Below are 111,352 nucleotides of genomic sequence, written 5' to 3'. Positions count from 1 at the left end.
GAATAACGGCAAGTCCCGGAGGCCGGCCATCACGGTATAGCTGAATTGCTTGAAATAACTCGCTCCCGGCGACGGCCGGGTGAGTCCGGTCTCCATCAGCCATTCCCTGAGGCGGGCGGAAACCGAGGAAGCGGCATAGGCCGACAGAACGACGGCCCCGACCGTCACGACCGAGTGGATCAGAAAGGAAAAAAGCTGCCTGGCGGACCCGCCCCCCCCTTTGCGAATGCCTTGGAGCAGCGACAGGGCGACGATCGCCAGCAGGACGGCCGTGACCAGATTGGTCTCCTGCACGTTCCACGCGAACCAACCGGACATCTTATCACCCTCCCGTGAAGAAAAAATAGCCCGCGAGGGGAGCGGGACTTTACGAGATTTACTTTTTGGCGGCGGCGCGGGATTGCTCGATCAAGGTGCGGACCGCCCCCTCCACCTTCCACTTGCCCAGAGACAAGCCCTGGTATTTGACGGACACTTCGCCGGAGTTCGGAACGCCGTTCAGTTCCAGGTTCGGCGTCTTGATCGTGTAGCTCCCGTCTCCGTTGTCTTTGTACTCGGCCTTGGAGACTTCCCCGGCCATCGCTTTGATCGCCTGGTCCTTCGCCGTCGCTTCCACTTTGGAGCCGATGGCCGACAAATCGTCGATGCTGTAGCCGCCGTATACGGCCACGCCGATGACGATCGCCGCGATGAGCAGCCATTTGACGACCGTCTGGACGAGTTTCATGATGACGAAAATGACGACGATGGCGGCTGCGACGACGATCCAGTGATCTTTCAGGAACTGCATCCATGCATCCGGAGTCCAGGACTCTGGGTTGAACATGAAGACCGACTCTCCTCTGACGATAACATCCATGAATAAGGGCGATAAACCTTGCGAACAGGCATCTCGATCATTATACCTTACGGACTTGTACCCCGTAAACGAGGGGCATAACCCGAAGCGCTCCGACGTACAAGTAGGATATGCCGCCGCCTGCGGACAAGGGAGGTTCCGTCCATTGAAAACTGCCGTCTGGCTCTATTTTTTCCTGTTCGTCGCCTTCTTCGATTTGCACGCCCAATACCCGATGCTGACGCCCTTCGCCGTCTCGCTCGGAGCGGCTCCGTCGTTCATCGGCCTGGTCATGGGCATGTATTCCATCACCCACCTTCCCGGAAATCTGCTCGCGGGTTACGGCGTGGACCGCTTCGGCAGCCGCCTGTTCATTTCCGCCAGCTTGACCGGTGCGGGCATTCTCCTGCTGCTTCAGGCGAGGGTCACCGACCCCTGGCAGCTCTTGTACATCCGTTCGGCGAGCGGGTTCGTCCTGGCGTTTCTGTCCCCGGCCTGCATGGCGCTTCTCGCGCGGATGGCCCGCAACCATATCCACCAAGGCAAGCTGATGGCCGGCAACGGTCTCGTCCATACGATCGCGTCGGTCGTCTCTCCCGCCGCCGGCGCATGGCTGGCCGCCACGATCGGCTTCAACGCTTCGTTCACGGTGCTGGGCTGGATTTTGCTGTTTACGGGTTTAACCTCGATCGCGTTCATCAAAGAGCCGGCCAAGCTGCCCATGAACGCCGAAGGCGTGCCGGGAGAATCGCAAATCGAAGCGGAACCCGGACGCTCGGGCAAAGACGCGGCCCCCTTCCCTCGGGAAAATGGGAAGTTCCCGTGGATCGTGTTCATCCTGCCCATCGCGCTTTCCTGCTCCCAAGGCATCCTGTCCTTCGAGCTCCCCATGCGCGCCCGCACGAGCGACGAGGTGCTGGCAACGGGACTGCTTTTTTCGGTCATGAGCCTCGGCGCCCTCGCTACGCTGGGCTTGCTCTTCCTGAACCGCTACCTGCCCTACTCCCGGACGATCGCCGGATTGTGCCTGCTGGCCGCCGGCTATTACGCGCTGGCGTCGGGCTGGCCCGTCCCTCTCGCCGCGGTTCTGTTCGCGCTCGGCATGGCCAAAGGAGTCATCTTCCCGGCGATGACGTCTTTCCTGCTGCAATTGAGCGGCGCCGGCCGCTACGGAAGAACGTTCTCTTTCCTGTCCATTTCCATGTCCATCGGCTCCTTCATCGGCCCCGTGGCCGCAGGGGCGATACGCGGCCATATGTCTCCGTTTTTCCTTTCGTTTCTCGCGTTGATGGCCGCGCTCATTCTGCTGTACCCCCGCCGCGTGTACCACGACGGCTGGGAAGGACGTCCCGCCATTCCTCCCGCCTGATCCGGGTATTCGCCCGCGTCAAACCCCTGCCCGGCGCATATCCTGCATCAAGGCCCTCGCCCGTTCCGGCCATTGCCGGGGACGAAGGAAATCGGGCTAAGAAACGGGGGGAACGGGAATGGCGCACGCGCGCGAATATCCACTCCGGCTTATTTTCAGCTTGCTGGTCCTGATTTTGTTCATTTTGCTCGTGATCGTGTTGGAACTTGGGCTGACCTGAAGTACCTCCTGCCCTTTCGTGGTACAATACTCCCAACAGGAATCAAGCCAAACGCCGCGAAACGGGGGTTCACGCCATGGATATCGCCATCATCGTGGAAGGGAAAAACGACAAAAGCCGCCTTTCCCGCGTCCTATCGCCCTGGATTCCCGTGCACTGCACGTTCGGAACGCTGAACAGCGGCCGGATCGAAGCTTTGCGCAAAGCCGTCGGAAACCGCCAAGTATTCCTTTTCATGGACAACGATTCCTCCGGCCGTCGGATCCGCGGCATGCTTCGCGACACGTTTCCGGACGCGGAGCATATCTATACCCGCAAAGGCTACAAAGGCGTCGAAGGAACGCCGGAAGATTACCTCATCCAGCAGTTGGAGAAAGCGGGGCTGGGAGAATACATTCTGTACCCGGAGCCGGCGCCTTACAGCCCCTCCCCTATTTAACCCAGCCGTCCTTCAAAAAAAGGCCGCCCCCGAACGCACTCGGGAGGCGGCCTTGTCGTTACAGCAAATCGGTGATTTTTTTGACGAAATCGCTGAGCGGCAGGTTATCCTTGCCGTTCGCGAAGTAATCGTTGGCGGAAATCCAATCGCGGATTCTGCCTTTCTTATCCAGGAGCACGATCAGGTTCATATGCCCGAAGTTGCCCTCTTCATCCTTGGTGACGAGAATCTGGTATTTCTTGGCCAGCTCGGCCGTCGCTTTCTCGTCGCCCCGAAGGAATTTCCATCCGCTCAAGTCGGCGCCGAGCTTGCCGCCGAACTCCTTCATGCGCTCCGGGGTATCCCGCGTCGGGTCGATCGTGACCGACAGGAATTCCACGTCCTTGCCGAAGTCTCCGGTCTTCTTGAGCTCGTCCTGCACTTGCGACATCAGGAAAGTCGTCGGCGGACATACGTCCGGGCAATAGGAGTAGAAGAAATAGAGCAGGCGGACGTTGCCGTTCGTGTTTTTCAGCGTGACCGTTTGACCATCCGTATCGGTGTAGGAAAAGTCCGCGCCTTTCGGATACTTCGAGGTGCTGTTTTGACTCCAGAGGATGTAGCCTCCCAGCACGAGGCAGACCGCCAGCACGATCAAGGGGAACGTGTAACGCTTCCGGCTCACGGCCGTTTTTTGCTCTTGTTCCACAGTCGTTACACTCCGTTCGTATTGAGGATCATGACCAAAAACATAACCATCAAGTAGTTAATGGAGAGGAAAAAGTCGGCTTTCGCCCATTTTTCGTCGTCTTTGGCACGCAGCCCGGTCAAAGCGTGGACAAGCCAAACGACGCCCAAGGCCAGCGACAGAATCAAGAAATATTTGCCCACGTAACCGTAAGTGTTCATCAGGATGGAAGCCGGAAGCAGCAACGCGATATAAGGAAGCATCTGCCACTTCGTCCGCGTCACGCCTTTGACGACCGGCAGCAGCGGGAATCCGGCCGCGCGGTATTCTTCTCGTCTGCGGATGGCAAGTGACCAAAAATGCGGTGGCTGCCATAGGAACAAGAGCGCGAACAGGATCCATGCCCCTTCGTCCACCGTATTCGTCACCGCGCAGTACCCGATCACGGGCGGCATCGCGCCGGAGATGCCTCCGACGGACGTGCTCCAGGTCGAGTTGCGTTTGAGCCACATCGTGTAAATGACGACGTACACGAACATGCCAAGCAGCCCGAGCCAGCCGGTCAACGGGTTGACGAGGATAAACAGAATCGCCGAGCCGATTACGCCGAGAACGACCGCATATCCGAGCACGAATGACGGTTTCATGCGGCCTTGCGGCAGCGCGCGGTTTTGCGTTCTCGCCATTTTGGTGTCGAAATCGCGGTCCAGATAGTTGTTGAAAACGCAAGCGGATGCCATCGTCAGCGCAGAGCCGAGAAGCATCCAGATTAGCAGCCATACATCGATATCCCATTTGGAAGCGACCCAGAAACCGCCGAATGCCGCAATCAGGTTGAGCCGAATGATGCGCGGTTTGGTCAGGGCCACAAGATCTTTGAACACGGTGTTCCTCCTGACTAGTCCCCGAAAAAACAAGAGGCGAACGTTATGCTTTCCATGATACCCATTTGGAAAGCGAATGACAATGTTCGCGCTCCCGTGTTCATCAAATCGCCACTACGTGTGTCCATCCTGGGAACTTCCGCCGTTTTCCGGATTCCGATTCACCAAAAAAGGGCGCCCGAAATACACTGTAATGCGGCAACTGCCTATTGCGAAAAAAAGAAGGGATGGCACATCCGATGGCCGTGATCAAGGCAAGCAGCAGCGACATCCAAATGCTCGGCCGGCTCATGCGCGCGGAAGCCGAGGGGGAAGGCGAGCTCGGGATGCTGATGGTCGGCAACGTCGGCGTGAACCGGGTGCTCGGCAACTGCCTCGACTTCAAGAACATCCGCTCGATCCCGAACATGGTTTTTCAATCCCCGGGCGGATTCGAAGCGGCACAGAAACCTTATTTTTACCAGAGGGCGCGCGGGAAGTATACCCGGTTGGCCACTAGAGCGGTGAACGGCGAGCGGACCCATCCCGCGTCGAACGCGCTTTGGTTTTTCCGTCCTGCAGGCTCTTGTCCCGGCAATTGGTACGGCCAAAGGAACACCGGCCGATTCAAAGCGCATTGCTTTTTTGCGCCGGCCGCATCCGAATGCCCCCGCGTTTATTAAATGAAGGAGGAATGGAATCGATGTACATGAGAAGTTGGGCCGGGTATCCCCAAGCAGGAGGTACGGCCGGATTGAACATGCCGATGACGGGAGTGGGAGGCGTAACCGGCACGATGCCGGCGATGCCGACGATGCCGACGATGCCGATGCCCGGCGCCGGATTTCCCGGTACGATACCCGGCACGACGCCCCTCGTAGGAGGCGTACCCGGCATGATGCCGACGATGACCGGGGCGGTGCCTCCTTCCGTGCCGAGCGGCTTACCCATGACGCCCGGCGGGACGGTCGTTCCCGGCGTGGCCGGAACCGAAGAATCTTACGTGGAAAATATTTTGCGCATGAACCTCGGCAAAGTCGCCACGATTTACATGACGTTCGAGAACAACTGCGAATGGAACGCCAAAGTGTTTAAAGGCGTCCTGGAAGCCGCGGGCCGCGACCACATCATCATCAGCGACCCCACGACGGGCAAGCGTTTTCTCCTGCTCACGGTCAACCTGGACTACATTACGTTCGACCAGCCGCTCAATTATACGCTGCCGTTCGGCTCAGCCGGAGCCATGGGCACGATGGGGCTTACCCGCGAGGAATGATCGGACGGAACGTCCACACGCGCACGCCCTCGGCGCCGCCTTTCACCCAGGCCTCTATTTGTTTCCAATCGGAACGCCCGTCGAGGCGTTCTTTTTGTTTGCGGAGCGCCGCGGATTCGTCTGCCACCGGCCAAATTTCCACGAATACGCCGGGCTGCGTCACGTTTTCCATCAACTCTCCACCTTGCCATAATTCGGGACGGGCTGCCGCCCAGGAACGGAACGTTTCACGGTTCGGCTCCGGAATCGCATATTCGCAAAAAAGGATCATACACGGCTCTCCTTCATAAGAATGGCGGACGACGTCCATACTGTACTGTACCTCGACCGTGAGAATGCAGCACAGAAGGAGACGTTCCTATGGATACCGGAACCCATTTCGTATTCGGGCTGGGCTTAGGCGGTCTGGCCATGATCGACCCCGTGATCTCCTCGCACCCTTACGGCGCTGCCGCGATTCTTCTAGGTACCGTGGCCGGTTCCAACGCGCCGGATTTGGATATGCTTCTAAGGTTGAAAAGCAATGCCGATTATATCAAAAATCACCGGGGGATGTCCCACTCCCTGCCCGCGATCTTCATTTGGACCGGTTTGATCACGCTATGCCTGACGCTCGCTTTCCGGGATATTCCGTGGTGGCATCTGGGCTTCTGGGTGTTCGTGTCCGTCGTCGTCCACGTGTTCTCGGATCTGTTCAACGCCTACGGCACCCAAGCTTACCGCCCGATCAGCAAAGAATGGGTCAAATGGAATATCATCCACATTTTCGACCCGTTCATCTTCTCGGCGCACGTGCTGGCCATCCTTCTCTGGGCTTCCGGGTCGGCCGAACCGAGAGTCATCTTCCCGGTTCTGTACGTGCTGCTCGCGATCTACTATGTATGGCGAACCGCCGTACACCGCAAGTTGTCGCGAAAAGTCTCTTCCTCCGATCCTGAAGGGCGCCGCGGGGACCGCTACACGCTGCTTCCGACCATCTCCCCCTACCGTTGGAACGTGGTCCGCCGATCGGAGGACGGTTTGTACGGCGTAGGAGTATGGGAACGGGGGCGCCTGCACTGGCACGACACGCTCTCCTGCGACGATCATCCGGCTGCCGAAGCTTCGAAAAGCCATCCGGACATCCAAGCCTTTCTGGGCATCACCCCGTTTCCTTGCGCGAGCGTCAAGGTGCAGACATGGGGATACGAGGTCCGGTGGGTCGATATCCGATACCGGTACCGCAAACAATACCCGTTCGTGGCGGTCGTCATGATGGATTCGAGTTACCGCCCGCTTCAATCCTACGTCGGCTGGCTAAGCGAAGACCGGTTGGAGAAAAGGCTGCGCATGACGACGTATTGACAGGTATCGGACTCGGGACCCGCAAGGGTCTTTTTTCTTGACGTTCCTTCACCCGTCCATCACTATAGAAGAGGTCCGCAGCGGCAACGCTAAAAGCCCGAGGCTGGCCTCGGGCTTTCGCTTCAGGATTACGGAAGCGCGTTAGCGGTTCGTGAATTGGCTGCCGCCGGACAGTTGTTGTTCCGCCATGGCTACCAGGTTTTTGGTGATGTAACCGCCAAGCGAACCGGTTTCGCGGCTGGTCACGTTGCCGTAGTATCCGTCTGCCGGGATTTGAACTCCAAGAGATTGAGCGGCTTCCATCTTCATGTTATTCAGGCCTGCGCGAGCTTGGGGAACCAGAACTTGGTTCCGGCTGCTGCTGCCTTGAGACTGTTGATTTGCTGGCATTTTTGAAACTCCTTTCGCCTTGCTGTTATGGGGTGCAAGCTTGCCTCTTTATTATGCTGGACCCGCAGAAAAATATGCTTAGGAGGATTCGAAAAAATGAGCAAAACCGCTTCGTTACTCTTTGCCGTAACGTCCGTTATCTGGATGAGCGCCACGGCGATCAGCATCAGCTACAATGTGTGGCTCGCGATCTTGTTCGGCGTGTTGACCGTCGCCACGATCGGCGCGGGATTCGTGTGGAAAGCCCGCAGCCGTCGGTAAAGCTTAATCCCGGGCGGGCAGCACGAACCCCATCGCCTCTTTCACTTCGCGAACGGTCGTTTCCGCCACGGCGGACGCCCTCTCGGCTCCGTCCTTCAAAATCCGATGGATTTCCCCGGATGCGCGGATATCGGCGTATTTCCGCTGGATCGGCTCCAGCACCGACACGACCGCTTCCGCGACGTCCTTTTTGAACGTGCCGTAGCCTTGTCCTTCGTAGTCCTTCTGAATCTCGTCCAGGGATTTGCCCGTACATTGGGAGAAAATGCTCATCAAGTTGCTGATCTCCGGCTTCTCCGCAGGATCGAAGACGATTTCCCGGCCCAAGTCCGTCTTGGCCCGGGATATTTTTTTGCGGATATCGTCCGGGGAATCCAGGAGGGCGATATAACTGCCGGGGTTCGGATTGCTTTTGCTCATTTTTTTGGTTGCGTCGTCCAGGGACATGATCCGGGCGCCGACCTTCGGGATGAAAGGCTCCGGCACGACGAGCGTCTCCCCGAAACGGTGGTTGAAGCGGCCGGCCAAATCCCGGGTCAGCTCCAAATGCTGCTTCTGGTCTTCTCCGACGGGAACGAGTTTCGTTTTGTACAGCAGAATGTCCGCCGCCATCAGCGCGGGATACGTGAACAAGCCCGCTCCCACCGCGTCTTTGCCGGCGGCTTTGTCTTTGAACTGGGTCATTCTTTCGAGCTCGCCCATGTACGAGAGCGTGGTCATGATCCAGCCCAGTTCCGCGTGGGCGCGCACGTGGGATTGCAGGAAAATCGCCGCCTTCGCGGGATCCAGCCCGACGGCCACGAACAGCGCGGCCACCGCCTCTGATTGTTCGCGCAGCGCAGCCGGTTCCTGGGGCACCGTAATCGCGTGGAGATCGACGATCATGTAATAGCAGTCGTGCTCATGCTGCAGGGCGACATAGTTGATCATGGCGCCGATGTAGTTGCCGAGGGTCAGTTTGCCGCTCGGTTGAATGCCTGACAATACGCGTTGCTTGGACATGGAAATCTACCGCCTTCCGGGCAAAATAAAAAGGCCTCCCGTCCGCAAGGGACGTGGAAGCCGTGGTGCCACCCTTATTCGCCGCAACCTCCCCCGGGCCTGCCGGATCGGAGAGTCGCAACCTTAGGTTCCTGTAACGGGGAACAGTCGGAGAGCTTCGGGCGATCTTCCGCCTTGCACTCCCGGCTCCGGGATCCATTCGGCGTGGGCGTCGCACCGGTTCGCAGCATCCACCGGCTCTCTGAAGCGCCTTGACCCCCGCTTACTTGTTCCGTTCATTGCCGATTACTCGTCGATTTAGAAAGTCATTATACGCCTTTACTCGATTTGCTTCAAGTAGGCCGCGACCGCATCCAATTCCTCGTCGGTGATATCGCCATCGGCAGCGGCCGCCGTCATGCTGTTTGGTACAAACAAACCCGGCCTCCATGAGGAGACCGGGTTTTCCGTTGCTTATGTAGAGGCTACTCGCTGGAAACGTCCCGTCGGTTGCGTGCTTTAGGCGCGCGGCGGAACAATACGTTCGCCATGTTGTAGTTGGACTCGAACTGGACGCTTACGAACAATTGGCCTTGCCGAAGGACGAAATCGTAAGCCATTTCGCCGTGTGTCCATCCCTTTTTGTGCCGGAGCGCTTCAATGGCCATTCGCCGAAGCAGGCGTACCTGCTCGGAGGTCATCCCTACGGTGTCTTTTTCCCGGGTACCGCAATCAAGGGGCAGATGGCGAATCCCGAACTTCCCGATTTCATCGTTGCGGATTTGAATGACGATCGTCCCTGCGGACATGCCGGTCAATTCCCCATCGAGCTGTTCCAGTGCCAAATCCACTTGACATGCTAAAGACACTTGCTCCAAACTTCATTCTCCTCCTTTTGGCTTATCCCAAAATTTTACTGGTACTTCGGACTCAGTATAATCAAGAAACTAGAAATTTTCAATCATTTTGTCAAAATTTGTTTGAAAATCGTGTCAGGATTAGCGGAATGGTTCATAACTGCGCGGTCTGGGCTGACTTAACGTACCACAGTTCCGCTATCGCGCGACATCTCGGCGTTTCCGCCGATTTAGCGTACCGCAGTTCCGCTATTACGCCGTCATCGCGAGTTTTTGCCGATATAACGTACCCCGGTTCCGCTATTTTGTCGTCATCGCGGGTTCGTGGAGCCAATTCGTGACACCCAGTATCACTATTTCGGCGGATGTACGAACTGGGAGCCAATTAGTGATACGCTGTATCGCTATTTCGGCGGATGAGCGGGTTCGGAGCAAATTAGTAATACGCAGTATCGCTATTTTGGCGGTTGAGTGGGTTTGAGCAAATTAGTGACACCCAGTATCGCTATTTCGGCGGGTGAGGGGGTTTGAGCAAATTAGTGACACCCAGTATCGCTATTTCGACGGGTGAGCGGGTTTAAGTAAATTAGTGACACCGAGTGTCGCTATTTCAGCGGATGAGTGGATTCCGAGTCATTTAGTTACACCCAGTATCGCTATTCCGACGGGTGAGCGGGTTTGTTTCGCGAAATCAAAAAGCCTCCCTGCATTCGCAGAGAGGCGCACAAACGCTAACCGTATTCGTCAAGCTTGCACTTTCTTGATCAGTTCCTCGAACAGCGCGACGTCGGAGACGGCGCGGGCGACCGCCGCCCGCCAGAACTCCGGTTCGTCCAAGCGGACGCCCAGATGGCGGGACGCGAGCTCTTCCACCGTCATGACGCCGGTATCGCGGAGAAGGGCATCGTACCGCTCGGCGAAGCCCTCTCCTTCTTTCTCCGCAGCAGCGAGGATTCCGGTGCTGAAGAGGTAGCCGAACGTGTAGGGGAAGTTGTAGAACGGCACGTCGGTGAGATAGAAGTGCAGCTTCGAAGCCCAGAAATGCGGATGCCAGCTGCCCAGCGCGTCTCCGAACGCTTCTTTCTGGGCGTTCACCATCAGCTCGTTCAGCTCCGCAACGCCAAGCATGCCTTTGGCACGCTGCTCGTAGAACCTCGTTTCGAACAGGAACCTCGCCCGGATGTTCATGCAGAACGACACGGCGCTTTGCAGGCGAATGTCCAGCAGGGCAAGCTTCTCTTGGTCGCTCTTCGCGCGCGCCAGCAGCTCGTCGCTGACGATCGCCTCGGCGAAAGTCGAAGCCGTCTCCGCCACGTTCATTGCGTAGTCTTGGTTAAACGGCGGCAGTCCGAAAACGAGCTCCCCGTGATAAGCGTGCCCAAGCTCGTGCGCCAGCGTGGACACGTTGCCCGAGCTGCCGGAATAGGTCATGAAAATGCGGGTGACGTTCTCCAGCGGGAAATCGGTGCAGAAACCGCCGGGCCGTTTGCCCGCGCGATCCTCGGCCTCGATCCAGTTTTCCTGGAACGCGCGCTTGGCCAGGGCGGCCAGACGGGGGGAGAACCGGTCGAAGGCTTCCTCGATCAGTTCGGCCGCTTCCCCGTATGGGATCTTGCTTTGCTCCGTCGGCAAGGAGGCGTCGACGTCCTGCCAATCCAACTTGTCTTTGCCGATCAGGCTCGCTTTCAGAGACAAGTATTTTTTCAGCGGCTCGATCGAGTCGTCCACCGCCGTCCACATCGCGTCCAGCGTCGCTTTGCTCATCCGGTTGATCCTCAGCGGATCCTTGAGGATTTCCTTCCAGCCGCGCAGCCCGTACAGCTTCAGGCGGAAGCCCGCCAGCCGGTTCAGCGCGTCCGCGCACAAATCGGCCTGCTCGGCCCAAGCCTTCTCCCACTCAACCATCATACGGTCGCGGACGGCCGGGTCCGAGTCTTCTTTCTTGTTGGCCGCCTGCCCGGCTGAAAGCACGATTTTGCGCCCGTCTTCTTCCCACGGGATGCCGATTTGGCCGACGATCGTTCCGTAATGCTCGCCCCAGCCGTGGTATCCGTCAACCGCCAACTCCCCGGCCAAAGCTTCAAGCGCGGGAGGCAGCTTGTCTTGGATGCCGGTCCTTCTTTCGTTCAGGACGAACCCCAGCTCCGCCTGCTTCGGATCGCCGATCCACGACTGCCAGCGGTCCTCCGGCATTGCCGCCAGAGCGGCGTCGAACAGGTCCAGCGCCTGGCGGTAACGGGCGTACAGCGTCTGCACCCGCTCCGTCCAGGCGACCGCTTTGCGGTCTGCCACCTGCTGCGACGTCAAGCACCCGACGAAGGAATCCGCTTCCCGCATGCGCAGCTGCGCTTGCTGAAGCTTGGCGGTCCAATCCGCCAGCTTCTGCGCGTCGGGTTCGCCCTCGGACTGCTCCTTCAATTCCTGCAGAACCCCCGCGATCAGGCGTTCCGTCTCGTCGATGAACGAAGCGAATTGCGGCGATTCCGAACCGCCCGGGAAGAAAACGTCCAAATCCCAAACCGTTCCATAGTTCCGTGCCATAGGCATGACCTCCGTTTGCGCGGCATTTAAGTCTGGTGTATGTTGTAGTTACAAATTGGGGGGATAGCGATGATACCGTTTCGAAACAGCTTGCCTTATGACATCGTGATGAAAGACGTTTACGTAGCCGAATGTCCCTTCTGCGGACAATCCCAAGTGATCCTTCCCCTCAAACCCGAGGAAGTGCGGGACCTGCGGGGAGGCGCCCGCAAACGCGCGGTCGTGTTTCCCTGCTGCCATACGAGGCTCCAGCTGGTCGACGCGGATCAGGACTACTTGCTGGCCGACCGTCCGATTCGCAACGGAGAATAACCCGCTCGCGCCGTCAGACGGTGTTCTCGTTCATTTCCTCCGGCAGATCGAGCCCGCCGTTCGTCATCTCTTCCCGGACAGCCTGCCACATTTCGCGGGAAGCCCGGATCATGCCGGCGTCCATGATTTTCTTGTCGTTGATGACCCGGCCGAACCAACGGACCGCTTCGTGATAGTTCCTCAGGCGGCGGTTCAGCTCCCCGATCAGATACATCAGCCTCGCGTTGCTCAAGGAGTCGCGTTCGGTCTCGAACACCTTAATATACGCATCCAAAGCATAGGCCAAGAACCGGTTCTCCTGCTCCTTGTTACCCTGGTACCGGTACAGCCACGCAATGTGGTGAAGCAAGCCGGCGATGACACGAATGCTTTCCCCCACCGTCTGGGCCGTCAGCAAGGAAAGCTTGTAGCACTCCATCGCTTCCTGCTCGGTCCGTTCCTCTCCGTAATCCTTCGCCGCCCAATGGTTCCCGATCTTCTCGTAGTAAGCTTCCTTCTGCTTGGAATTGAGCTTGTCCGCGAAATTTTCGGTCGATGCGAAGCCGCAGAACGGACATACCCGGACGACGTAATAATCCGGATTCACCGTTTTGAAATACGAGCAGAAATCGCTGTCGCTGCGGATCGCCCTCTTGAGGCTGGGCCGCACGCGGGACGTTTTGAAGCTCGCCTCGCAGCAAGCGCATTGAACCGTGATTTGGTACAGCGGATCCATCCGATGCTCCTCCTTGGAATCGGTCAATCTTCCGTATTGATAAAATGGTGCGCCGGACCCGACAGTCTCTCGAGAACGACGGCGTGGAGCGGTTCCGGAATGGCCGTTTCCGACAGCGCGCGCGCCATGCAGGAAAGCCATGCTTCCGCCCGGGACCGGGTCACCGGAAAAGGCAGATGCCTTGCCCTCATCATCGGATGCCCGAATTCGTCGGAATACAGCGAAGGACCGCCGAAAAACTGGGTCAAAAACAAGTACTGCTTTTCCATAACCGGATGAATGTCATCCGGAAACAACGGCGACAGCAACGGGTCGGCCTGCACCTTCGGGTAAAATTTCTCGACCAGATCCCGAACGGCCGGCGCTCCCCCGATCGCTTCATAAAGGCTTATGTAATCGGACAATTTCGTCCCTCCTGAGGTCTCTTTCGCGGTTCGCGGACTAAGCCCATTATACCACATTTAGGACATTCGCCGCGGGGAACGAAAAAAAGCCCCTTACGGGGCTACGATAAATGCGTCACAGGCACGCACGGCTCAAATTTCTTCCTCGGGATTGACCAGCGCTTCGCGAACGACATATACGAAAGCGCATACAAGAAGTCCTGCCACGATTCCCGTCATCCTCATCACCCCGGTCGCCGCCGTGTTCCCGGCATTGGTTTTATGGTTCTATTGTACCATAAGATTTTTGTTTTGGGCGAAAAATTTGTAAACGGTTCCATTGGTATTTATTGCAGGATATTACCAATTGGAAAGTCGCACGGCTTGCCCTCATATACTGGACAAGAAGGTAAGAACGGAGGGATCCCTTGGACATCGATACGGCAAACGGCAAACGGGGAAACGGGGGCTCGGCCGCGTTCGTCCTCGGGATCGGGGGAACGGCGCTTCTCATCGGGGGGCTGGCCCTGGCCATGCCGGAAGTGGCGCTTGAAGCGTCGCTGCGCGGAGTGAAGGTATGGTGGGAAGTGCTGTTTCCCGCCCTGTTCCCATTTTTCGTCCTGTCGGAGCTGCTGCTCGGCTTCGGCATTGTCCATCTGGCCGGCACGCTGCTCGATCCGCTCATGAGGCCTCTGTTCCGGATTCCAGGCGCAGGCGGATTCGTCGTGGCCATGGGCTTCGCGTCGGGGTATCCGGTGGGAGCCCGGCTTACCTCCCGCTTGATGGAGCAAAACCTGGTAAACCGCGCACAGGGAGAGCGGCTGGTCGAAATGACGACGACTTCGGATCCGATTTTTCTCATCGGGGCGGTGAGCGTCGGCTTTTTCGGACGCCCCGAAGCGGTTCCCGTGCTGGCGGCCGCCCACTACGGGGGAGCAATGCTGCTGGGCATCCTCGGCCGTTGGCGGAAGGATCCGGAAGAGACGGGGGCGATCGAATCCACCACCACCTCGGCTGCCGTAACCGGCCACCCCCGCCGCGGCAGCCGCGTTCGCCGAGCATTCTCGGCCATGCATGAGGCTCGGATCGCGGACGGCAGGCCTTTCGGCGTCCTTCTCCAGCAATCGCTGCAATCTTCGCTGGCATTGATGATGATCGTCGGCGGGCTTGTCGTGTTCTTCTCGGCCGCGCTCGACCTGCTGCTTCACAGCGGCCTGCTCGCGCTGTTCCGGGATACCGTATCCTGGATTCTTGCTGCCGTCGGCATGCCCGGCGAATTGTCATCCTCCTTCGTCCAAGGCATGTTCGAAGTGACGCTCGGCGCACGTGCGGCCGCTCAAACTGCAGACGGCGGCTCGCTGCTTCCGCTGGTGGACCGCTTGGCCATGGCCGCGTTCGTGCTGTCCTGGGCCGGATTGTCCGTCCATGCCCAGGTGGCGGGCCTCATGAGCAAGACCGGGTGGAGATACGGACCGTTCGCGAGGACGCGTTTTCTGCACGGAGTCGCGGCGGCCGCCGGCGTTTATTTGATCTGGCCCCTGTTCCGTTTCGGAGAGGCGGCTTCCGTACCCGCTTGGTGGCCGGCTGCAGGAGATACACCCTTGACTTTGGCCGCGTGGCCGCCCCTTATGGCTGCCGCCGTGTTGTCGCTGTTGATCGCCGCCGGTTTGGCCGCCCGGGCAGCGTCATCGCTCAAACGCCGGATCCTAAACAAATAGCGGGACGGGAAGGCGGGATTGTCTTCCCGTCCCTAATTGTTTATGATCGTATAAGAATCCAGGGATTGTCCCTGCGGCAAAGGAGCGTCCGATTTTGAAATACGCGCTGCTCGACCGGGGAGACCCGTTATCGCGTGAGCTATCCGAACAATTCCACTCGCTGGCGGCCGCCAAAGGTCTGACGCCGGACGATACGTCGCCCGACCTCGTCCTCTCCATCGGCGGCGACGGCACGCTGCTCCAGGCTTTCCACCGCTACCGGGACCAGGTGAAACGCGTCGCCTTCGTCGGCGTCCACACCGGCCACCTGGGATTTTACGCGGACTGGCAGAAAAACGAGCTCGCCGAGCTGGTCGAACTGATTGCGACGAAAGAACCGCGCGAGGTCAAGTATCCGTTGCTGCAAATCGAAATCATTTCGGACACGTCCGCCACTTCGTACCTGGCCCTGAACGAATTTACGCTGAAGAGCGTGGACGGCACGCTGGTCGCGGGGATCAACATCAACGACGAACCGTTCGAAATGTTCCGCGGCGACGGCATCGTCATCTCTTCCCCCTCCGGAAGCACGGGGTATAACAAGAGTTTAGGCGGAGCGGTGATCCATCCGTCCATCGAAGGGCTGCAAATCGCCGAGATCGCCTCGATCAACAACCGCGTTTACCGGACGCTCGGCTCCTCGGTCATCCTGCCGAAGCACCATCACTGCGACATCGTGCCGGATCCCGAAGAACCGCTGTTCGTCGGCATCGACCATCTCGTCCTGCAAATGACGGGCGTCCGGTCGATCATCTGCCGGGTCGCGCAGGAGAAAATCACGTTCGCCCGCTATCGTCCGTATACGTTTTGGAACCGCGTCCGTGAGGCGTTTATCGGTTCCGGAACGGACAAGGTCTAAACCTTCGAAACAAACCCAAAAAGCCCCCAACCCCATGGAAACATGGGATTCGGGGCTTTCTTCATGCAAGAATAATCGCTTAATCCGCGCCCGGATGGCCCGGCGCACCGCCGTCCGGCCGATTCGGCTTGCCGCCGAAACGGTTCCTTCTGCGGTTCTTGCCCGGCCAACGGCTGCCGTTCTTCTGAGCCGCATCCGGTTTCGGAGCGGCGTGCTCCGCCGTCCGTGCCTGTTCCTGCTGGCGTCCGCCTTCGCTCGGCTGGCGCCATTGGCCGCCCGGCTTGGAAGGCGCGCCTTGGCCTTGGCGTTCGCCTTGCGGAGGTCTCTGGCCGCGGTTGCCCGGCTTCCCGGACGACCGGTTGTCGGCTTGTCCCGCGTTCGGCCCGCCGGAAGAGCGCCTGTCCGATCCGCCGCCGGACGAAGGCCGGTTCGCTTGTCTGTTGCCGTAACCGCCGTCTCCTCCCTGGCGATTCGAGGAGGTGGAGGCCCTGCCGTCGCCCGGCTTGCCGCCGGCCAGCGCCTGCTGGCGCCTCTCCGCTTCCGCGGCCGCGCGCGCCACGGCGGCGGCGCCCGGAATGCGCACGGGACCGCCCGGGCGCTCCTTCAACGGCCAGCGCATGAGGATGCCGTTGTGCGTCGCCAAAGCCGCCGCCGTCTCGGCCGTCTGCGCGTCGGGATTATCTCCCGCGGCTGGCGTGGGCGCGTCGGCTTGCTTGATCAAATCCGGCGTCCCCGGGGGTACCGCGGCGGCGTCGGTTTTGGCCAGCACGAAATAGGCGCAGCCGAAATTGCAGTATTCGTTCAGGTAATCGACGAGGCTGGCGATCGACGTTTCCTTCGTCGCGCGCGGATGCCCGTCCTGGTAGAATCCGCGCAGCCGAAGCTGGTTGTAGCCCCAGTCGCCGACGATGAAGTCGTACCGTTCCAGCACCTCGCTGTACCGTTCCTTGAAGGCTTCGGCGTTCCAGCCGTTCTTATGCTCTCGGGCCATGGTGTAGGCGTTGCCGCCTGCCAAAAATATCACGTGGGTTTCCTCCCGGTTCACGCTTTCCCGGCTTCGGCCGCGGAAGCGGATTTCACCTGCTCGTGCGCATGATAGGAGCTGCGGACGAACGGCCCCGATTCCACGTGGGAAAATCCGCGCGCCATTCCGTCCTTTTTCAGTTCGGCGAATTCGTCGGGATGGACGTATCTCTCCACATCCAGGTGGGCGGGCGTCGGCTGCAGGTACTGGCCCAGCGTCAGGATGTTGACGTCTACGCCTCGCAGGTCGTCCATCGTCTGCCTCACTTCGTCCAACGTTTCCCCGACGCCGAGCATGAGGCTCGATTTCGTCGGAATGTCGGGGTTCATTTCCTTCGCCCGCCGCAGCAGCTCGAGTGAACGGTGATATTTGGCCTTCGCGCGTACGCGGTCCGACAGCCGCTCCACCGTCTCGACGTTATGGTTCAAAATGTCCGGCTTGGCGTCCATGACGATCTGCAAGGAATCGCGGTCGCCCATGAAATCCGGAATGAGCACTTCCACGCTGCAAAGCGGCAGCTTTTTGCGGATTTCGCGAATCGTCGCGGCGAAGATGGAGGCTCCGCCATCCTTCAAGTCGTCGCGGGCGACGGACGTCACGACGCAGTGGCGGAGGCCCATCTGCTCGGCCGCTTCGGCTACCCTTGCGGGCTCCTGCAAATCCAATTCCGTCGGCAGCCCCGTCTTCACGGCGCAAAACCGGCAAGCTCTCGTGCAAATATCGCCCAATATCATGAAGGTCGCGGTTCTGTTGGCCCAGCACTCGTAAATGTTGGGGCAGCGCGCTTCTTCGCATACGGTATGCAGCGTCCGGGTCCTCATCATATCCTTCAGTTCCCGGTACGGCTCACCCGTCGTCAGCTTGATCTTCAGCCAGTCCGGCTTGCGCGGTTTGGCGCCGGTCGACATCGCTATCCCCTCTTTCTGTCCCTTATTATAATGCAGCGCGGTCGGATGAACAACAAAACCGCCCAGAAGAGGGGGAACGCTCTCCGCGCGGCAGGGATTACATGATCTTAAAGCCTTTTGCAAAGCCTACTCCCTATATGGACTCGAAGAAGGAGGAATCCGCGGTGCTGCATAAGCCCCAATCGCCGGCGACTCCGCGCAGCCGTCTCGCCCGGCGCGTGCTCGCCGTTTTTCTATCGGTCGGACTGTTGACCTTCATGGCGTCTCCCGCTTATGCGACGGACAAAAGCAAAACGAACGCGCCGGACCCCGAACAGCGATTGAAAAAAATATACGACCAAGTCAGCCGGAAAACGGGCATGCCCTGGCAGGAGGTGGCCGCGATCGACAAATACGAGCGGGCTTTGAGCCGCGCCCACCGGAAAACCAGGCCTCTCCGGGAGGGAGCCGCGGTCGGCGTCTTCATCTCCGAAGCGAGATGGGCCGGCGAATTGAATCCCGATCCGCAGGACGACCAACCGGTTTCCATCCGCTTCTTCGGCGGCGTCGGACGCGACGGATCCGGGGACGGGATCGCCGACCGCGGATCGGACGTCGACCTGCTGTACACCGTCGCCAGCCGGGTCAAAGAACACGGCAGCGGCCCGGACGATTTCGCGATCGGACTGTGGGAGTATTACCACAACACGCGTTCCGTCCAGCGGATCCTGCAATTCGTGAAAATCCTCGAGGCGTTCGGCAGGCAGGACCTCACCCGCCATGCCTTTCCGCTGCCGATCGGGTCGAACTATTCGTACCGAAGCACTTGGGGGGACAGCCGAGGCTGGGGCGGTTACCGGATTCACGAAGGAACCGACATTTTCGCCGGTTACGGAGTGCCCGTCCGAAGCACCACGTACGGAATCGTCGAGCTCAAGGGTTGGAACCGTTACGGCGGTTGGCGAATCGGCATCCGCGATCTGGATAACCTGTACCACTATTACGCGCACCTGCAAGGGTTCGAGAAAAACCTAAAGCCCGGCGACGTCGTGCAGCCGGGCCAAGTCATCGGTTGGGTAGGCAGCTCCGGCTACGGCCGTCCGGGCACATCGGGCAAATTTCCGCCTCATCTCCATTACGGGGTGTACCGCGACCGCGGCTTGGTCGAATGGGCGTTCGATCCGTACCCGATGCTCCGCAAATGGGAACGCGAGGAAAGAAAAGCGCTCCGGGTTACCCGCTAGCGCCGGCTCCGTCGTGCGCGGCCGGCTCCGAGGACGGCGCCGCGGAAGGGGCGGGCAGCGTGATCGAAGGCGCGTTCCCGGCACTTTGGCCGACGGGATTGCCTTTACCGTCGTAATAATACATGGGCACGTTTCCGACGACCAGCGCGTAGGAAAGCGGAATTTCCGTCTCGAGCGTCTGCGGCGCCTGGTCAAACGGGATGACCACCGCGATTTCCGTGCGGATGCGGATAAACACTTCCACCAGCAGCATGTTGATCGCCGTTTCCGTCTGGCGGGTATCCACCTCCGCCTGCACGGCGCTTGCCGGGTGGAAAGACACCGATACGCTGGGTCCGAAGGAAGACAGCAGGGGACTGTTCAGCGCATGTCCGATCGGGATATGCTCCGGAACGTCCTCTTTTTGCTTCAGCACTTGCTCGACGATTCGGACCGTCCTGGACGTGAGCTTCATCTGCTCCTTGTAATCGATCAGAAAACCGGTCACTTTGCCGTCTTGGCCCATCTTCCACTGGATCATTTTGTCCGCGTCCGCCGTATCGGCAATCTCCTGGGTAATCGCGGTGTTGATCGCCTCGGTCGCCATTTGCTTGATTCGCACCTGCGCTAGAAACAAGAGAGGACCTTTCAGCTGTTTATCGAAAAAAACGAAGGTCTGAATCATCGCGAAAACGAACAGCAATGCGACGATGATCCAAATCTGCCTTCGCTTCAGCCTGCGCCTCGGCCGCCTGGGCGTCCATCCTTTGGACGAATAGCCTCCTGCCGACACCGACGGCTTCGGACCCCATCGCCTTCCGCCCCATCTGCGGGGAGCCGGCTTCGGAGCCGTCCAGTTTTTCGCCAAGGGAAACGTCCTTCCCCATCTGCGCCGCATGGGCGACCCTCCCCGCCAGCATGATCCGCGGCGAGTTCGTCCTTCGCCGCTGTCTCATGCTTATGCGGGAGCCCCCGCTTTCTAGACCCTTAGACCCGAACCAGTCCGGCGAGGATTTCCCGAAGGCTCAGCTCCGCGCAAGCCATCGAGGAATCGGCAACGCCGTAATACATGCGGACCGTATCCCCGTCGGCGAGCGCGCCGCAGGAAAAGACAACGTCCCCGAAAAAGCCTTCCCTCTCGTACTGCATTTCGGGCTCCAGCACCGGAACGTCCGACCGCGCCAGCACCTTGGACGGATCTTCGAGATCCAGCAGCACCGCTCCCATGCAGTACCGGTGCTCCCGAGTCGCGCCGTGGTACAGCTCAAGCCAGCCTTCGGACGTGCGAATCGGCACGGCGCCGCCGCCGATCCTGCCGCCGTCCCACATGCCGGGCCTCAGGCCGATCAAATGCCGGTGATTCCCCCAGTACAGCAGGTTGTCGGACTCGGCCACCCAAATTTCGGGCGATCCCGTGCTTTTCATCGTCGGGCGGTGGAGGGCGTAGTATTTGCCGCCGATGCGTTCGGGAAAAATGACCACGTCCTTGTTGTCGGGACAGAAAATCATGCCGTGGCGTTCCACCTGGCGAAAATCCCGGGTAGAAACGAGGGTAACGCCAATGCCGGTCGGAGAAACCGCCGAATAGTACACGTAATAGACGTCACCAATCTGAGTAACCCGCGGGTCCTCGATCCCGAATGATTCGGACGCGTCCGATGGATAAAGAAAAGGAGCGTCGTCAACGGAAAAGTTCCTTCCATCCTTGCTGCGCGCTATTCGGATATAAGAGAGGGAGGTCAAATAAGCGAAGCCGACGCCGCTCGTCACGTCCCTCACGACCCGCGGGTCCGAGAAATCGTAGCGGGGATCGTCCCTGCGCAGGTCCATCACCTCCAGCCGCCCGGATTCCGGGCGGACGATCGGCACCTTCACGATGTCCGGATCGCCGCTGAACGGACGTTCCGCCACCCGCAGGAGAAGCAGCACCTCGTCTCCGTTCCGGGCGACGCCGGCGTTGAAAGCGCCGATCACTTCGAACCCCGGATGATACGGCTTCACGTCCACCGGTTTTACGATCGGATTTTCTTCGTACCGGTAGGTTTTCATATCAGGCATCGCTCCTCTTCAAGCTCTTAAGGCCCCTCATTTTCCTATGCGGAACCGACAACGTTTTTTCCCCTTGCCTTCCCCCCTTGAATCAGGACGCAAAAAGCCCACTCGCGTGGGCTTGCGGCTGCCAAGTATGCTCACTCACTTCGATTTCGCGGTTGACACCAATTCCACGCGGAACTCGGCTTCGGGCACCGAGCGCAAAAATTCCCGCATTGCGTCCGCCGTATTGTGGCGCGGGTCCAGCCAAGTATCGAGCGCATCTCCTTCGAGCACGAGGGGAACGCTTCCGATCTGGGTGGAGGGGCGGGACACGCTGATAATCGTGCACATCGGATACTCGTTTTTCTCCGAATCGAGCCACACGTCGTAAATGCCCGCGGCCGCGAATACTTTCTTCGAGGCATGCTCACGCCTGTAAACGGAACGGTACTTGCCTTCGTCGCGTTCAAAAAGCATGCCGCTGCAGGGAACGACGCAGCGTTTTTTGGCCAGCATGTACAGCAAATAAGGTTTCTCCCCGAGGCTTTCGCGGTCCGCGTGAAGGGAGCTTTTGCCCCAATAAGGCATCAAGCCCCATCGCTGGCCGCTGAGCCGCCGTTCGTCGCCGACCCTCCGAATGACCGGAATTTGGCCGGTCGGCCGGTAATCTTCGTTGTCGTAATAAGGGAATTCGATGCGGTCGACGCGGAACTCGCCGGTTAAATCCGACATCTCCGCCGTGAGCGCGTAACGTTCGTTCATGGAATCCGCCACCGTTTCCTCGAATTGGGAATCTACGGTAGCTTTTGCCGTCGGATCGTTATTTTATACGGAGCGTTAAACGCGGAACAAGCCGTAACCGCTTAAGGAAGGGTAGGAGGACTCGTCCCCTCTTAGTCCCTGGGAACGGCCGTGCAAAGCGACGTCTACGAGCCAGCGGGTCATTTCGGCCACGTTCATCGTTTCCATTTCCTCCGGGCTGAAGAACCCTGCGCCGTCGACCTCGAATCCGTCGGGAATCGGCTCGCCCGACACGTATTCCATCGCGAAGGCCAAATAAACGTTATGGATGCTCCGGGGCTGATCCCGAACCGCCACGATGCTGCGGACGACGGCGTCGATGCCGCATTCCTCCCGAACTTCCCGGCGGATCGTCTCCGCGATCGGTTCCGTTTGCTCGATATATCCTCCCGGATTGGTCCAAAAGCCCTTGCCCGGATTTTGCGCCCTTCGGACGAGAAGCACCTTGTCCCCCTGGACGACGAGCGCGCCGACCCCGATGCTGTAATTTCCCCAATGCACGAAGCTGCATTCCGTGCAGGCCAACCTTACCGTACCGTCCACTTCTCTAGCAGCCAACGCGCTGCCGCACGACATGCAAAATTTCGCTACCATCCTGAAGTCACCTCGCTCCTGATTCTACCACTGCGTCTCCCTCCCCGAAAACCGCAAAAAACCGGCCGCGCCTGGCGCGTGCGGATTCCTTTTAAAAGAAACCAAGCGCCCAGCAATAACGTAAATACGAGCATGCTGGCCACCGAAACGGTGTAATAAGTATTGGCATACGTCTCCTGCCGAATGTTATAGCCGTTCAGGAATGCCGCAAGCAGCAGGATTCCCGCCAGCATCAGATCCGGTTTTCGCCCGGCTGACGGATTCTGAAGATTTGCTGAGAGTTAAGCTTGATTTCAGGTTCGGGGTTTAAGATGACTACGTGAACTGAGCAAAGGCAGTGGCCTGCTAACAGAAATGAGGGAATTCTATGAAGAAAGCAAAACGCATGATCATGGCCGGTACGATGGCTGCAACGATCACCATTGGAGGAGGCTTGTGGAACCCCAAAACAAGCGAGGCTTCCCCGCTCCAGCCGGCTTCCGTGCAGGTTCCGGTGAGCGCGGCCGCCGCGGCGGTTCCCACGCAACGCAAAAAAGACGATTTCCTCGAGTCGCTCGGGAAATCGTCCGATGATGAAGTGTATGAAGCGTTGTACGGCGGCAAGTCCCTGGCCGCTATCGCCGAGGAAGCCGGCCAGGATGCGCAAGCCGTCGTTTCCCTGCAAGTGGAGGAACTGACCCGCCAATTGGACGACCGCCTGGCGAGCGGCATGCTGTCGCCGGAAGCGTATCGGGCGCAGCTCGCCGAACTGCCGGAAATCGTGGCCCAAAGCGTACATGGAGGGAAGGCCGCCCATTGACGGGCGACCCAACAAGCCTCAGTTGCCGTGCCCAGCGCACGGCAGCTTTCGTATTTACAGGGCGCTCCGCTTCAAGAGGCGGATGCCGTGTACGGGCAGCCGCATAACCCCCGACGTCTCTTCTCCGGTTTCGGCGTCCTCGTAAACCCGATCCAGGACGACCTCTGCCTCCGTTCCCGAAAAGTTCATCACGAATACATAGTCCCGCTCTCCGTCCGAGCGCAGCTGCGCCGTCACGCCAGCCGGAAGCGCGCTATTGAGCGCTCGGCGAACGCCGGCATCCGCCGCCAGCCGGCCGTAAAGCTTCTCGTAAAACGCCGGGTCGCTCACACGAGCCGCCAGGTAATAAGCTTGTCCGCGTCCGAACGCATTCATCGTCAAAGCCGGACGGCCGGCGTAGAAGTCCGATTCGTAGACGCCCAGCACGGATGCGCCTTCGGCATGGATCAGGTCGCACAGCTCGCGGACTTCGTACGTGCCTTCGATGCCGAGCGCGTTGCCCGCGTTCATCTCAAGACCGTTTCGGTCATGATCGTGGAGCCCTTCGATTTCCTCCGCCCAAATGCCGAGCGTTTTCCTCAGGGGACCCGGAAACCCGCCCAAATGGCACAAGTCGTTCTCGTCCACGATGCCGGTCCAGTAGGTGGCGAGCAGCGTGCCGCCATTCTCCACGAATTTCTCCAACCGCTTCCCGGTCTCTTCCCGCAGCAGATAAGCCATCGGAACCGCGATCAGCTTATAAGCGCCGAAATCGTCGCCCGACCCGACGACGTCCGTCGGGATGCCGAGCTCCCACATCGCGCGGTAATGCTGCATGACCGTTTCTTCATAATGGATGCCTTGGTTGCGCGGGCCTTGCGCGTCCTTCACGGCCCAGCGGTTATCCCAGTCGAACAGAACGGCGGCTTCGGCGGGAACCGGCGTGCCGATCAGCTCCGTTAGGCCGGACAGCGTCTCGCCGAGCGAAGCCACATCCTTGAACACGCGCGTATGCTCATGCCCGACATGGTCGACGACCGCTCCGTGGAATTTCTCGCTTGAGCCCCGGCTCTTGCGCCACTGGAAATACTGCACGGTGTCGGAGCCGTGCGCGACGGCCTGCAGCGAGGACAGCCGGTGCATGCCCGGGCGCTTCAGCTTGCTGACCGGCTGCCAGTTGGTCAAGCTCGGCGTGCTTTCCATCAGCATGAACGGCTTGCGTTTCAGCGAACGGAACAGGTCGTGGTTGAACGCAAACCAAGATCCGACGGCCGCTTCCAAATCCGAAGCATGCCAGGTCGGATAAGCGTCCCAAGAGATGACGTCCACGGCTTCGGCGAATTTGCGGTAATCCAGCCCTTCGAATAGATCCATCATGTTCGCGGTGCAGGGCAGCTCGGGATTCGCTTCCTTGAGCGGCACGATTTCGTGCTTGTAGAAATCGATCGTCTGGTCGGTGACGAAACGCCTCCAGTCCAGGTTTTGCCCGTGCACCATCGTCTCGCCGTGCGGCGCGGGCGATTCGACTTGCGACCAATCCGTATACGTGTGGCTCCAGAAAGCGGTCCACCATGCCGCATTGAGCGCCTCCAGCGAGCCGTACTTCCGCATTAGCCAAGCACGGAACGCCTCCTGGCAGTAATCGCAATGGCATTCCCCGCCGAATTCGTTGGAAATATGCCAGCCGACGACCGCCGGATGCTGCGAGTATCTACGCGCCAGCTCGCGGTTCATGATCGTCACTTTCTCGCGGTATACCGGAGATGTATAGCAATGGTTGTGGCGAAGCCCGTGCAGGTTGCGCTGCCGATTCGGCGCCACGCGGAGCACCTCCGGATACTTCTGCGACATCCAAGCCGGACGCGCGCCGCTCGGCGTGGCCACCCAGGCATAGATGCCGTTTTCGGCGAACTGATCCAGCACGTTATCCAGCCAGTCGAACCGGAACGTCCCTTCTTCCGGTTCCAAGGTCGCCCACGAGAAAATGCCGACCGCCATCACGTTGCAATGCGCCAGCTTCATCAGCCGGATATCTTCTTCCAGTACGGCGGGATCGTGCAACCATTGGTCCGGATTATAGTCGGCCCCGTGCATGAATACCGGCAGCTTCGCGCTGATCGGAGGAAATTTGTTGCTCATTCGTCTGCCATCTCCCTATCCTGTCTGGTCGTGTTTCGTGCTGCGACAATACTTTATTCATACTGCGATATAGCAAAAGAAGGGGACGGTTGTCTCCCCTCCTCTTGCGTTTGCGAGGAATTCTCTTATTTCGCCGCGGCCAGGAATGCGTCGATCTGGCTTTGCAGCTCTTGCTGGACCTTATCGATGCCGGCGGCCTTCAGTTGCTTGATCAGGTCCGCTTGGCCTTTGTCCAGGTCTTTCACCAGGCCGTATTCCAGCGGGATCGCGTAGCGCAGCATGACGTTGCCGACGTTGGCGACTTCGTTTTTCACTTTGGAATCGTCGAAGACGAACGTTTCCAGAGGGAAGTGGTACACTTTTTGCAGCCAGGTATTGCCCATGTCGCTCGCTTCCTGCGGATAAGAGGCATCCGTGCGGTTCAGCGGAGAGTTCCAGCCCCAGTTGGAGAAGCCCGTGTAGTTCGCCGCATTCGGTCCGGCTTTATACTTGTTGTCTCCGACCGGCTCGTAGTTTTTGCCGACGATGCCGTACATGGTGAGATCGTGGATCTCCTTGTCGTTTTGCAACAGGTCGATCAGCATCAGAGCGCGCTCGACGTGTTTGGAGTTCGCGTGAATCGCCAAGCCGTTCTGCGTGGAAATCGCGCCGATTTTCTTCTTGTCCGGCGTCAGGTCCGCGATCGCGAGCTCGACGTCCGGCTTGTCGCGGCGCATTTCGGCCAGGTTAGCCGCCACGGTGCCCAGGTTCTGAGCGTAGGAAGCCGCTTTGCCGGCTTTGATGTCCTGCCATTGATCGTTCTTGTTGCTCACGACGTTGCGGGACCATGCTTTGTTGTCCGACAAGTCTTTGTAGTACGTGAGGAGCTGCTTGAATTCCGGCGTGTCGTAGACGTTGAACACTTTGCCGGAAGCGTCGTCCAGCTTATAAGCGAGCGGGATGTTGTAGTCGACCAGGTTCCATTCGTTTTGCTGCTCCAGCAAGATTTGGTCAAGCTCGTGCCACTTCCAGCCGTCCGCCGCTTTCGCTTGGAACGGCAGGATGCCTTTTTCGTTTTGGGCCAGCGTCTTCAGGTAGTTCGCGAACGTCTCCGGGCTGTTGACGGCCGGAAGGTTGTATTTCTTGCGCAGATCTTCGCGGATCAGAACCGCTTTATCGGTCACTTCCTGGTTGTTGTTCGGCACCATGTAAAGCTTGCCGTTCACTTTGGCCTGCTCCCAGGACACCTTCGGCATCGCTTCCCACGTTTTCGGAGCGTATTTGGACAACAGGTCGTCGGTCAGCTCCAGGAAACCGCCTTTCAAAGCCTGGTCGTTATAGAAAGCCCAGTTCGCGGTGTACGCGATGTCGAAATCTTCGTTCGCGGCGAATTTCAACGGATATTTCTGCGACCAGTCGGCCCAGTCGAGGAATTCGGCTTCCACCGTCGCGTTGATTTTCGCTTTGAGCAGCTTGTTCAGCTCCGTGAATACGGCGTCGTAATCGGCCGGCTTACCCCCGACGAGCAGCATTTTCAGCTTCACTTCTTCGGGTGTGTCCGCGCCGCCGCTCGGCGACGCTTGTCCGGATGCGGACGCAGACGCCGTCGCGGAAGGAGAGGCGCTTTCCGAAGCGGAAGGAGACGAGCTCGATTTGTTGCCGCCTCCGCAGGCGCTCAGCAAGGTTGCCATTGCCAGCACGAGGGCCAGCACGAGCGATACGGGCTTTCTTTTGAATGTCATGATTGCGGTTCCCCCTAAATAGAGTAGGATGTTTTTTCTTATCGATAACCAGGGAGGGTTTCCCTGAGGTCATCCTTTGACGGAGCCGATCGTGAGTCCGCGCACGAAATACCGCTGGATGAACGGGTAAGCCAGCATGATGGGCCCCGTCGCCACGATGGTCATCGCCATTTTCAGGCTTTCGGTAGGCAGGTCCATGTTCACGACCGCTCCGGATTGCATCATCGCCTTGCGCATGCCGTCCATGTTGCCGAGCATCCGGTAGAGATAATATTGCAGCGGCATCAAATCGTCCTTCTGCACGAAGAGCAGCGCGTTGTACCAGTCGTTCCAATAGCCCAAGGCGATGAACAGTCCGATCGTCGCGAGCGCCGGCTTCGACAGCGGGAGAATCAAACGGCGGAAAATGAGGAAGTCGCCCGCTCCGTCGATTTTCGCCGATTCCGTGATCGCTTCGGGAATGCCGCTCATGAACGATTTCATGACGATCATGTAGAACACGTTGAGCAGCATAGGAAGGATCAGCACGACGAAAGTGTCCTTTAAGTGAAGGTAGTTCACGATCAACAGGTACCAGGGCACGAGGCCCCCGCTGAACAGCGTCGTGAAGAAGAAGAAGAACGAGAATTTCCCTCGCCATTTGAAATCTTTTCGGGCCAGCACATAAGCCGTCATCGCGGTCAGGAACAAGCCGGCGACCGTGCCGATCGCCGTCACGCCGATCGTGATGCCGTAAGCTTTGAGCATCTGGGCAGGATAGTCGAACAGAAGGCGGTAAGCTTCCGTCGAGAAAGCGCTCGGGAACAGCTGGTAGCCGTTCTCGATGATCGTGCTTTCCTGCGTCAAAGAGGAGGAAACGACGAGAATGAAAGGAAAGAGGCAGAACACCGCGAGTACGGTAAGCGCGGTATAGCCGATTCCGGCAAGCAGCAGGCGATCTGTTTTCATGGCGATTCCTCCCTCCTAGAACAACGCGCGTTCTTTGTCGTATTTGCGCACGGCGTAGTTCGCCAGCATGATCGTCGCGAAGCCGAGCACCGATTGGTAGAAGCCGGCGGCCGCGGACATGCCGATTTCATTCGACGTCGTCAGCGAACGGAACACGAAGGTATCGATGACGTCGGTGGAGGAGAACAGCAAGCCGTTGTTGCCCACCATGTTGTAGTACATCCCGAAATCCCCGCGGAAAATGTTGCCGACGGCCAGCAAGAACAAAATGATGACGGTCGGGAACAGGTTGGGCACCGTGATCCTCATGATCCGTTGAAACACGTTGGCGCCGTCGATTTCGGCCGCCTCGTACATCTCGGTATCGATGCTCGTGATGGCGGCCAAGTACATTACGGTTCCGTAGCCGAGCGTTTTCCAAGCCGCCACCGCTACGAGAATGACCGGCCAGTAGGCAGCCGTATTATAGATGTCGATCGGCTCCATGCCGACCGCTTTCAATACCGCGTTCACCGTGCCCACGTCGTAGTTGAACAGGTTGTACGCAATGGCGCCGACGACGACCCAAGAGATGAAGTAAGGCAGGAACAATACCGTCTGCGTGATTTTGCGGAACCACTTCCCCGCCACTTCGAACAGCAGGATCGCGGCGAAAATTTGCAGCAGGTTGTTCACCAGGATAAACGCGATGTTGTACAGCGCCGTGTTCCTCGTCACCATCCAGGCGTTGCCCGAGTCGAAGAAAAACCGGAAGTTGTCGAACCCGTTCCAGGGACTTCCGAAGATGCCGCCGTCGTAGTTAAACTGCTTGAAGGCCAGCACGATGCCCGCCATCGGCACGTAAGCGAACAGGATGAAAAAAAGGACGGCCGGCGTCAGCATCAGCAATAAGGTTCGATATTTGCGGACGTCTCCCCAGAAACCCTGTCCGTTCATGTCTGCACTCCTCTCGTTGTCTCTGGTGCCATTATATAAGGACGAAGCGCCTCAATAAGAGATAGCTGAGCAACTAAAACCTATACAAATTCACCGATTCATGACGAACGGCCCGGGATCGCCAGAGGATCCGGGCCGCTACGAGGGTCCAAGCCTTTAAATCCGGTGTTTCTTGCGGTATTCGCCGGGCGTCATGCCCGTGAACTGCTTGAACTGGCGGTTGAAATAGATGATGTTCTTGTAGCCGACCCTCTCGGCGATCTCATAGACTTTGAGAGTCGGGTCCCCAAGCAGCGCGCGCACGCGGTCCATCCGCTTCTCCTGCATGAAGTCGCTGAAATGGAGGCCCGTCTCCTCGTGGAACAGGTGGCCGAGATAATTCGGCGTGAAGGCGAAATGGGCCGCCACTTCCTTCAGGGTGACTTTCTGCTCGAGCTTCTCCTCGACGTACCGGATGATTTCGTCGATGATCTTGCGTTTTTGCTTCTGCTTTTTGGAATACAGCAGTTCCGACAGCTCGAAAAAACGCCTCCTGAGCCAGGAAATGACGTCCTGGACCGTCTCGAACTGGAAAAGCAACATAGGCTGATGCGATTCCCACTGAAGCAGTTCGTACAGATTTTCGTTCATCTTCTGCAAATCCGCGTGGAGCTTGGACGTGATGCGGATAATGAGATCGTAGACGTCGTTTTTGCGCAATGCCAGCTCGCTGCGGCCGAACAGTTCCATCAAGCTGTCGTCGATCGCGACGAGGTCGTATTCCAGGATGCCCTGAAGCATACGGTCGACCGCTTCGTCCAGACTGGAAGAGGAGACGCCTCTCGGCTCGGATTCGGACGAGTCCTTGATCAGCCGGTTTTTGCCGAGCAGCCACTTGGCGCTGAGCGCCGCTTGGGCCTGCCGGAACGATTCGTGCAGCCGCTCCATGTCCCGCGCGTATTGGCCGATCCCGATCGTCACGGTAATCGGCAGCTTCCCCCGGATTTCGTCGAGCAGTCCTTCGAGCAGCAGCGTGAACCGGTCCTCCGGCTCGGTCGCCAGCACGACGAACCGTGCGTTGTGGCTGACGAGCAGCCGGCCGAGCGGCCAGTGCTCCGCGAATTCCTTGAGCAAATGTGCGGCTTGGGCGGTGATCGCCCGCTTGTCCGTTTCCGATCCGTTCCGGGCTGCGCGCTCCAGATCGTCGATTTCCACGATGGCCGCGGCCGTGCCGCCGCGGAGCAGCGGCTCCAGGAAGCTGCGGATGTGCGACTCGACTTGGCCGGGGTCGACGTCGTGGAACCAGCGCAGCAGCAGCTCTTCCCCGACGAGCGATAAGGCTTCGGAGACCGAGCGGTTCCGCTCCCGCTCCTGCTCCACCTTCGCGAACACCGACGACAGCATGCCGTGCAGCTCCTCGTCTCCGACGGGCTTCAGCAAATAGCCGTGCGCGTTGATTTCGATCGCTTCCCGCGCGTAGCCGAAATCCTCGTGCCCGCTGATGAAGACGATTTTCACGTTCGGATGGATTTCCTTGGCCCTGCGGGCGAAATCCGTTCCCGACATGATCGGCATCCGGATATCGGAGAGGATCAGGTCCACCGGCTCCTGCTCGAGGATTTTCAAAGCCGCGAAACCGTTGTTCGCCGTTCCGGCGATATGGAGATCCAATGCGCTGCCGAGCACCCTTCGCCGCAGCCATTCCAGGTCTACGGCTTCGTCGTCGACAAGCAGAATATTCATTTTCATGGCGGTTCCTCCCGGGTCGTTCCGATTCGGAACGTTTCATTCATATTGGCCTGGGCGGTCACCTTGAGCATAGCGCAACCTAAGAAGCCTTAACATGGCGCTGAACAATGATAATGCATACGAAAACAATGATTCCGGTTAACGCTACGCTCCTTGCGCTTGCTCGGCGTCGCGCAGCTCGGGAACGTCCTCAGCCGGCAGCAGAATTCGAACCGAGGTACCGCCGCCGTACACGCTCGCGATTTCGATGCCGTAACCGGGGCCGTATCGGAGTTTGATCCGCTCGTCCACGTTTTTCAGGCCGTAACCTCCCGATAGGCTCGGTCCGTCGAGCAGGCCCCTCACCGTTTCCGGCTTCATGCCGATTCCGTTGTCGATCACCTTCAGCTCGATCCGGTCCCCGAGCTTCCGGCCGACGATGCGGATGGCGATCGTGTCCTCGAACCAGGCATGCTTGAAAATGTTCTCCACGAACGGCTGCAGGATCAGCTTGATCACGCGGTCACCCAAAATGCTCTCTTCCACGTCGAACGAAACGGTAAACCGGTCCGCGTATTTCACCCGCTGGATATCGAGGTACGTCTCCACCTGCTCCAGCTCTTTCGCAAGCGGAATGTAAACCTGGCCTTGGTTCAAGGTCAGCCGGTAGAACTTGGACAATCCCCGCACCATTCCCGTGACCTTGTCCGTCTCTCCGAGATTGGCCAGGCTGCTGACCGCGGACAGCGTGTTGTACAGAAAATGCGGATTGATCTGCGCCTGCAGCGCTTCGAGCTCCGCTTGCTTCTTCTGGATTCCCTGCACGTAGACGCTGTCGATCAATTCCTGGATGTTCGTAGCCATTACGTTGAAGGCGTCGGCGATATGGACGAATTCATCGTTGCCGGAGAAATGGATCCGTTTGCGGAAGTTGCCTTCTTCGAAGGAGCGGACGAGTCCGACGATACGGGACATTTTGCGGCCGGACAGGCGGGCGACCACGAGCCCGATCATCGCCATGACGAGGAAGCTGGCCGCGCATACGGCGCTGATGGCCATTTGCAGTTTGCTGGCGTCCTTCGTCAGGTAAGATGGCGGCACGAAAGTTTCGATCGTGAAGCTGGAACCGGGAATGTCTTCGGTCAGCTTCAGCACGTCTTGGTCTTGCGCCTGCAAGGCGGCTTGTCCTCGTTGGTAAAGGCTTTCGCCGGTCGTCCGGTCGATCAGCCGCAGGGAGATGCCTTCCTCGACGGGGAACGTATCGAAATTGCCGAGCAGGTCCTCAAGGTTCGCCGTGATTCTGAGATAACCGATCGTCGTCGTATAGTCGTTGAAGGAAACGAGCTTGCGGATTTGCGAAATGTTCTGCAACTCGCGGTCGGTATCGAGCGGAACCCATACGTTATCCCGATTCTGGGAGGTAAAAGACCGGAACCAGCCGGCGTCGCGAATGGTATCGAAGGGGAGGATATAATAATCGCTTTTCGTGATCGGCTGATTGAGGTCTTCGCCAGGAACTTCGTTGAGATCCGGGTTCATGGTATACAGGATCAGCCGGATTTTGTTGCCGAACAGCTGCAGCGGAGCCTGGATTTGCGGCACGATTTCGTCCAGCATCGTGAGGTAAATTTGCAGCGGCTCCCCTCTTCTCTGAAGCGCACGTTGAAAAGGAACGCTTCCGAAAAGCGTGTCGGACATCCGCTGAATTTCGTCCATCTGGTATTTGACGTTATTCCGGGTTTGCTCCATGGCGGTCCGGATGTTCGTCTCCGCCATCTCGGTCCTGGAGTCGATCAGCATCGTGTACGAAAGATAGCCGACCGAAATGTCGGTTAGCAGCACGAGCAGCAGATAGGGGATCATCATTTTATATGTGAACGGCATGTAGGCTTTGAGGCGCGTCGTATGCTTCATGGTTCCGTCCCTCCCGGCCGTCGGCCGATCGATCTTCCTCGGATGAGCCTTATCTTAACGCCTGGATGGGTAGAAATAAATAGCGTTTTCAAGGAAACATCCAGGAAAAACAGGAAAACTCCCGCCATCCTAGGGGATAGCGGGAGCTTCTATGTTCGCAATCGGTTTTTAGTACAGCGAGAGAGCCAGCGTGCCCCGTTCGCGTTTGGAGTACAGAATCGCTTCCGATCCTTCGATCTCGACGCTGTCGAGATGGCTCAGGAATCTCCGGACGAGCTGCCTGCCGGATACGAGCTTCTTCTCCAAAACGGCTTTGAGCGTTTCGATCGTCCCTCGCCGGTCGTCTTGGCAATAAACCGGGACGTGCTGGTCGTGGAAATCGATGACTACTTTTTTAACGTTGGTTTCCATATCGATCACCTCTGATTGGAGTGAATCGAGCTTCTAACTCGGGTATGGCTATACCTTACCACCCGTTTCTAAATCCCAGCTTAATAAAATGTGAACAGTTTGTGGCAATTGCTAGGTTGCTAGACGAGCGCCGAATTAGCCATACTGGGTGTCACTAAAACTTCCTGCCGAATTGCGTCTCGAAAAATGCTTGAACCTTCGTCTCCAATTCTTCATTCGACTCATAATAGACATTCTGAACGGAGTTCGGGATGAAGCCGAGCTTCAGCTCCTCCCCTTGAAACAATTGGATGCCGAAACGATAACCGGCTCTTCCTTCCTGATTGTCGTCTGGAATGAGCCTGATGTTTTTGATCGCTGTGAGCCACTCGCGTATCGCTGCCGGATCCTCAACCGTTCTCGTTTCCCCCGTTGAGCCGTCGAGCAGCTCGATCCTGTCGGTTTTCAGGATATCGCCTGGATACGCTTGCGCGAGCGTGATGGGGTTCAGATCCACAGGCGTCGGCTTGTCATTATCCCTGCACGCGGTTAATCCGATTAGGAACAGGAAAGCGAGACAGAGCCACGCTGGCTTAAGCATCAACTTCATCATAAGGCCCCCTTGATCGCCAAAGGTAGTCTAACATTTAGACGGTTCGCCGCCGGAAAATGTTTCCACAAATTCTCTGCAACCTTTTCGCGGATCAGGCGCGTCTGAGGGGTTGAATGCGGGAAAAAATAGTAAACATTTCAAGGAGGTCCTCAAGATGAAAAAACGACTGGTGATGATGTTGGCTGGCGGAGCGGTGCTGGGAAGCGTCTTGACGGCGGGCGTCGGATATGCAAGCGATTTCATGCAAACGATCAAAATCAATACGAAACCGGTCACGATCACGCTAAACGGCGAAACGATCGTATCGGGCGACAAGGCCAATACGTATCAGAACGGCAAAGAAAACGTGCCGGCTGCCTTCCAGTATCGCGCAACAACGTACGTGCCTCTCAACCTCATGGCGAAAACGTTCGGCAAAGATATCGCATGGAACGGTTCCACGCGAACGATTTCGCTCACCGATCCGGCTCCCCAGCCAGGCATTTGGGCGGGACGTTTGGAACCGAGCTTGACCGCAACCTCGGACGGCAAATATACGTACTCGGTGAAAAACCAAACCGAGCGCGCATTGAAATTCGAATTCACGTCCTCCCAGCGTTACGATTTCGCGATCAAGAACGACAAAGGGGAAACGGTGTACCTCTACTCTTCCCTCGCTACGTTCGCCCAGGTCCTGGGAGAAGAAAACTTGAAGCAAGGCGAATCGCTCTCGTACGATATCAACGTCGGCGAATTGGGTTTGGAGAAAGGGACTTACATCCTCGAAGCTTGGCTCACGCCTAAAGATGGAACGACCGGAGATATCTCCGTTCCGTTCATTGTGAAGTAATACCTTAAGACGATAAACCGTCCGATTCAAGGAATCGGACGGTTTTTTGATAAGTTACAATTGTTATTTGATTCTCTCGGACGTTGAAGTCCGATTAAATAAGCTCCGATCACAATATCTACTGCGGCGCAAAACAACGGATACCATTCCGGAACGCCGGGATTGAGGAATAATTGATCATGCACCACATCGAACAATCCATGCGCGAACCAAAGGATTCCGATGATTTTAAACGACATCCTCACTCGGAAAATCAGGCACGCCAGTCCTCCTATGATAAAGGGCGCTCCGAATAGCAACTCATTCACAGCCGCGTTAAAGTCCCCATCGAAGAGAGCGAAAGCTACGTATATGAGGGGGAGTAAGATGACGACGGCGGAATAGAGCCAACCTTCCCGTTTATTTTTACGTGCGAGTAAGATTGTCACCAATCCAAGCGATAATCCGACAAGTACTTCGATTAACAAGGGATGTTGCCTCCTTTCCTCACCTTGCGAATGAATCGCCGATCAATAAAGTAAGCAGTAAGCAACGCTGCTAAAGTAATCAAAACCGGTATGCCGAATGCTTCATAGGAAAAAGGCTTACCTTCGAATTTAAGACGGTCCGCAGCACGGTACTCCACTCGCTTGGCATCATATTTAGCGGTTAGGACGTCTTCCTGCTTCGCCAAATCCTCAAGTGGTGCGTCAAAAATAAATCTGTTCGCGGAGCCGCTGTGAATAAACTCAGGCACGACGTTGCTACCGCCTGCATTCCACTTCTTGACTTCTTCCGCAGCTAAAGACTCGGCTTCTACTCCCGGAACGAGCAGCCGATTGAGCTTCGGCGCATTCGACGTTTGATAACGGGTGACCAGGTTGAGGTGATACTTCGTCACGATAGGCTGCTTGTCGTCCGATACGGTGTAAACCCTTGTCGTTCCGGAAGTGGCGTATGTATCGAATATCGTCGTAAGCGCTCCGTCATCCATCCCTTTGTACAACAATGCCCCTGATCTTTTTTTGTTCCATTGGAATGCTTGGTTGAACGTAAAAATCAATTCGGATGCATCCACGCGATTAGGATCGATGTTTGGATTTTTAACGAAACCATAAGAGGGGTAATTCATCTCTTTCGCGATTTTGTCCGCCATCGGTTCGCCTAATTGCTGCGAGATCACATAGAGGACGGCATCGATGCCTGAAGTAATCGCTGCAGAAGACACGATGTTGCCGTCTGAGACATAACGCAAATCCCTTTTCCACTTCACTTCAGGATATTTTTTGATATCCCCGTAATCAAAGCTCTTCCAGTCGGTCGTCGCTTCTTTCCCGTTTAACAAACCCGTATCGGCCAGATTCAGGGCTCCGGCGCAAATGCTCAGCAGCTTCGTATCCGAATGTTTTCGTATCCATTCCCGGACAGGCTTATATTTGGCTTCGTCCACGATAGGCATAGCCGGAATCACGATAAGGTCGGGACTTTTGCCTAGCAATCGATCCAGTTCGTTAAAAGAATAATGGGGCATCAGATCCAAACCGCCGGAGAGCGTCTTGATGTTTTTGTCCGGGGCAACGGCATAAACGTTATAAGCCTCGGTCATCGCAAACATTTCATAAGGAACCATAAAATCGAACACTTCCGTCGTCTGGTTGGACAAAAGGACAGCTACCGTAGGTTTATTCGGATTGTACTCAGGAACGCTCACGCTTTGTAGTTCCGGCACCGGTGTTTGCCGAACGGGATTCCAATACTCCTGATTGGAGCGAATATACCCGAACGCGCCGATCCCTCCGAAAAAGATAACGAACGTAAGTAAGTAAACCGTTACGCGTAATAATATCTTCATCTTTCATTCTCCTCTGACCCTAAATATTTATCGAATCAATCGTCTATCGCAGGAATCATCTTATCGCAAGAAACGATTAACAAACGCGCAAAAAATGACGGCATATCCGCAAAAGATTCAGTGAAAGCCTATTTTTTTCGAACCATGCGGCATTACCAAACGACTTTTCCCTGCCATAAAGCCGAACAAAAAGATAATAAGAGCAGCGGCAACCGAGACCGCAAATACGTGAAGAATTCCTGTACCCATACCGTGTTGCAAAATATGGAGGGCCTGATCCGGAACCGTCTGTTGAAGCGCGGGGTCCATCAGCAAGTTCGGGTCTTTCAGCGAATCCATCTGTGTACTCGAAATGTTAACCGTATCGATCGTGGAAGCGGACTTCGTCAGTTGGTTGTTTACCAACGCGGCAAGCAAACTGCTTCCGACCGCCATTCCGATATTGCGGAAAAAACTGAGCAATGAAGTCGCGCTTGTCGTTTGGTGATGGCTCACGGAAGTTTGGGCCAACAGGGTAGTGGTCGGGAAAAGCGGCCCCAGCCCCAATCCCATAAAGAGCATGGCAACGAAGAAGTAAATATCCGACGTTTGAGGATCGATTTGCGTCAGCATATACCCGCCAATGCCGATCCAGACGACGGAAAGCCAGATGATGGTGCGGGCCGGCACCTTTTCAAGAAGATGACCGCCGATTCCGGTCCCGAGAATCATCGCGACGATCATGTGGGTGAGAATCGTTCCGACATGCGTTACCGTGCCGCCCATTACCCCTTGGATATAAAACGGAATATAGACCATGACCGCAATCATGACGATGCCCTGCAAAGCTCCGATCACAACGGATGAAACGACTTTCTTATTAAAAAGGTCAAGGGCGATAATCGGTTCTTTGGCTCTTCCCTCGGTTCGGAGAAACAAATAAACGAAGAATGCGCTAACTCCGAACAGGGTAATGATTTGCCAAGACGCCCAAGCAAAATCCCTTCCGCCCATCACTAAAGCAACCATTAGAGGTGATATTGCACACACCAGCAGAGCTGCCCCGATGTAGTCGATGGCCCCTTTAGAACGATGACCCTTCCCTTCCTTGTAAAAGAGACTGATCATGATGGCCGCCGCTACACCGAAAGGAACGTTGATCCAGAAAACCCAATGCCATGAAAAGTGATCGGTAAGATATGCGCCGATAATGGGTCCCAGAATCAACGAAAGGCCGTTAACCGCCGCGAATAACCCCTGAATCTTCCCTTGCCTTTCCGGTTTCACCAGATCGAAAATCATGCTGAACGCAATAGGCATCAAAGGAGCTGCACCCAAACCTTGTAATGCCCGGTAAGCAATCAGCTGCCCGATCGATTCTGCATTTGCCGATAAGACCGATGCCAGAACGAAAGTTGAAAAGCCAATCAACAGAAAGGGTTTCTTGCCGAATTGATCCGCCAATTTGCCGAATACGGGAATGAAAATCGTTGAAGTCAGCAAGTACACGGAAAACACCCAAGGAAAAACATTCATTCCTCCCAGTTGAGCAACAACTGAGGGCACTGCAGTTGCCATGATGGTGTGATCCAGGTTTTCCATGAACACTCCGATAAATAAAGCGGCTAGAACAATCGCGACGTTCGTTGACTTCATAACCAAGCTCCTTATCATAAATTTACCCATTAACAAACCTTGTATGTATACAAATATAAAACATTATTTTTTATTGTCAATGTATAATTGTTGTATTGTCGCAACTAATTACAATAAAAAACGGCTGCCTGCTCATGAGACTGCAGTTCGGCCGTTGCTCGCGTTAATGTTTAAAATTCGAATGCTTGACGATTTTCAATAAAATAGCCAGACTCTCATCGACTTGCTTTCTTTTATCCTCGGGTACTTGGTCTAACAGGTCGGCAAACAACTGATGGTGTTTTTCATGAGCCACCTTCACCGCGTCCATGCCCTTTTCCGTGAGTTTGATCAGTACTTCCCTTCTATTGTCCGGGTTGGATTGTCGATCCACCAAGCCGGCTTTCGCAAGCGGATCCAACGTTCTTGTCAACGTGGAAGGCTCCACTCCGAGAATGCCTGCCAAATCTCCATGCCGGTACGTTTGCGAACCTATTTCCATCAGGAGATGCAACTGTTTAGGAGTGAGCCCTTCGACGAAAGATTTTTCCCCGCCGAGTACACCCGACATTTTAATGATGGAGAATAAGAGTTCTCCGAAAGTATCATGGATCATTCGTTTTCACCTGTCTCTCGCGTTCTATTACTGGTATAACAAAATATTTACGTTTCTGCAATAATTGCAAAATTGATATTGACACGCGATAAAATTCATTTATATTTGTATATGTACAACAATTGATTGTCAGTAACAGTTATACCAAAACAAATATCGGAAAGCAATGACAAGGAGAGAGAGAACATGAACATCCACTTATTAGAATGGGCACTCGTATCTTTTATCCTCGGTGTCGCATTGTCGCTGCCGCTTGCTGGGGTCCATTACGACAACTCGAATTCGTGGGCCAAACTATTCACGAATCCCCGTAAGCTTAAATCGGCTCATATCGATTTCTTTATGCAAGCATTTTCCGCCGGGCTTGTCTACCTGCTCGAGTGGGCGACAAAATCCGAACTTCCGCCATTCATCGTCATTCCCCTGATTTTCGGGATTATTTGTAACCCAATCATCCTCTTGTTGGAGTCAACATCATTCTATCGCTCCGGATTTACCGCGATGGTTTACCGAGTACTTCAATCTACGAGTCCCGTTGGCCTGCTTTTCGCTTGGATCGCGATCGCCGTTTACTTCTTGCCTCTAAAATTAATGATTTTCATTTCCTTCCTGTTGCTGATCGGGGTGGTCGTCATCTGGAAGCATCGTCGCGAAATCATCATGGGGAGGGGATCTATATGAAACATACAGTCCTAATTACAGGTGCATCGAGCGGAATCGGAAAAGCGTTCGCTGAGCTATTCGCTGCGGATGGCTGTCAATTGGTTCTTACCGCGCGTAACGAAGTTGATTTGTTGACGGTTCAAGCCTTGTTGGAAGTGAAGTATGCTGCTTCGGTTAACGTGATCCCACTCGATCTGTCCGCACCGAATTCACCTGAAGAATTGTTTCAAGAACTCCAAAAACAAGGAATTACCGTTGATGTCTTGATCAACAATGCCGGATTCGGTATCCTTGGAGCTTTTACGGAAACTCCTTTGCCGGATGAATTATCGATGATCGATTTGCATGTTCGGAATCTAACCCATCTGACGAAGCTGTTCTTGCCGGGCATGTTGGAACGCAAGCAAGGCGGCATCCTGAACGTCGCCTCTACCGCGGCTTTTCAGCCGGGTCCATTCATGGCGGTTTATTATGCAACCAAAAGCTATGTACTCTCTTTCACCGAAGCGCTGGCAAATGAACTCCGCGGGACCGGCATTCGCGTGTCCGCTTTATGTCCCGGTCCGACGGAAACCCGGTTTGCGAACCGCGCCGAAGTCGGAAACTCAAAATTGTTCTCAAGCAGTCTCATGAACGCGAAAGCGGTAGCCTATGCCGGTTATGTGGGGTATAAAGAAGGAAAAACCGTTGTCATTCCAGGTTTTCGCAATCGCCTTATGGCTGCCTCCGTTCGATTTGCGCCAAGGAATCTCGTATCCATGATCGTTCGGTATTTACATAGCGAATAATGAGAAACGGCCTATTGCTAGTTGATTCTCTCAGCCAATTCCAAAATGATTCCTTCTGGCCCACGAACGTAACATAACTTATAACTTTCTTCATATTGATAAATTTCACTGAAGATTTCCGTGCCCTTCTTTTTCAATTCGGCAACAATGGCTTCTATATCATCGACAACAAATGCAAGATGTCGGATCCCCAGCGTATTGGCCAATGGTTTCTGAATCTCTCGTTCATCCGACGGCGAAATATACTTGACTAGTTCTATCCATACCTGACCGTCTGGCGTTCGCAATGCTACACATGAGGTTTTGGCGTCGGTAAGCCCGACGATCCGACCCAACCACTCCCCTTCAGCTTCCCATTCCCCTTGCACTTCAAGTCCCAAATCGAGAAAGAACGCTTTAGCTGCTGAAAGATCATTTACGTTTATACTTACATGGTCCATTCGTTTGATCTTCATATCCCATACCTCCTAGTACCGTTCAATCTAGAAATCGAACACTGTACCCATTTTCATTGCAGCTCACAATCCCATATGCCCAATTGCTCAACGATTTAAATATTTAATTCTTTTCCACTCGTCTGGTACATGTAGCCATAGTGCAGGTGTAAAGCAATTACTGAATCGTTCATTATTTGAGAACTCCCTGATATAATTCCATGCTGCTTGATTTATGGAGTGAATTTCTTCTTGCGTTACCGTTCCCGTTTCTAACGTATTGTATTGAGTTTCTGAAATTTCGTACGTTTCGTAATCAAGCCCCATTTCACTATAATACCCATTACAACAATTGCACTTTGGGCCACCCATACCGTGAGGACAACCGTAAAGATCCTTATTTTCCTCTGTACTATGGCACCACCATGTAACAGCGTTTACAGCAATCCCTGCATTTGAAAGATCATGTAGTAGCTTTTCGCTTAGCTCATGCTTCGTAATAATGTCAATGTAACCTGTGCCGACGGGGTAAGACTGATATTTCTCTAACGATGACTCAATTTTATTTTGAATTTCAATATTTCTTTGTCTTAAACCTTCTAAATAACTCATTAGAAATCAACTCCCATCAGGCTATTCTAATCCACTAGGCTGCCCGTTTATGAAACAGGCTGCCTATCGGATCATTGGCAGCCTCGTATGATTTCTTTATTCAGCTCTCGGTCGTCAAGTACTTCCGCTCCCAAAGCTCGACCAGTCGACCTTGTTTTTACAGGGAGATCATACCACAACAGATATAGATTAAGAATCCAACGAGGTATCCGAATCTGTAAAGAAGAACTCGGTATGGCGGCAAGAAGGACAAACGTAGATATCGAAGGAAAGACGCTCCTCTACATCGAATAACGCGCCGAATAGACCCCGATTGGCGTTCTGTGAGTCAAATTTGTATTCCTTTAAGTAAGTCAATTCATTGCCGCATCGCAGACATTTTAGAGCATCACTCATGAAATAAAGACCTCCCTCGAATTCATACAACTATGCGACATCCTCCCTCACACAGCGTGCATAGAGCAACGGAACTCACCGACCTTATTCGTTATTTTCGATCCTATTTGGGAGGCTAACGGAACTTAGCGTCGCTATTCAGCGATTTCGGGACCGATTCTTCGTGATATCCGGATCATAACGTCATTGAGTTCCGTTAGATTATAAAAATGCCTTTTTACCGACGAATAACGCCTTTCAGTTCCGTTAGCTCCTACTTGCCAATGTTCAACTGGAAAGCAAAAAGCCTTGCTTAGCAAGGCTTTTTCATTAACCCATCCGCTGCCGCTGTGCTTCGAAAAGCAGCACCGTGGCGGCCATCGCCACATTCAGAGACTCCGCTCGGCCCGTCATCGGGATGATGACGTTCTCCTCCACCAGCGACGAAACGGCATCGGACAACCCTCCGCCTTCGCTGCCGAACGCGAGCCAGACGCCGCGGCGGAAATCGAAGTCGTAACAGGAGCGAGCGGCCTGCAGGCTCGTACCGACGACGGCCATGCCGCGCTCCCGCGCTTCCGGCAGCAACTCCGCCAAATCCGCTTCTACCACCGGAACATGGAACAGAGCTCCCATCGTCGCGCGAAGCGTCTTCGCGTTGTACAAATCCGCCGTGCCCTTCCCGAGCACGACCGCCGTCGCGCCGCAAGCGGCCGCGCTCCGCACGATCGTGCCGACGTTGCCGGGATCCTGAACGCCATCAAGCACGGCGACGAGTCCCGCTTCTGCATCGAACAGCTTGTCCGCGGCTAGCGGGCGTTTCTCCGCCACCGCGAACACCGGCTGGGGCGTCTCCGCCTGGCTGCACTTCGCGATCACTTCGGGCGAGACGGGAACCCACGAAGCGCCGCCGGATACGCCGGGCCCTTCTGTCCCGTCTTCCGCCCACGCCGCCAGCTCTTCCGGCACTCCGAAGCCGGCGTCATAGACCACATAAAGCAACGGCCATTCAGCAAGCAACGCTTCCTTCACCAGATGGATGCCTTCCAACAGGAACTTGCCCTCGCGCTCGCGGTATTTGCGTTCCGTCAGCTTCGCCCATTCCTTGACGCGAGGATTCGAGGCGGAACTAATGTAAGCCTCATGCTTCGGCATAAGCCTGCTCCAATTTCGTCAATTGATCGTTGCGGCCCACGAGGACCAGGATATCCCCCACGTCCAAAGCCTCGTCGGCCCGCGGGGTAATGTTCATCTGGTCGTTGCGCTTGACCGCCAGCACGTTGCAATTGTATTTGGCCCGGATGTCGAGCTGTTTCAAATTCTTGCCGATCATGTCTACCGGGATCTTCATCTCGACGATGCTGTATTCCGGGGATAGTTCGATATGTTCCAGAATGTTCGGGGAAATCAGATGGTGGGCGACGCGCAGCCCCATGTCCCGCTCCGGGAACACGACTTTGTCCGCGCCGATTTTGTTCAGCACTTTGCCGTGCAGCTCGTTCTGGGCTTTGACGATGATGTTCGGAACGCCCAGATCCTTCAGGATGAGCGTCGTCAGGATGCTCGACTGGATGTCCTGGCCGATCGCGACGACCACGACGTCGAAGTTGCGGATGCCGAGCGCCCGCATCGCTTCTTCATCTGTCGAATCGGCGGATACCGCATGCGTCACGGCATGCGCCACGTCCTGCACCCGCTCCTCGCTCTCGTCGACCGCCAGCACCTCGTATCCCATCTTCGCCAAATAAGTCGCTACGCTGGATCCGAACCGTCCGAGTCCGATAACCGCGAACTGTTTTCTTGCCATGCTGCGCTCCTCCTTCCCCTCCGGCGATTCAACCTTGAAAATCCCTGGCTTCGTATACGACCGCTCCGCCGACCACCGTCGCCGCGACGAGCGGAATGTCCTTCCATTTTCGCACCACGATGAGATCCGCGGCTTTACCCGGCTCAAGTGAGCCGACATCGCGGCCTCGGCCGACGGCTTGCGCAGGATGCAAGGAAGCCATCGCGGCGGCGCTTTCGAGCGGAACGCCCTGCCGCTCCAGATCGAAGACGGCCTGCAGCAGCGAAGCCGGATGGTAATCCGAGCACAGGATGCCCGCCGCGCCTTCCTTCACCGCTTCAGCGGCGTTCAGGTTCCCGTCGTGGGAGCCGCCCCGCACGACGTTCGGCGCTCCGACGCAGACGCCCATGCCCCGATCGGAAGCGTACCGGGCGGTGTCGAGATCGAGCGGAAATTCCGAAATGCCGGCATGGAACCCGAGCGACCGGTCGACGGTTTCACGTGAATCGTCGTCATGAGACCCGACGGCGATGCCCCGCTCCCGCGCGTAAGCCGTCAGGCTCCGCAGCTCATGCCAATCGATCCGCCCGCGCCGTTCTTGCAGCTCCTCGACGATTTGGGCGACTTCTTCAAGGTTTACCCCTTGGTTCTTCATCACGTACCGCTGGAAAGCGCCGGGTCTCCGGTATTGACCGATGCCGGGGGCATGATCCATCAGCGACAAGTAATCGATCGCCCGTTCCTCGATCAGTCTTCTCGCCAACGGCAAACCGGTTAGATGCGAAACCTCGTAGCGGAGATGGATGCCGTGCCGGATCATCGCCCGTTCCTCCCGGATCGAGCGGATCAGGCCGATCATCTCGGAGACGAGGTGCTCCCCACGCAAACTAAGCCCTACGCCGAGCGACAAAGAATGAAGCATCGTCGTGATGCCGTGACCCGCCAGCTTTTTCTCGAACTGCAGGAAAGCCATCGCCATCGGAAACAGCGTGTTCGGCCGGGGCTCCGTCTCCTTCTCGATGGCGTCGCAATGGATGTCGACGAGCCCGGGCAGCACCCAGCGCCCTTCCGCGTCCAGCACCGTATCGCCCGCTTCCGCCATCCGGGCGAATCCCGACCCGATGGCCGCGATCCGTCCGCCTTCGGCGATCACGTCCGCTTCGATGACTTCATGAGGCAGCACCACGCGTCCGCCCTTCACGATCAAACGGCCCATTTTCCGACCACGCTCGCTTCGTCCTTTTTTCCGACCTTACCTTACGGAGCCGTCTCCAGGAACTTCACGTCCGGCATCCGTTCCATGGCGGTCCGCATCGCGTACTCGTTCTCGAACAGCGCCACGTCATTATCGTTCTTATCCTTCACCAGCGTGGAGTTGATGCGGAACTTGGAGGCATCGACCTTATCCGCCACGAGCCATCGCGCGAACTGGAAAGGCGTGCGGTTCAGCAAGATATCCACGCCGTATTCGTTTTTCATCCGGTATTCGAACACCTCGAACTGCAGTTGGCCGACGACGCCGAGGTACGTGTCCTCGAACGGGCCGACGGACCGGAACACCTGCACCATGCCTTCTTCGGTCAGCTGGTCCAGGCCTTTGAGGTACTGCTTCTGCTTGAGGGCGTTCTTGATCGACACCTTGGCGAAAATTTCCGGCGAGAACGTCGGCAGCTCGTCGAACACGATGCTGCTTCCTTCGCTCAGCGAGTCCCCGATCCGGAAAATGCCCGGGTCGAAAAGACCAATGATGTCGCCCGGATAGGCGACGTCGACGATATCGCGGTCCTGTGCCAGGAACTGCTGCGGCTGCGACAGCTTGATGTCCTTGCCGGCGCGCACGTGCTTGACGGACATGCCCCGCTGGAACTTGCCGGAGCAAATCCGCAGGAACGCCAGACGGTCGCGGTGCGCCGGGTTCATGTTGGCCTGGATTTTGAAAATGTAGCCGGAAAACTTCTCGTTCTCCGGATCGATCGCCCCGTCCGTGCTTTTACGCGGCGTCGGCGCGGGCGCGAGTTGCAGAAAGTTCTCGAGGAACGTCTGCACGCCGAAGTTGTTGACCGCGCTGCCGAAGAAGACCGGCGTCAGCTCCCCGGCTTTGACCTTCTCGTAATCGAACGGATCGCCGGCCACGTCGAGCAGCTCAAGCTCCTCGATCAGCTTATCGGCCAGGTAATCCCCCGCCATCTCGCGGATGACCGGGTCGCGGTAGTCCGTGACTTTCCGCACCTCGATGGTGGAATGGTCGTTGCCCTGGAACAGCTCGACCTGGTTTTTCATCCGGTCGTACACGCCGCACAGCTCGCGGCCCATGCCGATCGGCCAGTTCATCGGAACCGAACGGATGCCGAGCACGCGCTCGATCTCTTCAAGCAGCTCGAACGGATTTTGGCCTTCGCGGTCCAGCTTGTTGATGAAGGTGAAAATCGGGATTTCGCGCTTGCTGCATACCTGGAACAGCTTGATCGTCTGCGCCTCGACGCCTTTGGCGACGTCGATCAGCATGACGGCGCTGTCCGCCGCGGTCAGCGTGCGGTACGTGTCTTCACTGAAGTCTTGGTGGCCCGGCGTGTCCAAGATGTTGACTTGGCGGCCGGCATATTGGAACTGCATGACGGACGAGGTGACGGAAATCCCGCGCTGCTTCTCGATTTCCATCCAGTCGCTCGTGGCATGGCGCGCGGCTTTGCGCGCTTTGACGGAACCGGCGATATGGATCGCGCCGCCGTACAGCAGCAGTTTCTCGGTCAGCGTCGTTTTCCCCGCATCGGGGTGGGATATAATCGCGAACGTGCGGCGTTTCTCGACTTCCTGCCGCAATTCGTCGCGGGTCGTTTGGCTCATGGGTCGTAATTTCCCTTCTCCTGTGAAAATGACGGATTCATTATATCATATTTCCAGCCCCTTGTTCGGGAACTATGGTGCAACAACGCGAAAGCCCCCATCCAGGGATGAGGGCGAACGCGCCTTCTTTTAAGCGGCGGCGGATTCGGCTTCCGGCTCCCGCTTCTTCAGCACTTCTTTCTTCAAAAACCAGCAGATGAAGAACGCGGCGATGACGAACCCGACGGAAATGGTGAAAATGTTCTGGAACGCGTCCGCGAAAGCGGTTTGAACCTGCGTCAGCAGATCGGGCGCGAGCCCCGGCGGGATCCCGCCCGTCTCGATGTTGTTCGCCGTGCCGGGCGGCAGTTGGCCCGCCAGCCCCGCGACGCCCGAACGAATCTGATTCGCCAGCAAGCTGCCGAAGATGCTGAGCCCTATCGTGGCGCCGAGCGCCTGGAACAGCTGGACGGTCGACAATGCGATCCCGCTGTGCTCCTTGTCGACCGACTCCTGCACGATCAAGTTGTCTCCCCCGAACAGCGCCCCCATGCCGATGCCGAGGATGAAGAAGGATACGATGATATACAGGACCGTCGTGTCGATCCCGATCCGCGACAGCAGCAGGAAGCCGACGATCGGGAGCAGGAAAGAGACGATGAACAGATTACGGTAAGCGATGCGGGTGATCAGGAAACCGTTCAGGATGCTGGAAGGAATCGCTCCCGCCATGAAGGCAAGCATTAGATACCCCGCCTCAGAAGGAGTCAGTCCCATGACGTTCTGCGCGAAGAACGGGAAGGAAGCGATGCCGCCCATGATGCCGAGCATCAGAATGAAGACGAGCGTCGACAGGACGACGACGTTCCGGTTCCGGAACAGGTGCAGCGGGATGATCGGTTCCTCGGCCCTGGATTCGATCCGGATCAGGACGCCGACCAGCAGCGCGGACAACACGAGCAGGCCGATAATCAAAGGCGAAGACCACGTATATCCTTTATTGCTGATGAGCACGGGGGCCAGCAACAGAGCCAGCAGAGCGAGCACCAGCGTTGCCGCTCCCGCCCAGTCGATCGATCGCTTGCCTTCCCCTCTCGATTCTCGCATGCCTTTGGAAAGCACGAGCGCCGCAACGATGCCGACGGGAATGTTGATCAGGAATACCCAGTGCCAATTGACATTGCCGACGATGTATCCGCCGACCGTAGGACCGAGCAATTGGGGCAAAATCATCAGCGGCCCGAACAGGCTTTGGATTTTCGCCCGTTGCTCCAGGGGATAAGTTTCCCCGATGATGACCAAGGCGAGCGGCATCAATCCGCCGGCCCCGATGCCCTGGATACCGCGGCCGATGAGCAGCACCGCCATCGACGGGGCGATCCCGCAGACAATGGAGCCCAGCATGAACAGGGAGATACAGCTCAAGTAGACGCGTTTGCGGCCGAACAAATCCGCCAGCTTGCCGAGGATCGGCATGAATACCGTGACGGCCAGCATATAGACGCCGGCCACCCAGCCGTACAGCGGCAAGCCGTGCAGCTCGCGGATGATCGTCGGCATGGCCGTCGAGACGACCGTTTCGTCGAGCTCCGCGAAAATCAGTCCGATCAGCAGGCCGGTCAACACCAGTTTTTTGTTGTTTTCTTTGGCTAAAGCCATACTTCCACTCCTTATGATTCGGAATGTTCTCTTACGCTTCCGAATCCGATTTCTGGAGTTAGCTTACGAAGCCGATATGAACTGCATATGAACGGAAATCCATGGGAAGTTCGCCGACTTCAATGCCCGCCCATCTGCCCTTGCATTTCGTTCGGATCGAGCCGGCTGCGGCCCATGAACAAGGCGACCAGCAGAGCCAGCACGGCGGGAATGATCGCCCAAGCGAACGTGTAGACGATGGAGGAGGACAGCGAATCGGTGATTTTATCCAGGACGCCGGCCGGGATATGCGACCTCGTCTCGGGAGACAGCAGCGAATGCGGATCCTTCAGGTCGAGCCCTTCGGGCATTTGTGCTGCGCCGCCCCCGGCCGCGAACAAGTCCGTCAGCTTGCCCGTGAACACGTGGCTTTGAATGATGCCGAACGTCGTGATCCCGATCGTCATGCCCAGCGAACGGATGAAGTTCAGCGTCGAGCTGGCGGTACCTCTCTGGTTCGCCGGCAGCCCATGGATGGCCGCGTTTCCGAGCACCGAGAAAGAAGCGCCGATCCCTAATCCCAGCAGCACCATATAGACGGTCACGAGGAATCTCGTGGAACCGGTTGTCAGCGTCGTCAGCAAAATCGCACCCGCGACCAAAATGATGAACGTCGGTACGAGGATGTTGCGGTACGGCAGTTTATTCATGAGAAAACCGCCTGCGGTGGCCGTCACGACGGAACCCAGCATCATCGGCAGCAGCACGAGACCGGAGTTCGTAGCGGTACCGCCGAGCACGCCCTGAATGAAGATCGGAATATAGACGGAAGCGACGATGAAGGCCGCCCCGCTGAACAAGGCGCTCAGGATGCTCGTGGTGTACAGCCGTTTTCGGAACAATGAATAGGAAATGATCGGTTCTTTCACCTTCGTCTCGGCGACCAGGAACACGATCGCCAGCACCGCGAATCCGCCGAACAGGCCCAGGATCTCCGCCGAATCCCAAGGGTACTGCTTGCCGCCCAGCTCCAGAGCGAACATCAGGCACAGCACCGCCCCGATCAGGGACAAAGCGCCCCACCAGTCGATCGGATGCTTGGAATGCTCATGCGATTCTTTATAGAAGAAAGCCACCATGATGAAGGCCAACACGCCCAGCGGCAGGTTGATATAGAAAATCCATTCCCAGCGGACATGGTCCGTGAGGTAAGCGCCCAGCAACGGCCCGAAAATACTGGACATCCCGAATACGGCGCCGAACAACCCGCCGAGCTTGCCGCGCATTTCGACCGGCACCGCGTCGAACATGATCGTGAACGCGATCGGCACCAAGGCGCCGCCGCCGATTCCCTGGACCGCCCGGTAGATGGCCAGCTCCGTGATCGAGTGCGCGGTTCCGCACAGCACGGAACCCAGCATGAACATCAGCAGTCCGAAAACGAAAAACTTTTTGCGCCCGTACATGTCGGAGAGCTTGCCGAAAATCGGCATGCCCGCCATCTCCGCCACCATATAGGCCGACGTGACCCATACGAACTTATCCAATCCGCCAAGCTCGCCGACGATGTTGCCCATCGCCGTGGCCACGATCGTGTTGTCCATCGAAGCCATCAAAATGCCGAGCAGCAAACCCGCGACCACGATGCCCAGGTTGCTTTGACGCCCAACCGTCATTTCTTCCACTCCTCTGTGTTCTCTCAATATCTCTTTTTAAAGTTTCACGCGTTCCTGAACCGAAGCCCGACCGTGGACGGACAGTTCTCCACGGTACTCCACGCGTCCGATTTCGCAGCCGGGGCCGAGCGTCACGCGGTTGCCTCTCACCACAGCCGCGCGGGTATGCTCCAATTCAAGGATATCCCCTTCGATCAGGTCGGCCTGCAGCCCCACGTTCCCGCGGGTGAACATCTTGAAAACGGAAGTGCGGCTTCTTTTCACCGAAACGGCTCCCCCGCCGATCTCCTTTGCGCGGCAAGGTCCGAGCATCCGCAGTTCGATCGTTTCCGCGTTCAACAGCCCTTCGACGGTCAGGCCGCCTCTCACTTGAAGGGATTCGGCCTCGCCGTTGCCACGCACGCGGACGTCGCCGGTCAGCTTCACCCGGTCTCCATGCAATTCGCCGGCGATTTCGATATCGCCGACCGCGCTGATCCGTCCGCTCCGCATGTCGCCTCCAACCTTGCATTCGCCGGTCAGCTTGAACGTGTCGGCCGTCAGGCTTCCCTTCAGATCGGCCGTTCCCGTGCAAGACAGGCTTCGGCACTCGACGTCGCCGGTCAGCGACGCTTCCCCGGTAATCTTCACGTTGCCGAACCGGCCCCCGGATGCCGACGTCGTACCGACCAGCTTCAAATTCGGCAGATTCGCTTCACGCACCGGTCTTCACCTCCTCATTCGCTTTGGCTCCCGGATGGCGCACCAGCTCCGAGCCGTATTCGACGCGCCCGATCCGGCAGCCCGGCCCGAGAACGACTCGGTTCCCTCGGACGACTCGGGCGATCGTGTTCTCCAAATCCACGTCGTCGCCTTCGATGACGTCGACCTCCATCTCGGGATTCCATTTCGGGAACATCCACTCCCAAATTTTCTTCCACGCGCTTCTGGCCATCTTGCGCACGCGGATCGATTCCCCCCCGATTTCCCGGGCCTTGCCTCTTCCGTACAGCCGGATGTCGACGGTGCCCGCGTTCAGCAAGCCTCCGACCTCGAAGCCGCCTTCCGCTTCGAAGCGCTCCACTGCGCAGTCGCCTTTAACGCTCAGCATCCCTTTCAAAATCATGTGCTCTCCGTCAACGGAACCCGCGACGTCGGCCAATCCGTTGATCCTTGCCGTCCCCGCCGAAAGGCGTCCTTGAACTTTAAATTTCCCGTCACCTTCCAGCTCGTGCGCCTTGAGATCTCCTTTCACCGTGACCACGCCGTTCATGCGGGCCAGGCCGTCGACCTGAAGCGCGCCTTCCACTTTAATGACGCCGTCGATCGAAGCCGAACGGTAATGGCCGCCGGGGGTGCTGCTCACCCCATTGATATGCATATCCGGCCGAATCTCCGTCATGACCGATTCCTCCCTTATCCCAAAATTCCTTTCAATTGCTCGATGCACTCCGTCATGGACAATCGCGCCACGATTCGGACGCCGCCGTCGAAATGCCATTCGGACGGTACGGAGACGAGCGCGAAGGAAGAAACTCCCATCTTGCGGATGAAGATGAGCTCGCAAGGCTTGCCTTCGAATTTCGGAAAATGATCCCTCATCGTCTCCATCAGCCGGTCGCCTTCCTCCATGCTCATGTCGCCGGCCTGAAGCAGCTTGTCGACCACGTAGAAGAACAAGATCTTCTCGAACGGATACACCGTCTGATCCGGGTCTTCGCCGGCGAATCGCTGCATCGTCACGCTTGTAACAATGTTTCGTTTCATTAAATCGCTTTTCCTGGCGTCATAGTCCGGCAACGAAGGGGAAAGCCTGCCGGCCACCTGATCCAAAGACAGATCGTCTTTCATGTTCAGGATTTTATCGATGCGAGTCAGGATCAAGTCCTTCGGAAAAAACGTCTCCTGCCCGGTAAACGTGGATTTGCGTATAAACCACTCTTCGGGGATGAGCTGCTTGCGTTTCCACCGATAGAGCTGCCCGTAGGAGATGCCCATCGAGTCCAGCAGTTCTTTCTTGGATATGAGCTCTCGTTCCATATTCATCATCCCTCCTTGAAATGAAGTGTAACATAACACTGTTACGTTGTAAACACAAAACAAACCCCTTTTGCCGAAATTATGGCAAAAGGGGCGGTCTTCAATGCGTTATTAGTCCCCGATCAGGAATGCACGAGCCGGGGCGGCATCGATTCCGGTCAGCTTGAGCGGCGCGAGGATCAGCGTGTAATTGCCCGCTTCCACGTGCTTCAGCCGCAAGCCCTCGACGATGACGATGCCGTTGCGCATCAGCGTCCGGTGAGTCGGATATTCCGGCTGCGCACGCTCGATGCCGAGCGCGTCCGTGCCGACGATCGACACGCCGATATCGGCCAAATACTCTGCTCCGTCCGCTCTCAGGTACGGGAATTCCAGGTCGAATTCCTCGGTCAGCGAGCTCGACGTTTTGAACAGGATCCGCTCTCCCCGCTGAATCGCGAAAGGCACCAGGTCCTCTTTGGAGATGTGGTCCTTCAGATGCGTAAGATCCAGGACGCGCGCCGCGCCGTTCAGCTGCTCGAGCGTCACCGTCTCGATCGTATCGCCGCCCGCAATCATATGCAACGGAGCGTCGACGTGCGTTCCGGTGTGGACGTTCAGGCTGAGCAGGCTTTCATGCGGCTTGCCTTCGTCGTGGTTCTGCACGTTCGTGATGGAAGGCTTCTTATGCGCGTAGTTTTTCCATACTTGCATGCCTTCCTCGATCGTCATGCTGATATCGATAATGCGGCCCAATCCCATATCCGTTCCCTCCGCTCTTCCCCGTAAACGTGTTTGCTCTTATTTTTCCGAGTTCGTGACCCAGATGACGTTGTCTTCGTCCTGGCCGTTGACCGGCCACCAGTGATACCCGTCGTCTTGCAGCAGCTTGTCGGCCTGTGCCGGCCCCCACGATCCCGCCGGGTAGAAAGACGGCTCGATCGCGTGCTCCTTCCAAGTCGCTGCGATCGGATCGATGAGCTGCCACGCGGCGGCAAGCTCGTCCCAGCGGGTGAAATACGTGGAATCCCCGCGGGCCGCGTCAAAGATCAGCCGCTCGTAAGCTTCCGGCGTATTGATGCCGATCTGGCAGCTTTGGCAGAATTCCATGGCCACCGGCTGGATCGTCATGTCGTTGCCCGGCTTTTTGGCGTTGATTCTGATGTAGATGCCTTCCATCGGGTTCACCCGAATGACGAGCAGGTTCGGCGCCAGATCTTGCTTGCGGGCGAACAGCACGTTGTTCGGCACGTTTTTGAATTCCACGACGATCTCGGTCGATTTGACCGGCAGGCGTTTGCCCGTCCGCACGTAGAACGGCACGCCGGCCCAGCGGAAATTGTCCACGAATACGCGCGCCGCGAAGAATGTCTCGGTCACGGAGGCCGGATCGACGGAGTCCTCCTGCCGATACCCTTTCAATTCTTTGCCTTTCAAGGAACCGTTCGAATACTGCCCGCGGACGATCCGCGTCCGGACGTCGTCGGCCGACGAGAACGGACGGATGGAACGAATCACCTTGACCTTCTCGTCGCGGATGTCTTCGGCATCCAGGCGGCTCGGCGCTTCCATCGCGATCATCGTCAGCATCTGCAGCATATGGTTCTGCACCATATCGCGCAGGGCGCCGGATTTGTTATAGTATGCGCCGCGCTCTTCCACGCCGACCGTCTCCGCCAGCGTGATCTGGACGTTGGCGATGTGCTGGTTGTTCCAGAGCGGCTCGAAAAACGCGTTCGCGAAACGGATCATTTCGATGTTCTGCACCATTTCCTTGCCCAGGTAATGGTCGATCCGGAACACTTCCTCTTCCTTGAACACGCGGCTGATCTCTTCGTTCAGGCTCTTCGCTGACGGATAATCGTAGCCGAAAGGCTTCTCGATCACGAGGCGGTGCCAGCCCGAGCTCTCGAGCATCCCTCCGTCCCGAAGGCTGTGGGAGACGGTGCCGAACAGCTCCGGAGCCAGCGCCAAATAGAACAGGCGATTGCCCGGGATGCCGAATTTGGCCTCCAGTTCTTCCGTATGGGCCTTCAGCTGGCGAAAACCGTCGACGTTGCCGATATCGAGCGATTGGTAGCTGAAATGGTCGGCGAACGCGTTCCAGTCCTCCGCTTCGCCGGGCTTGTACCGGCAAAACTCCCGGATGGACTCATGCACGTCGTCGCGAAACTGCAGATCCGTGCGCGGGCGCCGGGCCAGGCCGACGACGGCGAATTTCCTGCCGAGCTTGCCCTCGCGGTACAGGCTGTACAGCGCCGGAAACAGCTTGCGGCGGGCCAGGTCGCCCGTCGCGCCGAAAATGAAGTAGACCGCATCGTTCGCGGATATCGATTCCGTTTTGTTGTCCGTCATGATCCTCATCTTTCTTCCAGGCATGGTTATAGCGGTGCGCTTATAGGCTTTCCGCGGCCTGCGGGGGTTCATTCATGTATTGTAGTTTAGCACAATCATAGGACCAATGCCATGTTCTTAACGGGTTTTTCCAATTCCGCAAAAAGCGGGGCGCACCCGGATACGGGCCCATACGCATTCGCCCGATGCTGAATAAAATGGGGCGAGGACACAAGGAAAGGAGGGTGGGACGATGTTTGGGCAAATGCTCGATCCCGACGCCAAACAGCTTTCGCCGTTTATCGGGCTGCCGGTCTGCTTGATCATGAAAGACGGCAGCCGAAAAATCGGCCAGTTGACCGCTTGTAAATCCGGCCGGATCATTTTGAACGGGGACGACGGGGATTCCGGCGACGCGACCGTCTCCCGCAAAACGGGAACCCGCCGTACAGGGCGCAGGCGCGCCCGCAAGTCGGAGGACGCTCAGGAGGCATTCCGTCCGGGGACGGAAGAAGCGTCGCTCTGGGGTGAATTGCCGGCCGAACCGTTCGGCCTGGATCCGATGTTCTCCCCCGTGGCGCGGGAAAGCGTTCCGCTGAAATCGGTGGAATCGGTCTTGGTGCTTTAAAGGAGATTGGAAGCATACATTCGGAGGTAATAGGTCTGAGAACCGCTGGGTGGGAGGAGGAAGTACATGGTCCGGTACGTGCGTTATTCCGATCGCTGGGGGCCGATCTCTCCGGTACGGCGGGTCGAAGCTTTTCGGCGGGAAGATCCCGCCGAACGTGAGTGGGTACGGATGCTCATGGACGACGCTCCCCGCCCTGAACGGAAACCGAAGACCTATGCCTCCGCCGAATGGTTCGGCGACGCTTCCGCCCCGCTCTATGACGAAGCCGGGAAAATTCGGCATATGAACGCGTTGGAGGTCGGCGTCCGAATGGACGTTCACACGTAACCAAAGAAAAAAACCGTCCGCGGACGGTTTTTTTTCTTTGGCGGCCGAAGCCGCCGTCATTTCGCCAAGCCGTGACGATGCGCATAGATGGCCGCCTGTGTACGGTCCTCGACGCCCAGCTTGCCGAACAGGTTCGTCAAATGGTATTTCACGGTTTTGATTCCGATGAACAGCTCGTCGGCGACCTCTTGGTTGGATTTCCCTTGGGCGATGAGCTGAAGCACTTCCATTTCCCGCTCCGTCAGTTCCTCGTGGGGCAGAGCTTCCGATTGGGCGGGCCGGCGGAACCGGTTCATCATTTTGGAAGCGACCTGCGACTCCAGCACGGACTGTCCCCGGGCGGCGGCGCGGATGGCGTCGGCGATTTCGTTAGCCCGGGACGTTTTCAGCAAATAGCTGAACGCCCCCGCTTCGATGACCGGATACATCTTCTCGTCGTCGAGGAAGCTGGTGAGCACGATCACGCGGCAATCCGGCATTTCCTCCATGATCCGGCGCGTCGTTTCGATGCCGTCCATGCCTTCCATGACCAGGTCCATCAGCACGACGTCCGGCTTGTATTCCCGGGCCAGCCGCAAGCCGTCCATTCCGTTGCCGGCTTCCCCGACGACCTCGATGCCTTCTTCCGTTCCCAATACCGCGGCCAAGCCGATCCGAACCATCTCGTGATCATCGACTAACAGCACGCGCGCGAGTTTATCCTCTTTCACGCCATTCATCCCCCATCCGCCATCAGCGGCACGCGAATTTCGATTCTCGTCCCTTTGCCCGGGGCGCTCACCACGTGGAACGAACCGCCGAGCTCGTTCACGCGCTCTTCCATGTTCATCATCCCGTAAGAGGCTTGTTTACGTTCTTGCACGTCGAAACCGACTCCGTTGTCCCGAATGCCGAGCCGCACCGCATCGCCGCGCCTCTGCAGCTCGATCCCCATTTTGGTGGCCCGGGCATGCCGAAGCGTGTTGGACAGCGCCTCCTGCACGATGCGGAACAGGTGGTTCTCCATCCCTTTGTTCAGCGGCAAATCCTCTTCCATATCGAGGGAGATATCGACCGGCACTTTCGCCTTCATCTCGTGGACAAGCTCCGGAATGGCCTGCGACAACCGTTTGCCTTCCAGATGGATGGGTCGCAAATGCAAGAGCAGCGCGCGCATCTCCGATTGGGCGACGGACGCCATTTCCTCGATCAGCTCGATCTGGCGTTTGGCCCTGTCGAAATCCTGCTCGAGCGTCCGGCTCACCGCCGTGGCCGTCATCGAAATCGCGAACAGCTGCTGGCTGACGGCGTCGTGCAGCTCGCGCGCGAGTCGTTGGCGTTCCTCGACGACCGCGCTCATTTTCGCTTTGGCCTCCAGCTCCGTATTGTTGCTCGACAGCCTTTGCAAAGTGGTGACCTGCTCTTCCCATTTGCGGCCTAGCTTGCCCAGTTGTTCGCCCAGCCTCCCGATCTCGTCGTTACCGAGAGGCGGCAGCGGAGGGCTGGGATTCCCTTTCTCCAGCAGCAGCATGACGTCGCTCAGCAAGCGAAGGCGATGCCGGACCGGATACCCCCGGAGGAAGCCGAAGGCGGCTCCGCCGATCGTCAGAACCCCGATCGTGGTCAGGATGAAAGGAACGACGGAGCTCCATTTGTAAACTTCGGACGCGATCCCGTACCTCATGACCAAATAAATGACCAACGCCCCGATGCCGAGGGAGTACAAGACGGATTCCCCCATTTGACGCCATACCATATTGGCGACCTTGCGCGATTCCATCCGCCGTCGTCCTCCCTTCCGCTACACCGTGCGTATCTTGATATCTCCTACGAGATAGAACAGCTGCAGTTTCAGACGGTATTCCCGCCGGTCGTAGTCGGGAGAACGCCACGACAGGCGGTGCAGCATGCCGCCGTCACGGGTATTCTTATATCCGATCTGGCCGACGAGCACCGACGCTTCCACTTGCAGCCCGTAATCCTCCGGGATCGTCAGATCGACGTCGCCGACCAATCCTTGCAGCACGATCGTCGTTTCCTTCTCTTCCGGAATGGCGAGCGACATGTCCATGCGGATTTCGCCGACCGCTTGCCAGCAGCTCATCGACTGCAGCACCCAGGACTGTTCGTCCAGTCTCATGTTCAGCACGAGCCGGTGGGCGTTGCGGTACAATCCGGCGGCGGCAGGACGGGATCGGAAATAATAAAATCCGAGCGAGATCAATACGATGACGGCGAATAAGACGAACTGATTCACGATGAGGATCAGCGTGCAGATCGCGATCAGGACCATCGCCGGACGGCAGCGGTCGATCCTGAATCGATAGATGCCGAGGACGAGCAAAATGGCGGCGTTCACCGTCGCGTAACCGGCGATGCCGCCTAAAGCGAGGTAGAGTCCGGCCGCTATGAACAGAAACGCATGATTGGGCAATTTCATGACCGGCCGCACCTCCCGCTGGCTGTAAACCCTTTTTTACGGCGAAAGCCATAACGGATAAACTCCGTTATGGCAAATCGACGCCGATTGCGTTTGCTGTCGATCGGCTGATATAGCTTGCCTTTTTCGACACGCATTCCATTTTATCACAACTTGCCCGGCCCGAGAATCCGGGATCTTATTCGGCGCCGGCCGCGGGAGCGATGCGGCTCTTCAGCGCAGCGAGCTCATGCTCCACTTGCAGCGACTTCTCCGGATCCAGGCGGATCGGCGCGCCGCTGAGCGGGGAAACCGGGATGCGGGCGACGTCGGCTTCCGCTTCCATCTGCAGGATTTTTTCCTCCATCCGGTTGAAGCCGGCGGCGGCATTGCCCGCTTCGATCGCGTGTAAGGTGTTGACTTGCGCCATTTGCTTGCGGGCTTTGGCCATTTGGGCGCGGGCCGCAAGGTCGTTGCGCTTGTTGCGGAGCTTGTAGAACTCCTCTTTCATTTCGTGCAGTTGGGCGGTCAATTCGGCAACTTGGGCGTTGGCCTGGGCATGGAACCCGGCCAGCTCGGCGACTTGCTGATCGAACTGGAGCTTCTCTTCGAGCAGCTTGCGGGCGAGCAGCTCATTGCCGCCGCGCAGGGCAAGCTCGGCTTGCGACTCGCGTTCCAGCCCATGGCGGGAAGCTTCGTCCAGGCGCTGCTTCATGCGGCGTTCGGCCGCCATTTGGCGGGCGACGGTCACTTCGGCCTCGCGGATTTCGATTTCCATGTCGCGCAAGTACTGGTTCAGCATGACGATCGGATCTTCCATTTTGTCCAGCAAATCGTGAATCGAAGCTTTCGTAATGTCTTTCATTCGTTGGAATACACCCATGGGTTATTCTCCTTTCGAATCCTTCTCGATTTTTGTGATTTTGGCTTTCAGTTCTTCAATTTCGCGCCTTAACGCTTTTTTCTCGATATCTTCCATCATGGCGTCCAATCCCTGCGCTCGCTGGGGTGCAGGCGAAGGTGCTGCCGTCTGCGGCGCCGGACGAACCGGCGGCGGGGTCGGCGGAGCGCCGGCGCCCGTCCAGCTGCTGCCCGGAGGCCAGCCTTGCGTGCCGTATTGCGGCGGGTGGTTCGGTTCCGCGGCTCCGTACCCATTCCACCCGTAAGTCGTCGGGCCGGGACCGAAGCTGCCGGGATAATCCCGCGGAATTACGAAGCCCGCGATGATGTATACCAGGATGACCGAGCCCGCCGAGAACACCGCCACCACGATCAGGAGAATCCTGAGGAGCGTGGCGTCGACGCCTAAGTAATCCGCCAGCCCGCCGCAGACGCCGAATATTTTCTTGTCTCGCGACGAACGATACAGTTTTCGCATGAACGTTTATCCCTCCTCGCTTATTTCCCCTGCTGCATTCTGAGCTTTAGTTGCTGAAGCTCTCGTTCGATCGTTTCCTGGACGACGCTGCCCACTCGGAGGACCGATTCCTGTCCGATTCGCCGGAGATCCCGAAGGCTCTTGGCTTCCAGCTCGATGTCCGTCATCCGGTCGTCCAGCTTACGGAACATGTTCGACGGATCCTCCGAGCCCGACCCGAACCTCGCGTTCAGCCTTTGCTGTAGCCTGAGCGATTCCATGCGGGCTACGTAGAACTGCCGGCGATCGTACACGGTGCGGTATTCGCTCCGCAGTTCGTGGAGCAGCTGCTCCAGGTCGTTCAACTCTTGCTTGCTTTGTTCATACAGCTGGCGGTACCGTTCCGAACGTTCCTCGTGCGAAACCTTGTCTTGCAGGGCGAGCTTGGCGGCATGCTCTTCGCCGGCTTTGAGGGCGGTGAGCGCCTGCTCCTCCCGTTTGTTCATCCATTGCTCGGCATCTTTCCATTGGCGAAGCAGGCCGTCGGTATGGGCGGCGTATTGCCGCTGCAGCTGCTCGCTTTGGACGATTTCCTGATGCGTCGACCATAAGAACTGATCGATGACGCGGACGGGATCTTCGGATTTCTCCAACCGGTCGTTCAACGTCGCGACCGTCATGTCCCGCACTCTTTTCATTACGCTCATGCATGTCCCTCCATTTCCGGCTTTCCGTTATCGTTGTTTCATTTAAACTCTCGTGCCCGCCCTGCGGCGAATCATCGATACGCCGAAGAAAATCAAGGCGATGGCGGCTGCCCATACGAACAGGAAGGACAGCTTGCCCAGCAGCATCAAGCCGCCGATGAGGCCGATCACGCCGCCCAAGAACCGATTGCCGTTTCTCCAAGCCATGACGCCGAGGCCAACGATCAGGATCGGGATCAGAAGTCCCATCAGGAAACCGAAGATTCCGAGTTTGCCGAGAATCAGCAGCGCGCCGAACGCGATCAGCAGCACCGCGAGTCCGTTTCCGCTTCTCATGTGTATCACCTCTTTTCTTTCATCTCACAATCTCATTGTAAACGGAGCGTGATTTCCGCATAACGGACCCGCGTACGTTTTTGACCCTGGACTGTAGTCGGGGCAGCCCACCGTCCCCGGACCTTATCGGCTCCGCCCTGCGTCCTTTGCGTGTTTCGAGCGAACCTCCTTTGTCCAAAAGGTACATATTAAAGCCATGAACAGGAGGGGATGGGTCATGCCTTGGTCGCACGGGGATTACCCGGAATCTTTGAAAAACTTCACCGCGCCGGTGCGCGACAAAGCGGTCGAAATCGCCAACGCCCTGCTGAAGGACGGGTACGATGAAGGGCGGGCCATCGCGATCGCAACCTCGCAAGCGAAGGAATGGGCGGAAAACCATGACAAACAGATCCGCAAAAAGGGCCATTAATGGAAGCGCCGGACCGGGACCTGCTTTGGATGCTGAAGCGGCTTCCGGTTTTTTTATGCTCTCTTTCAGCAACCTGTTGACAACGCGGTAAGCTGACATTATCTTTTATTTATCACTCAATAAATAACCGAGAAGGAACCGAAGCCATGGCACCCAAAGACGAAGCTTCCCTGAACCGTAAAGAACAAATCCTGGAGGCCGCCGCCGCCCTGTTCGCCGAGTCGGGCTATTACAAGACGACGACCGCGGACGTCGCCAAAGCCGTCGGCGTCACGCAGCCTTACGTGTTCCATTTCTTCAAATCCAAAGAGCAGCTTTACCTGGCTGTTCTCGAGCAAGCGTCCCAGCGGATCCTTCAAGCTTTCGACGCCGCGCAAGCCCCGCCCGAGCAGCTTCATATCGAGATGGGAAAAGCGTTCGCGAGACTGCTGGTGAGCCACAGGAACGAAATCCTGCTGGTCATGATGGCCTTCACGACGCCGGAGCCGGCGGTCCGCGAATATACGAAGCGCGAATTCGATCTGGTTTATGAACGGGTCAAAGCGCGTTTCGAGGAAGCCGGGATACCGAATGCCAGCTACCAGGCGAGCGCATTCATCGGCCAGGGCCTGATCTGCACGATGGCCGAAACGCTCAATCTCCCCAAGCTGCTTCCCTGGTATGGGCACGAAGACGATTTTGTTTGACCTCTTTGGCAAAGCGAGAAGGGTTTCGACCCCGCTTTGCCTTTTCTTCCGGGATTCATTTATTTATTAATAAATTAAATTTAACAAGGAGTTGGGAGTAAAATGTTTACCGCCGCAAGAGTCCGTTTGTTAGTCGTCACCTGCGCCGCCTTGTTCATGGCCATGCTGGACAATCTCGTACTGGGAGTCGCGCTTCCGTCCATTCAAAAATCGTTCGGAGCGACGATCACCGATCTCCAATGGTTCATGAATGCTTATACGCTGGCGTTCTCCGTGCTCCTCATCCCATTCAGCGTGTTGGGCGAAAGGTTCGGCCGCAAAAAAATGTTCCTCGCCGGCGTCGTGCTCTTCACGCTCGGCTCCGCGCTATCCGGGTGGAGCGACACTTCGATCCAGCTCATCCTTTCGCGGGCTCTCCAAGGAGTCGGGGGTGCCGCGATCGTACCGCTCAGCCTCACCCTCGTCCATTCCGCTTTCCCCGAGAAAATGCGGGCAGCCGCTCTCGGCATCTGGTCCGGCATTTCCGGTCTCGGTTTGTCGATCGGCCCCTTGGTGGGCGGACTGATCGTGGAAGGGGCTCCTTGGCAGCTCATTTTCTGGATTAACGTCCCGATCGGCGCATTGGCGCTGTTGTTCGGCGCCCTTTGGCTGAAGGAAGAGAAAGGCGTTCGGAAACCGATCGACCCGTTCGGCATCCTGCTGCTCGCAGCCGGTTTGTTCGGCATCGTATTCGGCTTGGAAAAAGGGAATTCCGAAGGCTGGGGATCTGCACTCGTCGTCGGTTCCTTGGCGGGCGGCATGCTGCTGTTGATCGCCTTCTACTTATGGGAACGCAAACGCGAGACTCCTTTCGTCCGTTTCGCCCTGTTCCGAAGCGTGAAATACTCCGCCTATATTTTCACGGGTTTCTGGATGAACGCCGGGATCTTCGGCGCGATCTTCCTGCTGACGCTTTTCCTTCAGCAGGGCCAAGGCTATTCGGCTCTTGAAGCCGGCGTCCGCACGATGGCATGGACGGGATGCACGATGATCGCCGCCCCGCTTGCCGGATTCGCCGTTTCCAAATTCGGCAACCGCGCGGTTTTATTGCTGGGCCTGTTGTTTCAAGGCGCCGCGCTGGTCGGATTCGCGGTTCTCATCGCCCGGTTCGGCGTCGACTTCCCCTTCGGTTACCAAGCCCCGTTCATGATGCTTGCCGGCGCCGGCATGGGATTGAGCTTTACGCCGTTGACCCATGGCATCATGTCCTCCGTACCGGAAAACGATTCGGGCGAAGCTAGCGGCATCAGCAACGCGACCCGGGAGCTGGGCGGCGTCTTCGACATCGCGATCGGCGGACTCATCTTCGAATCCGGCAGCGCCATCCGTACGCCCGCCGATTTCGGCGACCACATCATCCCCGCGCTTCTCTCTAGCGCCATTATGATCACACTTGCGCTCATCAGCGTTGTTCTTTTCGCCAGATTCTCCGCGAAGAAAAGGAGCGCTCAGGAGGCCATTCCACCTAAGACTGCGAAACAAATCGGATAACCTGCAGAACAAGAAAACACCCCGCAGCAGCGGGGTGTTTTCTTGTTTTGAATTAACGTAAGATGCGTCCTTCCTTGATCCATTCCATGATCAGCTTGTAAGAAGCGCCGGATTTCTCGCTCGCTTCTTGCACCGTCAGGCCCGGGTTGCTCAGGATGACGTCCTTCACGGCTCTCAGCTTCGCTTCGTGCACCGCGTGGCATTCCGTGCAGTGCTTCGCCTCCCGTCCGTCATGACGGAACATTTTACCGCAGATAATGCAGTTGGATATTTCCATTCCCGATTTTCAGCCTCGCTTTGACAAAAACGCGGTTATCGATTGTCGGATCTTGTAGGAATATTGTATCACACGACAAGTCCTGGCGAAATACAAAAAACCCTGAAGAATCATTTGATTCTTCAGGGCCTCATTGTTGAAGTTGGTGCCGGTGAAGGGACTTGAACCCCCACTCCCTTGCGAGAAACGGATTTTGAGTCCGTCGCGTCTGCCATTCCGCCACACCGGCATATAAGTGGCGCGCCCTAAGAGATTCGAACTCCTGGCCTTCAGATTCGTAGTCTGACGCTCTATCCAGCTGAGCTAAGGGCGCGCGATATGAAATTGTGGAGGCGCCACCCAGACTCGAACTGGGGGTAAAGCTTTTGCAGAGCTCTGCCTTACCACTTGGCTATGGCGCCATAAAATAAATGGAGCGGAAAACGGGATTCGAACCCGCGACCTTCTCGTTGGCAACGAGATGCTCTACCACTGAGCTATTTCCGCGTGTAAATGGCTGGGGCTCTAGGGATCGAACCTAGGAATGACGGAGTCAAAGTCCGTTGCCTTACCGCTTGGCTAAGCCCCAATATGAGGTTAAAAGATGGGGCGATCGATGGGACTTGAACCCACGAATGCCGGAGCCACAATCCGGTGCGTTAACCCCTTCGCCACGACCGCCACGCTATTATGAAATTGGCAGGGGCAGCAGGAATTGAACCCACACTAACGGTTTTGGAGACCGCTGTTCTACCTTTAAACTATGCCCCTAAGGTAATACAAGTATGGGTACCTGGCCCTGGTACTTACTGGTGGAGGCTGATGGATTTGAACCACCGAACCCAGAGGGAGCAGATTTACAGTCTGCCGCGTTTGGCCACTTCGCTAAGCCTCCATGATGGAGTCGCAATGGTGCCGGCGAGAGGACTTGAACCCCCAACCTACTGATTACAAGTCAGTTGCTCTACCAGTTGAGCTACACCGGCATATTTAGAGTGATAAATGGTGGCTCGGGACGGAATCGAACCGCCGACACGAGGATTTTCAGTCCTCTGCTCTACCATCTGAGCTACCGAGCCATGTCTTCGGTTCTTTGTGACTATGCGTTTGGTTAAGTTTGAAGAATGGCGGAGCCGACGGGATTCGAACCCGCGGTCTCCTGCGTGACAGGCAGGCATGTTAGGCCTCTACACCACGGCTCCATGATCGATTCTTCAAAGAAAATTGGTTGCGGGGGCAGGATTTGAACCTGCGGCCTTCGGGTTATGAGCCCGACGAGCTACCGGACTGCTCCACCCCGCGTCGTTGTAAAATCTCCCGTAGAGGCGACGTTCACTATCATAACGCATTTGCCTTACTGTTTGCAACCCTCAATTTCAGATTGCAGTGAGGAGAATTTGGTGACCCGTAGGGGATTCGAACCCCTGTTACCTCCGTGAAAGGGAGGTGTCTTAACCCCTTGACCAACGGGCCTCAGTAACCATGATTGCGGAAGAAATAACTGGCGGAGAGAGAGGGATTCGAACCCTCGAGACGCTTGTGACGCCTACACGATTTCCAATCGTGCTCCTTCGACCAAACTCGGACATCTCTCCATATGGCTCCCCGAACTGGACTCGAACCAGTGACAACACGATTAACAGTCGTGTGCTCTACCAACTGAGCTATCAGGGAATGTGTAAACCCGGCCTGGCAACGTCCTACTCTCCCAGGACCCTTCGGTCCAAGTACCATTGGCGCTGGAGGGCTTAACGGTCGTGTTCGGGATGGGTACGCGTGGAACCCCTCCGCCATTGCCACCAGACCGGGATAGCAGCGAGAAATATCATACCATAATCTCGCTCGCTTGAATACCGGTAATATTTACCGATATTCTTTCAAGGCTTGCGCCCTGAAAACCGGATAGCGAAACGTGAAAGCAGTGCTGAAGAAACAATCACCTGTGTTACTGCGTAGGATAAGCCCTCGACCGATTAGTACCCGTCAGCTGCACGCGTTGCCGCGCTTCCACCCCGGGCCTATCAACCTGGTGTTCTTCCAGGGGTCTTACGAATTGGGAAATCTCATCTTGAGGCGGGCTTCGCGCTTAGATGCTTTCAGCGCTTATCCCTCCCGCACTTGGCTACCCAGCGGTGCTCCTGGCGGAACAACTGGTACACCAGCGGTGCGTCCATCCCGGTCCTCTCGTACTAAGGACAGCCCCTCTCAAATTTCCTACGCCCGCGACAGATAGGGACCGAACTGTCTCACGACGTTCTGAACCCAGCTCGCGTACCGCTTTAATGGGCGAACAGCCCAACCCTTGGGACCTACTTCAGCCCCAGGATGCGATGAGCCGACATCGAGGTGCCAAACCTCCCCGTCGATGTGGACTCTTGGGGGAGATAAGCCTGTTATCCCCAGGGTAGCTTTTATCCGTTGAGCGATGGCCCTTCCATTCGGTACCACCGGATCACTAAGCCCGACTTTCGTCCCTGCTCGACTTGTAGGTCTCGCAGTCAAGCTCCCTTATGCCTTTGCACTCTTCGCGCGATTTCCAACCGCGCTGAGGGAACCTTGGGGCGCCTCCGTTACTTTTTAGGAGGCGACCGCCCCAGTCAAACTGCCCGCCTGACACGGTCCCTTCACCGGATTCACGGTGACAGGTTAGAACTCCGATACGATCAGGGTGGTATCCCAACGTCGCCTCCACCGAAGCTGGCGCTCCGGCTTCTAAGGCTCCCACCTATCCTGTACAGACCGTACCAAAGTCCAATATCAAGCTGCAGTAAAGCTCCATGGGGTCTTTCCGTCACGTCGCGGGTAACCTGCATCTTCACAGGTACTAAAATTTCACCGGATCTCTCGTTGAGACAGCGCCCAAGATCGTTACGCCATTCGTGCGGGTCAGAATTTACCTGACAAGGAATTTCGCTACCTTAGGACCGTTATAGTTACGGCCGCCGTTTACTGGGGCTTCGGTTCACAGCTTCGGGTTGCCCCTAACCGCTCCCCTTAACCTTCCAGCACCGGGCAGGCGTCAGCCCGTATACTTCGCCTTACGGCTTCGCACAGACCTGTGTTTTTGCTAAACAGTCGCTTGGGCCTCTTCACTGCGGCCCCCTCGCGCTATTCACGCTACCGGGGCACCCCTTCTCCCGAAGTTACGGGGTCATTTTGCCGAGTTCCTTAACGAGAGTTCTTCCGCGCGCCTTAGAATTTTCATCTCGCCTACCTGTGTCGGTTTACGGTACGGGCACCATCGCCTGGCTAGAGGCTTTTCTCGGCAGCGTGAGCACAAGACCTTCGGTACTGCAATTTTCCCTCCCCATCACAGCTCAAGGTTATAGTGTGCGGATTTGCCTGCACACACCCCTCACTGCTTGGACGAGCTATTCCATCAGCTCGCGTCTTTGCCCTCCTGCGTCCCCCCATCGCTCGTAACGGCTTACGGTGGTACAGGAATTTCAACCTGTTGTCCTTCGACTACGCCTTTCGGCCTCGCCTTAGGTCCCGACTTACCCTGGGCGGACGAACCTTCCCCAGGAACCCTTAGGCTTTCGGCGGACAAGATTCTCACTTGTCTTTTCGTTACTCATACCGGCATTCTCACTTGTATGCAGTCCACCAGTCCTTCCGGTCTGACTTCTACCCGCATACAACGCTCCCCTACCCAAGACACCTAAGTGTCATGCCATAGCTTCGGTGGTGTGTTTAGCCCCGTTACATTTTCGGCGCAGAGTCACTCGACCAGTGAGCTATTACGCACTCTTTAAATGGTGGCTGCTTCTAAGCCAACATCCTGGTTGTCTTCGCAACTCCACATCCTTTCCCACTTAACACACACTTGGGGACCTTAGCTGATGATCTGGGCTCTTTCCCTCTTGACGACGGATCTTAGCACTCGCCGTCTGACTCCCGAGTACACATCCATGGCATTCGGAGTTTGACTGGACTTGGTAACCCTTGGCGGGCCCCGCACCCAATCAGTGCTCTACCTCCATGATGCTAAACCTCGAGGCTAGCCCTAAAGCTATTTCGGGGAGAACCAGCTATCTCCGAGTTCGATTGGAATTTCTCCCCTACCCCCACGTCATCCCAGAGCTTTTCAACGCTCACGAGTTCGGGCCTCCAGTGCGTATTACCGCACCTTCACCCTGCACAGGGGTAGATCACACGGTTTCGGGTCTACGACCACGTACTTAAGCGCCCTATTCAGACTCGGTTTCCCTTCGGCTCCGCCTCTTCAGCTTAACCTTGCACGTGAACGTAACTCGCCGGTTCATTCTACAAAAGGCACGCCATCACCCATTAATCGGGCTCTGACTTCTTGTAAGCGCACGGTTTCAGGTTCTTTTTCACTCCGCTCCCGCGGTGCTTTTCACCTTTCCCTCACGGTACTGCTTCACTATCGGTCGCCAGGGAGTATTTAGCCTTGGCAGATGGTCCTGCCGGATTCCCACGGGGTTTCACGTGTCCCGCGGTACTCGGGATCCGTCTCGGAGAGAGCAGGCTTTTGGCTACAGGGCTCTTACCCTCTATAGCGGGACTTTCCAGTCCTCTTCGCCTAACCTGCTCTTTTATCACTCCATGTGAGACGTCCCACAACCCCAGGGAGCAAGCTCCCTGGTTTGGGCTAATCCGCTTTCGCTCGCCGCTACTGACGGAATCACTCTTGTTTTCTTCTCCTCCAGGTACTTAGATGTTTCAGTTCCCTGGGTGTGCCTCTTCATGAGCTATGGATTCACTCATGAGTAACTGCGCATTACCGCAGCTGGGTTTCCCCATTCGGAGATCCCCGGATCAACGCCCACTTACGGCTCCCCGAGGCATATCGCTGTTCGTCGCGTCCTTCGTCGGCTCCTGGCGCCTAGGCATCCACCGTGCGCCCTTATTAGCTTAACCTTGCTGCAATCACAAGGATCACAGTTGCAGTCAAGACACAAGGTGCTTGATGTTTTCTTCAGCGCATTGCTTTCGTTTCGCTATCCAGTTTTCAAGGTGCAAGATTTGAAGGGAATTGACCCCTTCAAAACTGAACTCGAGCGTAATACGTGCCACTCCGCAAGCGGATGTGGACTTTACTGCCCCGAAGGGCTCCTTAGAAAGGAGGTGATCCAGCCGCACCTTCCGATACGGCTACCTTGTTACGACTTCACCCCAATCATCTACCCCACCTTCGACGGCTGGCTCCTTGCGGTTACCCCACCGGCTTCGGGTGTTGTAAACTCTCGTGGTGTGACGGGCGGTGTGTACAAGACCCGGGAACGTATTCACCGCGGCATGCTGATCCGCGATTACTAGCAATTCCGACTTCATGCAGGCGAGTTGCAGCCTGCAATCCGAACTGAGACCGGCTTTGCTGGGATTGGCTCCGCCTCGCGGCTTCGCGACCCGTTGTACCGGCCATTGTAGTACGTGTGTAGCCCAGGTCATAAGGGGCATGATGATTTGACGTCATCCCCGCCTTCCTCCGGTTTGTCACCGGCAGTCAGCCTAGAGTGCCCACCTTTACATGCTGGCAACTAAGCTCAAGGGTTGCGCTCGTTGCGGGACTTAACCCAACATCTCACGACACGAGCTGACGACAACCATGCACCACCTGTCTCCCCTGTCCCGAAGGCCGCCTCCATCTCTGGAGGATTCAGGGGGATGTCAAGACCTGGTAAGGTTCTTCGCGTTGCTTCGAATTAAACCACATACTCCACTGCTTGTGCGGGTCCCCGTCAATTCCTTTGAGTTTCAGTCTTGCGACCGTACTCCCCAGGCGGAGTGCTTAATGTGTTAACTTCGGCACCGAGGGGTGGACCCCCCCGACACCTAGCACTCATCGTTTACGGCGTGGACTACCAGGGTATCTAATCCTGTTTGCTCCCCACGCTTTCGCGCCTCAGCGTCAGTTACAGTCCAGAGAGCCGCCTTCGCCACTGGTGTTCCTCCACATCTCTACGCATTTCACCGCTACACGTGGAATTCCGCTCTCCTCTTCTGCACTCAAGTCTCCCAGTTTCCAGTGCATCACGGGGTTGAGCCCCGCACTTAGACACCAGACTTAAGAAACCGCCTGCGCGCGCTTTACGCCCAATAATTCCGGACAACGCTTGCCCCCTACGTATTACCGCGGCTGCTGGCACGTAGTTAGCCGGGGCTTTCTTCTCAGGTACCGTCACCCAGAGAGCAGTTACTCTCCCTGGCGTTCTTCCCTGGCAACAGAGCTTTACGACCCGAAGGCCTTCCTCACTCACGCGGCGTTGCTCCATCAGACTTGCGTCCATTGTGGAAGATTCCCTACTGCTGCCTCCCGTAGGAGTCTGGGCCGTGTCTCAGTCCCAGTGTGGCCGTTCACCCTCTCAGGTCGGCTACGCATCGTCGCCTTGGTGGGCCGTTACCTCACCAACTAGCTAATGCGCCGCAGGCCCATCCATAAGCCACAGCTTACGCCGTGTTTCCCAGCAAGATCATGCGACCTCGCTGCGTATCCGGTCTTAGCATTCGTTTCCGAATGTTATCCCGGTCTTATGGGCAGGTTGCCTACGTGTTACTCACCCGTCCGCCGCTAACCTCATCGGGAGCAAGCTCCCTCGGAGATCCGCTCGACTTGCATGTATTAGGCACGCCGCCAGCGTTCGTCCTGAGCCAGGATCAAACTCTCCATAAAGGTAAAACCTTATTGAAGAACCTTGAAGGCTCAAAAGTTAAAGCTGGTTTGTTCGAGCCGAAGCTCAAACCGTATTACGCTCGATGTTCAGTTTTCAAGGAGCAATTCAGCTCGGCATCCGGATCAACCGGCGCTTCGCTTTTTCGTCCGCCGCGCTAACGGCGACTTGAATAATATATCACAGCGCGCTGGGCAGATGCAAGAACTAATTTTTGCCTTTTCTCTTGCTTCGCTGTTTTCGCGCCGTCGCTTCTGCTCACTCGCAAAAGCAACGAAAGCTAATTTATCATACATCGGCGCCCGAAGTCAACACCAAGCCAGCACTTTTTACGACCTGTCGTCTCCGAGCGTGTAACGCAGTTCGAGCTTCAATGGGCCGCGTCCGCGGCCGGGCCGCGCGATCTCCCTGGCCAACCCGCGGTGAACGAGCCGCTGGAGCAGCAAAGACAAGTCGAGAGGCAATCCGCGCAGGCGCGGTTCCATCTGCAATTCGGTCACCGACCAAGGCTCCGTTCGGCTGCCCAGCACCTGGATGAGCAGGGCGCAAGAGGACTTCATTTTCGTCAGCACCGAAAACTCGCAGGCCAGCAAGACGAGCTGAACGCGCTTTTCCAGCGTTTCCGGACTCGTCGTCAGTTCTTCATATAACTTATAAATGCCGGGATTCACCCTGCGCATCTGCTCCCATACCGTCATCTCGGGCAGCATCCCCTGTTCTACCAGGGAGATATGCGCCCAATAATGCAGCGCCGCCAGCACATTGCTGTATGCATCGAGCGTCTGCCCGTTATGGCTGTCCGTTTTCGCCATCAAATAAGAGACGATGAACCGCGAAAACTCGCTCAGCAGCTTCTGATCCCGCAGCAGGGCCGGCCATTCGTCCAGCCGACGGCGAAGCTCGTCGAGAAATCCGGATTCGTCGGACAAAACCTCGCCCTGCACGAGCCACTGGACCTTGCTGCGGTCGCCGTTCACGACCCATTTTTCCAGCATGCCCGGCGTAACCCTGCGGATTTGGATCCGCGCGTCCTCTCGAATCCAATGCTCGATCTCTTCCTCGGACGAAACGCTTTCCCGGACGATCAAGACCAATCGGTCCGAGCCGTCCATCAATGGCCTGCCCGAATAAGGGTCGTCCACGAGCAACAGCCCGACGAGACCCTCTTCCCGAGCGAAAATATCGCGATAGTACCACGCTTTGGCATCCAAACGATTCAAAACATTCACCGTCCGAACCATTAATCGACTTTCCCGACCGTTCGAGTTGGCCTGCGCGCAAAATGTAAGCTATAATGTTTTTTGCGAGTATGGTCTAGTTCTACAACGCCCTGCCGGTTTCCTGCCTGTTCATCCGGCGGTATCGAGGGATGGACCGGAAGAAGGAAGATTTCATGGATAGGAGCCGATACGGATGAAATGGAAAACGAGCAAAATATCGACGATGCGCACGTGGGGACTGCTTCTCGTGTTGATCGGTCTCGGACTGTGCGTTCTCGGGACAAGCGGAATCATACTATTCGGGCAGACGGGCAAAATCATCGCCGCCATCTTCATGGTATTCGGGATTATCTCCTGCTTCGTCAGCATGGGCGTCTATTTCTGGGTCGGCATGATCTCCACGAACGCGCCGGTGCTGGAATGCCCGGAATGCGGCAAAAACACGAAAATGCTCGGCGAAACGGACCGCTGCATGTACTGCCATACGATTCTCACCTGGAACCCGGACAAAGCGACCGCAGCTCCGGCCGAATCGGAATCGCCTGCAGCGCCCCTCCAATCTTAATATTGCGCCTAAACGCCAAAAGGACCCCTTCCGGGGTCCTTTATTTATTTGCGTTTAAGGGCGGCTTTGCAAATCAAGATCCATTGCGCTCCAAATGCTGCCTGTGGCGAAACTACGAGCCCAAGTGGCCGCGCCTGCCAGGTTGTACTTCTTGGCCAAGTTCATCCTGGCTTTGACGGAAAGGGCGTCCTCGATCCAAATTTTCATCGTGTTGTCCCCATCCTTGTACTCCACGTAGTTCTGTCCCGCGTCTTCCGCGTACACGGGTTTCAGCTTCTTCTCCGCGATCAGTTTGTTTACCGCGTCCATGCTCATCGTTTTCGAAGTGACCTTGACGCCTCCGTTGCCGTCCGGCTTCTCCGTCCACAGGCGGGTGTACAGCGGCACGCCCATCACGAGTTTGCGCGATGGCACTTTGTCCTCCTCCAAAATACGGCGAATCGAATCTTCAGCCCACTGAAGCGATGAGACGGAGCCCGCTTCCGGACTCGTTGCCCAATGCTCGTCATACGCCATGACCATCATGTAGTCCACGGATTGGCCGAGCTTGCCCCGATCCAAAAACAAAGACCAGAATTCGCTGTTCGATTTGGGGGTGACGTCGATCGATACGACGAGATTTTGCTCGTGCGCCAGCGGGGTGAATTCGCGTACGAACTGCACCAGGTTTTCCTTGTCCGAGGTTTTCACGTTTTCGAAATCGAGATTGATCCCCTGAAGCTTAAACGCCTTCGCGTAGGCGAGCAGCTGCTGGATCATATGAAGGCGCGTCTCGTAGGAGCCCAGCGCCTGTTCCGTCCGCTCAGGTTCGAATCCGTTGCTGAACAGGGCCCATACCTGCACGCCTTTGGAACGGTACCATTGCGAATAGGAAGCGTCCGCTTTGCTGCGGATATTCCCTTTGCCGTCCGTCAGCTCGAACCAGGTCGGACTGACAACGTTCACGCCGGTCAGCTCCCCGATATCCGCGGGAACCGGAGCTTTCGTATAAACGGCCTCCCACGTCAGGTTGATGCGCTCGCCGACCGCTTTCCATGCGGTAAACGGATCTTGCTCTTCCGCAGCCGTGAATGTCTCCACGTTGAGGAGCTCGGCATCCTTTTTAGCCAAATAGCCGATCTGCCCCGATGCGGATTGCGCGCGGTACCAGCCGTCGCTTTCTCCCCACAGTCTGAGTGCCGTACCTGCGGTTAAATCCTCCACGATGCGGAACGACTTGTCCGGTCCTTCGCGAAGCTTGGCGCCGTTTTTGCTCTCTTTCGGAACTTCGGCGCGCTGAACGGCTTGATCAGGCGCCAGGAGCGTTACGATGCCGGTCTTCGCGTCGGTTTCCGAACGGAATCCGAACAGTTCTTTCAACGGGGCCATCGGCAAATAGACTTTGCCGTCCTGCTTCACCGCCGCGAATTTGAGTGAGAACGGTTTGCTGTTTGACGTCCCGCCCAGCTGTCCGACCTTGAAATGAATGACCTTGGTGTTCGTCGTCAGAATGACGGAATCGGTCGATTCCTCGTACGCAATCCCGTCTCCGGTCAGCTTTTGGCCGACCTCGAGCGGAATCAGCATGCCGTCGCCGTCGCCGATCGCACGGCTTTTCGTCCATTCTCCCCCGATCATGACCGGATGCGGAGCCGACATATAATCGGGCACGACATGCTCCGAATTGGGGAGTTCTTTCCAGACCCACCATGCCGTACCTGTTGCGGATACCATGAAAAGCAGCACGAGCCCTATAATCCACGGACGGGACCGCCGCTTGCGGAATCCCGTTCCGGCTGTATTCAACCTGCTCAATTCCGGTTCACTCCTTCTCCGCGTTCGCCTGCCGTCCCGTATTGTACGGGAGCCGAAGGCCAAAAGTTGCAGAAATCGTCCGCAAACAAAAAGCGCGCGTAGAAACTTCTACACGCGCCTCATTGAATTTGCCGAAAGGTTTAGTTGCTTCTGTCGCGACAGGAAGGACACAGTCCGTAGATTTCCATACGGTGTCCGTGGACCTGAAACCCTGTCGAATGGGCCGCCGCTTCTTCGACGGCTTTCACCGGAGGATGCTCGAAATCGACCATCGTCCCGCATCCCGTGCAAATCGCGTGATAGTGGTCCGACAGATCCGCGTCGAAACGGCTGGAATCGTCGCCGTAAGTCAACTCCCGCACCAACCCGGCATCCACGAACAACTTCAGGTTGTTATATACGGTCGCAACGCTCAAACTCGGATATTGAGGAGAGAGCGAACGGAAAATATCGTCAGCCGTCGGATGGACGTGGGACTCCATCAAAAATTCCAATATCGCATATCGCTGCGGGGTCATGCGGACTCCGCCGGATTTGAGCTGGTCCACGGCATGATGAACCCGGGATTCCATGCTCTTCACAGCCTTTCATGATGACGTATGGCTCCCGCCGTCCAGCGGCGTTCGCGCGTCAGTGATTTAGACTTATTTTAAATAAGGTTTCTTGGCCTTGTCAATGGAAGAAGAGTCCTTCAGGGCTCTAACTTCTCCAGAGAGATGTCCCCTCCGTGCGTTTCGGCGGTGATCTTCCGCGTTCCGTCTCCGATTGTGCCGGAAACCTCGTTTCCATTGCCGTCCAGCGACCAGGAATCGTGAACATCGCCCATGGTCGTTCGGGCGGATACCGTTACGCCCGTTCCTTCCGGCCAAGCGAGATCGATATCGCCGATTTTGCTGGATGCTTTCCAATCCCCGCGGACGGCGGATCCCCGCACGCTGACGTCGCCGGTGACGGTTTGGGCCGAAATCGCCGCTTGCGGATCCCGAACTTTGAGGTCGCCGTTGACGATCTCGAGGTCGGCATCGCCCAACAGGCCGGTTAAATCTATATCCCCGTTCAGCAATTTCGCGCGAAGGCGTCCTCCTACGTTATTGCCGATGATGCCCCCGTTTTTCACGTCCAACGAGAGCTCCGACGACTCCGTCAGTTGATCGAGCCGAACGGAACCCCTGCCCACGTTCACCTCCATGGAGACGGGCACGCGGCCTTGCGGCAGCGTAACGGTAATGTCCATACGGGGCTTACGCAGATTTCCGATGCCGTATGGTTCTACATATGCCGCGATCTGAAGGCCATCGTCGTCTGTGATGCGAACCGAAGAACGGTCGGCAAGCTCGCGCGCCCTGTCCATATCGGAAACGTCCACGTAAACGACGGCCTCTACCTCGATCTCCGAGACAGGACCTTCGGTCAGCGTCACATTGCCGTTGACGTCGGACACGGTCACCTTGGTGCCTGGCGCGGGCAAGGGTACGGAGGTGACGCCCTTGTCGAAGGAGTGCTTCGCCCGGTCGGAATCGTACAGCCCCCAAGTGATTCCGCGCGTCCACTCCTGCACTGACGAAAAATGATAGTTGCTTCCCCGTGCCGCCGCCAACACGAAGCCGCCGAGAATGAGCGCCCCGAACAGGATGCCGAACGAAATGCGGACGCGTTTGCCCTCCTGCCGATGAATCGATTGAATGACAATGAGTTCGATGCCGAGCGCGACCAGGGCGGCCGGCCACCAAGCGCCGAGGACCGCGAAAACGTCCAGGAACCCCGCGTGATCCAACAACAGCAGGATTCCCAGCGCCGTTAGCGATAAAGCCGCGGTGTAGCGGCCGATTTTGATCATCCGGCTTCCTCCGTCAGTTTTTACTTCCGCGGTCATTGCGCAGCTCCCAAATCCACAGCCCGATCCCCGCCGCGATCAGCACGGCGGCGCCTGCCATGGAACCGGAAGAACGGAAAATGCCGTGGGACCATCCGATGTTCGTTACCAGGAACAAGACGACGGCTCCGCCTGCCAGCAGTACGATTCCCGGCGCGTTCAGGTGCCTGCGGGATCCCTCCGGCCCTTGCATCGGTCCCGGTATCGGTCCGGGTATCGGTCCCGGAGCGGGACCCCGCTCGGATTCCGGCGGGTGCGGCGGAATCGAAGGCGCGGGACCCATCGATTCGGGCGGCGGAACCTCAGCGGCGCGTTCAGCGAAGCCTCGAGGAATGCCGGGTGCATGAGGCGCAGCGGGACCCGGCATTCCGAATGTCGGGGCGGTATAGGCATGCCACGCGGAGTGATAGCGCCTTTCGTTTACCACGTCCGTGCTTTGGATGGCGTCGAATAGACTATAGAAGTAAATGATCGGAAGCAATAAGCTTAGCAGAACGATGGCGAGCACGTTGTTCAGCTGCTCTACGGCAAAAACGATCGAGACGATGTTCATCGCAAGAAGCAGCATGACGCCGATCCCTTTCACCATTTGGCCCAGATAAAAATGCCCCGTCCCCGGCACGAAGAATGCCAAAAGGCCGGCGAGCCATTTTCGTTTTCGGGGGTATGCCATTCTCGGGTCACGGTATCCCGGCGGATAACCGGGCGGGTATCCCGGATGGTTTCGATGGTCGTTCGATGCGTTCCATTCGTTCATACGTTCGTTTTCCTCCAACTGGTCCCGGCGATTTTCCCAATTGTAGCACGACCGAAATCTCCCCAACAACGGTTTACGGGCGGGGGACGGACCTGGCCTCAGGTCTTGGTCGGCGGGTCAATTCAGTTGCGTTCGAGCTGCAATTGGATCATTTCGATGTTGGGTGCGGGACGGAACGAACCGACGGAACGGAAACCGGCCCGTTCGTACAACCGGAGTGCGGGTTCGTTCCTCGCTTCCGCCGTGACGTTCCACACCCGGTCCGGCGCTTCGGATATCGCATGGCGAAGAAGCGAGCCTCCGATTCCTTGCCGGAAATGCTCCGGATGCACCATCAACCGGCAAACCACGCGTCTGCCATCAGACTCCTCCTCTACCGAAACGGCTCCGGCCAGCGTACCGTCGTCCGCCACGGCTCCGTAAAACGTTTCTCCACATTGTTGAAGCGACTGAACCGTATCCCGCAAAGGCGGAAGATCAGCTACGCCGATCAGCTCGGCTTCCCTGCGGTAGGCCGCATGCTGCAACGCCCACAGCTCTTCGGCGATTTCGATGTCGGAAAGGTCAAGAAGTTTAAAGTTCACTGAGTTCGTCTCCTACTCTTTGTATATTCCTTCTTGGGTATAGAGGGTTTCTCAATATATCTGACAAGCTCGGGATATCGACCCATCAATACATATTTATGCACGGTGTTAACCGTAAGCAAAAGGATAAACGCTAGCATTAGCAGCAAACATGCAAGTACCGCCATTGATACGTCGTAGCTTGGATTTTGGGCGAGAAAAAACTGCGATCCTACCATACCAACTCCGATCCCTAATCCGACAAAACCGGCTTGTTTAAATTTCTTCGCTTTATTGGTTCGGCCATTGAAGTACACCCCGGAATATAGAGTTTTCACATGCACGCGCCAGAGCAGATAGGCTAGGATCAGATATCCTGTCACGATGAAACAGGGGTACCAAGTTTCCCGTACATTCATCGTGAAGTAGATTAATTTTATGGAGACGATAACAAGACCAACTGATGAATATGCATTGAACAGCCCTAGATACAAAAAAATAATACGCTGAGCTCGATAAGGAGCAGTCGCAATCCATATTCCCCATAACAAAAAAGCAGCAATGCCTCCTATCAAAAAATAAACCATAAAAGGCAGCAAAGGGGGCACAAATGAACCAAAACTAATGAATAACACCGGAATTATGAAAGACGTTATGACGTACGACCTTATGAGACCCGGAGAGATCCCGCCCAAGTAAGAATGCAGATAAGCTTTCAAATGACCACTATCCACGGTGCTCGGCATTGCAGGTCCCCCTGAATCATCGACGACTAAAATTTGGATTTTTCTTACAACCTCCATTATGTCGAACGCCCTCACACTAATCAACAATAAGTAAAAAACAGCGACAAAAAAAGCCATACAATCGAGGTCAACAGGAATGAACTCTCCTGTTGCTCGAAGCATGGCCTTTTTTATAAAACCGCTCTTTCCGTTATCCCTTCAACCGGTCCGTCAACAGCTTGTTCACGAGGCCGGGGTTGGCTTTGCCCTTCGTTTCCTTCATGATCTGGCCGACGAGGAAGCCGATCGCTTTGTCTTTGCCATTCCGGAAATCTTCTACGGATTGCGGGTTGGCTGCGATGACGGCGTCGACGATGGCGAGGATCGCCCCTTCGTCGCTGATCTGCACCAAGCCCTGCTCCTCGACGATCTGCTGCGGGGACTTGCCGGATTCGATCATTCCTTTGAATACCGTCTTGGCGATTTTGGTGCTGATCGTGCCTTTCTCGATGAGCTGGATCATTTCGCCCAGCCCTTGGCCGGTGATCTTGACGTCCTCGAACTCCAAGTCGTTCGCGTTCAGGTAAGCCAGCAGCTCGCCCATGATCCAGTTGGCGGAAGCTTTGGCGTCCGTCGTATAACGAAGGCTGTCCTCGAAAAAGTCCGCGAGCTTCATGGAAGCCGTAAGCACGTCGGCATCGTAAGACGACAGTCCGAATTGCTCGACGTAACGGGCTTTCCGGGCGTCCGGCAGTTCGGGAATCGAAGCGCGGACGCGGGTCATCCATTCTTGGTCGATATGGACGCGTACGAGGTCCGGATCCGGGAAGTAACGATAGTCATGCGCTTCTTCCTTGCTCCGCATACTGAACGTTTTACCTTGGCTATCGTCCCAGCGCCGCGTTTCCTGCACGACTTTGCCGCCGCCGTCGAGAACGTCGGCTTGGCGCAGTTGCTCGTATTCCAAACCGCGCTGAACGCCCCGGAAGGAGTTCATGTTCTTCAGCTCGGCTTTCGTGCCGAATTCCTTCTGGCCGTACGGGCGCAAGCTGATGTTCGCGTCGCACCGCAGCGAGCCTTGCTCCATGCGGACGTCCGAGACATCGCAATACTGCATGATCGCCTTCAACTTCTCCAGATACGCTTTCGCTTCTTCCGGAGAACGGATGTCCGGCTCCGAGACGATTTCCACGAGGGGAGTGCCGACACGGTTAAAATCCACCAGCGACCCGTATCCGCCTTCGATGTGCGTGAGCTTGCCGGCATCCTCCTCTAAATGGAGGCGTGTGATGCCGATTCGCTTCGTCTGTCCGTTCACTTCGATGTCGATCCAGCCGTTCTGCCCGATCGGCTGGTCGTATTGGGAAATCTGGTACGCCTTCGGAGAATCGGGATAAAAATAGTTTTTGCGGTCGAACTTGCACCACTCGGCGATTTCGCAGTTGATCGCCATGGCGGCTTTCATCGCGTATTCGACGGCCTGGCGGTTCAACACCGGCAGGACGCCGGGATGGCCCAGGCAGATCGGGCAAGTATGCGTATTGGGCGGCGCGCCGAACGAAGTCGAGCAGCCGCAGAAAATTTTCGATTTCGTGTGCAACTCGACGTGGACTTCAAGTCCGACGACCGTTTCGTAATTGTTCAAGGACATGTCAGCCCAGACCTCCTCAGGAAAGCGCCGGACGGCGGGTATGAAAATCGGTATGGGATTCGTAAGCGTGCGCGGCGCGCAGGACTCCGGATTCGTCGAACGGTTTGCCGATGATTTGCAAGCCGACCGGCAATCCGTCCGCGAAACCGCAAGGAACGCTGATCGCCGGAACGCCGGCCAGGCTGACCGGGATCGTCACGATATCGTTCAGGTACATGGTCAGCGGATCGCCGACCTGTTCGCCGATCGGGAACGCCGCCGTCGGAGCGGTCGGGCCTATTATCAGGTCGTACTTCTCGAACGCCTGGTCGAAGTCGCGCTTGATCAGCGTGCGGACCTGCTGCGCTTTTAAATAGTAAGCATCATAGTAACCGGAGCTGAGCGCATAGGTGCCTAACATGATGCGGCGTTTGACCTCGGGCCCGAAGCCTTCGCTGCGCGAGCGCCGGTAAAGGTCCATGAGGTTGTCCGGATTTGCGGCGCGTACGCCGTAACGGACGCCGTCGAAACGCGCCAGGTTCGAGGATGCCTCCGAGGATGCGAGCAAATAATAAGTGGCGACGGCGTATTCCGTGTGGGGCATCGAAATCTCTTCCCAAACGGCGCCCATCGATTCGAATACCTTCAGCGCCTCGAACACGCGTTCTTTGACGCTGGGATCGATGCCTTGGCCGAGGTACTCCTTCGGCACGCCGATGCGCATGCCGCGAACGTCGCCGGTCAAAGCCGCCGTATAGTCCGGAATGTCCACGTTCGCGGAAGTCGAATCCATCGCGTCGTGTCCGGCGATCGCTTGCAGCACGTAAGCGGCGTCCTCGACGTTTTTGGTGATCGGCCCGATCTGGTCCAGCGAAGAAGCGAACGCGACCAAGCCGAACCGGGAGACGAGACCGTAGGTCGGCTTCAATCCGACGACGCCGCAGTAAGCCGCGGGTTGGCGGATGGAACCGCCGGTATCGGAGCCGAGCGTGAAATACACTTGGCCCGCCGCGACCGCGGCCGCCGAGCCGCCGCTGGAGCCGCCGGGCACGCGGGACTTGTCCCACGGATTGCGTACGGGGCCGTAGGCCGAGTTCTCGTTGGAGCCGCCCATGGCGAATTCGTCCATGTTCAGCTTGCCGACGGTGACGGATTGCGCTTCGCGGAGTTTCCGCACGGCGGTCGCGTCGTAAATCGGGATATGGTTGTCCAGGAACCGGCTGGCGCAAGTCGTGCGAAGCCCTTCCGTGGCCATGTTGTCCTTGATGCCGGCGGGAAGGCCGAACAGCAGTCCCCGTTCTCCTCCGGCCGCCAATTGGTCGTCCAGCGTCCGCGCCTGCCGACGCGCGCCCTCTTCGTCCAGCGTCAAGAAAGCCCCGATCTCTCCGTCTGTGTCGGCAATGCGTTTCAGGGACGCTTCCGTCAGCTCGGATACCGAAAGCTCTTTGTGCGCCAGTTTGTTATGTAAATCCGCCAATCGCAGATCGAAAAGCGACAAAACGGGTTCCTCCTTCAATCACGGGTAAAATGTATGCGAGAATTCACTCGATGACCGCAGGTACCTTGAACTGCCCGTCTTCTTCGTCGGGCGCGTTCGACAACACTTTCTCGATCGGCCAGGACGGCCGCACTTCGTCTTCCCGCATGACATTCGACAGCGGAAGCACGTGGCTGGTCGGCTCCACGTTCGTGGTGTCGAGTTCGTTCAACTTCTCGGCGTATTTCAAAATCGCGTTCAACTGGCCCGCGAACTGCTCTTTCTCCTCCGCGGACAAATCCAGCCGCGCCAAATTCGCGACGTGTTCGACGTCTTTCGCCGTAATGCTCATGGCCGAAATCCCCCTTGCTCATTCCGATGGATGATCATTCATATCATTATATCGGACAACCAGGGCGAACTCAATGACGCCTTGCGCGGGTTCGGATTCATATTCCTCCGCACGGGGTAATACTAATGAACATCACGATCCCGCCCAGAGGGAGGAATAGCCATGCTAGAACCTTATCATTTCGCATCGACGGCTCCGCTTCGGGACGAGGGGGTCATCGAGTTCGCCACGGAGGACTTGGACACTTATCCGAGGCTTCACGACACGATTCGGGATTTCGCCGACGCTGCGGGCCGAAGCGGCACGCTGGATGGCGTATCTTTCCGTTACGACAACTACCGCCAATTGCTGCAGCTGCTGAACCGCCTGCAGAAAGGACTGCTCCGCGAGGAGACCGACAACATTCGTTTCCGTTTGAAGTACGGAGACGACGGTCTTCCGTGGAATCCGCTCTCCACCCTCTTCGAGACGGTTGGCGGACGCGGCGTGTCCGAATATATTCTGCACCGTTATTTTACGACTTTTTTGCAGCCGATCGTTCAGCCGAACGGGCAAATCGTCGGCTACGAGTGCCTGCTTCGCCCGCTTCCCGAGCAAGCTCCGTTCCGCCCGTCGGAATTATTCGAGAAAGCCCGCAAAATCGGTCAGCACTCTTTTCTCGACAGAGAGGCGCGGCATGCCGCGATCCGGATGAGCTCCGCCCATCTTCCCGCCGGCGTGAAGCGTTTCGTCAATTTCCTGCCGTCTTCCCTGTATAGCATGGAAAGCTGCCTGAAGGGGACCTTCGACGCGATCCGGGAAACGGGCACCGATCCCGCGGATGTCGTGTTCGAGGTGGCGGAGACGGAACGGTTGGATCATCCGGAAATCATGAATATTTTCGACCACTACCGGGTTCAAGGCATCCGGCTTGCCGTGGACGACATCGTCTCCGGCTACTCCACGGCCGAGATGATCGACCGCCTCAAACCGGACTACGTGAAGCTGGACCGAAAATGGGTGAACGGGTGCCATCAAGATCCCGATAAACAACGCCACATCGAGAATCTGCTCGAACGGGCGTCCCGCTTCCATGGAGTCGTGCTCGCCGAAGGCGTGGAGCGCGAACAGGAATGGGATTGGCTGCGCCGCGCCGGCGTGCCGTTGCTCCAGGGATACTTGTTCGGATTGGCGGCACCGGTACCCGCTTCGGGCTTACGGTCGCTGTCCAAAATCTAAATAAACGGCAAAAGAGCCGTACGGCAAGCGGGATCACCGCTCCGTACGACTCTTTTTTTGTAATCAGATCCAAGCTTTGAGGTTGACCTGACGGATGAAATCCTCCCGGCTCTGCACCTCTTTATCGTGTTCCTCGAGCGGCTGGTCTCCCCCGTCGCCGCGAACGATCCGATTGAACAGCTCTTCGTTGCGGGTCGCCAGCGCGAAGTCGATGAGCGCTTCCCGTTCGATGCGTTCCGCCTCGAGCTCAAGCAGCGTCTCTTCCAATTCCACGTCCGAAGAAGGGACATAGAATTGCCTGTTCGCCTTGGGTACGCGGATGATATATTCAAAGGCGCTGTCGTTGTTGCGGTCGTATGCGATGACATAGCCGTATTCCCCGATCGGCAGGTTTTGCTCGAAACGGTCTCCGACGACGATGATCCTCTCTCCCAGTTTCAGCACGCCGTTCTCCCCCTCCCTGTTTGAACGCGGTGATACCCTCATCCTACTAAAAAGCATCCCGCCGTGCAAATGGGTAGAAAGTCTGGCATGCGGATAACGGAAACTATCCGTTCAGCGGACGCGTCCGGACTCCTCCGATCGCCAGCCACACGAAGAGGGCAAGCGCCGCGACGGTCGTCGCGGAAGCGCCCCAAACCGCAAGAGGCTCCGAGGCCCGCAAGGAGTTAATCGCTTGAGAGGCGAGCGAGGAAGGCAGAAACTTCAACCCTTGAAAGCCGAATCCTTGGACAATCTGCAGCACGGTTGCACCGGCAAAAGGGATGAACGCGGCGGCTGCCGGCGCATTCATCCAAGCGCCTGCGGCCAGCACGGCCGTGACGATCAGCGCCAGCCAGCCCGCATATGCGATTCCGGCTTTTAGAGCCAAGGCGGTATCGGGGGTACCGATCAGTACCGACGTTTCGTACCAGGCGGCGGCGTAGCCGACTGCGAACGAGGCCAACGTGATCAGCATCGACACCGACCATTTGGACAGCAAATAGGCGAGCGGGGATACCGGCTTCACCAGCACCCATGCGGCGGCGCCGCTCCGGCGTTCTGCGCTGATCATGCCCATAAAACCCAAACATACCGCGAGGATGCCGATAGAACCGAATTGGCTGAGCGTTTGCCCCAGCACTTCCCCAGGGGCGGCGATCGGGATGTCGATCACCGCTCCTTTCGGCAAGGAGCCGGCGGATTTCAAAATATCCGGCATGAACTTGGCGAGCACCGGCTGGGTGATCCCCAGGATCGCGAATACGGCGGGCAGCCAGATCAGCTTGGAGGTGCGGACGGCTTCCGTCCACTCCTTGTTCAACAAGACTAGAAACGCATTCATGATTGCACGGCCTCCATAAACCATTCTTCCAAACTCGGATATCCGGCTTCGAACTGAACAATCGGGATCCGATTCTCCGCCGCGCTGAGCAGGATGCGGGCACGCAGTTCGTCGACCGAATCCGTGCGGAGCTTGCGCTCCCAGCTCTCGCCTTCGGAACGGATCACGCCGGGTAAAGACGGCAATGCCTCCAGCCAAGCCTTGGATGCCGCCCCTTCGGCGGTTTTGATGCGGATCGCGGCCGGTCCCGAGCCGGTTTGCAGTTCATCGAGCGTACCTTGCGCCAGCACCTGTCCTTTATGGAGCAGGATCAAATCGTCGCAGACCTGTTCGGCGTCATGCAAAATATGCGTGGACAGCAGGATCGTCATTTCGTGCTTCCAGCTCCGGATCATGTCCAGCACGTCCCTGCGCCCGACCGGGTCCATCGCGGATACCGGTTCGTCCAGAATCAGCAGTTTCGGCCGATGCACGACCGCTTGGGCCAGCCCGAGACGCTGTTTCATGCCGCCGGAATAGCCGGACACTTTGCGGCGCGCCGCGTCCTTCAGCCCAACCGTTTCGAGCAGCTCCTCCGCCCGGGCGGCCGCCTCTTTCGGGGACAACCCGCAAAGCCGGCCCGCCGTCTCCATCGTTTCCCGCCCTGTCATCCAGCCGAAGAAAGCCGGATTTTGGGGGAGATAACCGATCCAACTGCGGCGGTCACCTTCCAGCCCGGGAAAACGGATCGTCCCGGATGTCGGCTCCAGCAAGCCGGCCAGCATGGACAACGTCGTCGTTTTTCCTGCGCCGTTCGGGCCGAGCAAAGCGACGCAACGCTTTTCGCCGATTCGGAAATCGATGCCTTTGACCGCCTGTGACGTGCCGAATGTCCGCGTCAGGCGCTCTGCTTCGAGTAGGTACACGTCAATCGTTTCCTTTCTTGCCGATCGTGAAGTAGAGAATCGGTCCGATCGTCTGGATGAAAAGGATCACCAGCACCCAGACCCACTTTTTGCCGCCCAATACCGACTCCGCTTTCGCCAACGAGATCAAGGCCGTAATCGCCAAAATAAGTTCGACTGCCGCGAGAGGCAGCAGGGCTTTCATCAACAACGCTTCATCCATTCGTCATTCCTCCGTGTCGTTCGTCGCTTGATTGCTATCGTGTTCGTGCCTGTTTTTGCGTTCCTTCCACCGCAGTAGGAGGAGATACACGACGGTCGGCATGGGAAATTGGATAAATCCCCAAAGTCCCCAAAACCACGCCCTCGCTCCCCGCTTGCGGGCATCCAGGAAAAGCCACGTGCCTTGGGCCAATAAGAGCAGCGCGACCGGAATGAGTACCGGCCAAGCCTCACTCAACGGAACTTTGTTCATGAGGCGCTGCCCCCTCCGCCCATACGCGCGGCCCGCTTGACTTCCGAGATGAGCAAGGGAACTGCGGCGACGGTGGCCGCGGCTTGGAACAGCCAGAATAAGTTTTGCATCCCGGTCATCAGCAGGATCATCAGACCCAAGATCCCGAGCGCAGCCGTCCAAAGGATCGCGAGTTCTCTCCAAAGCTTCCTTTTGGCCTGCCTCTTGCTTTGCTTGACCAGCGCCGTCCAATCGGCGAGCGGAGCGGGTTCCGCCTCGAAAGCGGCGTCCAACTGCGCCCAAGTCTCGTTCAGGGCCTTGAGCAACCGTTCCTCCTGATGGCGGTCATCCGATGGCTTCGTCATCGTTCCACTCCTCCCTGATTTTGCGGATCGCATGATGGACGCGGGATTTTACCGTGCCCGGAGACACCGACATCATGTCCCCGATTTCCTCATACGTGTAACCGTAATAATGTTTAAGCACGAGCGGCATCCGGGTATCATCCGGAAGGCCGGCCAGCAGTTCGTTCAAATCGTTCCAAACGCCTCCGCGGGACAGCGTTTCGAATCGGAGCGCGGCTCCGCTTCTCATCTCCTCGGACAGATGCTCGCGTTCCCGCCGGCGTTTGCGGAGCGTATCCAAGTACAATCGGCTGCCGATCGTGATCAGCCAGGACGAAAATTTGGAGCTTCCGTCATACCGGCCGTAATGCTCGATTGCCCGGACCATCGTCTCCTGCGCCAGATCCTCCGCCAGGGGCCGGTCCATGGTCACCTTGAGCAAATAATGAAAAAGCATGCCGTAATGCTCGCGCAGCAGTACGGCTAAATTCTCGTCGGAAGAAATTCCGGCGGCGGAACGTTTGTCGATGCGGTTCGTCATGGGTCCGTAGGTTCCTGCCTTCCTGGCATGTTCTCCCGATCATTCCGGAACGCCGTTAATACGTCCGAGAAGTTCAAATCGTTCACGTGGTTCTAAAAAATTTTTGGGGGAATTTTTCGAGTGGCGGGAAAACGACAGAAAGACTGCCCTTCGTCCAATGACGATCAGGGCAGTCCTGTTATTCTGTATGGTCAGCTTTCGGTGATTTCATACAGGCGCTCGGGCGAGAGCGTTAACTGACGGGAGCCGTCTTCCGTGATCAGATATGTATTCTCGATGCCGACGACGCCGACGCCTGGGAACGTGAATTTCGGTTCGACCGCCAGCACCATGCCCGCTTCGAGCGGCTCCCGAAATCCCTTGGCCAGAACGGGCCATTCATCGATTTCCAGCCCGATGCCGTGGCCGAGAAATTTGACCTGATCCACACCGAAGCCCATAAAATGTTCGGCCAGTCCCGCTTCCGCCGCCATCGCCAAAGCTTGCTCGTACAGGCTTTCCGGCGTGGTGCCGGGTTTCAGGTTTTCTTCCGTTCGGCGCAGAATGGTGACGGCCGTTTCGTACGCCGTTCTGAGCTGCGGGGATAACGTGCCGATCACGGCCGTGCGCGTCTGGTCGATCGTATAGCCGTCGATGCAGCAGCCGATGTCGATCAGGATCGGTTCGCCCGCTCCGATCGGGCGGAAGCTTGCGCCTTGCGGCACCGCCGTGGAGAGCCCCCTGCCGCCTGCCGGGCCGTCGAAGTAGGTCGGCTCCGCCGCCGCTTCCCCCGCCGCCACCATACCGGTGACGAGTTCTTGGTTGTAACCCCGCATTCTCATGATGCCGGCATGGCCGGCCCGGCGCATGACTTCCTCGATGATCATGATGAGCTCCAGCTCCGTCATGCCGGTTCGCAACCGGCGAATGCCCTCGTCTAACGCATCGGCTGCCGCCCGAGCCGCTTTGCCGATTTTCTCGATTTCGTGTGCGGTTTTGACGCTTCTCACGCGCCGGAGATACGCGGAAGCGTCCTTCCACTCCGCGGCTGGGATGGCTTCGATCAGCCGCAGGTAGAGTTGCGCCGGCAGCACGTCCAGGTCCGCACCGATGGTTGGGCGGGTGCCTTCTGGGAAAATGGCCGGATAATCCGCGGCCAGCTTGGCGCCGAATTGCCGGAACGAGCCCAACTCCGCGGTGGGGACGAGCGACTCGGCTTTCGCTCTCGCGACGCTGCGGCGGACGTAATACGTCGGTTCGCCTTGGGCGGGCACGAACAAGTAGCCGGTCTGCATCGAACCCGTGAAGTAGTAGATGCCGACGTTTTGCGTGACGAGACAGCCGTCCGCCCCCGCTTCTCGCATGATATGTTGTAAGCGGCTCAGCCTGCTTTCTGCTTCCGAGCGAGGAAAAGCTTGCATGGGAGGTCTCTCCTTGGTTGCCGTTTTCCTCATTAGAACAGAGAGGAAGAGCTGCCGTCAACGACAAGGTGAGCGGGACTACGGTGGGATTTCCACACCCTGGATGGTGCTGTAAAATGAAGACGACGAATTAGCCACCCGAGAGGGGGAAGCGCAGTGTCGATCGCGAAGGTGACCGGCGTCCTGGGGGCGCTGCTGGGAATGGCGGGGTCCGTGTGGCTCATTGCAGGCGGGTGGCAGGATATGCATGGCTTCGATTCGCAGACGGCCGAGTATCATAACGGGATGATTTTCGTGCGATACGGGATTGCATTCCTCGTCACCTTCCTCGTGATCGCCTGCCTGGTGACTCGCGGTAATTGGAAATGGTGTCTCTTCATCGGCGTCTGCTGCACACTCTTTTCGTTGATCGGGATGTTCAGCATCGGCTCGGCGCTCATTGGAGGTTCACTGTACGTCAGCATACACAGTTTCCTGAACGTCATGAGACAGCGGGAAATGGCATCCTGATTCTTGTTCCACCCTCAGACGTATACCATTTCCGCCGAGCCCTTGAGATCCCATTCAATCGGCGATATGACGCCGAACATTCGGGGGAACGCAAGATGAACGATCAGCACCACGCCCGGACGGCGCAGCGTCACTTCGTATCCGAGCGTGTCATTCCTGTACGTATACGGGAAGCTTACTTCCGGACCGATGACCGCAAACTGCAGGACTCTTACGGGTTCCTTCAGGAAACTCCCCGGCAAAGGCGCAAGCCCCTCGTCCAGGCGCAGGTTTTCCCGTAAGTAGGCGAGGGCAGCCATTTCCGCCCGATCGGCGTCCAAAGCGAGCTCACCAACCTCGAGCTTGTCCCGGTCCACCTGCTGGGCAGCCGCGTGAGCAGCCCGGTTCACCGCCCTCTTCGCTTCATGGACGGTTCCCAGCGCCAGCTCTTCGTCCATCTGCAAAGCGTGAAGCATCCACCAGATTACGGTCATCATCACGGCGAAGACCAGCTTTGCCATGGGCTCCTCCTTCCCCCTCCACGGCCCTCATCCATTCTGCCCCTTCATCCCCTATGGCACATACTCGCTCATTTTCATCCCTCCGGCGGACAAACGCGCGCTTTCCGGCGGCGGAGCGATACCGATCAACCGGTCAATGTCGAGCAAACGGTCATACGGGTACCGAATCGTCAGCTTTAACCCGACACCACGAGGAAGCGGGGAGAACGAATCGTCCGCCGGCACTCCGGTCGTGGAGGACAGCTCATATTCCAATCCCCCTGGCTGAAAGCCGTGCGAAGCCAGCCGGTCCCGAGATTCGGCGATCATCCCGCCGTCGATATAACCGTATGTGCCGCTTGCGCCGACCTCCAGCAAGTAGTCCGCTTCCTGTTGAAGCAGCGCTTGCCGGATGACCAGCACGTGTTTGTAAACCGGCGAAAACATCAGCCAGCAAAACAGCGCGGCGAACAGGACGAAGACGAGCAGCTGCTTCATGGGCTGATGCGGGAAATCCCGTCCGCCATCCGGTTCCCCGAATCGCGGATCTTCTCCTGCATGCCGCCTTCGCCCTGAACCGACGAAGCGTACAAAGATACGACCGTCGCGATCAGCAGCACGGTCATCAACAATTGCCGCATGGTTCGTCCCCTCCTTGCCTTACGGCTGCAAATTGCCGAGCGTCGTATTGGCGGTCGTTCCTTGGTTCTCGATCCGCGCCCTCGTCCCGGTATTGTCCTGGGCAATGATGGCGTTGAACATCAGCGCGACGACGATGAGCATCATCACCGTAATCAAAATATTCCTCACCCTGCTTCCTCCTCTCCTAAGGATTCAAAGCATCGAACAGTTGGGCCGCTTCCTGCACCCAGGGGTACAGAAAGACTTGAAACGTATACAGCACCGGGATGCCCGCCAGCACGAACAGCGCATAGGAAGCCGTCTCCTTGCGGCCATCCCGGGCCAGCTCGATTTTCGCCTTGTACTCGCGAAGCATTTCCCTCAGCAGATCATACCCCTCTTCACTCTCGTGGAGCCTGAGCGAGCGAAGGCATTCCGAGAATCCGAAAGCTTCGTCGGTACCCAGCCGCTCCTGAAAAATCCGCAGCGCCCTGTCCGGGTCATGGTACCATTCGTTCAACATAAGCCCCATCTCATGCCGGATGATTCTGGTGAGCGGGAGACACCTCATCAATTTGCCGTGAAGATGAAGTCTCGAACCCGTGTAGTAGAGCAGTTGGCTGCCCGCGGCGATCAGTTCCCTCCGGATTCGGTCCGTGCGGTAACGTCTTAACGCATGCAAGGCCATCCCGTCGAACCATGCCGCGAGTACCGCGGACGTCGCGGCGATAAGACACTCCAGCTCGTGAAGCCGCCACCCCAACGCCGAAACAACGAGGAGTAAGCACATAATGATTCTGCGCCACGCCAGATAGAGGACCGGATCCATCCGGAACCCGCATCCCGCCAGCAGTACTTTGCGCTCATGCAATGCCTGGCTGTCCCGGTCCGCCCGGCACAATTTCACCAACCAAGGAGGCAGGTCCAAGGAGCGCCAAGCCTTGCGCGCAATCTTCCAACGGGCGCGCCGCGGCCGGAAAACCACCCCTCTCAAAATCGCGGCAAACCCGGCAAAGCCGAGCGCGAACGCCGGCAGCCAACCGCTCCAAGAAAGGAGAAACCGTTCGTACGCCGCCATCCAGTCAAACTCCTTTCTTCTACAGCTTCCTGCGGGATAAAAAGACGCCCATCAGCAGTGAACCGAACAACAGCGCCAACGCATTCAGCAGCATGCCTCTGCCTGTCGGGTCCGTCACGTAAGCCCGATAGCTCCCTTCCGGATTCAACCGGAAATTGATGCCCAAAAACAGAACCAGAAACAACGCCGGTGTGAAGTTGGCCAGCCGGATTTCGAGCATTTTATGGCGCTCCTGCTGGTTCGCCAGCTGGGATTTGCGCATGTCGCCGATTAACTCCTTCAAGTTTCCGGCCACATTGTTGCCTTCCGTCAAAGCGACCTTCAGGATGCTGCCGAAGTAGTCGGCCCATGGATGGCCGAAAGCGAGCGAGAACCTGCGCAAGCTTTCCTCGTCGTTGCCGGTCACGGAGAGGTGCCGGGACAGCTGCCCGAACACGGCCTGCACTTCCCCGGGAAGGCGCCGCTCCTCGACCGTTTTCTGCAATGCGGTTCGTACGTGGCGGCATCCCGTAATCAAATAGCATTGGTAAAACAGTTCGACGGCCGGCAAAAACTCCAGCCGCGTCGCCATCTGACGGCTGACGAGGCGCATTCGAAGCAGCACGTAAGGCAGACCGCCCATCATTGCGGCAAGCAAAGCGGCGGAACGACCCGTTTGGAACAGCGCCAACCCGCCGGAGAACCCCAAACATCCCAGAAAGGCGGACACCGCGAAAAACGCGCCCGGCGCCGTTCCCCAGCCGACCGCCGAAAGCAGGTCCGCCATATGGACGTAAGCTCCGCCGAACATTCGCCTTCCCCGGTCGTAGACCGGAGGTTTTCCCGGCTTCGACACTCTTCTGCCGGCCAAGCGATGCCGCAGCGCCACCCGATCCCAAATCGCGGCCAAACCGAACCACAAACCCGCGAACATAAGTAGGAACAGCAGCGCGCACAAAGAAAGCAATGTTAAGTCGGACATCCTTCCACGCCTCCCCGCTCCCGCAGCCAAGCGTATCCCTCGGGATCCCATTGCCTGATCCGTTCGGAGCCCTTGGCCGTAAAGCGCTCCGGAAACGTCCATCGGTCGCCCTGTTCCTCGTATTTCACGAGGTCTCGGACCCGGATCTCCCCTTGTTCCCAGCAGAACTCCCCGATTCGCACGAGTCTCCTCACGCCGCCGACCAACCGCATTTCAAGTCCGATATGCGTCACGTGCTCGGCGATCCTTCTGGCCAATCGGACCGGGTTCATGCCGCGCCCATCGAGCAGGCACATGTCGGCGATCGTATCCGGCACGTCCTCGAGCGAGCTGACGTGAACGGAGGTGATGCTGCCTTCGTGGCCGCGCGTGCAGGCGCGAACGTAAATGTTCGCGTCCTCGTCGCGGATCTCCGCATGGCAGATGCGCTGGGGTGACTGCCGAAGCGCAAGCTTGAAAGCTTGCCGCGGCCCGTGCACCGCATCGTCCTCGTCCGCCTCGTATTCCACCACGTTTTTGCCGGGAAAGTCGCGCGCCAGCATCAGTTCGTGGCGGGTCTCGATCGTGACGATCCTCTCTTCGTCGGGCATTGCCGCGATCAAGGTTTTGATCAAGTGCGTCTTGCCGGTATTGGTGGATCCGATAACGACGAGGTTGAAACGGCTCTTCACAAGGATCAACAGCAGCCTCTTCACGTCCTCGTCGATCGTCCGGTATTCCGGACGGCACAGCGTGTCCAAATCGAAACGGCGAACCGTATAAAACCGGATGGTCAGCGTCGGCTGAGCCGTATAACCGAAACCCGTCATCGTCACCCGCGAGCCGTCCAGCAGCACCACTTCGGCCCAACGTTTTCGGGGGTTGATGCGGTCGTTGTTGAACAGGACGAGGTTTTGCTGAATTCGCTCCACCTGGGAGATTTCCTGGAACCGATACGGAGACGGAACCGCCCGACCGTCTCTCACCTCGAAGATCCGAGTACCGACAACCTGCACTTCCTCCAATCCTTCGCGGTTTCGCAGGACGAGCTCGAGCATATTCATGCCGATCACCTCGGCGAACAGCGCTTCCGCCAGCGTGCCATACGCAAGACCGCCGACGCTCACGTGCTGAAGCCGTTTGCGGATGATCCAGTCGGAGATGACGGCGAGCATTTCCGCCCGCTCCTGCGGAAACCCGATGACGGCGCGGTTCAGTTTTTCGGCGTACTTCCGGCGTTCCTCCTCGCTCCACCCCCGAGGCGCAGCGAGCATCAGCCGAACTTCATCGGTCAGCGCACGAAGGGGCGCCAAACCGGCTGCTTCATCGGAACCTTCGCCCAGCCCCGCTGCCCGCACGCCGTTCTCTGCCTGCTGCAGTTCGGAAGCATAGGCTGTGGCCGAAAACTTGCCGCTCCCTCCGCTCATCCGTCCTTCCGCCTATGCGCCATCAGCCTTTTCAGCCAAGGACGCTCCGTGAGTTTCAGGCGTTCTTCCCAATTCAACCGCCGTAATAAAGGCACCGCAACCGGGTCGAAAACTTCGGCATTCCGTTCCTGGGAAGCCAGCCATTCGTCCAGCCTTCCGCTGTCCAGCTGAAGATGGACGCTTTCGAGCAGCTTCAGCTCGGCAAAGGACGGACTGCCGATTTCTTTGCGAATCTCTTTCATTCCGAATCCTCCCGTCGATCTGTGGGTTCCCTGCAGCAGAATCACCCCGAATCGCTCGGCCGAAAGGCCGAACAATGAACCGACCTGCCCCGTCCATCGCTGGACGTCCTCCTGAAAATGGCTCAAGCTGCCGGTCGTCACCAGAAACCGGTCATCCGCGTTTTTCATTGCGCATACCGTCGCGGCGTTGTCCCAATAGGCACTGACATCGGCTATCGTCAAATCGAACGCTTGGCGGGAGGCTTCGAGCAGACGGCCGATATCCTCCGGCTCGTAATACTCCGCCTGTTCGCGGGCCAGATTGCCGAACAGGACTTGAAGTCCGCCCAGCTTCGGCAGCCGATAGGCGTAGCGGGAGAGCCGGTCCGCGGTCAGCGTTCCCGCCCGCAGCTCCGGACGCAAGCCGTCAAGCGTCACTTGCGGCTTATCGACGCCCAGGTACAGATGCGTCTTCGCGCTTTTCAAGTTCAGACACAGAAAGCCGACTTTCCGGCCCGTCGCCTCCGCGATCCGGTAAGCGGTCCCGAATGCGGTAAGCGTCGTCCCGATGTTCGGCGTGGAGCCGGCAAATGCCGCCAGCCTTCCGCTCATCGCTCCGTCTCCCCCTCACCTTGGCCGCCCAAACCGGAGGAATCGAAGGCTACGACCAGCTTGGCCTTGCCCGTTTTGCACGCCGAATCGATCGCCAGCCACTGCTCTTCCGTCAAATTCAAGTTGACCGAATCGATCGTCCCGTTCGCATCCCTCCGCGAAGCGTACATGCTTTCCTTATTGCCGCTGGCCATCGAAAGAAGATTCGGGTTTTTGGGATTGTCCAGCTCGAGGTTTGCCGCGGTTTTCACGCCGGCGACAATGACGGAGTGTTCGAACAGGCGCCGCGATGGGGACGATTCGTCCGACAAATACACGAAAACGGTGTCCCCCGCCCGAATGCCGCTGGAAACGGATTTCACATACTCTCGCGGAATCTGGAACGTCGCTTCGCCCGCCCCGGGGAGCAGCCGATAGCGGTCCAACTTCCATCGAAGCAGCGGCTCTCCGGCCCCGAGCGGAGCGGACGCCTCCATTCCGACGGCTTCCTCCGGATGAAGGATCATGTCCTCCGTCACGGCCGCGCGGGGCAGCGTTCGGGTCTCCAGATGCTCCAGCGCCAGCATCGCGCCCATCGGCACGAACCGCTTCGGAACGACGACCTCTATCGTTTCTTGGAGCTTGACCTGCCTGAGCTGCAGCGCATAAACGCCGTATACCAACGCGCCGGACAGCACGGCGGCCGACAAGCTGATCGCGATTTGCCTTTTCCGGTTCATTCCTCCACCTTCTTTCGGAAAAATAAAAAACGCAGGCGCGGAGAGGTCTCCGCAGCCTGCGTGCTTCGCAGTCATGCATGAAATGCTTTGTAGGAAAAGCTTGGTAAGGCTCACTATATCAAATGCATTATAGGGTGTAAAGCCCCTTTTTTCAATTTACTTCAACATGCCGCCCGTCAAGCGCGAACGTACGGATTCTCCCGCTTTTCTTCCCCGATCGTCGTGTCCGGACCGTGTCCGGGAAGCACGAGCACATCCTCCGCCAGCGTATACAGCTTCTCCCGGATGGAGCGTTCGAGTTGACCGGAATTCCCGCCGGGCAGATCCGTCCTGCCCACCGAACGCCGAAACAGCGCGTCGCCCGCGAACAGGAGATCGCCGCACAGAAAGCTGACGCTCCCCGGGGAATGGCCCGGCGTATGCAGCACCTTGAACGTTTCACCCAGCAGTTCCAGTTCGTCACCGTCCGCCAGCAGCCGGTCCGCCGGTTGACCCGCGATGGGCGGGGTGGCTTCCGGCCAGCGAAGAGAGCCGTTTTTGGCCGGATCCGTCAGCCAATCTTTCTCCGCCGAGTGGATGAACACAGGGCAGCCGAAGCGGCGACGAACCTCTTCCACGCCCCCGATGTGGTCGAAGTGGGCATGCGTGAGAAGAATGGCTTCTACCTGAAAGCCGTCCAGCCTGCGAATCAGAGCCGCGTCCGGCGTACCGGGATCGATCACGATCGCCCGCGTCCGTCCCGCGTCCGTCACGACGTAAGCGTTCGTGCCGAGAGGTCCGAGCGTGAAGGTCTGAAAAGTCATCATGCCGGCTTACACCTTCGCCAGCACGTCGCGCAGCTCTTGCAGCACCAGCGTCTGGTAGGCGGCATCTTCGCCGTACCGGCGCATGATCTCCTGGCGCGCGGCCGACAGCTTCTCTTGGTAATCCGGCGCTTCGCGGTCCGGGTTATCCCGCTTGAACGCCACCATCGGCTCTTGAATGTAACTCGGGCGCGGTCCCCATTTTTCGAGAATGACGCCGCCTGTATCGGTGAAGAACACGACCGGAATCGAACGTCCGCCCATCGTCAAGTGTTGATCCATCAAATCCAGATGCTCTTCCATGATGAGGATTTGCGTCGGAATGCCCGCCGTCTCCGTCGCGCGGAGCACGACCGGCACGTTGCGCACGACGTCGCCGCACCAGTCCGCCGCCAAAATGAGGCAGCGCAGGTCGTCCCGATTGTTGAGCGATTCGAAGAATTCTTGCAGCTCCGCGTCCGGCCACTCGAACTTGTCGTACCACGACGCGAAAGCGTCTTTGTTTTTGGTCATTTCCTCTTTGAACTTGAGCGGCGCGATGCCTTGACCCCACTTGTGCCCGATTTGTTGACTCATCTCGTTTCCTCTTTTCGAAATGGAATGGTCAAGCCGTTTTCTTATTTCTGCTGCGCCAAACGGCGTAGACTACGTAAATCACGAGCAGCGCGATGGCCGCGGGGATAATGATTTTCGTGTAAGGAGCCGCTTCTTCGCCGATCTGCTCCCAGTTGTCGCCGAGTTTCCAGCCCAGCCAGACGAACAGGAACGACCACGGGATCGAGGCGATCAGCGTAAGCAAGGTGTAAACGGTGAAATTCATGCGCGCCATCCCGGCCGGAATGGAAATGACCTGCCGCATGACCGGCACGAAACGAGCGGTAAACACGATGATAGGCCCGTACTTGTCGAACCAGCGTTCGGCGACGTCCACATGCTTTTCTTTAATATGCAAGTATTTGCCGTAACGGAGAAGAAACGGCCTGCCGCCGTACTTGCCGATGGCGTACAGGAGCCACTGCTGCAGCACCGCGCCGATCGACCCGCAAATAACGGCCCCGACGAACGAGATGTGGCCTTGGGATACCAGGTATCCGCCGAATCCCAAGACGATTTCGCTCGGAATGACCTCGATGGCCAAGCCGATGATAATGCCCCAATAACCGAGGCTTTCCACCCATCCCAGCGCCTGCGCCAAAATATCGTGAACCAAACTTATCGACCTGCTTTCTCTCCCATTTCCCAATCCTTCTCATTCTAGCATAGGCGGCGAGGGCTCTTCCACCGGAGAGAAATCACTTTCGATGCGTTCAGGCTTGTCATGCGGGGACGGGCCGTCGCATATGCTTCGGTAGATGGACAAAGTTGAGGAGGAATGAACGGCATGAGTAAAGTCGTGTTTATCGAACGGAGAAAAATGCAGCTGTACGCCTTTTTGGCGGTTGCGGTCATTTTGGCCGGGGCGTACGTCGGCTGGCAACAATCCAAACCCGCGGCGGCCACCGCGCCCGCAGCCTCCGACCAGAAGCAAGTGTTCCAGCTCGTCACGGGTGAATTCAAAGCCACATCGGACAACGGCAAAGAACTCGAATCCTATCGCTGGGACCCGGGTACCGTCGTCGTGAAGAAAAACCAACCGGTCGAGCTCCGCATTACCGGCATCAACGGCCAATCGCATCCCTTCGTAATCGAAGGGCTCAATATCAGCGGCGAAGTCCATAAAGGCAAAACGACGACCATCCGGTTCACCCCGACGGCGGCCGGCATCTACCCGATCGTCTGCCAAACGCACGACGTGCCGCAAAACGGCGGCCCGATGGTCGGTTATATCGTCGTCCAATAAAATCCGAGATTCAAAAAAAGACGCCCGCGAGGGCGTCTTTGTCGCTTCCTGGGCCTGCTCCGCATAAGGTATCGCAGGAAAGTGAGGCGAGAATAGTCCATGAAAGACGGCCAAGAAAAACACAAAACTCCGCTCCCTACTCCCCGAAGCATCCGCCGTGCCTGCGACAACGAGCTCTACCGGACCCTTAAAAGGCTGAAACTCTTCGTGCCGCCCGAAAAGGTCAAAGAAGCGGTCGAACTGTATTACAGGAAAGTGATCGGCAACTTGGAATGGATCACGCTCAATCACAGCAACCGGAAGCTTCTCGCGGATTGGTGGGACGAAGCGGTCTGCGGTGAAATCGCAACGCTGTGGGCCGTGGAGCCCGCCAAGTTATCCCGGGCTTTCCGCGACGCGTTCGGAGGCTGATCCTTCGTCCAGCTTCTTCAGCAGCTCCTCCGCTTCGTCCCGCCAGCCGTCCGAGTCGGCGGAGATCAAGCCAAGCAGAAGCCCCCGCGCTTTGGGGATCCGGCCCAAGTCCGCGTAAGCTTGAGCGGCGTTGAACTGGGCGGACGGCGCCATCGCGAAGCCCCGGCCGTTGGCCGGATGCGGCTCCGCCTCCACTTCCCGCGCGAGCGCGGCGAACCGCTCGTAGAAGGAGACGGCCGCCTCCGCCGCCGTGCGGGCGCCCGCTGCGTCGCCGCGGAAGCGCAGCGCTTGCGAGAGCCGCGCCATCTCCGCGATCGCGGCGACATGTGCTTCGCGGCTGAACCGCTCCAGCCGCAGCGCCTCGCGCAAGCGAACCTCCGCTTGCGCGGCAATGCCCAGCTCGGCTTCCGCCAAGCCGAGCTGCAAGAGCAGCGGCGCGGACTGCGGTTCATACCGCAGTCCCGCCGCCAGCACGCTCTCCCGCTCCTCCGCCTGCAGCAGGATCGGGGCGAGCGCCAAGCGAATCCGGACAAGCGCCGGATTCGCCGTAAGCGCCGCGCGCAGCTTCGCTTCGCGCGCGGCAGGGGTCGCCGTCCGCCGGGCGGCGGCCAAGTCCCGGGCGGCGGCATGGCCATGCCAAGCCGCCCACAGGCCCCACGCCGACGCGCCCAGCAGCAGCGCGGCGGCTACTCCGCCGGCGGCCCGCCATCGGCGTGCGTCGGGCCGACCGGCTTCCGCGTTCGCGGAGAACAGCGCAAACCACGCGAGCAGCAGCAGCCAGATCCAGGCGTAGGAAAAATCGAAATCCACGGCCGCATGCAGCAAAAGAACCGCGGCGGGAGCCAGCGCCTCGCGCCGCGTTTTCCACACCCGGCGAATCCAAACGACGAGCATTACCGCGAGAGCGGCCAACCCTAGCAACCCCGTATCCAGCAGCATATCGAGATACCCGCTGTGCACTTCGCTGCCGACGTAAGGCTGGGATTGATAGTAACCGAACAAAGATCGCCAGCTGTCGCCTCCGAAGCCAAGCCAAGGCGAATCCAGGAACATGCGCCAACCGTCCCGGTAGAAGAGCAGGCGCGAAGCGGCGGTGCCGAACTCTCCGCCGGACAGGCGGCTGCCGTTCCCCATGCTCCCCATCCACGCATAAGCAGCCGCACCTAATGCCAACGCCAAAACCGTCACACCCGCCCACAGAATAACTGTCGGCCAGCCTTCCCCTTTTCCCCGCCGTGAAGTCCACAGCCACAAGCCATACAGAGCGCCGGCTCCGGCAACGAGTACACCTGCCGTCAACCAGCCCCAAGAGCCGCCGGCGGCGACGGCGCGAAGCGCACCGCCCGCGGCCGCGCAGCCGCCAAGCAGCGTCCAACACGCGACGAGCAGCAGTTTTCCCCTCTCCCTGCGCCCGTCCGCGAAAACCAGCGCCAGCACGAATCCGGCCAGCAGAGCGGCAATCGCTCCCCTGGATTCGGTTAACGCGATCGCCCCCGCATAGGGAATGGCGGACAAGCTCGCCGCGATCGCCCTCAGCTTGCCGGCCCCCGCCCATCCCTGCCATTGCCGCAGCAAGAAGAAAGCCAAAACCGCGGCGTACGCGTTAGAATACTGCAGGAATCCGGCCAGACGAACGCCGGTCGCGGACAATTCGGGGTCGTCGAATCGGAGCACGATCTCGGGAAAAGACAGCCATCCGAACCAACCCAGCCAGCCTCCGACGAGCAGGAACAAACCTATTGCCTGAATGGCCGCTTCTCCCCATCCCCGATGACCGGGCTTCTTCCCCCACAAGGACAACAAAGTCAGCCAGCCGGCAAACGCCGTCCACCGAAGCATCGAATCTACCGTTCCGGAGTAGGAAGCGGGACCCATCAGCAGGGTGATGCCGTAACAAGCAGCCACGCCCAGCGGAAACAAAGCCGCGGCAGGCAAGGATTCCTTACGGCCCCACACAACCCATGGCAATCCCGCCAGCACGGCGGCGAATACGAGGAGCTCGGCCGAATACGCGTCATCGTCGTAAAACAGCCCAAATCGCCAGGCCGACCACCCGAGCAATCCCGCCAACACCGCCGCAGCGGCGAAATGACCGAACTTTCTCACGATCCTGAATCCTCCGAATCTACGCATGCCGTAAACACGAAAAACGACAGGTCCAGTATGAAGGACCTGCCGGAATTGAGCAATATGGACGACCTTAACCGATCAAGCTTTTTTGAAAACGGCGGTATGCTTCTTGTTCTCGTTCTCTTTGCGGGTGCGGACGTTCCGCTCCACCTGCTGGCGAAGGATCAACGCGCGCAGGGGACGCAGCATATCGGGCTCCAGCAGCTTCATTTTCGCGCCGCACATCAAGCCTTCTTCCTGGCGATCCCTTCTCACGATTTCCAGCTCGCAATTGAACTCGAAGCCGAGACCGACGGTCGCTTTCATTGTGGCTTCCTTCGTAAACGCCGGCAGGTCCGGCGCCTCGAATGCGATGCCGGATACGCTGATATTCCGCAGGGTCACTTCGACCGGATTGCCTTCCTTATCCAAAACGTCGACGAGCTGCACGCTGCCGCTGACTTCAACGCGGGGATGCTCGCGCTTCTCCTCGAATTTCTTATGCACCTCGGGAGGCTGGATGAGCGCGATCGCGCCTTCGTATTTCGCGAAAATGGTAGACGGAAACGTCTGGATGCCCGCCGGCGTGTAAATCGTCAGTTTGACTTTCTCGCCCAGCTCGAATGATTCGAACTCGCTGAGCTCCACCTCGAACAACTCGCCTTCGACGTGCGTCATCAGGCCGGTCGTTACGAAATTTTGCGATTCCACCACCGTCCGGCAATGCAGCAGGACATTCAGCGGAAGCAGATCCCCGTTCGCGCTCGCCAGGCCGGCCTGCGAGCTCCAACCGTTTCTCATGCCAGCGACCACCTTTCCCTATCTCACTTTGTCTATGTAAAATAAAAAGGCGGCTCCCGATCGGAAGCAGCCTGTTCGCCAAAATCCCTATGTACGGTGTACGGGACGATTCGGCAGCCAGGCTGTCGTAGTTCGACGAGCGAACGTTAGACCCTGTAGCTTTGCGTCCTTGCCTTTCGGCAAGTTTGCCAATTATCGACGTCTCAAGTCTGTCATATTGATTCTATATTACCACATGCATGTCTATTTGCGTAAGACTTTTTTCCCGGTTTCTTTATGCTTTCAGCCGCTGCTGGACAACTTCCTTGCGACGGTGCTTGTCGGCATACATGCCTCGGTCGGCCGCTTGCACGAGCTCGTCGAGCACCCTTCCGTCATCCGGGTAGACCGCCGTTCCGACCGATACCGACAAAGGCCGGTTCCATTGCGCCGAAATGCCTGCGATCTGCTCCGAGATCGCCCGGTTCAGCGCCTCGAGCGCCGAACGGTCGCCGTACGGGCATAGAAGCAGGAATTCGTCGCCGCCCCAACGTCCCACGATCTCGCCGTGACGGGATGCGTTCATCAGTCCGCACGCGAGTTTGCGGAGCAATTCGTCGCCCTTCGCGTGTCCGAGCGTGTCGTTGACGGCCTTGAAATCGTTCACGTCGACGAGCAGCACCGACATCCGCTTGCGTCTGCGGTCCGCCTGCGCGACGAGCCTCGGGTAACCGGTCTGCAGGAACCGGCGCGTACAGGCGCCGGTCAGCGTGTCGCGCTCCGCCCAACCTCTCAGCTTGTCGTATTGGACGCCGAAAAAACAACCGAGAGGCACCGTGATCGCAAGGAAAGCAAGCCCGATCCACGCCGCGGTAACCGCCTGATCCGGGCCGCTTCCCCAAGCGAGATGCACGGCCGTAACGGCCGCGCTGAACGCGATCGACAACCCGATCCCCAGCGATAGTCCCAAACGTCTCATCCCGACACCTCCGACACGACGAACTGAACTTCGTTAATGGGCCAGTACGACCCGGTTTCTTCCACCGTTTTTCGCTTTATACAGCGCGGAGTCCGCGCGGGCAAACACTTCCCGCAAATATTCCTTGGGATCTTCGAAGCGGATATCGTCTCCGTCCTCCGTCACGATGCCCATGCTGATGGTGATCTTGACGTTCTCGGAGCCGGCCGCCACTTCGTTATGGTTAATGGCGTACATGATCCGTTCCGCCAGCAGCTCCGCCTGCTCCCGTCCCGTATGCGGCAGGTAAATCGTGAATTCCTCGCCTCCGTACCGGGCGAGAATATCGGTTCTCCGGAGCTTGTCCCGCACGATTTCGGCGGTGCTCTTGATGACTTCGTCCCCGACCAGATGGCCGTGGCGGTCGTTGATCTGCTTGAAATGGTCGATATCGAACAGAAACACGGAGAACGGAATCCGGTAACGCATGTTCAGCAGCACTTCGTGCTCCAGCTGCTGCATGAGGTACCGCCGGTTGTAACAGCCGGTCAGGCCGTCGGTAATGGCCATCTGCTCGAGCTTCTGGTTGACCCGGAACAGCTCTTCCTGGATCGTGACCAGCTCGAGGTTCCTTTCGTGCAGCGCTTCGTTCTTCCGGTTCATCTCGTCGACCAGCTTGCGCAGCTCCGTGACGTCGTGAAACGTGATCACGCGCCCGATCAGCGATTTGCGGTCGTCCAGCACCGGGGAAATCTGGATGGTCACGTGGCGGGTCATGTTGTCGGCGAGCGTAATTTCGGTTTGCATGCGCTCTTGAGGATTATTTCGGTATTTATACAGAAATTCATTAACTTCTCCCTGCGTGTGCAGCGGAGACAGGAATTTCTCCATCTCGAACACGTCGCCCTTGGCCGTATGGACGAACGGAGCGGCGCCCCGGTTCACTTCCAGCACTTTGCCGTTTTCGTCCACGACGATGATCCCCATGGTCATGTGCGAGAAGATATCCCGCTGGGCCATGCTGAGGATGTCGAACATGCCGTACCGGTAGATGGCGACGACGAAGCAGCAATCCGACAGCAGGATGCCGAGGGACATCATCCCCGGAATGACCGGCAGCCAGGGAGCCAGCAGCACGTTGATCAGCAGGTCCAGCACGCTGAAACCGGTCAATACGAAAATGCCGATGACGGCGATCGCGAGCTGCTTGCGCTGATTCAGCGAATGGACGGATTTCAATGCGTGGAACATGATCAGAAGCGCGATGATGAAATAGAGGAACTCCACGACCACGAGCAGCCAGAAAAACGGGCCGTACTCGTGATGGAGATAGGAGCCGTCTTGCGGCGTCATGAAGATGTTCCCCGGGTTCCATAGGACGCCCGCCGCGCAGAGCAGAGAAGGCAGCAGATACAGCAGTGTTTTGGATGCGGTCAAAAGCGCCGCTCGGCCGGTCAGGAAGAAAACGAAAACGAGCCAGCCCGGACCCAGCAGCGACAGCGCGGTAAAGGCGAGCTTAATATAGGCTTCCTGAAAATGGAGATACCCCGTCGTGTTGACCATGAATTGGCCGAACGGCCAAAGCATCATCACGAAATGAAAAGCCAAATACACCTTGTGCGTTTGCGTGATCCGGTTGAACGCAAGCACGCAAACGAACAAGATGAGCAGGGAGACAAAGAGGAGCATATCGGGCCAGAAAAGTGCCAAGGCGGTCACCTTTTCATTGGAAAGGTCTCTTATTCAAAATTCCGGTTAGACAAGCTTCCCTCCATTTTAACATATGCCATCTTTTTCCGACAATCGGGTTTCCCTAATTTTTTCCTAAACTGTGCTCGCTCGAAACACCTATCGCCCCGCGACCGGCAAGTCTTTCGGCCACTCCCTCTCCATATAAGGAGAAACCGAGAGAAAATCGCGGAAAGCCTCGTATTCCCGCCGGGCATCGTCCGCATCCCCCTGCTTTCCTTTTACCGCGCGGATCAGCAGGTTTTTGGGCGTATGCTCCAGATCGATGAATTCGAGCATCTGCGTTTTGTAGCCGGCCGTCTCCAGCAGGTTCGCCCGGATGGCGTCCGTCACCAGCGCGGCGAAACGCTCTTTCAGGATTCCGTGTTTCAGCAGGGGCTTCAGCACGGGCTGGGAGATTTGCCGGAACAGCTCGTGCTGGCAGCAAGGAACGGACAAAATGACCGAGGCGCCCCAAGAGACGGCCTTCAAGAGCGCGGCATCCGTCGCCGTATCGCACGCATGGAGCGTCACGACCATGTCTACGGATGATGATCCCTCGTAATCCGCGATGTCCCCGACGGAGAAGTTCAGATTGTCCCACCCCAGGTCCTGCGCCAGGAGGGAACATTCCCGAATGACGTCCGCCTTCAGGTCGAGCCCGACGATGCGCACGGGCAATCCCTCTTTAACGGCGAGCAGATAGTATAGGGCAAACGTCAAATAAGACTTGCCGCAGCCGAAATCCACGACGGTGAGGGGACGGCCGCGCGGCAGCTCGGGCAGCACGTCGGCGATCATTTCGAGAAACCGGTTGATTTGCCGGAACTTATCGTACTTCGCTTTGACGACGCGGCCCTCCGGCGTCATGACGCCGAGGCGGACGAGGAACGGCACGGGCTCGCCGTCGGGAATGACGTAGGATTTGACCCGGTTATGCGAGGTCTCCCGTTTCGCCGGATTCCCGGTCGGCTTGCCCTTCAGGAGGGTGACCGCGCCCTTCTTGTTCGCCAGCAGCTGCACGTCGGCGTCCGGCGTTTTCACCAGCGCTTGCCGGTATTCCGACATCGTCTCGATCAGCTTGCCGCCGGCCTCGCTTTCCGGCACGTTCTCGTGGAACGCCTTGTTGTCCTGCAGCCTCTCGAACTGATAGAACTTTTCGTTTTTGAGACGCAGCGGACGCACGGACACTTTGCGCGCCGTCTGTCCGTCCTTGCGCCTGGGCTGGCTGAACGTCGCCTGCAGCAAATGCTCTTCCGCCACGGTCATCTTCAGGAATTGCTCCCAGCCGCCCTCTTGGCTACCCGTCTTCATCCCGCATTCTCCTTCGCGGCCGCCAGCCATTGCCGGCGGCCTTCTTCCACTTCCTCGCGGGACAATCCTCCCGCTTGCAGCGTCTCTTCGTCAAGAAGAGCCAGCCTTTCGTAGAAGGCCAGCCCTTCTTCCCGTCCGATGCCGAACCGCTCGCGCATCTCGTACAGCAAGTCCTCGGCCTGCGACAGCTTGCCGGAAGCTTCGAGCCACGGCCAAACGGCGCGCGCGGTTTCCTCGTCCCACTCGTACGGCGCGAGGGAATCGAGCAGACGCCCGATTCTCTCCTCGATGTTCCAGCCGTCGAATCCGCCGTTTTCCCGCATGAGGTACAGATTCAGACGCAGTGCCTTGGCGAACCGCGGCACGCTCTCTTCCGTCCGGCCGAGATCCGTCAGCACCTCGGCCTCCTCCTGAAGGAAGGCGGCGATCACCGCAACCGATTCCGCATTCGGCACGCCGCCCGCCGTCAGCATCGACAGCAGTTCTTGATCGGATAGGCCCATCGCGATCCGGCTCCGCATGCGCAGCTCACGGGCCAGAAACTCGTTGATTTCCTGGATCGCCTGATCCGGCTTTTTCTGTTCCCGAAGGCCCATGACCGCCCCGAGCGCCGAAGCCGCCCGCGCGATCAAACGCATCAGGTAGTCCCGTTCATGCACCCTCGTTCCCCCTGCTCTTTTCGATAAAGGCCGCTATTTCATCCGCGAACCGGGCCGGGTCTTCCATCATGCCCATGTGCCCGACGCCCGGCAGCGTGACCGCGGTAATGTTGGCGTGTGCTACCGGAAATCGGCGTTCCTCCGGAATGACCTCGTCCAACTCGCCGGCCAGCAAAAGCACGGGAAGATCCGTGCGCATGAGCACGTCCGTGCGGTCCGGCCGATCCCGCATGCCGAGCGCGCAGCCGATCGCGCCTTCCGCCGACGTAGCGTAACCCATATCTTTGGCCGCCTTCACCTTCTGTTCCATCGAGGTACGGTGCTCCGGCGCGAACAGCTTGGGAATGAGGCCGTCGACAAAAGCTTGGACGCCTTCTTCGCGGATTTGAGCCGCCGCTTTCAACCGCCCTTCCCGCCCCGCCTCGGTATCCGGAAGCGGAGTGGAATGAACGAGACCGAAGCCGAGAAGACGCTCCGGATACTTTTCCGCGAAAGCGAGCGTGGAATAGCCGCTGAGAGAATGGCCGAACACGAAGGCTTTCTCGATTTTCAACCGGTCAAGCAGCGCCAGCGTGTCGTCGGCCAGCCGCTCCATCGTATACGTACCTTCCGATACCGGCGAGGAGCCGTGGCCCCGCAAGTCGGGCACGATGACGTGATAATGCGAGGAGAGAACGGGAAGGACATCGTACCAATAGCGCCGGCTCCCGCAAAATCCATGCAGCAGCACGATCGGTACGCCGCTCCCTTTGTGTTCGAATGCCGGCAGGTAATCCATGTTGGAATCCGCGTTTTGCATGCTCAGCACATCCTTCGTTCGATAGTTAGGGCAGCCAGCCCCGGACGAGGGCGTCGGCGATTTCGCGCGCCATGTTCATGACGCGATATACGGACGCGGTTTGCAAGGCCCGGTAAGGCTTCGGCCCGGCCGCCCCCACGATTCCGGCCACGCTGTAAGTGCCGAGGGGAGGGAATTTCTTGCCGACGGACCGGGCCGGCGTGAGCGGGCCCGCATCCACCAGGTAGAAGCCCGCCGATTCCGGACGTCCGAGGCAGGCGTCCACCGTTAATATTTTACCCGCCGCGGGGAGCGCCGGAATCACTTCCGGCAGCCGATCCGCGTCGCAGGGGTTCGCCAGCGTTCCGATGACCTTCGGGAATCCTGCTTCTTCCAGCAAGGTTCCGACCCATGGTCCCAAGCAATCGCCGGACGACCGGTCCGTACCGATGCATAGAAAAGTCATTTCTCCAAGCGGATGGCGCTCCGCGATCTGCCGCGCGAATGCCGCCATCCCCGGCCCGTCCACCCGGATCGGCCGATCCGGCCATACCTCCCGCATTCCTCGTTCCCCGTCTTCCCCGCCCAGCGGTTCATTTCCTTCAGGTTACCATGCCGGAACGCGCAACGCCAATTCCTGTGATACAATAAAGGCATCCCCAAACGCGAGAGGAAGATCGGCATGGACTTATCGAAACCGACCCAAGCCAACGTGGAATATATGATCGAGACGATCAAAACGAAGCTTCGCATGGCCACCGGGTCCGCGATGCAGGCTTCAAGCTTCGACGCCGGCAAATACGAGGACCTCAAGGACATATACGATATGGTGATTTCCAAGGACCGTTTCAGCATCAGCGAAGTCGAGGCGATCGTCTCCGAGTTGGGACGGCTGCGGAGCTGACGGAGCTTGGCATCAGGAGAACAAGAAAACCTCGAAAGCGGGCTCGCTTTCGAGGTTTTGTTTTGTGCAGAATCTTGCCGTAATGCGTAAAACGCGTGTTAAAGTGCTGCATATTGCGGGACTGACCTGCGTAACACGCAAAACACGTGTTATTAAGCCGCGCGATACCGAAAAGCATTCGATAATACGCAAAACCCGTGTTATTCCGCAAAAGGTGCGATCGCCTTCCCCATTCTGAGCCGAAGGGATACCGAGAAACAGTTACTTCACGTAAGGCTTCAACAAGGATACGGCATCCTCCGGGTTTCCTTGCTTCAAATCCAGGCCGGCGACCACTTGCCACGTTTCCTCGTGGACGACCGCATCGCCCGATTCGACTTCCCGCAGCTCCCCGAGCGTTTCAAGTTCCAGCATGAAGCTGTTCGTGTACATCTCGAAAGAAACGCCGAAGTCCGGATAAACGCCGCCCGGAACCGGACGGTAACGTTTGATGAAGGTATCGCCATGATTGCTGTAAGCCGCCCAGCCCGCTTCGTTGTCCGTCCCGATTTTGTAAGGCGTCGGGCCTTCTCCCTGATCGACGACCAGTTCCGTTTCGGTAAACCGGACGCGCGGATCGTTCAGCCGGTTGTAAGGCCAGTGAATGAACCGGCGGTTCGGCAGCAGTCCCGTGTCGGTGCCGGCCATCGGCACGACGGCGCGGCCTCCGCCACCCATGACGGAGAGCGCCCACGGCGCGAACGTGATCGGCCAAGGACCGTTGTTCGTCACGCGGTGAACCAGCCGGACGGTAGAGCCGTCCGCGTCCACGGTCAGCTCGATTACTTTGGTGACCTGATTCCAACGCTCCTGCGGAGCGCGCAGCCGGATGCCGTTGTCCCCGATCTTCTCCCATTCCACCGGGTTGTTGTCGGGGTACGTCGTGCGCGGAATGCGCTCCGGACTCGTCCAAAGGCGATGGCCGCCGTAAATGTTCCACGCTCCGCCTCCGACGACGTCGAAGTCCGCGCTCGTTTGGGCGATTTTGCTTTCCGAATCCTCGAAGAACAAATTGGTGCCGCCCGCGGAAGACAAATGGATGATCCGGGGTCCGAAATCCAATGTCGCGAGAATCTCCAAGCTGCCGTTACGGATCGAAACGCAGCGTCCCCAACGCTCGTGCTGAATGACTTCCGTCAATACCGCTGCCATACGCTCACTCCTCCATTTTAAGAAGACGCTAGAATTGCAGATGCTTCGAGAAACCTGCGGAACGCCGCTTCGCCCGCGCCGTCCGCCTTGAATACTCCGGCGTCCGCCAGCACCGCGTGGAATTTATCTCCCACGGCCTCCCGCAGAATCGCGGCCGCCCGGTCCGGCGCGACGGCGACTCCGTGCTGGGAGACGAGTTCGGAAATCCAAGGCGCATGCTTGTTCAACGGATGCCCGGCTTCGGCCAAAGCGGCCGGATCGTAAGCGGTCTTGCCGCTCAGGATAGCGCCGATCGCCGCCAATTCGTCCTGCAGACGTCCGGGCAGCACCGCGAGTCCCATCACTTCGATTAAGCCGATGTTTTCCTTCTTGATGTGATGCAGCTCCCGATGCGGGTGAAAGATGCCGTCGGGATGCTCCTCGCTCGTCCGGTTGTTGCGGAGCACGAGATCCATCTCGTATTCCCCGTCATCCAGAAGACGCGCGATCGGCGTGATCGTGTTGTGAGGCGTGCCTTCCGTATAAGCGGCGATATCCGCCGACGGATCGGAGTAGCCGCGCCACTGCGCGAGTACGTTTCCGCAAACGCGGAGCAAGGCTTCGCGATCCGAGGAACGCACGCGAAGGACGGACAGCGGCCAACGGACGATCCCCGCCTTCACCGCCGGTTCGCCCCGAACCGTGAACCATTCGGCGACCGCCGCGGTTTCCATCGGAAACACGTGCCGGCCGGCTTGGAAATGGTCGTGGTTCAGGATGGACCCGCCGACGATGGGCAGATCCGCGTTGGAGCCGATGAAATAGTGCGGAAACTGTTCGACGAAATCGAGCAGCCGGGCGAACGTCTCCGGGGATATTTTCATCGGCACATGTTCGCCGCGGAATACAATGCTGTGTTCATTATAGTACACGTACGGCGAGTATTGGAAATACCACGGCTCCCCTTGCAGCGTCAGCGGCAGGATCCGCAGGTTTTGCCGCGCGGGGTGGTCGGGACGGCCGGCATAGCCGACGTTTTCCTTGCAGAGCAGGCACTTCGGGTAATGGGCTTGGGGCAGCGTCTTCAGAAGCGCGATTTCCCGCGGGTCCTTCTCCGGCTTGGACAGGTTTACCGTGATTTCCAGTTCGCCGTCTACGGTCGGGTGGCGCCAGTAGCCGTTTTTCTTGATCCGGTCCATCCGAATGTAGTTCACGTCGATGTTCAGGCGGTAGAACCAGTCCGTCGCCTCCTGCATGCCCATTCGCTCTTTCCGCTCGCGGAACAGCTTGAACGTCTCGGAAGGCCTCGGCATCAACAATCCCATGATCCGGGCGTCGAACAGGTCCTTGAACGTCAGCGTGTCGTCCGGGATCAGACCCAAGCGGACGGCTGCATCAAGCAGCGGTTCGAGCAGCGGAACAGGACTTTCCGGCAGCGAAAGCGATCCGCCCTCGGTTTCCGCGCTTTCCTTCGCCGGAGTTTCCGGTCCGTTCAACCGGAACAAATCGAGCAGCGCGTTACGGGCGGCTTCCTCGTCGAGCGGTTCGATCAGCCCGCGGTCCAGCGCGAAAGCGACCAAACGGTCGATACTCGCGCTGATGCGGAAGGGTGACGAAGCATCCGTTATTCTCTCGTTGTCAGGCATGTTGCGCGATCCTCCGATCAATTTTCGTAACCGTGCGGATGGCTGCTATGCCAGCGCCATGCGCTGGCGATGATCTCTTCGAGCCGTTCGCGGGCCGGCTTCCAGCCGAGTTCTCTGCGGGCCCTGTCCGACGAAGCGACCAGTACCGCGGGATCTCCGGCGCGCCGGGCTTCCATCGAAACCGGAATCGGATGTCCGGTCACTTCGCGCGCGACCTCGACCACCTGTTTGACGGAGTAGCCTTTGCCGCTGCCCAGGTTGTAGATCGCGCTGCCGCCGCCATCGCGGAGCCGTTTAAGAGCCAGGATGTGCGCGTCCGCCAAATCGCTGACATGGATGTAATCCCGGACGCAGGTCCCGTCGTCCGTCGGGTAGTCTTCGCCGAACACCGAGATCGTTTCCCGCTGTCCGAGCGCCACCTGAAGCACGAGCGGGATGAGGTGGCTTTCCGGCTGATGATCTTCGCCGATCCTGCCGCTGTCGTGGGCGCCGGCCGCATTGAAGTAACGCAGGGACACCGAGCGGATTCCGTGGGCGACGTCGAACCAGCGGATCATATTCTCCATGGCCAGCTTCGTTTCGCCGTACGCGTTCGTCGGCACCGTCCGGTCGTACTCGTCGATCGGTACCCGCTCCGGCTCGCCGTAAGTTGCGGCCGTCGACGAAAACACGATGCGCGAAACGCCGGATTTCTTCATCTGCTCCAGCAGGCACAGCGTACCGTAAACGTTGTTGTGATAGTATTTGCCCGGGTCCTTCATGCTCTCTCCGACGAGGGAGTTCGCGGCGAAGTGGATGACGCCGTCGATTTCGTTCTCCTCGAATACGCGGGACAGGAAAGCCTCGTCGCGCAAATCGCCCTCGTACAGCTTGCCTCCGAGCACCGCTTCCCGATGGCCTTGGTACAGGTTGTCGACGACGACGACCTGTTCGCCTTTCTCCAAAAGCGCGGCTACCGTATGGGAGCCGATGTACCCCGCCCCGCCCGTGACCAATACCGCCATGTTACGCTTCCTCCTTCAATTGCCGCACGCCGTCGCCGATGTCGCAGACGTAGAAATCAGGATGCAGGCCGGTGGCGGATTCGTATTTCTTCCCTACCTCTTCGATAAACCGGTCCACGGAATCGCCATGGACCAAGGAAATCGTGCAGCCGCCGAAGCCGGCGCCCGTCATGCGCGAACCGAGCACGCCGGGCACTTCGCGGGCCGCGGACACCATGGCGTCGAGCTCGTCGCCGGTTACTTCGTACAAGTCCCGCAGCGAGTCGTGCGAAGCGTTCATGAGCTGTCCGAACGCGGCCAAGTCCCCTTGCTTCAGCACTTCCATCGAACGGGAAACCCGGTCGATCTCCTCGACGACGTGCCGCGCGCGCCGGCGTACCGTCTCGTCCTGGATGAGCCCTTCGTTCTCGCGGTACTGGGGCAGCGTGAGCTGCCCGAGCAGTTGAAGCTCCGGGAACGCCTGGCGCAGGTCGCGGACGGCCTGCTCGCATTGGGAGCGGCGCTCGTTGTATTTGGAATCGACCAGGCCGCGGCGTTTGTTCGTGTTGCCGATGACCAGCTTGTTATCCCCCGTGCGGAACGGAACGAGCTCGTAACGAAGCGTGTCGCAATCCAGCAGGATCGCATGGTCCTTCTTGCCGTTGGCGACCGCGAATTGGTCCATGATGCCGCATTTCACGCCGACGAATTCGTTTTCGGCATGCTGCGACCATAAGGAAATTTCGACGGTATCCGTCTCTCTTCCTTCCAAAGTCAGCAGCGCGAAGGCGGTGACGACCTCGATCGAAGCGGAAGACGACAAGCCGGCTCCGTTCGGGATCTCGCCATGGTAGAGGAAATTGTAGCCCCTCGACAGCGGGATGCCGCGCTGCGCCAGTTCCCACACGATTCCTTTGGGGTAATTCGTCCAGTCGTCCGCCTCGTCGAACGCGAGCGAGCCGGTCGCAATTTCCCGGGTAATAGGGAAATTCGTCGAAGCGAACAGAAGCTTGCCGTCCTCGCGCGGGGAAACCAGGAGAGTCGTGCCGAACGTCAAAGCCGCCGGGAACACGGAGCCGCCGTTATAGTCGGTGTGCTCGCCGATCAGATTGACCCTTCCGGGCGCCTGAAAGAAGGAAATATCGGATTCCTTGCCGCCGAACTGCTCCAAGAACAATGATTTCAATTGTGCGAGTTTCGCCATCGGTAGGCCACCTTCGTTTCTCGAATAGTTACGATTCTATCTATGAGTATATAAGAAAGCCTCTGATGCCCAAAATGGCGTGAAGTGTCGTTCGCATGGAGAAATGTGACTTCATGGCGGGCGGATTCGCAGTAGAAATGTTACAATGGGAGTCATGAAGCGGAGGGAACGCCATGCCGAAAACGCCCACGTACCGAGTCGTTTCCAACCCCGTCAGCGTGGAGCCGGGGGAGCTGACGGTGTTGTTTGCCGGAGAGAGCCAGACGAAGCCGGGACATCGCGTCGGCCCGAAAGTCGTCGATTATTATTTGCTGCACCATGTGACTTCCGGCAAAGGACGATTCCGGCTGGAGGATTTCGAAGCCGAATTGGGGGCGGGAGATACGTTCCTGATCCCTCCCAATCAATTGGCCAGCTACGCTTCGGACGAAGAAGAGCCCTGGCGCTACCGGTGGGTGGCATTCGCCGGCACGCACGCGTCTGCTTTGGTGCAAACGACCGGCCTGGCCGCCGGGAACCCCGTGGCAAGGACCGGGGCGAGCCGGGTGCCGGGGGAACGCTGCCGAAGCATCTACGACGCCTTCCTGGCGAGAAGCCGAGCGGCGTCTCTGGAAGCGGCAGGCCATCTGCTGCTGCTCCTGTCCGCGCTGCAGGAACGGGCGGACGAATCCGTCCCCGCCCCGCTTCGCCCCTCTTCCCACAGCGAGGAATTGGTCGGGCAGATCATCGGGTATTTGACCGCGCAATACGCCGAGCCCGTGACGATCGAAGGCATGGCCGAAACGCTCGGCTACAACCGGGCGTACTTGTCCCGGTTGTTTAAAGCAAAGACGGGCCTGTCGCCCGCCACGTTCCTGACCCGGCACCGGATCGACCAAGGGAGAAGGCTGCTGCGCGAAAGGCCCGAATTGACGATCGAGCAGGTCGCCTCCTCCGCCGGATTCCCGGATCCCTTGTATTTCTCTAAGCAGTTCAAACGCCGGTATGGGCAGTCCCCTACCGAATACCGAGCAGCCGTGAACCGGTTCGAACCGTCTTCCCCCTCGGCATCCGCCGATTAGACGAGCGGTTTCCAGGTCCCGGCGATCGCGCCGGCATCGTTCATGAGTGCCGCGGGAAATCTCGACGTCAGGGCGGACATCGTCGCCTCTTCAACGCCTCCGTAGCGCTCCAGCAAGCTCATGACGATATAGGGCCAAGCCGCTTCGGTCCCGTCCGAAACGTGGATCGCGATTCCGAGCCTTTCGCGCCGCAGGCCGATGGC

120 protein-coding genes, 15 tRNA genes, 3 rRNA genes and 1 riboswitch (2 of these 139 running past the window's edge) are annotated in these 111,352 nt (G+C 57.7%); of the genes, 26 read left to right on the top strand and 112 right to left on the bottom strand.

From position 1 onward, the window contains the following. On the bottom strand, positions 1-318 hold the start of the coding sequence (locus tag EAV92_RS01380) for a transglutaminase domain-containing protein (RefSeq protein ID WP_123039422.1). The gene continues 822 nt to the left of window position 1, outside the view; the window shows 318 of its 1,140 coding nt (coding positions 1-318); it begins with the start codon at positions 316-318; its stop codon lies beyond the left edge, outside the window. A 58-nt stretch (positions 319-376) separates the two neighbouring features. Next, positions 377-826: a hypothetical protein gene (locus EAV92_RS01375; RefSeq protein WP_123039421.1), complete on the bottom strand. Its 450-nt coding sequence runs from the start codon at positions 824-826 to the stop codon at positions 377-379. A gap of 178 nt (positions 827-1,004) precedes the next feature. Here EAV92_RS01375 and EAV92_RS01370 point away from each other — a divergent pair, with 178 nt between their 5' ends. Both EAV92_RS01370 and EAV92_RS01365 read left to right on the top strand, forming a co-directional pair. Beyond that, positions 1,005-2,207, top strand: a complete 1,203-nt coding sequence (locus EAV92_RS01370; protein WP_123039420.1) for an MFS transporter — start codon at positions 1,005-1,007, stop codon at positions 2,205-2,207. Positions 2,208-2,503: 296 nt separating this feature from the next. Next, the gene (locus EAV92_RS01365; RefSeq protein WP_123039419.1) at positions 2,504-2,866 is read left to right on the top strand and encodes a DNA primase; all 363 of its coding nucleotides are present in this window, start codon (positions 2,504-2,506) and stop codon (positions 2,864-2,866) included. 58 nt (positions 2,867-2,924) lie between these two features. Here EAV92_RS01365 and EAV92_RS01360 read toward each other — a convergent pair whose 3' ends face one another. Together EAV92_RS01360 and cyoE are read right to left on the bottom strand one after the other, a co-directional pair. Next, a complete protein-coding gene (locus EAV92_RS01360; protein WP_123039418.1) occupies positions 2,925-3,554 on the bottom strand; it encodes an SCO family protein in 630 nt (209 codons plus the stop codon). A 5-nt stretch (positions 3,555-3,559) separates the two neighbouring features. Next, positions 3,560-4,417 carry a heme o synthase gene (gene cyoE, locus EAV92_RS01355; RefSeq protein ID WP_123039417.1) on the bottom strand — a complete coding sequence of 286 codons (858 nt, stop codon included), beginning with the start codon at positions 4,415-4,417 and terminating at the stop codon, positions 3,560-3,562. Between the two features lie 239 nt (positions 4,418-4,656). Between cyoE and EAV92_RS01345 the strand changes: the two genes are divergently transcribed. Further along, complete coding sequence (locus EAV92_RS01345) at positions 4,657-5,079, top strand: cell wall hydrolase (RefSeq protein ID WP_123039415.1); 423 nt, start codon at positions 4,657-4,659, stop codon at positions 5,077-5,079. Between the two features lie 20 nt (positions 5,080-5,099). Further along, positions 5,100-5,672, top strand: a complete 573-nt coding sequence (gerQ, locus tag EAV92_RS01340) for a spore coat protein GerQ (protein ID WP_241158403.1) — start codon at positions 5,100-5,102, stop codon at positions 5,670-5,672. Here the strand turns inward: gerQ and EAV92_RS01335 are convergent. After that, a complete protein-coding gene (locus EAV92_RS01335; RefSeq protein WP_123039414.1) occupies positions 5,656-5,943 on the bottom strand; it encodes a hypothetical protein in 288 nt (95 codons plus the stop codon). The genes gerQ and EAV92_RS01335 overlap by 17 nt on opposite strands. A gap of 89 nt (positions 5,944-6,032) precedes the next feature. On the opposite strand from EAV92_RS01335, the gene EAV92_RS01330 reads away from it, so the two are divergent. Further along, positions 6,033-7,016: a metal-dependent hydrolase gene (locus EAV92_RS01330; protein WP_123039413.1), complete on the top strand. Its 984-nt coding sequence runs from the start codon at positions 6,033-6,035 to the stop codon at positions 7,014-7,016. 141 nt (positions 7,017-7,157) lie between these two features. Here the strand turns inward: EAV92_RS01330 and EAV92_RS01325 are convergent, their stop codons facing one another. Continuing rightward, positions 7,158-7,406, bottom strand: a complete 249-nt coding sequence (locus EAV92_RS01325; protein ID WP_123039412.1) for an alpha/beta-type small acid-soluble spore protein — start codon at positions 7,404-7,406, stop codon at positions 7,158-7,160. Between the two features lie 96 nt (positions 7,407-7,502). Here EAV92_RS01325 and EAV92_RS24355 point away from each other — a divergent pair, with 96 nt between their 5' ends. Further along, a complete protein-coding gene (locus EAV92_RS24355; protein WP_164472591.1) occupies positions 7,503-7,667 on the top strand; it encodes a DUF5325 family protein in 165 nt (54 codons plus the stop codon). Positions 7,668-7,670: 3 nt separating this feature from the next. Here EAV92_RS24355 and trpS read toward each other — a convergent pair whose 3' ends face one another. The 3 genes from trpS to EAV92_RS01310 form a co-directional block, all read right to left on the bottom strand. Next, positions 7,671-8,669 (bottom strand): tryptophan--tRNA ligase, encoded by a 999-nt coding sequence (gene trpS / locus EAV92_RS01320; protein ID WP_123039411.1) that lies wholly within the window; start codon positions 8,667-8,669, stop codon positions 7,671-7,673. 464 nt (positions 8,670-9,133) lie between these two features. Then, positions 9,134-9,517 carry an O-methyltransferase gene (locus tag EAV92_RS01315; RefSeq protein WP_338134417.1) on the bottom strand — a complete coding sequence of 128 codons (384 nt, stop codon included), beginning with the start codon at positions 9,515-9,517 and terminating at the stop codon, positions 9,134-9,136. A gap of 732 nt (positions 9,518-10,249) precedes the next feature. Continuing rightward, entirely contained in the window at positions 10,250-12,046 is a 1,797-nt protein-coding gene (locus EAV92_RS01310; RefSeq protein ID WP_123039409.1) for a M3 family oligoendopeptidase, read from the bottom strand. Between the two features lie 69 nt (positions 12,047-12,115). Between EAV92_RS01310 and EAV92_RS01305 the strand changes: the two genes are divergently transcribed. Further along, the gene (locus EAV92_RS01305) at positions 12,116-12,358 is read left to right on the top strand and encodes a hypothetical protein (protein ID WP_123039408.1); all 243 of its coding nucleotides are present in this window, start codon (positions 12,116-12,118) and stop codon (positions 12,356-12,358) included. Between the two features lie 13 nt (positions 12,359-12,371). Here the strand turns inward: EAV92_RS01305 and EAV92_RS01300 are convergent, their stop codons facing one another. Beyond that, a complete protein-coding gene (locus EAV92_RS01300; protein ID WP_123039407.1) occupies positions 12,372-13,073 on the bottom strand; it encodes a DUF2225 domain-containing protein in 702 nt (233 codons plus the stop codon). Positions 13,074-13,096: 23 nt separating this feature from the next. After that, positions 13,097-13,477 (bottom strand): globin domain-containing protein, encoded by a 381-nt coding sequence (locus EAV92_RS01295; protein ID WP_241158402.1) that lies wholly within the window; start codon positions 13,475-13,477, stop codon positions 13,097-13,099. A gap of 407 nt (positions 13,478-13,884) precedes the next feature. Between EAV92_RS01295 and EAV92_RS01290 the strand changes: the two genes are divergently transcribed. Both EAV92_RS01290 and EAV92_RS01285 read left to right on the top strand, forming a co-directional pair. Then, positions 13,885-15,174: a nucleoside recognition domain-containing protein gene (locus tag EAV92_RS01290; RefSeq protein ID WP_241158401.1), complete on the top strand. Its 1,290-nt coding sequence runs from the start codon at positions 13,885-13,887 to the stop codon at positions 15,172-15,174. A gap of 94 nt (positions 15,175-15,268) precedes the next feature. After that, on the top strand, positions 15,269-16,072 hold the full coding sequence (locus EAV92_RS01285; protein ID WP_123039405.1) for an NAD kinase: 804 nt from the start codon (positions 15,269-15,271) through the stop codon (positions 16,070-16,072). A gap of 79 nt (positions 16,073-16,151) precedes the next feature. Here EAV92_RS01285 and EAV92_RS01280 read toward each other — a convergent pair whose 3' ends face one another. Together EAV92_RS01280 and lipA are read right to left on the bottom strand one after the other, a co-directional pair. Then, positions 16,152-17,096, bottom strand: coding sequence for a YutD-like domain-containing protein (locus tag EAV92_RS01280; protein WP_123039404.1), 945 nt, complete (start codon positions 17,094-17,096; stop codon positions 16,152-16,154). 17 nt (positions 17,097-17,113) lie between these two features. Then, positions 17,114-18,010, bottom strand: a complete 897-nt coding sequence (gene lipA, locus EAV92_RS01275; protein ID WP_277424233.1) for a lipoyl synthase — start codon at positions 18,008-18,010, stop codon at positions 17,114-17,116. 251 nt (positions 18,011-18,261) lie between these two features. Between lipA and EAV92_RS01270 the strand changes: the two genes are divergently transcribed. Next, positions 18,262-19,227, top strand: coding sequence for a M23 family metallopeptidase (locus EAV92_RS01270; protein WP_123043498.1), 966 nt, complete (start codon positions 18,262-18,264; stop codon positions 19,225-19,227). On the opposite strand, the gene yunB is transcribed toward EAV92_RS01270, so the two are convergent. The 4 genes from yunB to EAV92_RS01250 all read right to left on the bottom strand — a co-directional run bounded on the left by yunB (position 19,217) and on the right by EAV92_RS01250 (position 22,635). Further along, complete coding sequence (gene yunB, locus EAV92_RS01265; protein WP_123039402.1) at positions 19,217-20,104, bottom strand: sporulation protein YunB; 888 nt, start codon at positions 20,102-20,104, stop codon at positions 19,217-19,219. The genes EAV92_RS01270 and yunB overlap by 11 nt on opposite strands. Positions 20,105-20,193: 89 nt before the next feature. Beyond that, positions 20,194-21,255, bottom strand: a complete 1,062-nt coding sequence (locus EAV92_RS01260) for a BtaManbiosPhlase (protein ID WP_123039401.1) — start codon at positions 21,253-21,255, stop codon at positions 20,194-20,196. Positions 21,256-21,399: 144 nt separating this feature from the next. Further along, entirely contained in the window at positions 21,400-22,002 is a 603-nt protein-coding gene (locus tag EAV92_RS01255; protein WP_123039400.1) for an SOS response-associated peptidase family protein, read from the bottom strand. 75 nt (positions 22,003-22,077) lie between these two features. Beyond that, positions 22,078-22,635 (bottom strand): NUDIX hydrolase, encoded by a 558-nt coding sequence (locus EAV92_RS01250; RefSeq protein ID WP_123039399.1) that lies wholly within the window; start codon positions 22,633-22,635, stop codon positions 22,078-22,080. 367 nt (positions 22,636-23,002) lie between these two features. On the opposite strand from EAV92_RS01250, the gene EAV92_RS01240 reads away from it, so the two are divergent. Then, positions 23,003-23,434: a hypothetical protein gene (locus EAV92_RS01240; protein WP_123039397.1), complete on the top strand. Its 432-nt coding sequence runs from the start codon at positions 23,003-23,005 to the stop codon at positions 23,432-23,434. A 54-nt stretch (positions 23,435-23,488) separates the two neighbouring features. Here EAV92_RS01240 and EAV92_RS01235 read toward each other — a convergent pair whose 3' ends face one another. The 8 genes from EAV92_RS01235 to EAV92_RS01200 all read right to left on the bottom strand — a co-directional run bounded on the left by EAV92_RS01235 (position 23,489) and on the right by EAV92_RS01200 (position 33,778). Next, on the bottom strand, positions 23,489-25,552 hold the full coding sequence (locus EAV92_RS01235) for a beta-galactosidase (RefSeq protein ID WP_123039396.1): 2,064 nt from the start codon (positions 25,550-25,552) through the stop codon (positions 23,489-23,491). 125 nt (positions 25,553-25,677) lie between these two features. Then, positions 25,678-27,273, bottom strand: coding sequence for a DUF3502 domain-containing protein (locus EAV92_RS01230; RefSeq protein WP_123039395.1), 1,596 nt, complete (start codon positions 27,271-27,273; stop codon positions 25,678-25,680). A gap of 69 nt (positions 27,274-27,342) precedes the next feature. After that, positions 27,343-28,221 (bottom strand): carbohydrate ABC transporter permease, encoded by an 879-nt coding sequence (locus EAV92_RS01225; protein ID WP_123039394.1) that lies wholly within the window; start codon positions 28,219-28,221, stop codon positions 27,343-27,345. Positions 28,222-28,236: 15 nt separating this feature from the next. After that, the gene (locus EAV92_RS01220; protein ID WP_123039393.1) at positions 28,237-29,157 is read right to left on the bottom strand and encodes an ABC transporter permease; all 921 of its coding nucleotides are present in this window, start codon (positions 29,155-29,157) and stop codon (positions 28,237-28,239) included. A gap of 156 nt (positions 29,158-29,313) precedes the next feature. Continuing rightward, on the bottom strand, positions 29,314-30,885 hold the full coding sequence (locus EAV92_RS01215) for a response regulator (RefSeq protein ID WP_123039392.1): 1,572 nt from the start codon (positions 30,883-30,885) through the stop codon (positions 29,314-29,316). A gap of 144 nt (positions 30,886-31,029) precedes the next feature. Further along, positions 31,030-32,778, bottom strand: coding sequence for a sensor histidine kinase (locus tag EAV92_RS01210; protein ID WP_123039391.1), 1,749 nt, complete (start codon positions 32,776-32,778; stop codon positions 31,030-31,032). A gap of 168 nt (positions 32,779-32,946) precedes the next feature. Beyond that, positions 32,947-33,189, bottom strand: coding sequence for a hypothetical protein (locus EAV92_RS01205; protein ID WP_123039390.1), 243 nt, complete (start codon positions 33,187-33,189; stop codon positions 32,947-32,949). A 154-nt stretch (positions 33,190-33,343) separates the two neighbouring features. After that, on the bottom strand, positions 33,344-33,778 hold the full coding sequence (locus EAV92_RS01200; protein ID WP_123039389.1) for a hypothetical protein: 435 nt from the start codon (positions 33,776-33,778) through the stop codon (positions 33,344-33,346). Between the two features lie 157 nt (positions 33,779-33,935). Here EAV92_RS01200 and EAV92_RS01195 point away from each other — a divergent pair, with 157 nt between their 5' ends. Continuing rightward, positions 33,936-34,610: a BsuPI-related putative proteinase inhibitor gene (locus tag EAV92_RS01195; protein WP_123039388.1), complete on the top strand. Its 675-nt coding sequence runs from the start codon at positions 33,936-33,938 to the stop codon at positions 34,608-34,610. A gap of 26 nt (positions 34,611-34,636) precedes the next feature. On the opposite strand, the gene EAV92_RS01190 is transcribed toward EAV92_RS01195, so the two are convergent. From EAV92_RS01190 to EAV92_RS01175, 4 genes are all read right to left on the bottom strand, one after another. Beyond that, the gene (locus EAV92_RS01190) at positions 34,637-35,077 is read right to left on the bottom strand and encodes a hypothetical protein (RefSeq protein ID WP_123039387.1); all 441 of its coding nucleotides are present in this window, start codon (positions 35,075-35,077) and stop codon (positions 34,637-34,639) included. Next, positions 35,071-36,441 (bottom strand): DJ-1/PfpI family protein, encoded by a 1,371-nt coding sequence (locus tag EAV92_RS01185; protein WP_123039386.1) that lies wholly within the window; start codon positions 36,439-36,441, stop codon positions 35,071-35,073. Before EAV92_RS01185 ends, EAV92_RS01190 begins: the two co-directional genes overlap by 7 nt. A gap of 117 nt (positions 36,442-36,558) precedes the next feature. After that, entirely contained in the window at positions 36,559-38,076 is a 1,518-nt protein-coding gene (locus tag EAV92_RS01180) for a DHA2 family efflux MFS transporter permease subunit (RefSeq protein ID WP_164472590.1), read from the bottom strand. A gap of 163 nt (positions 38,077-38,239) precedes the next feature. Next, positions 38,240-38,671, bottom strand: a complete 432-nt coding sequence (locus EAV92_RS01175) for a MarR family winged helix-turn-helix transcriptional regulator (RefSeq protein WP_123039384.1) — start codon at positions 38,669-38,671, stop codon at positions 38,240-38,242. Between the two features lie 186 nt (positions 38,672-38,857). On the opposite strand from EAV92_RS01175, the gene EAV92_RS01170 reads away from it, so the two are divergent. Further along, a complete protein-coding gene (locus tag EAV92_RS01170) occupies positions 38,858-39,352 on the top strand; it encodes a hypothetical protein (RefSeq protein ID WP_123039383.1) in 495 nt (164 codons plus the stop codon). Next, complete coding sequence (locus tag EAV92_RS01165) at positions 39,349-40,122, top strand: SDR family NAD(P)-dependent oxidoreductase (protein WP_123039382.1); 774 nt, start codon at positions 39,349-39,351, stop codon at positions 40,120-40,122. The genes EAV92_RS01170 and EAV92_RS01165 overlap by 4 nt, the downstream gene beginning before the upstream one ends. Positions 40,123-40,139: 17 nt before the next feature. Here the strand turns inward: EAV92_RS01165 and EAV92_RS01160 are convergent, their stop codons facing one another. The 14 genes from EAV92_RS01160 to zwf form a co-directional block, all read right to left on the bottom strand. Continuing rightward, positions 40,140-40,577, bottom strand: coding sequence for a VOC family protein (locus EAV92_RS01160; protein WP_123039381.1), 438 nt, complete (start codon positions 40,575-40,577; stop codon positions 40,140-40,142). A gap of 87 nt (positions 40,578-40,664) precedes the next feature. Then, positions 40,665-41,168 (bottom strand): hypothetical protein, encoded by a 504-nt coding sequence (locus tag EAV92_RS24350; RefSeq protein ID WP_164472589.1) that lies wholly within the window; start codon positions 41,166-41,168, stop codon positions 40,665-40,667. Positions 41,169-41,357: 189 nt separating this feature from the next. After that, on the bottom strand, positions 41,358-41,564 hold the full coding sequence (locus EAV92_RS01155; protein WP_123043497.1) for a zinc ribbon domain-containing protein: 207 nt from the start codon (positions 41,562-41,564) through the stop codon (positions 41,358-41,360). A 309-nt stretch (positions 41,565-41,873) separates the two neighbouring features. Continuing rightward, positions 41,874-42,698 carry a TrmH family RNA methyltransferase gene (locus tag EAV92_RS01150; protein WP_123039380.1) on the bottom strand — a complete coding sequence of 275 codons (825 nt, stop codon included), beginning with the start codon at positions 42,696-42,698 and terminating at the stop codon, positions 41,874-41,876. Then, positions 42,685-43,497, bottom strand: coding sequence for a potassium channel family protein (locus tag EAV92_RS01145; RefSeq protein ID WP_277424214.1), 813 nt, complete (start codon positions 43,495-43,497; stop codon positions 42,685-42,687). Before EAV92_RS01145 ends, EAV92_RS01150 begins: the two co-directional genes overlap by 14 nt. Continuing rightward, on the bottom strand, positions 43,379-44,545 hold the full coding sequence (locus tag EAV92_RS01140) for an alpha-D-ribose 1-methylphosphonate 5-triphosphate diphosphatase (protein WP_241158399.1): 1,167 nt from the start codon (positions 44,543-44,545) through the stop codon (positions 43,379-43,381). Before EAV92_RS01140 ends, EAV92_RS01145 begins: the two co-directional genes overlap by 119 nt. Before the next feature lie 41 nt (positions 44,546-44,586). After that, positions 44,587-46,173 (bottom strand): peptide chain release factor 3, encoded by a 1,587-nt coding sequence (locus EAV92_RS01135; RefSeq protein WP_123039379.1) that lies wholly within the window; start codon positions 46,171-46,173, stop codon positions 44,587-44,589. A gap of 129 nt (positions 46,174-46,302) precedes the next feature. After that, the gene (locus EAV92_RS01130) at positions 46,303-47,811 is read right to left on the bottom strand and encodes an MDR family MFS transporter (RefSeq protein ID WP_123039378.1); all 1,509 of its coding nucleotides are present in this window, start codon (positions 47,809-47,811) and stop codon (positions 46,303-46,305) included. 119 nt (positions 47,812-47,930) lie between these two features. Beyond that, the gene (locus tag EAV92_RS01125; protein ID WP_123039377.1) at positions 47,931-49,466 is read right to left on the bottom strand and encodes an MDR family MFS transporter; all 1,536 of its coding nucleotides are present in this window, start codon (positions 49,464-49,466) and stop codon (positions 47,931-47,933) included. A gap of 36 nt (positions 49,467-49,502) precedes the next feature. Continuing rightward, positions 49,503-50,168, bottom strand: coding sequence for a hypothetical protein (locus tag EAV92_RS01120; RefSeq protein ID WP_123039376.1), 666 nt, complete (start codon positions 50,166-50,168; stop codon positions 49,503-49,505). After that, positions 50,161-50,847 carry a polymer-forming cytoskeletal protein gene (locus tag EAV92_RS01115; RefSeq protein WP_164472588.1) on the bottom strand — a complete coding sequence of 229 codons (687 nt, stop codon included), beginning with the start codon at positions 50,845-50,847 and terminating at the stop codon, positions 50,161-50,163. The genes EAV92_RS01120 and EAV92_RS01115 overlap by 8 nt, the downstream gene beginning before the upstream one ends. 14 nt (positions 50,848-50,861) lie before the next feature. Further along, positions 50,862-51,485 carry a YhbD family protein gene (locus tag EAV92_RS01110; protein ID WP_123039374.1) on the bottom strand — a complete coding sequence of 208 codons (624 nt, stop codon included), beginning with the start codon at positions 51,483-51,485 and terminating at the stop codon, positions 50,862-50,864. Positions 51,486-51,596: 111 nt separating this feature from the next. Further along, complete coding sequence (locus tag EAV92_RS01105; RefSeq protein WP_123043495.1) at positions 51,597-52,220, bottom strand: cyclase family protein; 624 nt, start codon at positions 52,218-52,220, stop codon at positions 51,597-51,599. A gap of 45 nt (positions 52,221-52,265) precedes the next feature. Next, positions 52,266-53,819: a glucose-6-phosphate dehydrogenase gene (zwf, locus tag EAV92_RS01100; RefSeq protein WP_123039373.1), complete on the bottom strand. Its 1,554-nt coding sequence runs from the start codon at positions 53,817-53,819 to the stop codon at positions 52,266-52,268. A gap of 232 nt (positions 53,820-54,051) precedes the next feature. On the opposite strand from zwf, the gene EAV92_RS01095 reads away from it, so the two are divergent. Together EAV92_RS01095 and EAV92_RS01090 are read left to right on the top strand one after the other, a co-directional pair. Next, on the top strand, positions 54,052-54,426 hold the full coding sequence (locus tag EAV92_RS01095; protein ID WP_123039372.1) for a hypothetical protein: 375 nt from the start codon (positions 54,052-54,054) through the stop codon (positions 54,424-54,426). Positions 54,427-54,492: 66 nt separating this feature from the next. After that, positions 54,493-54,756, top strand: a complete 264-nt coding sequence (locus tag EAV92_RS01090; RefSeq protein ID WP_123039371.1) for a hypothetical protein — start codon at positions 54,493-54,495, stop codon at positions 54,754-54,756. Between the two features lie 56 nt (positions 54,757-54,812). Here EAV92_RS01090 and EAV92_RS01085 read toward each other — a convergent pair whose 3' ends face one another. From EAV92_RS01085 to EAV92_RS01055, 7 genes are all read right to left on the bottom strand, one after another. Beyond that, entirely contained in the window at positions 54,813-55,466 is a 654-nt protein-coding gene (locus EAV92_RS01085) for a response regulator (RefSeq protein WP_277424213.1), read from the bottom strand. 5 nt (positions 55,467-55,471) lie between these two features. Beyond that, positions 55,472-56,515 (bottom strand): sensor histidine kinase, encoded by a 1,044-nt coding sequence (locus tag EAV92_RS01080; protein ID WP_123039369.1) that lies wholly within the window; start codon positions 56,513-56,515, stop codon positions 55,472-55,474. Between the two features lie 21 nt (positions 56,516-56,536). Beyond that, positions 56,537-57,175: a cell wall-active antibiotics response protein LiaF gene (gene liaF / locus EAV92_RS01075; protein ID WP_123039368.1), complete on the bottom strand. Its 639-nt coding sequence runs from the start codon at positions 57,173-57,175 to the stop codon at positions 56,537-56,539. Between the two features lie 178 nt (positions 57,176-57,353). Next, positions 57,354-58,037 carry a PspA/IM30 family protein gene (locus EAV92_RS01070; RefSeq protein ID WP_123039367.1) on the bottom strand — a complete coding sequence of 228 codons (684 nt, stop codon included), beginning with the start codon at positions 58,035-58,037 and terminating at the stop codon, positions 57,354-57,356. Between the two features lie 3 nt (positions 58,038-58,040). After that, entirely contained in the window at positions 58,041-58,532 is a 492-nt protein-coding gene (locus EAV92_RS01065) for a PspC domain-containing protein (protein WP_123039366.1), read from the bottom strand. A gap of 20 nt (positions 58,533-58,552) precedes the next feature. Continuing rightward, a complete protein-coding gene (locus EAV92_RS01060; protein ID WP_123039365.1) occupies positions 58,553-59,218 on the bottom strand; it encodes a PspA/IM30 family protein in 666 nt (221 codons plus the stop codon). A 42-nt stretch (positions 59,219-59,260) separates the two neighbouring features. Further along, positions 59,261-59,554 carry a LiaF transmembrane domain-containing protein gene (locus EAV92_RS01055; RefSeq protein WP_241158398.1) on the bottom strand — a complete coding sequence of 98 codons (294 nt, stop codon included), beginning with the start codon at positions 59,552-59,554 and terminating at the stop codon, positions 59,261-59,263. A gap of 217 nt (positions 59,555-59,771) precedes the next feature. Here EAV92_RS01055 and EAV92_RS01050 point away from each other — a divergent pair, with 217 nt between their 5' ends. The 3 genes from EAV92_RS01050 to EAV92_RS01040 all read left to right on the top strand — a co-directional run bounded on the left by EAV92_RS01050 (position 59,772) and on the right by EAV92_RS01040 (position 62,182). Continuing rightward, positions 59,772-59,966: a DUF2188 domain-containing protein gene (locus EAV92_RS01050; protein ID WP_123039364.1), complete on the top strand. Its 195-nt coding sequence runs from the start codon at positions 59,772-59,774 to the stop codon at positions 59,964-59,966. Positions 59,967-60,112: 146 nt separating this feature from the next. Then, on the top strand, positions 60,113-60,652 hold the full coding sequence (locus EAV92_RS01045; RefSeq protein WP_123039363.1) for a TetR/AcrR family transcriptional regulator: 540 nt from the start codon (positions 60,113-60,115) through the stop codon (positions 60,650-60,652). Positions 60,653-60,754: 102 nt separating this feature from the next. Beyond that, positions 60,755-62,182 carry an MFS transporter gene (locus tag EAV92_RS01040; RefSeq protein WP_123039362.1) on the top strand — a complete coding sequence of 476 codons (1,428 nt, stop codon included), beginning with the start codon at positions 60,755-60,757 and terminating at the stop codon, positions 62,180-62,182. Between the two features lie 52 nt (positions 62,183-62,234). On the opposite strand, the gene EAV92_RS01035 is transcribed toward EAV92_RS01040, so the two are convergent. The 20 genes from EAV92_RS01035 to EAV92_RS00940 all read right to left on the bottom strand — a co-directional run bounded on the left by EAV92_RS01035 (position 62,235) and on the right by EAV92_RS00940 (position 70,293). Continuing rightward, positions 62,235-62,459, bottom strand: a complete 225-nt coding sequence (locus EAV92_RS01035; protein WP_123039361.1) for a hypothetical protein — start codon at positions 62,457-62,459, stop codon at positions 62,235-62,237. 143 nt (positions 62,460-62,602) lie between these two features. Beyond that, a tRNA-Leu gene (locus tag EAV92_RS01030) sits at positions 62,603-62,688 on the bottom strand. 7 nt (positions 62,689-62,695) lie between these two features. Next, positions 62,696-62,772: transfer RNA gene (locus EAV92_RS01025), tRNA-Arg, on the bottom strand. Positions 62,773-62,786: 14 nt separating this feature from the next. Then, a tRNA-Cys gene (locus tag EAV92_RS01020) sits at positions 62,787-62,860 on the bottom strand. 10 nt (positions 62,861-62,870) lie between these two features. After that, positions 62,871-62,945 (bottom strand) — tRNA-Gly (locus EAV92_RS01015). A 7-nt stretch (positions 62,946-62,952) separates the two neighbouring features. Beyond that, a tRNA-Gln gene (locus EAV92_RS01010) sits at positions 62,953-63,027 on the bottom strand. 16 nt (positions 63,028-63,043) lie between these two features. After that, a tRNA-His gene (locus tag EAV92_RS01005) sits at positions 63,044-63,119 on the bottom strand. A 16-nt stretch (positions 63,120-63,135) separates the two neighbouring features. Then, a tRNA-Trp gene (locus EAV92_RS01000) sits at positions 63,136-63,209 on the bottom strand. A 39-nt stretch (positions 63,210-63,248) separates the two neighbouring features. Continuing rightward, a tRNA-Tyr gene (locus tag EAV92_RS00995) sits at positions 63,249-63,333 on the bottom strand. A 15-nt stretch (positions 63,334-63,348) separates the two neighbouring features. Further along, positions 63,349-63,424 (bottom strand) — tRNA-Thr (locus tag EAV92_RS00990). Between the two features lie 17 nt (positions 63,425-63,441). Then, positions 63,442-63,517, bottom strand: a tRNA-Phe gene (locus EAV92_RS00985). 46 nt (positions 63,518-63,563) lie between these two features. Next, positions 63,564-63,640, bottom strand: a tRNA-Asp gene (locus EAV92_RS00980). Between the two features lie 23 nt (positions 63,641-63,663). Then, positions 63,664-63,740: transfer RNA gene (locus EAV92_RS00975), tRNA-Met, on the bottom strand. 96 nt (positions 63,741-63,836) lie between these two features. Then, positions 63,837-63,911 (bottom strand) — tRNA-Glu (locus tag EAV92_RS00970). A 29-nt stretch (positions 63,912-63,940) separates the two neighbouring features. Beyond that, positions 63,941-64,033 (bottom strand) — tRNA-Ser (locus EAV92_RS00965). A 3-nt stretch (positions 64,034-64,036) separates the two neighbouring features. Then, positions 64,037-64,112 (bottom strand) — tRNA-Asn (locus EAV92_RS00960). Positions 64,113-64,125: 13 nt separating this feature from the next. Next, a 5S ribosomal RNA gene (gene rrf / locus EAV92_RS00955) occupies positions 64,126-64,242 on the bottom strand. A gap of 149 nt (positions 64,243-64,391) precedes the next feature. Further along, positions 64,392-67,322: ribosomal RNA gene (locus tag EAV92_RS00950) — 23S ribosomal RNA — on the bottom strand. A gap of 200 nt (positions 67,323-67,522) precedes the next feature. Beyond that, positions 67,523-69,075 (bottom strand): 16S ribosomal RNA (locus tag EAV92_RS00945). The 16S, 23S and 5S rRNA genes sit together here with 15 tRNA genes alongside, the layout of an rRNA operon. A 327-nt stretch (positions 69,076-69,402) precedes the next feature. Continuing rightward, positions 69,403-70,293 carry a nucleotidyltransferase-like protein gene (locus tag EAV92_RS00940; RefSeq protein ID WP_241158397.1) on the bottom strand — a complete coding sequence of 297 codons (891 nt, stop codon included), beginning with the start codon at positions 70,291-70,293 and terminating at the stop codon, positions 69,403-69,405. Between the two features lie 193 nt (positions 70,294-70,486). On the opposite strand from EAV92_RS00940, the gene EAV92_RS00935 reads away from it, so the two are divergent. Next, positions 70,487-70,858, top strand: coding sequence for a DUF2614 family zinc ribbon-containing protein (locus tag EAV92_RS00935; protein WP_123039359.1), 372 nt, complete (start codon positions 70,487-70,489; stop codon positions 70,856-70,858). 54 nt (positions 70,859-70,912) lie between these two features. Here the strand turns inward: EAV92_RS00935 and EAV92_RS00930 are convergent, their stop codons facing one another. The 9 genes from EAV92_RS00930 to gatC all read right to left on the bottom strand — a co-directional run bounded on the left by EAV92_RS00930 (position 70,913) and on the right by gatC (position 80,029). Beyond that, positions 70,913-72,652 carry a glycosyl hydrolase family 18 protein gene (locus EAV92_RS00930; protein WP_241158396.1) on the bottom strand — a complete coding sequence of 580 codons (1,740 nt, stop codon included), beginning with the start codon at positions 72,650-72,652 and terminating at the stop codon, positions 70,913-70,915. Positions 72,653-72,792: 140 nt separating this feature from the next. Beyond that, on the bottom strand, positions 72,793-73,224 hold the full coding sequence (locus tag EAV92_RS00925; RefSeq protein ID WP_123039358.1) for a Fur family transcriptional regulator: 432 nt from the start codon (positions 73,222-73,224) through the stop codon (positions 72,793-72,795). A 119-nt stretch (positions 73,225-73,343) separates the two neighbouring features. After that, positions 73,344-74,489 carry a DUF4097 family beta strand repeat-containing protein gene (locus EAV92_RS00920; RefSeq protein WP_164472587.1) on the bottom strand — a complete coding sequence of 382 codons (1,146 nt, stop codon included), beginning with the start codon at positions 74,487-74,489 and terminating at the stop codon, positions 73,344-73,346. A 13-nt stretch (positions 74,490-74,502) separates the two neighbouring features. Next, positions 74,503-75,282, bottom strand: coding sequence for a TM2 domain-containing protein (locus tag EAV92_RS00915; protein ID WP_123039356.1), 780 nt, complete (start codon positions 75,280-75,282; stop codon positions 74,503-74,505). A gap of 122 nt (positions 75,283-75,404) precedes the next feature. Next, positions 75,405-75,866, bottom strand: coding sequence for a GNAT family N-acetyltransferase (locus tag EAV92_RS00910; protein ID WP_123039355.1), 462 nt, complete (start codon positions 75,864-75,866; stop codon positions 75,405-75,407). Further along, positions 75,863-76,591: a hypothetical protein gene (locus EAV92_RS00905; protein ID WP_164472586.1), complete on the bottom strand. Its 729-nt coding sequence runs from the start codon at positions 76,589-76,591 to the stop codon at positions 75,863-75,865. The genes EAV92_RS00910 and EAV92_RS00905 overlap by 4 nt, the downstream gene beginning before the upstream one ends. A 190-nt stretch (positions 76,592-76,781) precedes the next feature. Then, complete coding sequence (gene gatB / locus EAV92_RS00900; RefSeq protein ID WP_123039353.1) at positions 76,782-78,221, bottom strand: Asp-tRNA(Asn)/Glu-tRNA(Gln) amidotransferase subunit GatB; 1,440 nt, start codon at positions 78,219-78,221, stop codon at positions 76,782-76,784. 16 nt (positions 78,222-78,237) lie between these two features. After that, on the bottom strand, positions 78,238-79,698 hold the full coding sequence (gene gatA / locus EAV92_RS00895) for an Asp-tRNA(Asn)/Glu-tRNA(Gln) amidotransferase subunit GatA (RefSeq protein WP_123039352.1): 1,461 nt from the start codon (positions 79,696-79,698) through the stop codon (positions 78,238-78,240). A gap of 43 nt (positions 79,699-79,741) precedes the next feature. Further along, positions 79,742-80,029, bottom strand: coding sequence for an Asp-tRNA(Asn)/Glu-tRNA(Gln) amidotransferase subunit GatC (gene gatC, locus EAV92_RS00890; protein WP_123039351.1), 288 nt, complete (start codon positions 80,027-80,029; stop codon positions 79,742-79,744). A gap of 162 nt (positions 80,030-80,191) precedes the next feature. Between gatC and EAV92_RS00885 the strand changes: the two genes are divergently transcribed. After that, positions 80,192-81,247: an EAL domain-containing protein gene (locus EAV92_RS00885; RefSeq protein WP_123039350.1), complete on the top strand. Its 1,056-nt coding sequence runs from the start codon at positions 80,192-80,194 to the stop codon at positions 81,245-81,247. 63 nt (positions 81,248-81,310) lie between these two features. Here the strand turns inward: EAV92_RS00885 and EAV92_RS00880 are convergent, their stop codons facing one another. The 8 genes from EAV92_RS00880 to EAV92_RS00845 all read right to left on the bottom strand — a co-directional run bounded on the left by EAV92_RS00880 (position 81,311) and on the right by EAV92_RS00845 (position 86,194). Then, complete coding sequence (locus EAV92_RS00880) at positions 81,311-81,691, bottom strand: ATPase (RefSeq protein ID WP_123039349.1); 381 nt, start codon at positions 81,689-81,691, stop codon at positions 81,311-81,313. A 103-nt stretch (positions 81,692-81,794) separates the two neighbouring features. Beyond that, positions 81,795-82,571 (bottom strand): ABC transporter permease subunit, encoded by a 777-nt coding sequence (locus tag EAV92_RS00875; protein ID WP_123039348.1) that lies wholly within the window; start codon positions 82,569-82,571, stop codon positions 81,795-81,797. After that, the gene (locus tag EAV92_RS00870) at positions 82,568-83,476 is read right to left on the bottom strand and encodes an ABC transporter ATP-binding protein (protein WP_123039347.1); all 909 of its coding nucleotides are present in this window, start codon (positions 83,474-83,476) and stop codon (positions 82,568-82,570) included. Before EAV92_RS00870 ends, EAV92_RS00875 begins: the two co-directional genes overlap by 4 nt. A gap of 1 nt (position 83,477) precedes the next feature. After that, the gene (locus tag EAV92_RS00865) at positions 83,478-83,678 is read right to left on the bottom strand and encodes a PLD nuclease N-terminal domain-containing protein (protein ID WP_123039346.1); all 201 of its coding nucleotides are present in this window, start codon (positions 83,676-83,678) and stop codon (positions 83,478-83,480) included. Positions 83,679-83,681: 3 nt separating this feature from the next. Next, positions 83,682-83,930: a hypothetical protein gene (locus EAV92_RS00860; RefSeq protein WP_123039345.1), complete on the bottom strand. Its 249-nt coding sequence runs from the start codon at positions 83,928-83,930 to the stop codon at positions 83,682-83,684. Continuing rightward, positions 83,927-84,274 (bottom strand): YxlC family protein, encoded by a 348-nt coding sequence (locus EAV92_RS00855; RefSeq protein ID WP_123039344.1) that lies wholly within the window; start codon positions 84,272-84,274, stop codon positions 83,927-83,929. Before EAV92_RS00855 ends, EAV92_RS00860 begins: the two co-directional genes overlap by 4 nt. After that, a complete protein-coding gene (locus EAV92_RS00850) occupies positions 84,255-84,794 on the bottom strand; it encodes a sigma-70 family RNA polymerase sigma factor (protein WP_123039343.1) in 540 nt (179 codons plus the stop codon). The genes EAV92_RS00855 and EAV92_RS00850 overlap by 20 nt, the downstream gene beginning before the upstream one ends. 191 nt (positions 84,795-84,985) lie before the next feature. Then, entirely contained in the window at positions 84,986-86,194 is a 1,209-nt protein-coding gene (locus EAV92_RS00845) for a M24 family metallopeptidase (protein WP_123039342.1), read from the bottom strand. Between the two features lie 156 nt (positions 86,195-86,350). On the opposite strand from EAV92_RS00845, the gene EAV92_RS00840 reads away from it, so the two are divergent. Continuing rightward, entirely contained in the window at positions 86,351-86,704 is a 354-nt protein-coding gene (locus EAV92_RS00840) for a hypothetical protein (RefSeq protein WP_123039341.1), read from the top strand. Positions 86,705-86,718: 14 nt separating this feature from the next. On the opposite strand, the gene EAV92_RS00835 is transcribed toward EAV92_RS00840, so the two are convergent. From EAV92_RS00835 to uptA, 12 genes are all read right to left on the bottom strand, one after another. Next, the gene (locus EAV92_RS00835) at positions 86,719-87,204 is read right to left on the bottom strand and encodes a hypothetical protein (RefSeq protein WP_123039340.1); all 486 of its coding nucleotides are present in this window, start codon (positions 87,202-87,204) and stop codon (positions 86,719-86,721) included. A gap of 51 nt (positions 87,205-87,255) precedes the next feature. Further along, positions 87,256-87,681, bottom strand: a complete 426-nt coding sequence (locus EAV92_RS00830; RefSeq protein ID WP_123039339.1) for a hypothetical protein — start codon at positions 87,679-87,681, stop codon at positions 87,256-87,258. Continuing rightward, positions 87,678-87,824 carry a hypothetical protein gene (locus EAV92_RS24345; protein WP_164472585.1) on the bottom strand — a complete coding sequence of 49 codons (147 nt, stop codon included), beginning with the start codon at positions 87,822-87,824 and terminating at the stop codon, positions 87,678-87,680. The genes EAV92_RS00830 and EAV92_RS24345 overlap by 4 nt, the downstream gene beginning before the upstream one ends. 19 nt (positions 87,825-87,843) lie before the next feature. Further along, positions 87,844-87,993, bottom strand: coding sequence for a hypothetical protein (locus EAV92_RS24340; RefSeq protein ID WP_164472584.1), 150 nt, complete (start codon positions 87,991-87,993; stop codon positions 87,844-87,846). Positions 87,994-88,009: 16 nt separating this feature from the next. Next, positions 88,010-88,882, bottom strand: coding sequence for a hypothetical protein (locus EAV92_RS00825; RefSeq protein ID WP_123039338.1), 873 nt, complete (start codon positions 88,880-88,882; stop codon positions 88,010-88,012). A 19-nt stretch (positions 88,883-88,901) separates the two neighbouring features. Beyond that, positions 88,902-89,843 carry a type II secretion system F family protein gene (locus EAV92_RS00820; protein WP_123039337.1) on the bottom strand — a complete coding sequence of 314 codons (942 nt, stop codon included), beginning with the start codon at positions 89,841-89,843 and terminating at the stop codon, positions 88,902-88,904. Then, the gene (locus EAV92_RS00815) at positions 89,831-91,249 is read right to left on the bottom strand and encodes an ATPase, T2SS/T4P/T4SS family (RefSeq protein WP_123039336.1); all 1,419 of its coding nucleotides are present in this window, start codon (positions 91,247-91,249) and stop codon (positions 89,831-89,833) included. Before EAV92_RS00815 ends, EAV92_RS00820 begins: the two co-directional genes overlap by 13 nt. Then, positions 91,246-92,082, bottom strand: coding sequence for a CpaE/TadZ family protein (locus tag EAV92_RS00810; protein WP_123039335.1), 837 nt, complete (start codon positions 92,080-92,082; stop codon positions 91,246-91,248). The genes EAV92_RS00815 and EAV92_RS00810 overlap by 4 nt, the downstream gene beginning before the upstream one ends. After that, complete coding sequence (locus EAV92_RS00805; protein WP_123039334.1) at positions 92,079-92,801, bottom strand: SAF domain-containing protein; 723 nt, start codon at positions 92,799-92,801, stop codon at positions 92,079-92,081. The genes EAV92_RS00810 and EAV92_RS00805 overlap by 4 nt, the downstream gene beginning before the upstream one ends. Positions 92,802-92,977: 176 nt before the next feature. Beyond that, positions 92,978-93,607 (bottom strand): MBL fold metallo-hydrolase, encoded by a 630-nt coding sequence (locus tag EAV92_RS00800; protein WP_123039333.1) that lies wholly within the window; start codon positions 93,605-93,607, stop codon positions 92,978-92,980. Between the two features lie 6 nt (positions 93,608-93,613). Then, complete coding sequence (locus EAV92_RS00795) at positions 93,614-94,180, bottom strand: thioredoxin family protein (RefSeq protein WP_123039332.1); 567 nt, start codon at positions 94,178-94,180, stop codon at positions 93,614-93,616. Positions 94,181-94,208: 28 nt separating this feature from the next. Further along, positions 94,209-94,820, bottom strand: a complete 612-nt coding sequence (uptA, locus tag EAV92_RS00790) for an undecaprenyl phosphate transporter UptA (RefSeq protein ID WP_123043492.1) — start codon at positions 94,818-94,820, stop codon at positions 94,209-94,211. 165 nt (positions 94,821-94,985) lie between these two features. Here uptA and EAV92_RS00785 point away from each other — a divergent pair, with 165 nt between their 5' ends. Then, on the top strand, positions 94,986-95,444 hold the full coding sequence (locus tag EAV92_RS00785) for a cupredoxin domain-containing protein (RefSeq protein ID WP_123039331.1): 459 nt from the start codon (positions 94,986-94,988) through the stop codon (positions 95,442-95,444). A gap of 99 nt (positions 95,445-95,543) precedes the next feature. Continuing rightward, a complete protein-coding gene (locus EAV92_RS00780) occupies positions 95,544-95,855 on the top strand; it encodes a dehydrogenase (RefSeq protein ID WP_123039330.1) in 312 nt (103 codons plus the stop codon). Here the strand turns inward: EAV92_RS00780 and EAV92_RS00775 are convergent. The 8 genes from EAV92_RS00775 to yyaC all read right to left on the bottom strand — a co-directional run bounded on the left by EAV92_RS00775 (position 95,820) and on the right by yyaC (position 104,743). After that, entirely contained in the window at positions 95,820-97,961 is a 2,142-nt protein-coding gene (locus tag EAV92_RS00775) for an O-antigen ligase family protein (protein ID WP_164472583.1), read from the bottom strand. The genes EAV92_RS00780 and EAV92_RS00775 overlap by 36 nt on opposite strands. A gap of 102 nt (positions 97,962-98,063) precedes the next feature. Beyond that, a complete protein-coding gene (locus EAV92_RS00770; protein ID WP_123039328.1) occupies positions 98,064-98,765 on the bottom strand; it encodes a PilZ domain-containing protein in 702 nt (233 codons plus the stop codon). Positions 98,766-98,874: 109 nt separating this feature from the next. After that, a riboswitch (cyclic di-GMP riboswitch) is annotated at positions 98,875-98,965 on the bottom strand. Positions 98,966-99,039: 74 nt separating this feature from the next. After that, positions 99,040-99,723: a GGDEF domain-containing protein gene (locus EAV92_RS00765; RefSeq protein WP_123039327.1), complete on the bottom strand. Its 684-nt coding sequence runs from the start codon at positions 99,721-99,723 to the stop codon at positions 99,040-99,042. 33 nt (positions 99,724-99,756) lie between these two features. Next, positions 99,757-101,412 (bottom strand): histidine kinase N-terminal 7TM domain-containing diguanylate cyclase, encoded by a 1,656-nt coding sequence (locus EAV92_RS00760; protein ID WP_123039326.1) that lies wholly within the window; start codon positions 101,410-101,412, stop codon positions 99,757-99,759. Positions 101,413-101,550: 138 nt separating this feature from the next. After that, entirely contained in the window at positions 101,551-102,744 is a 1,194-nt protein-coding gene (locus EAV92_RS00755) for a class I SAM-dependent methyltransferase (protein ID WP_420888796.1), read from the bottom strand. Beyond that, a complete protein-coding gene (locus EAV92_RS00750; protein WP_123039325.1) occupies positions 102,741-103,403 on the bottom strand; it encodes a DUF6483 family protein in 663 nt (220 codons plus the stop codon). Before EAV92_RS00750 ends, EAV92_RS00755 begins: the two co-directional genes overlap by 4 nt. Continuing rightward, positions 103,396-104,202 carry an alpha/beta fold hydrolase gene (locus EAV92_RS00745; protein ID WP_241158395.1) on the bottom strand — a complete coding sequence of 269 codons (807 nt, stop codon included), beginning with the start codon at positions 104,200-104,202 and terminating at the stop codon, positions 103,396-103,398. The genes EAV92_RS00750 and EAV92_RS00745 overlap by 8 nt, the downstream gene beginning before the upstream one ends. A 25-nt stretch (positions 104,203-104,227) precedes the next feature. Further along, a complete protein-coding gene (gene yyaC, locus EAV92_RS00740; RefSeq protein ID WP_123039324.1) occupies positions 104,228-104,743 on the bottom strand; it encodes a spore protease YyaC in 516 nt (171 codons plus the stop codon). 120 nt (positions 104,744-104,863) lie between these two features. Between yyaC and EAV92_RS00735 the strand changes: the two genes are divergently transcribed. After that, positions 104,864-105,085, top strand: coding sequence for a DUF1128 domain-containing protein (locus tag EAV92_RS00735; RefSeq protein ID WP_123039323.1), 222 nt, complete (start codon positions 104,864-104,866; stop codon positions 105,083-105,085). 261 nt (positions 105,086-105,346) lie between these two features. On the opposite strand, the gene EAV92_RS00730 is transcribed toward EAV92_RS00735, so the two are convergent. The 4 genes from EAV92_RS00730 to EAV92_RS00715 are packed head-to-tail and all read right to left on the bottom strand — an operon-like array spanning position 105,347 to position 110,088. Further along, on the bottom strand, positions 105,347-106,276 hold the full coding sequence (locus EAV92_RS00730; protein ID WP_123039322.1) for a hypothetical protein: 930 nt from the start codon (positions 106,274-106,276) through the stop codon (positions 105,347-105,349). A 17-nt stretch (positions 106,277-106,293) separates the two neighbouring features. Next, positions 106,294-107,901: a UDP-glucose--hexose-1-phosphate uridylyltransferase gene (locus EAV92_RS00725; protein WP_123039321.1), complete on the bottom strand. Its 1,608-nt coding sequence runs from the start codon at positions 107,899-107,901 to the stop codon at positions 106,294-106,296. Positions 107,902-107,918: 17 nt separating this feature from the next. Beyond that, entirely contained in the window at positions 107,919-108,905 is a 987-nt protein-coding gene (gene galE / locus EAV92_RS00720) for a UDP-glucose 4-epimerase GalE (RefSeq protein ID WP_123039320.1), read from the bottom strand. Between the two features lies 1 nt (position 108,906). Continuing rightward, positions 108,907-110,088 carry a galactokinase gene (locus tag EAV92_RS00715; RefSeq protein WP_123039319.1) on the bottom strand — a complete coding sequence of 394 codons (1,182 nt, stop codon included), beginning with the start codon at positions 110,086-110,088 and terminating at the stop codon, positions 108,907-108,909. A gap of 173 nt (positions 110,089-110,261) precedes the next feature. On the opposite strand from EAV92_RS00715, the gene EAV92_RS00710 reads away from it, so the two are divergent. Further along, positions 110,262-111,149, top strand: a complete 888-nt coding sequence (locus tag EAV92_RS00710) for an AraC family transcriptional regulator (RefSeq protein ID WP_123039318.1) — start codon at positions 110,262-110,264, stop codon at positions 111,147-111,149. Here EAV92_RS00710 and EAV92_RS00705 read toward each other — a convergent pair. Then, a protein-coding gene (locus EAV92_RS00705) for an asparaginase (protein WP_164472582.1) crosses the window boundary here: on the bottom strand, positions 111,146-111,352 show its final stretch. Its footprint extends 810 nt past the window's final position; only the last 207 of its 1,017 coding nucleotides appear in the window; its start codon lies off the right edge, out of view; it ends in the stop codon at positions 111,146-111,148. The genes EAV92_RS00710 and EAV92_RS00705 overlap by 4 nt on opposite strands.

Origin of the sequence: Cohnella candidum (assembly GCF_003713065.1) — a bacterium.
In the GTDB taxonomy this organism is placed as follows: domain Bacteria; phylum Bacillota; class Bacilli; order Paenibacillales; family Paenibacillaceae; genus Cohnella; species Cohnella candidum.
Note: the sequence above shows the minus strand (reverse complement) of the source record. Positions and strands in the feature narration are given on the sequence as shown.

Bases quoted from the DNA above. Each gene is read 5' to 3' on its own strand.
- EAV92_RS01375 (WP_123039421.1), bottom strand. From the start codon at position 826: ATGTTCAACCCAGAGTCCTGGACTCCGGATGCATGGATGCAGTTCCTG.
- EAV92_RS01365 (WP_123039419.1), top strand. From the start codon at position 2,504: ATGGATATCGCCATCATCGTGGAAGGGAAAAACGACAAAAGCCGCCTT.
- EAV92_RS01345 (WP_123039415.1), top strand. From the start codon at position 4,657: ATGGCCGTGATCAAGGCAAGCAGCAGCGACATCCAAATGCTCGGCCGG.
- gerQ (WP_241158403.1), top strand. From the start codon at position 5,100: ATGTACATGAGAAGTTGGGCCGGGTATCCCCAAGCAGGAGGTACGGCC.
- EAV92_RS01335 (WP_123039414.1), bottom strand. From the start codon at position 5,943: ATGATCCTTTTTTGCGAATATGCGATTCCGGAGCCGAACCGTGAAACG.
- EAV92_RS01330 (WP_123039413.1), top strand. From the start codon at position 6,033: ATGGATACCGGAACCCATTTCGTATTCGGGCTGGGCTTAGGCGGTCTG.
- EAV92_RS01325 (WP_123039412.1), bottom strand. From the start codon at position 7,406: ATGCCAGCAAATCAACAGTCTCAAGGCAGCAGCAGCCGGAACCAAGTT.
- EAV92_RS24355 (WP_164472591.1), top strand. From the start codon at position 7,503: ATGAGCAAAACCGCTTCGTTACTCTTTGCCGTAACGTCCGTTATCTGG.
- trpS (WP_123039411.1), bottom strand. From the start codon at position 8,669: ATGTCCAAGCAACGCGTATTGTCAGGCATTCAACCGAGCGGCAAACTG.
- EAV92_RS01310 (WP_123039409.1), bottom strand. From the start codon at position 12,046: ATGGCACGGAACTATGGAACGGTTTGGGATTTGGACGTTTTCTTCCCG.
- EAV92_RS01305 (WP_123039408.1), top strand. From the start codon at position 12,116: ATGATACCGTTTCGAAACAGCTTGCCTTATGACATCGTGATGAAAGAC.
- EAV92_RS01300 (WP_123039407.1), bottom strand. From the start codon at position 13,073: ATGGATCCGCTGTACCAAATCACGGTTCAATGCGCTTGCTGCGAGGCG.
- EAV92_RS01270 (WP_123043498.1), top strand. From the start codon at position 18,262: ATGGCGTCTCCCGCTTATGCGACGGACAAAAGCAAAACGAACGCGCCG.
- yunB (WP_123039402.1), bottom strand. From the start codon at position 20,104: ATGCGGCGCAGATGGGGAAGGACGTTTCCCTTGGCGAAAAACTGGACG.
- EAV92_RS01260 (WP_123039401.1), bottom strand. From the start codon at position 21,255: ATGAAAACCTACCGGTACGAAGAAAATCCGATCGTAAAACCGGTGGAC.
- EAV92_RS01255 (WP_123039400.1), bottom strand. From the start codon at position 22,002: ATGAACGAACGTTACGCGCTCACGGCGGAGATGTCGGATTTAACCGGC.
- EAV92_RS01250 (WP_123039399.1), bottom strand. From the start codon at position 22,635: ATGGTAGCGAAATTTTGCATGTCGTGCGGCAGCGCGTTGGCTGCTAGA.
- EAV92_RS01240 (WP_123039397.1), top strand. From the start codon at position 23,003: ATGAAGAAAGCAAAACGCATGATCATGGCCGGTACGATGGCTGCAACG.
- EAV92_RS01235 (WP_123039396.1), bottom strand. From the start codon at position 25,552: ATGAGCAACAAATTTCCTCCGATCAGCGCGAAGCTGCCGGTATTCATG.
- EAV92_RS01230 (WP_123039395.1), bottom strand. From the start codon at position 27,273: ATGACATTCAAAAGAAAGCCCGTATCGCTCGTGCTGGCCCTCGTGCTG.
- EAV92_RS01225 (WP_123039394.1), bottom strand. From the start codon at position 28,221: ATGAAAACAGATCGCCTGCTGCTTGCCGGAATCGGCTATACCGCGCTT.
- EAV92_RS01220 (WP_123039393.1), bottom strand. From the start codon at position 29,157: ATGAACGGACAGGGTTTCTGGGGAGACGTCCGCAAATATCGAACCTTA.
- EAV92_RS01215 (WP_123039392.1), bottom strand. From the start codon at position 30,885: ATGAAAATGAATATTCTGCTTGTCGACGACGAAGCCGTAGACCTGGAA.
- EAV92_RS01210 (WP_123039391.1), bottom strand. From the start codon at position 32,778: ATGAAGCATACGACGCGCCTCAAAGCCTACATGCCGTTCACATATAAA.
- EAV92_RS01205 (WP_123039390.1), bottom strand. From the start codon at position 33,189: ATGGAAACCAACGTTAAAAAAGTAGTCATCGATTTCCACGACCAGCAC.
- EAV92_RS01200 (WP_123039389.1), bottom strand. From the start codon at position 33,778: ATGAAGTTGATGCTTAAGCCAGCGTGGCTCTGTCTCGCTTTCCTGTTC.
- EAV92_RS01195 (WP_123039388.1), top strand. From the start codon at position 33,936: ATGAAAAAACGACTGGTGATGATGTTGGCTGGCGGAGCGGTGCTGGGA.
- EAV92_RS01185 (WP_123039386.1), bottom strand. From the start codon at position 36,441: ATGAAGATATTATTACGCGTAACGGTTTACTTACTTACGTTCGTTATC.
- EAV92_RS01180 (WP_164472590.1), bottom strand. From the start codon at position 38,076: ATGAAGTCAACGAACGTCGCGATTGTTCTAGCCGCTTTATTTATCGGA.
- EAV92_RS01175 (WP_123039384.1), bottom strand. From the start codon at position 38,671: ATGATCCATGATACTTTCGGAGAACTCTTATTCTCCATCATTAAAATG.
- EAV92_RS01170 (WP_123039383.1), top strand. From the start codon at position 38,858: ATGAACATCCACTTATTAGAATGGGCACTCGTATCTTTTATCCTCGGT.
- EAV92_RS01165 (WP_123039382.1), top strand. From the start codon at position 39,349: ATGAAACATACAGTCCTAATTACAGGTGCATCGAGCGGAATCGGAAAA.
- EAV92_RS01160 (WP_123039381.1), bottom strand. From the start codon at position 40,577: ATGAAGATCAAACGAATGGACCATGTAAGTATAAACGTAAATGATCTT.
- EAV92_RS24350 (WP_164472589.1), bottom strand. From the start codon at position 41,168: ATGAGTTATTTAGAAGGTTTAAGACAAAGAAATATTGAAATTCAAAAT.
- EAV92_RS01155 (WP_123043497.1), bottom strand. From the start codon at position 41,564: ATGAGTGATGCTCTAAAATGTCTGCGATGCGGCAATGAATTGACTTAC.
- EAV92_RS01150 (WP_123039380.1), bottom strand. From the start codon at position 42,698: ATGCCGAAGCATGAGGCTTACATTAGTTCCGCCTCGAATCCTCGCGTC.
- EAV92_RS01140 (WP_241158399.1), bottom strand. From the start codon at position 44,545: ATGGGCCGTTTGATCGTGAAGGGCGGACGCGTGGTGCTGCCTCATGAA.
- EAV92_RS01135 (WP_123039379.1), bottom strand. From the start codon at position 46,173: ATGAGCCAAACGACCCGCGACGAATTGCGGCAGGAAGTCGAGAAACGC.
- EAV92_RS01130 (WP_123039378.1), bottom strand. From the start codon at position 47,811: ATGGCTTTAGCCAAAGAAAACAACAAAAAACTGGTGTTGACCGGCCTG.
- EAV92_RS01125 (WP_123039377.1), bottom strand. From the start codon at position 49,466: ATGACGGTTGGGCGTCAAAGCAACCTGGGCATCGTGGTCGCGGGTTTG.
- EAV92_RS01115 (WP_164472588.1), bottom strand. From the start codon at position 50,847: ATGACGGAGATTCGGCCGGATATGCATATCAATGGGGTGAGCAGCACC.
- EAV92_RS01110 (WP_123039374.1), bottom strand. From the start codon at position 51,485: ATGGAACGAGAGCTCATATCCAAGAAAGAACTGCTGGACTCGATGGGC.
- zwf (WP_123039373.1), bottom strand. From the start codon at position 53,819: ATGACGGACAACAAAACGGAATCGATATCCGCGAACGATGCGGTCTAC.
- EAV92_RS01095 (WP_123039372.1), top strand. From the start codon at position 54,052: ATGTTTGGGCAAATGCTCGATCCCGACGCCAAACAGCTTTCGCCGTTT.
- EAV92_RS01090 (WP_123039371.1), top strand. From the start codon at position 54,493: ATGGTCCGGTACGTGCGTTATTCCGATCGCTGGGGGCCGATCTCTCCG.
- EAV92_RS01080 (WP_123039369.1), bottom strand. From the start codon at position 56,515: ATGGAATCGCGCAAGGTCGCCAATATGGTATGGCGTCAAATGGGGGAA.
- liaF (WP_123039368.1), bottom strand. From the start codon at position 57,175: ATGAAATTGCCCAATCATGCGTTTCTGTTCATAGCGGCCGGACTCTAC.
- EAV92_RS01070 (WP_123039367.1), bottom strand. From the start codon at position 58,037: ATGGGTGTATTCCAACGAATGAAAGACATTACGAAAGCTTCGATTCAC.
- EAV92_RS01065 (WP_123039366.1), bottom strand. From the start codon at position 58,532: ATGCGAAAACTGTATCGTTCGTCGCGAGACAAGAAAATATTCGGCGTC.
- EAV92_RS01060 (WP_123039365.1), bottom strand. From the start codon at position 59,218: ATGAGCGTAATGAAAAGAGTGCGGGACATGACGGTCGCGACGTTGAAC.
- EAV92_RS01055 (WP_241158398.1), bottom strand. From the start codon at position 59,554: ATGAGAAGCGGAAACGGACTCGCGGTGCTGCTGATCGCGTTCGGCGCG.
- EAV92_RS01050 (WP_123039364.1), top strand. From the start codon at position 59,772: ATGCCTTGGTCGCACGGGGATTACCCGGAATCTTTGAAAAACTTCACC.
- EAV92_RS01045 (WP_123039363.1), top strand. From the start codon at position 60,113: ATGGCACCCAAAGACGAAGCTTCCCTGAACCGTAAAGAACAAATCCTG.
- EAV92_RS01040 (WP_123039362.1), top strand. From the start codon at position 60,755: ATGTTTACCGCCGCAAGAGTCCGTTTGTTAGTCGTCACCTGCGCCGCC.
- EAV92_RS01035 (WP_123039361.1), bottom strand. From the start codon at position 62,459: ATGGAAATATCCAACTGCATTATCTGCGGTAAAATGTTCCGTCATGAC.
- EAV92_RS00935 (WP_123039359.1), top strand. From the start codon at position 70,487: ATGAAATGGAAAACGAGCAAAATATCGACGATGCGCACGTGGGGACTG.
- EAV92_RS00925 (WP_123039358.1), bottom strand. From the start codon at position 73,224: ATGGAATCCCGGGTTCATCATGCCGTGGACCAGCTCAAATCCGGCGGA.
- EAV92_RS00920 (WP_164472587.1), bottom strand. From the start codon at position 74,489: ATGATCAAAATCGGCCGCTACACCGCGGCTTTATCGCTAACGGCGCTG.
- EAV92_RS00915 (WP_123039356.1), bottom strand. From the start codon at position 75,282: ATGAACGAATGGAACGCATCGAACGACCATCGAAACCATCCGGGATAC.
- EAV92_RS00905 (WP_164472586.1), bottom strand. From the start codon at position 76,591: ATGCCGAGCACCGTGGATAGTGGTCATTTGAAAGCTTATCTGCATTCT.
- gatB (WP_123039353.1), bottom strand. From the start codon at position 78,221: ATGTCCTTGAACAATTACGAAACGGTCGTCGGACTTGAAGTCCACGTC.
- gatC (WP_123039351.1), bottom strand. From the start codon at position 80,029: ATGAGCATTACGGCGAAAGACGTCGAACACGTCGCGAATTTGGCGCGG.
- EAV92_RS00885 (WP_123039350.1), top strand. From the start codon at position 80,192: ATGCTAGAACCTTATCATTTCGCATCGACGGCTCCGCTTCGGGACGAG.
- EAV92_RS00875 (WP_123039348.1), bottom strand. From the start codon at position 82,571: ATGAATGCGTTTCTAGTCTTGTTGAACAAGGAGTGGACGGAAGCCGTC.
- EAV92_RS00865 (WP_123039346.1), bottom strand. From the start codon at position 83,678: ATGGATGAAGCGTTGTTGATGAAAGCCCTGCTGCCTCTCGCGGCAGTC.
- EAV92_RS00860 (WP_123039345.1), bottom strand. From the start codon at position 83,930: ATGAACAAAGTTCCGTTGAGTGAGGCTTGGCCGGTACTCATTCCGGTC.
- EAV92_RS00855 (WP_123039344.1), bottom strand. From the start codon at position 84,274: ATGACGAAGCCATCGGATGACCGCCATCAGGAGGAACGGTTGCTCAAG.
- EAV92_RS00850 (WP_123039343.1), bottom strand. From the start codon at position 84,794: ATGACGAACCGCATCGACAAACGTTCCGCCGCCGGAATTTCTTCCGAC.
- EAV92_RS00845 (WP_123039342.1), bottom strand. From the start codon at position 86,194: ATGCAAGCTTTTCCTCGCTCGGAAGCAGAAAGCAGGCTGAGCCGCTTA.
- EAV92_RS00835 (WP_123039340.1), bottom strand. From the start codon at position 87,204: ATGGCAAAGCTGGTCTTCGCCGTGATGATGACCGTAATCTGGTGGATG.
- EAV92_RS00830 (WP_123039339.1), bottom strand. From the start codon at position 87,681: ATGAAGCAGCTGCTCGTCTTCGTCCTGTTCGCCGCGCTGTTTTGCTGG.
- EAV92_RS24345 (WP_164472585.1), bottom strand. From the start codon at position 87,824: ATGCGGCAATTGTTGATGACCGTGCTGCTGATCGCGACGGTCGTATCT.
- EAV92_RS00825 (WP_123039338.1), bottom strand. From the start codon at position 88,882: ATGGCGGCGTACGAACGGTTTCTCCTTTCTTGGAGCGGTTGGCTGCCG.
- EAV92_RS00820 (WP_123039337.1), bottom strand. From the start codon at position 89,843: ATGTCCGACTTAACATTGCTTTCTTTGTGCGCGCTGCTGTTCCTACTT.
- EAV92_RS00815 (WP_123039336.1), bottom strand. From the start codon at position 91,249: ATGAGCGGAGGGAGCGGCAAGTTTTCGGCCACAGCCTATGCTTCCGAA.
- EAV92_RS00810 (WP_123039335.1), bottom strand. From the start codon at position 92,082: ATGAGCGGAAGGCTGGCGGCATTTGCCGGCTCCACGCCGAACATCGGG.
- EAV92_RS00805 (WP_123039334.1), bottom strand. From the start codon at position 92,801: ATGAACCGGAAAAGGCAAATCGCGATCAGCTTGTCGGCCGCCGTGCTG.
- EAV92_RS00800 (WP_123039333.1), bottom strand. From the start codon at position 93,607: ATGATGACTTTTCAGACCTTCACGCTCGGACCTCTCGGCACGAACGCT.
- EAV92_RS00795 (WP_123039332.1), bottom strand. From the start codon at position 94,180: ATGAGTCAACAAATCGGGCACAAGTGGGGTCAAGGCATCGCGCCGCTC.
- EAV92_RS00785 (WP_123039331.1), top strand. From the start codon at position 94,986: ATGAGTAAAGTCGTGTTTATCGAACGGAGAAAAATGCAGCTGTACGCC.
- EAV92_RS00780 (WP_123039330.1), top strand. From the start codon at position 95,544: ATGAAAGACGGCCAAGAAAAACACAAAACTCCGCTCCCTACTCCCCGA.
- EAV92_RS00770 (WP_123039328.1), bottom strand. From the start codon at position 98,765: ATGAGAAACGGTTGGAGCTCGCAGGCCGGCCTGGCGAGCGCGAACGGG.
- EAV92_RS00765 (WP_123039327.1), bottom strand. From the start codon at position 99,723: ATGAGACGTTTGGGACTATCGCTGGGGATCGGGTTGTCGATCGCGTTC.
- EAV92_RS00755 (WP_420888796.1), bottom strand. From the start codon at position 102,744: ATGAAGACGGGTAGCCAAGAGGGCGGCTGGGAGCAATTCCTGAAGATG.
- EAV92_RS00745 (WP_241158395.1), bottom strand. From the start codon at position 104,202: ATGCAAAACGCGGATTCCAACATGGATTACCTGCCGGCATTCGAACAC.
- yyaC (WP_123039324.1), bottom strand. From the start codon at position 104,743: ATGCGGGAGGTATGGCCGGATCGGCCGATCCGGGTGGACGGGCCGGGG.
- EAV92_RS00735 (WP_123039323.1), top strand. From the start codon at position 104,864: ATGGACTTATCGAAACCGACCCAAGCCAACGTGGAATATATGATCGAG.
- EAV92_RS00730 (WP_123039322.1), bottom strand. From the start codon at position 106,276: ATGGCAGCGGTATTGACGGAAGTCATTCAGCACGAGCGTTGGGGACGC.
- EAV92_RS00725 (WP_123039321.1), bottom strand. From the start codon at position 107,901: ATGCCTGACAACGAGAGAATAACGGATGCTTCGTCACCCTTCCGCATC.
- galE (WP_123039320.1), bottom strand. From the start codon at position 108,905: ATGGCGGTATTGGTCACGGGCGGGGCGGGGTACATCGGCTCCCATACG.
- EAV92_RS00715 (WP_123039319.1), bottom strand. From the start codon at position 110,088: ATGGCGAAACTCGCACAATTGAAATCATTGTTCTTGGAGCAGTTCGGC.
- EAV92_RS00710 (WP_123039318.1), top strand. From the start codon at position 110,262: ATGCCGAAAACGCCCACGTACCGAGTCGTTTCCAACCCCGTCAGCGTG.